Origin of the sequence: Roseibium aggregatum IAM 12614, from assembly GCF_000168975.1 — a bacterium.
Taxonomy (GTDB): domain Bacteria; phylum Pseudomonadota; class Alphaproteobacteria; order Rhizobiales; family Stappiaceae; genus Roseibium; species Roseibium aggregatum.
In genome coordinates, this window is record NZ_AAUW01000019.1 from 55,987 (window position 1) to 159,261 (window position 103,275).

Genomic DNA, 103,275 nt, shown 5'->3' on the forward strand with positions numbered 1-103,275 from the left:
TGCAAGCCATCGGTATCTTCATCTGCGCCCTGTTTCCGGAGCTGGTGTTGTGGCTGCCGCAATCCATGATCAATTGACAGACAGGTTCCCCCGATGAGTGACGTCACTTCGTCCCGTATTGAAGGTTTTCACAAGCTGGACCCGTCCGGCCGGCTTCTGGCCGTCCAGCGCCAGGCGAAGCTGGACAACAAGTCCGTCTCGGATCTTGTGGAGGCGGCCTCCGGACATATCGAACTGGCCGACCGTCTCGTTGAAAACGCCATTTCCAGCATCTCCATTCCGGTCGGCATCGCGACCAACATGACCGTGGACGGGCGCGACGTGCTGGTTCCCATGGCAAGCGAGGAATCTTCCGTCATCGCCGCCGTGTGCAACTCGGCCAAGCGCTGCCGGTCAACCGGTGGCTTCAAGACTTCGACAAGCGGCCCGCTGATGGCGGCCCAGATCCAGCTTCTGGGGGTCAGCGATCCGGAAAACGTCCGCCTGAAGGTTCTGGAACGCATCGATGACATCCGCACCATCTGCGAGGAGATCGATCCCCTTCTGGTCAAGCTCGGTGGCGGGTTCCGCGACCTCGACATCAGGGTGATCGACACGGCCGAAGGCCCGATGACCATCGTGCACATCATCGTCGACACGCGCGATGCGATGGGCGCAAACGCCGTCAACAGCATGGCCGAAGCCCTGGCCCCGAAACTGGAGGAATGGACCGGCGCGCGCAGTCTCCTCCGCATTCTGACCAACCTTGCCGACCGCCGCGTGGCCCGTGTGCGGGCCGTCTGGCCGCTGGAGGAAATCGGTGGTGAAAAGGTTCGCGACGACATGTTGTCGGCCTATCACTTCGCCGATGCCGACCCCTATCGGGCGGCCACCCATAACAAGGGCATCATGAACGGCATCAGCGCGGTGGTTCTCGCCACCGGCAACGACACCAGGGCCGTGGAAGCCGGTGCCCATGCCTTTGCCGCCAGGGATGGTCGCTACCGCTCGATGTCCCGCTGGGAAAAGGACGGCGACGGCAACCTCGTCGGCATCCTGGAACTGCCGATGGCCGTCGGGCTGATCGGTGGCGCCACAAAAATCCACCCCACCGCACAGGCCAACCTGAAAATCCTTGGCGTGACCACGGCGGACGAACTGGCACGGATCATCGTTGCCGTCGGCCTGGCACAGAATTTCGGTGCCTTGCGCGCACTCGCCACCACCGGCATCCAGAAGGGCCACATGGGCCTGCACGCCCAGAACGTTGCCCTGATGGTTGGCGCAACAGGTGAGGAAATCGACCAGGTTGCCAGCGAGTTGAAGGCACTCGGCAAGGTGCGGCAGGATCTGGCCGAGGAAATCCTCGCCCGGTTGCGGCAAGGCGACAAAGCCTGAGACTTTTTCATAGGCTTTGGCCGGACGGATCGCACGACAAGGACCGTGTGTCCTGCCCGGCCACTCAACTGATGGATCCCGGTTGCGCTGAAATCGCAATTATTGGCGCCGTAACGGCAAGATTGCCTCTTTTCCGTCGGAATGCTTGCTGTATCTTTCTAGGAGCATGACAACCGACCTGATCGATCTGCGCGCGGCTCGAACCGCCGATTGTGAGGCACTCGCCGGCATCCACAGCGAAGCCTGGCTGGGTGCCTATCGGGGAGTCTTGCACGGTGTCGACCTGCAAAAGATGATCTCCCGCAGAGGCAGCACCTGGTGGCGCGGCGCGCTCGCCAGGGGTGTCGATATCAAGATCCTCAGCATTGCTGAAATTCCCGCCGGTTACGCGACCTATGGGCCTTGCCGGTTGAGCGGCACCGGCATGGACGGCGAGATCTACGAGCTGTACCTGAAACCGGAATATCAGGGCCTCGGTTTCGGCCGGGTCCTGTTCCAGAACGTGCGCGAAACGCTGGCGGCGAAAAACATGCCCGGACTTGCCGTCCAGGTGCTGAGCGCCAACGAGCCGGCCCGCGCCTTTTACAAGGCCCTCGGCGGCAAACTTGCGGCAAAGTCCTGGTACAGGATCGGTGGCCGCAGACTGGACCTCAGCATCTACGCCTGGCCACAAGGAAGCACCTGACCCATATGGCGTGCTTGCCCAGGCTGTGGCCCTAGTAAAGAATTCCGGGATTGCCGATGATCTGCGGCGGCTGCGTGCAGTCGAAAGACCCGGCCATGCTATCAGCAGCCTGGCGCGCCATCTCGTTGGCGTTCTTGTTGGCCTGAGCATCGATCCGGGCAATCTGACAGGTGCCGCCACCGGGCAGCAACTGGGTCACGATCAGCACGCTGCCGGTTTTGGTACTGTCTTCGAGGCTCGGAAACCAGCGCAGGATGGTTGCAAAGGGAACGCCCCCCTTGAGGCGCCATTCCAGCGTTTCGTTGACCGAGTTGAAACTGGGCAGTGTCTGGCCTGCCGCGGGCTCGTTGGCGGCATCGGGACCAAAGGAAACGAACATGCGCAGGTCGCCCTCGGCAACATAGACACCCGTGCCCTTGTAACCGGCGCACTGCCAGGCACCGCCGAAGGTGCCCTCTTCCTCATCCGGGGACGTGATCAACTGGCAGCCGTCCAGCAGGATTTTAGTATAGGTGCTTTCGATTGGCGCCGCCGTTGCAGCCTGCAGGGCCGCAAGCAACCCACTGAGCGCCAAAAGGGAAAGCCTGAGCCGTTTCATGAATCTGTCTCCTCCCGAACCTGCGGCGAAAATAGAGGCATGTTAATCAATTAGGTGCAATGCAAAAATAAAGGGCTTGAACTTCTTCGGCTGGATTGCGATAGACGCAGCAACGAAAAACAGGAGTTTTCTAAATGCGTATCGACGCTGTGCCGATTGGCAAGAATCCACCGGAAGACATCAACGTCATTATCGAGGTCTCCGTTGGCGGCGAGCCGATCAAATACGAGATGGATAAAGAAGCCGGTGCGATGTACGTCGACCGCTTCCTGTACACACCGATGCGGTATCCGGGCAACTACGGCTTTGTCCCGCACACACTGTGCGGCGATGGCGATCCGATCGATGTGATCGTGGTCAACCAGCGCCCGATCGTTCCGGGCGCCATCATGAGCTGCCGTCCGATCGGCGTTCTGCTGATGGAAGACGAATCCGGCCAGGACGAAAAGATCCTCGCGGTTCCCTCCCACAAGCTGAGCAAGCGCTACGACAACGTCAATGACGTGTCAGATATTCCGGAAATCACCATCGCCCAAGTGAAGCATTTCTTTGAGCACTACAAGGATCTGGAACCGGGCAAGTGGGTGAAGATCACCGGCGTGGAAGGTGTTGAATCCGCAAAGCGGCTAATCCTGGAATCCATCGCACGCGCCCAGAAGGAAGCTGCTGAGTAAGCGCTTTCCGGCAGGACGAAAACAACAAAGGTCCCCCGCGTTTCGAAATCGCGGGAGGCCTTTTTTGTTAGTGGGACGGGTTTCAGCGTTCCGCTGCTGCCTCGATCCGCTCCATGTCCTGGTCGGACAGGCCGAAGTGATGTCCGATCTCGTGGATCAGCACGTGGGCGACGACATCACCCAGGCTCTCGTCCATGGCTGCCCAGTAATCCAGGATCGGTCGGCGGTAGAGCCAGATACGGTTGGGCATCTGTCCGGTCAGCACGCTCTCCGCGCCCTCGCTTAAGCCCTGCCCCTCGAACAGGCCCAGAAGATCGTGCGGGTCGTCGATGCGTAGTTCATCCAGCACCTCGTCAGGCGCATAATCGGCCAGGCTGATCTGCAGATGACCGCAGCGCAGCAGAAGGTCGTCCGGAAGTCCGGACAGGATCTCGCTCGCCATCGCCTCGAAATCTTCCAGGTCAGGTGCTTTGGTTTCGGTCCAGCTGCTTTGGCTGACCGGCCGGACGGATGCCATATCGCTTCCTTTTAGGGATCGGTTCATTCAGGTTTTGGGCAATACGTAAGTAACGACAAGATAAATCGCCAGTCCGATCGCGAACACAAGCCCGAGACCACGGCCGATCCGGCTGCCCCACACCTCGATACGGTCGTCTTCATCCTTGTCGGCGGCGCTCAGGTGATCCTTCGCCCGGTCTGCCATGCGCACAAACGTCGAGCCGGCCACCGTCTCGCTTTCCGCATTCACCCGGTCGAGTGTGCGCAGCGCCTCCTTGCGGAGTTTCTCTTTCGGGTGGTCGTTCTCATTCTCGTTCTGGCTCATGCACCTACACTGGCCGCGTTGCCCCGGCGTTTCAACCCGAAAGCGGCCAAAAGCGCCAGAAGGGCAAGCCCTCCGGAAGCCACCGCGTTCCAGCCGGCAAAGGACAGGCCGAACATCCGCCAGCTTGCCTCGGTGCAGCTCACGACGCGGGTCGACTTCAGCGCCTGCAGCATGTTGGCGGCGGATGTCGGCGTCGCGGTGCCGCCACCGCAATCGCTCGGGCCATCCCAGAACTGCCATTCGGCACCGGACTGATAGACACCAAGGCCGGAACCATAGGCAAACACGGCCGCAACGATGAAAAGCACGACCAGTGCCAGACCGGTCCTCTTCGCCTGCATCAGGAAAAGCGCCAGCAGGGCCAGCGGCAGGCCCACGTAATAGGGAATGCGCTGCTCCAGGCACAGCTTGCAGGGCACATAGCCGCCGATCAGCTGAAAGCCCCAGGCTGTCGCGATCGCCGCAAGGCCGCCCAGCAGCAAAAGCCCCGTCAGATTGCGCGATATCCGGTCGGCTGTCATCTCATCCTCTTAACTGTCAGATATACCTAAGCACCAGGAAACCGCCGACCAGCAGCACCACAAATATGGTGAACATGAGACCGAGCCGCTTTTCGATGAAATCGCGGATCGGCGGGCCGAACAGATACAGCAATCCGGAAACGACGAAGAAGCGGATCCCTCGCGAAACGATGCTGGCGGCAATGAACACCGGCAGGCTGAGCCCCAGCGCCCCGGAGGCAATGGTGATGACCTTGTAGGGAAACGGCGTCAGCCCGGCGATGAAGACAAACCACCAGCCATACTGATGATAGATGTCCTTGAACTCGTCGACGAACCCCATCTTGCCGTAGAAGGTCAGGATCGGCACCGCCACCTGTTCGAACAGGAACAGGCCGATGACATACCCCAGAATACCGCCGGCAACCGACGTCAGCGTGCACAGCAGCGCGTACCACCAGGCTTTCTCGCGCCGGGCAATCACCATGGGGATCAGCAGGATGTCCGGCGGGATCGGAAACACCGAGCTTTCGACAAAAGAAACGGTGCCAAGCGCGGCAGGCGCACGCGGTCCGGCGGCAAGGGACAGGGTCCAGTCGTAAAGGCGTCTGATCATGGCGTTTCCCTTAGCCGTTGCGCTGCAAAAAGTCACCTAGGGAAATGCGAGAACCGCCAGCAGCACAATGCCGCGCTGACACACCCCCGCGGCAGGTGACCTCTTCGCAAACAGGCCTCGGCACACAGCTTTGGCACATAGGGCAGACTTTTCTCGCACTTCTGCTAGCATTGAAGCCTCAACGGGTTCCCCACGCCACTGGGAGGGGGAGATGACAGGAACAGCCTCGAGCATCGCCAAACTGGCATTCGCCTTGATGATCAGCGCTCCGGCTACGGCCGCCGCCCAGCAGGTCGAGATGGAAGGAACGGTCAAACTGACACCCTTCGAGGCCGAGGGCGTAACCCTGTCGACGATCTATACGGTGGACGCAGCCTTCGCCGCAAAACACGGCGTCGAGGTTCCTGTCCCCTTCAGCCTGGCTGCGCCACGCCGCGAGGCTCAGCAGATTGTCGCCCAGGCAAACCCCGCCGGCGGCGGGCCGATCAAGATCTACTTCACCACAGACGACGAAACCAAACGCATCTATTCCTCCCTGCAGATCGTCACCTACACCATGAAGACCGACGATCCGCAGAAGCGCCTCGAAGTGGGCGACTATGTTGCCATCGAGCTGTTGAAACAACTCGGCACCACCGACGACACACGGCTGAACGTCCGCCGCCAGATCACACTTGGCGATCTGCCCGCATCCGAAATCGTCGGCAACTTCATCAACAAGGAAGGCGACCAGTTGCTTGTACGGCTGGTCGCGCTGTCAAAACCCGACAGCCACAAAGGCATCGTCGGCATCGCCATCGGCCACCCTCGTCAGGGACGTATCAAAAAAGTGGAAGACATCTACCAGACCAGCGCTTCCCTGGCCTTCGACACGGTGACACTAAAGTAGCTTATGTGGCTGTGCTGTTGCGCCGGCGGGAGGCAGAGCCTCGACCCATTCCGGCGCGTTCGGTCAGTAACTCAAAGCGCTTGCCTTGGTGCCCCCCGCCGGAATCGAACCGGCACTCCCGAAGGAACCGGATTTTGAATCCGGCGCGTCTACCAGTTCCGCCAGGGGGGCAATCCGGTATCGGATTGGGTGCCTATCATGGGCTTTTGTCCGATGCAAGCGGTTCGAGCGCGCTGCTGCTTGCCGCCGCCGATTGCCGGTCTCATTGCTGTCGGTCGAATTTGAAGAAGTTCCTTCACACCCCCTTAACCCTGGGCCGCAAAAACCTGGCCTGAGCACTCTCAAAGCGTGGTTTGCGGCGCATATTTAAGCTGTTTGCAACCGCTGCTCGCGCAAGTGACCAGTGACAAAAATTTGGGAGACACGGATGACACTTGCCGGCAGCCTTCAAGAGACAAAACGGACCAAGACTTCTACGGTGGAAGATGCCGCCCGGCACGGGCTGGCTTTCACGCAATCCTTCGTCGACAAGTCACAGTTGATGCCCGCGCCGATCCGGCCCGAATGGGTGCTTGAAGGCGACCCGAAAGCCATGTGCGCCGTTCTGGCCAGACACAAGTTTGGCTGGGGCGATGCCTGCCACTGGTCGTGCACGGCGGGCAAGTTCCGCTGGCACTACGGCTGGGACGAATCGGTGATGTTCCTGGAAGGTGAAGTGCGGATCACCGACGAGACCGGCCATGTCTATGAAGGCAAGCCCGGTGTCACGCTGTTTTTCCCGGCGGGCACCTCCGCCGTCTGGGAAGTTCCAACCTACATCCGCAAGCTCGCCTTCAACCAGAAGCCGGTTCCCTGGTATCTGCATTATCAGTCCCGCATCCTGGAGAGACTGAAGGGCGTCGGCCACAAGCTTTTCGGGTAAGCTGAAAGATCCGCGCGCCAGAGTCAGACTTGCGACGGCAGCTGCCTGCTGGCTGCCGTCCCCTTGAGTTTGTTAGCCAGCGAACATAAGCGCAAATTGTGCGCTTTTTCTGGACAAGCAGAAACCGCTTGGCTAGTAATTCTGCATGAGCAAATCAGGACGTGAAATCGAGCTCAAGCTCGAGCTGGAAACGAGCGCCCAGGACGCTTTGAAACGGGCCGGATCCATCGATGGGTTTACCGCCAGCCGGGCGGTGAACAAGACGCTGCAGTCGATCTATTTCGACACGCCGGACCAGGCATTGCGCAAGGCCAAAATTTCGCTGCGTGTGCGGAAATCCGGCAATAGCTGGGTTCAGACTGTCAAGCTCGGCACCGGCGTGATGGGCGGGCTGTCCTCGCCCGTGGAGGCCGAACACCCGGTCAAGGGCCGCGCGCTCGATTTTTCCGTCATCGAAGACCCATGTGTTCACGAGCGCCTTCTGGAAATCATCGGCGATGCACCTCTGTCGGAGTGCTTTGAAACGGTGATGAAACGCACCGTGCGCAACCTCACCAGGGACAGCGACGGGACCTTCATCGAATTGGCCTTCGACAGCGGCAACATTCTGGCCGGCAGCGGCAGCCAACCGCTGACCGAACTTGAAATGGAACTGAAGTCCGGCCCGAGCCTTGCTCTTTTCGAAGCCGCCAGGGCACTGTTGAAAGATATTCCGTTCCGCTTTTCGCCCTATAGCAAGGCGGAACGCGGCTATCGTTTCGCAGAAGGCAGTGCGCCGGCGGAACGGGCTCCCTATTTTGCCGAGGAGGTCACCTTCGAGAGCGGCATCACCACAGAGCACGCCTTCCGCGATGTGCTGCGCTCCTGCCTGACGCAGATTTCCGAAAACCGGCTCGCGGTTTTGTCGTCGGACGATCCGGAAGGCCCCCATCAGCTCCGGGTGGGCCTGCGCCGTCTGCGCAGCGCCTTCCGCCTGTTCCGGCCGATCCTGAACCCGGCGACCATGGCACCGCTCGACCAGATGGCGAAGATCATTGCCACCGAAGCTGGCTCCCTGCGCGACCTCGATGTTCTGGTCGATGAGATCGTGACGCCGCTGGTCGCGAAAGCCCCTGCAACCTTGTCCTTCGACGCCCTTCTGGAAAACCTCAACGCGTCCCGGGACCAAAACACCCGCACGACGCTGACGGATCACCTGAAATCGGAAGAGGTCAACGGCTTCCTGCTGGATCTTGCGGCCTATACGGAAGGGCGCGGATGGCTGGATCCGGAGAACTTCGGCCAGACGCAGCTTCTTGCCCAGCCTGTCGAGACCCACGCCGGTGACGCCCTCGCCAAGCAGTGGAAGAAGGTGCTGAAATACGGCAAGCGCCTGGAAGAACTCACCGTTGCGGAACGCCACGAAATGCGCAAGGCCATGAAGAAGATGCGCTATGGCATCGAATTCTTCGGCTGCCTTTATCCCAAAGACACGGTGAAGCCCTTCCTGAAGCGGATGAAGAAGCTGCAGGATATTTTCGGCTATCTCAACGATGTCGCCATGGCCGAACAACTGCCGGTGAAATGCAAGGTCAGCGGTGCAAACGCCCTGGCAACCAACCAGGCCATTGGCTTTGTCATCGGCTGGCACGAGGCCCAATGCCAGACCATGTGGCAACACGCCAAGGGGTATTGGGAAGCGACCCGGGAAACGCCGAAATTCTGGACCTGACGGCGGTCACCGGCCCGGCTCGATCGTCAGAATGTCCGGAAAGGAAATGGGCGCGAAGGCCCCCGTCAGCTTGAAGGTGGTCAGGTCTTCCTCGCGCGAGACAAGCTGGTCCTGACGGGCCAGCTCGGCAATGGTCTCCTTCAGGGTTTCGATCTCGCGCAGGATGAACGCCCCCGTGTCTGGCAGCATGCGGCGGGAGAGCGTGAAGAACAGCGACTGGTTGCCGCCAGGATTGGCGATCACCTGCCCCAGAAAGCGGGTGTTGATGTCCTTCAAGAGCGCGATCAGCGGTCCATCCGGACGGAACCTCAACGGTTCCTTGCGCGTGATCTTGATGTGGTTGCCGGGGTGTACCTCAGCCAGCCCCAGTGCCTCCAGCGCCCGGCCCATACGGAACATATCCTCCCCTGAAAGACCGAACCGGCGCTCGATTTCCTTTTGCGGGATCGGCTCGCGCAGCAGGATGAAGAGATAGAACAGCGACGGGTCCGCGGCGAGCCGCGCTTCCGTTGCCACCGGCAGCACACTTGCTTCTTCGGAAGTTCGCGCTGCCCGGTGCAACACATCCGCCAGCGGAACCTCCAGAATGTCGCAGATTTCCAGCAGCCGGCTCAGCTTGCAATCGTACCCGGCAAAGATCCGCTTGACCGTCGGCTCCGAAATATCCATCCGGCTTGCCAGATCCGCATAGGTCATGCGGCGCGCTTTCAGAACGCCCTGCAAAATCTTGAATGTGTCTCCGCGCATGATCTTGATCCCAGAATGACAGCCTCGGTATCGTTTTTTGATACCAGAATGTCCTTTATTGCAAGAAAAGTTCGCCAGCTGCATGGGAGATCCAGTTCAACTGTTTGAAAGGACGTCCCATGCAGCCCCTGAAACACCTCACCGCCGCGCTCCTGCTCGGCCTCTCCACATTGCCATCCGCAGCCGGTTCGCTCTGGTCGACAGACGGTTTCGACATGCCGGAGTCAGTTGCATATGACCCTGTGGGCGACCGGCTGATCGCCAGCGTCATGGAGGGCGCACCGAATGCGGTCGATGGCAACGGACATCTGGCGCTTCTGTCCAACGGTGGAAAGATCATCGATGCCAGTTGGGCAACCGGCATGGACGCACCCAAGGGGCTGGCGGTGATGAACGGCCAGGTCTTCGCAGCCGATCTCACCAGCCTGCGCATCGTTGATGCTGAGACCGGCGAATTGCTCCAGTCATTGCCCGCCCAGGGCTCGGTCTTCCTGAATGACGTGACCACCAATGGCAGAGAGATCTTCGTTTCCGACATGATGACGAATACGATCTGGCGCTATGCGGAAGGCACGTTCGAAAAGTGGCTGGAAAGCCCGGAACTCAGCAACCCCAACGGCCTTTACTGGGATGACGGCCGTCTGCTTGTCGGGGCCTGGGGCAAGGGCCTCAAGAACGATTTCACCACGGAGGCCCCCGGCAGCCTGCTTGCCGTCGATCCGGCAACAAAGGCAATCAGTGTCGTGGCGCGGGACATCGGCAACATCGACGGTATCACGCGGCTTAACGGGAGACTGGTCCTCAATGACTGGATCAACGGCAAGGTCTTCGAGATCGGCACCGACGGTTCGTCGACCGAGATCATGAGCGAACCGGCCGGCCTTGCCGATATTTCCGCGCGGGATGGTGTGCTTTATCTGCCGCATATGCTGGAAGGAAGGATTGAAGCGGTAACGCTGGACTAGGGTGCGGCCCCATAAATGAAGACGAAATGGCATGACGCCATGTCAGCGAACGATGGCTGGGCAGCACATGCCCAGCCTGGATCCTTGCCCCCGAGACAGCCTTCGGACTTCCACTGAGGAAACGCCAGACAAAGGCTCTTGAATGCCGCAGCAACAAAAATGATGTACGCACCTCATTTCATGCTACCGTCACGGCTGAGCTGATGGATCACTGGCAGAATGACCGTCTGCCGCTGCAACCGGGCATGGCCGCGGATCAGACGAAGCCAGACAGGAATGAACGCCAAAGGGATGCATGATGGAAGCCTACAAGATCAACCCGGAGTTTGTCATTTCGGATGAGGAAACGCTGCGGAGCCACTATTCCGAGCTATCGCCGCTGGCTGCCAAGAAGTGCCTGAGCGCGCTGGACAAGCACGCGCAGGACTTCATCAGGCGCTCGCCGTTTCTGTGCCTCGGCACCCAGAACGCGGACGGCAAGGCGGATGTCAGCCCGCGCGGCGATCCTGCTGGCTTCGTCAAGATTCTCGACCCGCAAACGCTTGCCATCCCGGACCGTCCGGGCAACAACCGACTGGACAGTCTGGCCAATATCGTTGCCAATGCGAATGTCGGTCTCCTGTTCCTCGTGCCCGGATATGACGAGACGCTGCGCGTCAACGGCACAGCCACGCTGGTGACCGATCCGGATCTCCTGAAAACCATGAGCGTTAGGGACCGGGCCCCCAAGCTTGCCATCGTCGTCTCGGTGAACGAGGTCTTCCTGCATTGCGCCAAGGCCTTCCGGCGCTCCCATCTCTGGGATCCGGAGCATCGGCAGGACCGCAGCGAGATGCCGTCGCTTTCCAGGATCATTCTGGACCAGACGACCGGGGCGCCGGATGACGCGGAAATGCAGAAGCTGGATGCGGCTCTGGAAGAGACCTACCGGAAAACACTCTACTGACCGGAACCTGCGCTGCGATTGCGGTGACAGGAAACAGTCTCAAGTTGGCAGGGGCATCGTCAAGCGCCCCTCGGCGCCCTCTCATGTCTCTCGCAGCCGCTTCAGGCCCGTGCCGCCTCAATCGCCGATGCCATGATATCCAGCCCCTGATCGATCTCGTCATCCGAAATCGTCAGTGGCGGGGCGATGCGGAAAACCGCACCCATGGCGGGCAGTTTGACGATGTTCATGCAGAGTCCGCGTGCCATCGCCTCTGCGCCGATCCGGTCAGCCATGGCAAGATCCGGCTTGCGGCTGGCCCGGTCGGTCACGATCTCAAGCCCGAGCAGCAGCCCACGGCCGCGCACATCGCCAACACTTTCAAAACGCTGCTTCAAGCCTTCCAGCCCGGCTTGCAGCTGCTGGCCCGCGGACACCGCACGGCCGATCAGGCCATCGCGTTCCACCACGTCCATCACCGTCAGGCCGACAGCGGCCGGCAGAGGATCGGACACATGGGTGGTCAGGAACACGAACCCTTTCCGGTGCGCTTCTTCCTCGATGGCGCTGCTTGTCAGCACCGCGGATAGCGGCAAACCGGCCCCCAGGGTCTTTGACAAGGTCAGGATGTCGGGTGTCACGCCATCCCGCTGGAAGGCGAACATGTGTCCCGTCCGGCCGATGCCGGTCTGGGCTTCATCCAGAATCAGCAGCATCCCGCGCTCGTCGCACTTCTGGCGCAGTGCCGCGAGATAACCCTCCGGCAATTCGATGATACCGCCTGACGACAGGATCGGCTCGGCAATGAATGCGGCAAGGTTGTCGGTGGACTGGCTGTCGACCAGCGCGAAAGCATCGTCCAGCTCGGTCTTCCAGTCCAGATTGCCGTTCGCATCCGTGAACCGCGGCCGGTAGGCATTGGGAGCGGGAATTGCGAACGACCCCGGATTGACGGGCCCATACCCCCGCCGGTTGTGACTGTAGGTGGCGGAAGCCGCTGCCCCGGTCATGCCGTGCCAGCTCTTGGTAAAGGCCACGATTTCATGTTTACCGGTGACGAGCTTGGCAAGACGGATGGCGGCCTCGTTGGATTCCGCACCGGTGGACAGGAGCAGCACCTTCTCCAGGCCAGGCACCAGCGAGCCGAGGCGTTTCGACAGGTCGACGACCGGGCGGGACAGCATGCCGCTGAACAGGTGGTCGAGCTGGCCGATCTGCTCGCGCACGGTGCGCACGATATCCGGGTGGGAATGCCCCAGGATGGAACTCATCTGACCGGAGGTGAAATCGAGGATTCGCGCGCCCGAGCTGTCGTAGACGTAACTGCCTTCGGCACGCTCGATGACACGTTGTTCGAACACAGGGCCATACCGCAGAACATGATCCGATACGTCGGACCAGAACCCTGTGTCCGTGCTGTTGCTGGCGCTTTCCAATGCCATGATGTGTCTCCCGATCCGGCCGGTTGAAATGACTGCGGCAAGTGTAGGAGAAGCCTTGCATTCAATAAAATTCATAATTTAGATTATGATATTCAACTGGATTGATATCATATGCCTGTTCTGGAAATCGCTCTGCTGCGCAGTTTCATAGAGGTTTCCCGCAGCGGCTCGATCAGCTCAGCAGCGCGGCAGGTCGGGCGGACACAATCCGCCGTCAGCATGCAGATGAACCGGCTGGAGGCGATTGTCGGTCAGCCGATCCTGCGACGCACACGCGGGGGTGTGGAACTGACGGCAGCGGGCGACAGGTTTCTGGCCCAGGCGGAACGCATTCTCGCCGTTCATGACGAAGCCATTGCCACCCTGCCAGGCGCAGGCCTGCGTGGTCTTATCAGTTTCGGCTGTCCGGAAGACTATCTGACCGCCTTCTTTCCTGATCTTCTGAAAGGTTTCGGCGCGCGCCATGGTGATGTCGAGATCGAGGTGGTCTGTGCCCCGACGACGGAATTGCACCTGCTGCTGCAGCGCAGGCGGATCGATCTTGCCCTGATTTCCGTTCCCGGCGAAGACACCTCCACTCGCATCCTGCGGCCGGAAAGCTTTGTCTGGGTGGCCAATCACCCCGCCCCGGAGATCCTGCAAAAAGACATCGTCCCTCTAGCGCTTTCGGCACCGGACACATTGGACCATCGCGCGGCCCGCACCGCCATGGATCAGGCGGGCAAGGCCTATCGCATCGCCTTTGCCAGCAACGGTCTTGCGGGCCTGCTGGCCATTGCCCGCTCCGGCCAGGCCATCAGTGTGGTGACCCGTTCCGCGGTGCCGCCCGATCTGCACATCGTGGAAACCGGTCTGCCGCCACTTCCCGGCATCGGCGTCACGCTGGCCTATGCGTCGCCAAACCCTTCGGCTGCGACGCAGGCATTCGGGGAATTCGTGGCGGACAAGCTGCGCAGCCCGTCAACGGCCTGACGTAAAGGCCCCCGAGCAGTCAATATCAGGCCCATTCGACCAGCCTTTCGGCCCGGATCGGTGGCATTTGCCAACTTCGCCTGAAAAACGTGTTGGTTATAAACACACCCCCCAAGGTAGAATTCAATTCCGTTTCAGACCTTATTGCCTTGCGGTCGCCCGTTCTCGCGACCCCTCTCTGCAGCGGTCCGCACTCCGCCATTTAACCGCATTGACCGACCCTGGACCCTTGGAGTGGTCTGATGAAGAAACTCTGCATTTCTGACCGTTTGTCAGCCACGACCGGATGCCAGGCCGGCTGGGATCAAGCGCCGGGCGCCCAGATGTAGATGGTGTCCAGTGCGTCTTGCGAGACGAAGCGGAACCCGCAGGACAGGTAAAATGCGTTGGCCGGACTGACGTTGAGGGCCATCAGCCGGATCGGCAGCCCCGCCGAAACTGCCTCCACCTTCAGATCCTCGACCACGAGACGGCCTAACCCCTGCCCCTGAAAGGCTGGGCTGACATGGAGATGATCCAGGTAGAAATGGTCGGATCGCCTGCGAACGACAAAGAAGCCGGCAATGCCTTCTTCCACCTTGATGATGCGCGTTTCTGCGGCAACAAAGCTGCCCAGAAAGCGCTCACGCGCCCGCACAGGGTCAAACCGTCCGACGGCTTCAAGGCTCGGCCGCATCGCCTCTACGCGAATGTCGGCAAGCCTTTCCGCATCGCCAACAGACGCCGCTTCAATCCGGCAGTGTTTTCGGGGCATTCGTTTCCTCGTCAGCGGGAAGCAGACGCAACCTGCCGCATCTGATCGCAATCAGGATGCAGGCAGTCTTGCAGTCAGACGGTCGACAAGCGCCTCTCCGGCAGCCTCGATGTGACGTCTCAGAATCTCGCAGGCTTCAACACCGTCGCGGCGGCTGCAGGCCTCCAGCAGGTCCCGGTGCTCCTGATGAGATCTCCGGGTGTAGTCGAGCTGCGCAGCCGCAATCCGCAAATACCTGTCTCCGGTCTCGTTGAGGGCCGCTATCTGCGCCAGCAGCCGAGGCCGCGCGCAAGGCTCGTACAGCGCAGAATGGAAAGCCTTGTTCAGGGCGCCGAAATGTTCCAGGTCAGATGCCTCCGCCTTGTCCTGAATGGCTGCGGCCCGGTCGATCTGGCTGTTGGTCAGTTCCGGAATGGCAAGGCGCAAGGCCAGCGTCTCCAGTGCCGCCCGCATTTCATAAACTTCCCTGAACTCCTCAGGATCGAGCGGGGCAACGATCGCGCCCCTGTTCGGCGGCATCTGCACCAGTCCTTCGGCTTCCAGCAGGCGCAGCGCATCGCGAACCGGCATCCGGCTGGTTTCGAACAGCACCGCCAGCCGCTCCTGGCGCAGTGGTTCGCCCGGTTTCAGATCTCCCGAGACGATCTTTTCCCGCAAGGCATCCGCCACCCGAATGGCCTGGTCTCCAGTTCTTTTTGCGCTTGTTCGCTCTGCCATTTGTCCATCCGGCTGGGTCCTTCCGCCTTCCTAGACAATCAACGACTTGACTGCAATTACCCATTTTTGTATCCAATTTATAAATTTGGATACAAATGAGGATATTTCAAATGACAGTGTCGCGATTGAAGGACATTCCGGGAATTGGCGTGGACCGGATGGGGCAGGCAGCAGACGAAGCCGGATCCGCCGACATGCTTCGCCTGGAAAACCTCGATACGGATCTCAGCCCGCCGCGGGAAGCGTTGGAGGCAACGCGGGCCGCCATCGGGCGGGACGACGCCAACAGCTATCTGCCGTTCCTGGGCACCGATGACATCCGCAAGGCTGCAACGGCCCGGATTTCCGCCACCACCGGTCAGGCCTACGACTGGAAAACCCAATGTGTCATTTCGGCGGGCGGCCTCTCGGGCATCCTCAACGCCCTGCTTGCGATTCTGGAGCCGGGAGACGAGGTCATCATCACCGATCCCGCCTATGCGGGACTGCTCAACCGCATCCGCCTGGCCGGTGGCGTTCCGAAGCTCGTTCCGCTGAAGGTGGTGGACGGAGGCTGGCGTCTTGACCTGGATGAACTGCTCCGCGCAGCCAGCGCCAGAACCCGCGCCGTTCTGACCATGAGCCCGTCCATGCCGACCGGCATCGTGCACACGGCAGAGGAATGGAACGCGATTGCGGAAGTCGTTATACGCACCGGCGCATTTCTACTGCACGACGCCGCCATGGAGCGGATCCTCTACACCGGCAAACCGGTAATCCACCCGGCCAGCCTGGATGGCATGGCGGATCGCACGATAACGGTAGGCTGCGTTTCCAAGGAATACCGGATGATCGGCTGGCGGGTCGGCTGGACGGTCGGCCCCGCCTCGATCATGGCGGACATCGGCCTTGTCAGCCTCACCAACGTGGTTTGCCAGGTCGGCATCGCGATGCCGGGTGCCGCGGCCGCCATCACCGCGAAAGACGACGGTATTGCCGCTGCGACCGCAACCTGGAAAGCGCGCCGGGACATCATCCTGCAGGAGCTTTCGGATCTGCCCGTCGTGAGGCCGGATGGCGGCTGGTCGCTGCTGATCGACACCGCCGAGCTTGGCCTGCCACCTGTAGAAGCCTCCCGGCTGCTGTTCGAAAAGGGGCGGATCGCAGCGACACCGATGACCGGCTGGGGCAGCGAAGACATCGCTGGACGCTACCTGCGTTTCGTCTTTGCCAACGAGCCGGAAGACAGGCTCGGCGACATCCGCGAGCGCTTGCGCCTGGCCTGGCAGGTCTGACAGGGCGCCTTGCCAGCCTGGACACCTGCAGAAGACTCCGCCTGGGCCTTCTGCCCCTTCCCCTGAACCTCCGGCTCTCGCCGGCTTCCTGATACCCCTTGTGCCCAAAGGCACAGCCTTCCTCGAAAGGATCAAAGACTTGACGACCCGCATCCCAACCCTGGCCGCCTGGCTGTTCCGTCTCGCAGCTCTCTGGATGCTGATCGGACTGGTGCTCGGCATCGTCATGGCGGCAAGCCATGACCACACGCTCTCACCGGTCCACGTGCACACCAACCTTCTCGGCTGGGCAACCCTGGCCCTCACGGGCCTGCTCTATACGGCAGTCCCGGCCATGGCGGACAACAGGTTTGCCCGCCTGCACTTCTGGCTTCATGCGCTTGGCCTTCCGGTGATGATGGCGGCGCTGGCCGCCTATGCGCTCGGCCATACGGCGGTGGAACCCGTCATCGCGGTCGGTGCGATTGCGGTCACCGCCGGGCTGGCCTTTTTCACGGTCAACCTGTTCCGGACACTCTGACCGGGCGGGCTTCACCCAGCTTGCCCAGGATCCGTGTCTGGGATCCGTGTCTGGGGCCCGCGGTGGCGACACTGCGGGCCTTTTCCGTTCACTGCGCGAACCTGCACCAAACGCCAACCTGTCTTGACAGCGTCACGCCTGGCCGCCCCTATATCAACAGTTGTGCCGAAGCGACTCGACACACCCATTCACAGACCGCAAAGGAGACGGCGCATGAAGATCGGCAAGACCACGGTGACGGCAGCCTGCGCCCTGACCATCGCCTCGTTTGGCCTGCTCGCGCCCCGCCTGGCAGATGCCTGCACCCGGGTTGTCTATCTTGGCGCCAGCGAGCAGGTGATCACCGCCCGCTCAATGGACTGGAAGACCGATGTCGGCACGAACCTGTGGCTGTTCCCGCGCGGCATGAAACGCAACGGCGAAGCCGGGGAAAACTCCCTGGAATGGACGTCGAAATACGGCAGTGTCATTGCCTCGGGCTACGACGTTTCGACAACGGACGGCATGAACGAAGCCGGCCTCGTGGCAAATGTGCTCTGGCTGGTGGAATCCGGCTATCCGGAATTCGACGGCTCCAAACCCGGCCTGACAATCGCCGCCTGGGCTCAATATGTGCTCGACAATTTCGCCACAGTCGAAGAGGCCGTCCGCACGCTGGAAGCCGAACCCTTCACCCTTTTCAGCGACAATGTTCCAGGTGAACAACGCCTTGCCACGCTGCACCTGTCCCTGTCGGATGCGAGCGGTGACAGCGCCATCGTGGAATATATCGACGGCAAGCAGGTGATCCACCACGCCCGCGCCTATCAGGTGATGACCAATTCGCCGACCTTCGAAGAACAACTGGCGCTGAATCAGTATTGGCAGGAAATCGGCGGCACGGTCATGCTGCCTGGCACCAACCGAGCGGCGGACCGCTTTGCCCGCGCGTCGTTTTATGTCGACGCCATCCCGAAGACCGAAAATCCGGTCGAGACGATCGCCAGCGTCTTCGGTGTCATCCGCAATGTCTCCGTGCCGCTCGGCATCACCACGCCCGACCAGCCCAACATCTCCTCCACCCGCTGGCGCACCGTCGCCGACCAGAAGCGCAAGCTCTATTTCTTCGAATCCGTGGTGACCCCGAACATCTTCTGGATAGACTTCGGCAACGCCGATTTTTCACCGGAAACCGGCAAGGTGATGAAACTCGACCTCGGCCCGGACCAGACCAACATCTTCTCCGGCATGGCCAACGCCCATTTCAAGGAAGCAGAGCCCTTCAAGTTTCTGGGGAAGTAGAGCCCGGCAAGGCTTTTTCCAGCGAAAGCGAGAGGGCGAAGGCTTTGCACGCGCCCTCAAATCCGCACGTTCAAAGGCTCTTCGCACGGTCCCGCAAGCGGAGGTCAGGTTCAGCCTCCGCACCGCACGCAGTGTAGACGTCTTATCCTTGCGGGACGGTCCGCGGTTTATCGGCAAGATCAGTGTGCGACCGCACGACGGATGACGTCGATCACCGCGTCACGGATCGGGCCTGTCGCGCCACCTCAATCACCGCCCATCAGGCCTGTTCCGGCGAAGAGCATGATCCAGACTTTCATCCGCATGATCAGCGCCTTTTCCAGCGCCCAGGCCTGGATGATGCCCCCCATGAAGGTGCCCTGGAGCGAGCCGGAGATGCGGGTGGTATAGGCCTGGACAAGACATCTCGTGCCATCGACCAGCAGCGCATTCTGCTCCGGATGTTCGAGCTGAACATGCACGACCAGATCACCTGGGCCGCGCCGGTCCGACGGCTGCATCAGAACGCCGGTCGGACCGAGCTGACCGGTTGCGACAACGTCCTGGATGCGGACAATGCGCGCCGCCAGTACCGTGTTCGCCATGCCGCTGTTGATGTTGTTCTCGCAGGCGACCTCCGCCGGCATGCCGACATGCAGAACCGCACTGTTGGTCTGGCTGAAGCCCGCGATGATTTCGATCGGATCGGAGGCGTCGCGATCCGGTACGATGACCATCGCCGGATTGACCGAGAACTGCGCGGCGCGGTCGCCGACATTCAACGTGAGCTGCTCGATCCGCCCGGAGACAGACGAATGGACCTTGGTCTTGTCGAGGTTGACCTTGGCCTGATCGAGGGAAGCTTCAGCGGCCTTCAGCTCTGAGGGCAGGACCTGATCGAGCTGCACCTGCAGCGCCTCCAGCTTGGCGTTGGCGGCATTCACATCGGCGGCAGCCTTTTCCTGCTCGGCCTTTGCGTTCTCGTATCTGTTGATCGTGTAAACGGGTGAATTCTTGTCCTTGAGGGCCTGCTGTTCCGACAGGGTCAGATTGGCATTGTTGAGGCCCGCTTTCGCCCGGTCGAGATCGGCCGCGGCTTCCTTGATCTGCGCCTTGACGACATCGATCTGGCTGTTGACCTCGCCCACGGCGGCCTGAGCGCTGGCAACCGCCGCCTTTTCGCTGCTGTCATCGACCGTGAAGAGGAGTTCGCCGGTCTTGACGGACTGGCCGGCCTTGACAGGCACCTCGATGACCGTTCCCCCGCGTTCGGCGACGATCGGCACGACGCGGTAAGGGATCAGCGCGTTGCGGGTATCGGGATGGTAATACTCCACGGTGAAGATCAGCGCGACGAACAGCACAATCCAGACGAACAGCGCCCGGTGGACGTTGTAGAGCGTCACGGGCCGTCCCCGCCAGCGCAGATAGGCAATGCGCAGCAGCAGCGGAAAGCAGGTGATGAGGAGCTCGATCATGCGCCGGCTCCTTTTGTGGTGGCGCCCAGCGCCTGCGGTTCCGCAATCAGTTGTTCGTCCACGGCGGTCGTCTCATCGGCCGGCGGCCGATCGTCGGCGGCCGCAGCTTCCTCTTCCGGCAACGGCTCGGCCTCAGCCTCTTCCGGCTTCATCCAGAGCACGATGTCATAAGCGAAGGCGCCAATGATCAGGGTCAACGGCAACAGAAGGCTGACGTCCCGCAGAGGCGGCACCAGATCATAGGCAAGGCCGACCAACAGCATGGTCGGGATCGTGGAGCGAAGCGGCGTCCTCGATCCCTTGTGCTCCGCATATCGATCGAAAACGGCGTAGAGGTAGATCAGCAGAAACAGGAGAAGCAGCAGGGTAATCAGCCCCGCCGTGGCAAAGCTGTCGCTGGCGCCGGGCGCGACCCAGGAATCCGGTGGCGGGTCCAGCGTCTGCGCTGTCGTTGCCGTTGTGCTCATTCATATTCCCCCTGCCGGACACCCGATGACCGGGTATCGCCGCGCAAATAATGACTGCAGAAACTACAGATTGATACAGGAAATTACGGTTATGACCGAGGAGACGTCGGGTCGATCTGCCCCGGCCTCAAGAACACCCCTCACCGTCCTGGACCCGGCCCTCGATCTGAACAACAAGCCGTTTTTCGCGTAGTTTCAACGCTGGCAGCTTGGTGCCATGATTGGGAACGAGACGGTGGTGTGATGAGAAGGTATTCCAGATGGAGATGCTTCTGAGCGGACAGAATTCCTCAGAGCGCCTCTCAACGGTGGATTTGAAAGGATGCCGACTTTTAGAACTTCAAGGCGACTCCAACAATCGGTCCCTGGATGGTCACGTCGAACTCGAAATCCCCGTCCTGATAATCAACGCCGAGCGCCCGATAACCGGCAACGGCGGAAAAATGGTCGGACATCTCATAGCCAAGTCCGCCCATCAGGTCCCAGCCGAAGTTCGAAGAGCCACCACCGACAAGCGCCGATCCGGTGAAGTAGAAACGGTCGGAAAAATCGACCCGTCCTTTCACTCCTCCCATGGCATCGATCCACGTGGCAGAATCCCTGTAAGACCGGCCGCCGAAAAACCCTCCGTCGAATTTGAGGGTGTTTTCAACCGACCAAAACCTTCCCCCAAGGACAGCATCCAGTCGAACATTCGGACGCTCCAGAATGGAATAACCGGCAAGCGCGCTGGCAGTCGTCATGCTTGAATCAAGGCCGATGCTGGAAACGAGAATACCGCGTGGAGTCGTTTCACTCGTGGACAGCTTCAGGTAGATGAGGTCCGTCGTCAGGCTGAACCGGTCATATCGGGCCTCACCGGCGACCATCACCGAGAAATCGAGATCATCGAGAATGTCGGAAAACCCCATATTCACGTGAGCGCCCGGGGCTCCGAAGGACGCGACCTGGCCGGACATTCCGGCGGTCCAGAAATAAGGAGCCACCTCAAAGCGCCACTTTGGAAGCAGGACGGCCTCCTCCACAGAGGCTGGAGGAACGGAAGCGTTGAGATCCGCCGCCAATGCAGGAACCGCGAGAACACCGGCAAGGATCGTTCCAAGCCCGACCAGCAAGGCCCGCGAAGACAAGGTATTTTTCAGCTTCTTAGCCGGCATGTCCGTTCCCAAGCCTCTTTTCCTGGCGCATTTTTCGTTAGTGCAACCTTGAACAGTTGTGGTGCCCCTTGGATGGGGCCGTAAGCCCCACCAGCCATAGGCAAATGCGCTTCTCGTTCCGGCCCCTTCCGGGGGCCAGCCAATCAGCAGATCACTACGTTTAGGAAAGATGATGCCGCGCGGCTTTGCTTTTTACGCCACCGCAGTTGGCTGGTGGCAGCGCCTGAATTCCAGGGGAGAGCAATCCATCCAGCGGCGGAAGGCCCTCGTGAAACTCGCGTGGTCCTCATACCCCAGGAACAGGGCAATCTCCACGATTGGCTGCTGCGTTTCACGCAACAGGCTCACCGCGCGGGCACTGCGTGCACTGGCCACAATCTCCCTGTAGGAGTAGCCTTTTTCCATGAGTTGCCGCTGCAGGCTCCGAACGCTCAAGCCCGCCATTTGTGCCGCACCTTCGATGTCCGTCTGCCCATCCAGCAGACGAAGCGCTGCGATGGCCGAGACGGAGCGGGCCGGCTCCGGTGCACGAGACAGAATACTGTCCGCGATCACTTCTCTCAGCGTAATGACCTTGGACATGCCTTCAAGCTTCCGGCTCCTTTGCACGCAAAGGTCTTCAGGCTTGAAAACGATCCCGGCGCCCGGGCACCCGAAACGAACGGGAACCTGTAACCGGTCTTCCATCAGGTGCGCGTCATCGTCCCGCTCATAGGGAACTTCAATCCACTCCGGTGACCAGTCTTGACCGAGAAACAGTCTGGCAATGATGATCATGGGGCCAAGCCGGTGATCAACATGCTGTACGGCCGGTGGTCCAAGATCCCGTCTGACATGCCGCCAGAGCATCGCTGTGCCGCTTTGAACAAGCTCCAGCCGTCCCCCGGATGCATGGGCCCAGAAGGTCTGATTATAGCGCTTGATAGCTTCGCCCAGCGTGTCCGCTGTGGCGCCGTACTGGCCCCACAATCCGTAACCCCAGGCCCTGCGCATCTCGAACCCGACCTCCAGGCCGAACGTCCGGTCGCCCAGTTCGTGCGCGCACCGCTCGAAAAGGCTGATCATCGCCGGCAGGGGGACAGGTGTTTGTGGCAAACCGATAACATCGACGGGGAGCCCGGACTGCTCGAAAACTCTCCAGAGGGCCTGTTCTCCGGCTCTTTGTTCGAAAATGGCCGGGAGCGGGCCAAAACCACTCGCCCGGACCAGGAGTATCGACCTGCTATCGTCCATCGGCTTCTTCAAGTTGCTACTCCGAATCTTTTCCGGAACCTTACGGAGGACATGGTGGGTCGCAAGAAAAAACACCCGACCGGCCCGCCAACCCACGGTTTTACCGGGTGTCTGCGGCTCGGATCATTCTGATCTCCTGATTTTGGGAACACGCTTGGAATCCGGCCCTGCACCAAGGGGGGCAACGGATTGGGAACTTGAAGTGATGCTCAAACAAATATGCCCCTCAAGGTCGTGACGAAAGCGTCGCTGAATTGAGGGGCAAGGTTACATGCATGCGTGAAGTGGGGGCACGCATACGACGCGCCTTTGTTTTTATTTCTCAGGCACAGGAGAATCCGGAAAGTCATGCCAGCGCTGGATTTTCCAGCCGTCCGAGCCCTTTACCAGCCAGCCTTCGTAATTGAGGCTCGAAACGGCAGTGAAGGTCTTGCCGTCCTTGGCATTGGTCAAAAGCCCGGTGACACTGACATGGGCGGTGTCACCGGTCTGGTCCAGAAACAGGACGTTCGTCATCAAATGCCGGCGCTGGTTTCCGGAGGTGCTGAATTCCTTCATCCGTTCGCTCCAAAACGTCCGGAACCCCTCTCCAGTGAATGAGTAGGCGTCTTCACCGGCAACACCGGCGACAAACACGGCGTCGGATGTGAACAGTTTGAACCATGCGTCCGCCTCGTAATTGTCGTAGGCGAAGGAATAGGCGTAGAGCAGATTGGCGATCGCCAGCCTGTCGGTCGTATCAAAATCGGCAGCTCCCGGATTGCTGCCCGGTGCGTAGGTGCGAAGCGCCCTGACGTCTTTCGCGATGCTTTCTCCTTCCGGAAGCACGGTCTGCGCAAACGCAGGCAGTGTGGAAGCGGCAATGAGTTGACCGACCAAGGCAAGGGGAACGAGTTGCTTCATGTCTGTCTCGAGTTTGGTAATCTCTTGTTCCGCTGGGACGACCCGGCACAAGGAGAGCCGGATCGTCCTGACGCATTGGCGCAAACGGCCTTCGGAAAATCCTACTGCGCCGTGTGAACGGAGAGCTTTTCAGCTTTGTTGATCGCAGGAGGCGCCCATTTGCCGATCAAGACCTGTGGCTTGGGGGCGTAGAGCCGCATGGTCACGTTGAACGGTCCGTCCGGAGCCGGCAGCCAGTTGGCTTCCCTGTCCTTGCCAGGGCTTTCATGCTGGAAGTAGAGGTCGAGCGACCCGTCCGGGTTCTTCTGCATCGGCATCCAGCTTGAAAGGGCGAAACGATTCAGGCTGTTGGCGACCTGATAGCCGTCGTTGTCATAGATCGTGACGGACCAGAAGGCATTGACCGGGGGAAGGTCGCCTGCATCGAAATGAAGGACATAGTCATTGGTGCCGGTGAGCGGGTTGCCATCGCCGTCTGTCATGGCGATCGGATAGACGGCATCCGCCGGCAGGTTCGCCCCCAGCCCGAGCTGGGCCATCAGGGCCCGCTTGAGATAATAGGTGCCGTAGACCCCGACCGTGTCGACATCCATCGACCATTGGTTCGCGAAATTGGCAATGCGGGGGCTCTTCCAGGCCATCAGCTTCTGCGCCGTGACGGGCGCATCCTTGAGGGCCGACTGGACGAGGGGACTGGCGGCCTCGAAGTCGAAGCTCTCGCCTTCCCGGAAGCCGAGACGGGCCATCCGCGCCAAAATCGGCTGGTCGGTGATATGAGGCGGCTCGACCTTGAGAAGCTCAGCGCCGCAGGTGAAGTAATCCTTGCCGGCCATGGTATCGACCTGCTTTTTCGGCGGCGTCTTGGTGTCGACGGTCGGATCCGGCGAGAAGACCGGCTCGGGAAGCTCCTGGCCCCATTTGGACAACGGCGTCACCTTGTATCCGGCCTGGATTTCATGAACGGCCTCATAGTCGGACGGCCCGTCCGTCTTGGTCCGCCCGATGATCCACACATGGTTCGTTGGCGAGGCGATGAGTTGGGTCTCTTCCGGAAGGTCGAACTGCTTCGCGAAATCGTCCCCGAGCTCTTTCCCATTCTCCGGTGCCCAGCCCGGACCGGTCACCAGGAACGTCCCGGCCTTCGTGCCGGTGGTGCGGGATCCGGGTGATGCGAAGACATCCGTCCACATGTCGAGCATCGGCAGCAGATAGTAGCGCCCCTTGGTGTCCGGAGCGGAGACGATCATCGGTTCCTTGGTGAGATCGAGAAACGTCGAAGAATAGAGCGTATCGAAATTCGGCCGCACGACCGATTTTTCGTCCGCGGTCGGATAGGCGGAGATATTTCTGAACCAGTTCTCATAACCACCCATGGAGCCGGGACCGGGTTCGATGCTGATCAGTTGCCGCCGTGTCAGGTCCATGGTGATGAGAGGATAGAGATAGAGATAGGCTTCGACGGCAATCTCGTTCGCTTCCGCCTGCGTCAGATCCTGCGCTTTCGCGGCGCCGTTGCCGAACAGGACAGATGTCGCGAAAAAGACGCCTGCAATCCTCGCACTTAAATTCAATTTGCATCTCCAAGTCAGAGTATCAGCCATTCCCCCTGGAGCGTTGATGACAGCAAGGTCAGCAATTGCCATGCCTGAACAGAAATTCTGTCCCGACAGACCAAGGAGAACTCCCCACTCCAGGGGGCGCCGGCGATTGAGGGGCGGCACCTTCCCGGCCCACTCGCGTCCCGCTTCCGGTGCGACCGCGTGAACCCCCGAAGGCCGATATTGGGTGCAAAAGGGTCAGCCCCGCTTTGCATTTTCCGCCAGGACCTCAAGGGCGAGCTGAAAACCTTTCGGTTTGGCGAAAAGGTCAGGCGCAATCCAGTGAGCTGCCTGATCTTTCTGTCGGTGCTTATGTCCGCCTGAACAGCTTGCGTGCGCACAAGCCGACAGTCAGCAAGCGGCCCCGGGCGGGGCGGTACGTTCGGGTGGTATCGCGATTTGGTTATGATAAACAAAGGTAATTGTTCGAAGCGATCCAGATCTGCAAACGGCCGGGAGACAGATAGATTTTAAACAGGGATTGGCACACCCGGCTGACCACTCGTCACATGCGGATGATCGTGAGCCTGGCCGAACTGGGGCTTGTCGCGCGTGTGGCCGAAGCGCTCAATGTCACTCAGCCGGCAATCTCGAAACAGATTGCCGAACTGGAACGCATCATCGGCGATTCCATCGTCATACGGGATCGAAACCGGCTCTACCTTACACCGATCGGACGCAGGCTGGCCGAGCATGCACGCGCGATTTTGAGCCAGTTGGACCGGGCAGCCTTCGACATCGAAGCCATGGCGAGAGGCGTCTCCGGGTCAGTCACCGTCGGCGCTGTCGGTTCGGTGGCGCCGCTGCTTCTGCCTGAAGCGATCGCCTTGATGAAAAGCAGCGCGCCGAAGGCCAATGTCGGCGTGGTCGAAGGTCACTTCGTTTCGCTTTTGCCGGAACTGACGGCCGGCAAGATCGACCTTTTGATCGCACGTATCTGGCAACCGCGGGAACTGGCCGGCATCCGGCAAGCCACGCTGTTCAAGGAACCGATTGTCGTCGTGGTCGGACGAGACCATCCGCTGGCCCGCCAGAGCGACATAACCTGGGAAACAGTTTCCCAATGGCCATGGATACTTCCCCAGCCGAATTCGGTTGCCCGGCAGGCCGTGGACGCGCTCTTCGCCCGCAACGGTCTGTTGCCGCCGGAAAACACGATTGCCTCTGCGTCCCTGACCCTGAACCTGGAACTGATGCGCAAGCTGCCGGCGGTCGGCCTGTTTCCCGAAAGCCTGGCGCGCATTCATTCCGCACGCGGAGACATCGCCGTTCTGCCGCTCGACACGGAAAATTTCCTGTCGGAGGCCTGCTGCTTCTGGGCACGCGACAAGCAGACCGCCGACAGCACGTTCGACCTGTTCATGCAGTGCCTGATGCAGAGTGCCAGCAGGATGTAGACCATTACCGAAAGTTATGGTTTGCGGCGAAGAATTCAATTTTTCCCAGCAGCCTCCCCCACTAACGTTGAACGTTAGTAGCATTGGGAGGAGTTCGATATGAGTTCAGTTGCAACGTCGCTGGCGGCGGTGGTGCTGCATGGCTGACCGCGCGCTTGTCGAACGCTCGGCAGGAGAACTGCTCGAGGCTTTCGCCCGGGGGGAAACCACTCCGGTCGAACTGCTTGAGGCGTGTCTTGAGCGCATTGAACAGATCAATCCAGCCATTAATGCTCTCACTGCGCTCGACGCCGAACCGGCCAGGGCGGAAGCTGTTGAGGCAACACGCCGCTGGCAGTCAGGCACACCGAAGGGGCCGCTTGACGGGCTGCCGATCGGTGTGAAGGATCTTCAGGACACCAAGGGCCTTCTGACCACACATGGAAGCCCCCGGGCGCGTGGCAATATTCCTGATAAGGACTTGCCCATGGTGGCGCGCCTGCGCGAGGCTGGCGCCATCGTTCTGGCAAAAACCAACGTCCCGGAACTTGGAGCCGGCGGAAACAGCAAAAACCCCGTCTGGGGGGCGACCGGCAACCCGTTCGATCCGAACCTGATCGCAGGTGGATCGTCCGGCGGTTCGGCCGCCGCGCTGGCGACCGATCTTCTGCCTCTCTGCACCGGTTCGGACACAGGCGGCTCCCTCCGCCTGCCTGCGGCTCTTTGCGGGATCGTCGGATATCGCCCCTCAGTTGACGTCATTGCCCATCCGACACGACCGCTTGGCTGGTCTGGCATATCGGTGCTCGGCCCGATGGCCCGCACCATGGACGATCTTCTGCTCATGCTGAGCGTATGTCAGTCCTACAGTCCGGACGATCCGTTGTCCGCTCCGGCAGATCCCGATCGTTTCGTCCAGCTTCCCCAGATCGATCTTCAGGACCTTCGTGTTGGTGTGAGCGAAGATTTTGGCGGGGCACCGGTGGCGTCTGACACTCGGGAAACCTTTCGGGCACGCGTTGACGTTCTGAGACCTCAGGTCAAGGAGTGCCGACCGGTCGATCTTGATCTGGGCGACATGGACAGGACCTTCGACATTCTGCGCGCAGAAAGCTTCGTCTCGGCCTTTGGCGAGGCAATCAGGCAATCGCCTGATGATTTCGGCCCGCACATTGCCGCCAATGTCGCGCTTGGCCTTTCCATGAGCCTGGCGGACCGGGCCTGGGCGCATCTCGAACAGACGCGCATCCTGCGGAAATTCAACGCGCTGATGCGCGACGTCGACATCATCTTGTTGCCGACGTCGCCAGTCTCGCCGTTTCCATGGACCCAATCCCATGCGATGGAAATTGATGGGCACACCATGGATATCTACTATCGCTGGCTGGCGCTTACATATCGCGGATCACTGGCAGGTGGTCCCGCGATTACCCTGCCATCCGGGCTCGACCACCATGGAATGCCGTTCGGCTTGCAGATGCTTGGCGCGCTCGGACAGGACGAGAGGCTCCTGGCCTCGGCCAAGGCCATTGAAACGCTTTTTGCGCGCTCGCCTGCAACGGCCCGGCCCCGGCCGGATCTGACAAAGCTCCGTGCATCCACGGTTGACCTGCGCTCGATCGTGACCCATCCGCCCGTCATGGGCAACGCCACACAGCCAGACCTGTTGTCCATGAAAACGGCCGTGTAAGAGGACATCCCATGTGGTTCATCCCAATCCTCTTTGTTGTCTTGTTGATCAGCGGTACGGCCTTTGCCTATCTGATGGGAGCCGTGTCGGTTCTGACCTTTGTGGCCGTGGGAAAAGCCCAATTTCTGTCCATTCTGCCCCAGCGCATCTTTGCCCAGCTTGACGTCTTTGCCTTCATGGCGATGCCGATGTTCATCCTGACTGCCGAAATCATGGGCCGGGCTGGCGTCACGCGCCGCCTGATTGATTTTGCCATGTCCATTGTCGGCCGCTTCAGGGGCGGACTCGGGCATGTGAACATCCTGACCAGCGTGTTCTTCGCAGGCATCTCAGGATCGGCGATTGCCGACAGCGCAGCCCTGTCGCGCACTTTCGTTCCGGAGATGAAGGCACGCGGCTATGACCCCTATTATGCCGGTGCAATCACCGCTGCGTCTTCAATGATCGGGCCGATTATTCCGCCGTCGATCATCATGATCATCTACGGCGGATTGACCGGCACATCGGTTGCGGCCCTGTTCATTGCGGGCGTGGTGCCCGGAATGTTGCTGGCCGCAGCCTTGATGTTGCTGAACGCCGGCATCGCGATCGTCAAGAAACATCCGGGCGGCAAATCCGATGATCTGCCGCGTTTCTGGCCAAGCTTCCTGCATGCAGCCCCCGCCCTCTGCCTGCCTTTGGTGATCCTCGGTTCGCTTGTCTTCGGACTGGCGACGCCGACCGAGGGCTCCGCCATCGCCGTACTCGTCGCCCTGCTGGCAGGGCAGTTCTACACCGGGCTTACGTGGAGAATGATTTTCGATGCGGTCGAGGCGACCGCCCGGATGACCGGCACCATCTTCATCATTCTCGCGGCGATCTCCGTGTTGGGGTACCTGGCAGGGCAACTGGGCTGGTCGCAGGCTCTGGCCGATTGGGTCGAATCCTTCGGATTGACCGGCACACGCTATTTTTTCTTCCTGGTCGCGATCTTCCTGATTGCAGGCATGTTCATGGACACTCCCGTCGCCCTGACCCTGCTTGTCCCGCTCTTCGTGCCGCAGGCGCTCGAACAGGGAATAAGCCCGATTCATCTCGGAATCGTACTGTGCTTCAACCTGTGTATCGGCCTGATCACCCCCCCGCTGGGCAAGTGTCTGGTCGTTGTCTCGGCGCTGACGTCGCTCAATTACTGGCGGTTGGCTTGGGCCACGCTGCCTTTCATCGTCGTACAAGTGCTTTTGCTGCTGGCGCTGGTCTATTGGCCCGCGATCAGCCTCACGCTGCCGCGCCTGTTCGAACTTTCAATAAACTAGATATCTGATTGGGAGGACTACAATGAAACTCAAGGCACTTGCCCTGGCCACATTGATGGCAGTGGCGACACCTGCGGCCGCAGAGGTCAAGATTGCGCTGGACACCAAACCGGATCTGGAAACTTCCGGATCCTACAATTGGGCCCATGCTTTCGGCGAAGCGCTGAAACAGGCCGGCATGGACGTGCGCGAACTTCCACGCGGGTCGATCGGAAATGAGGCGGAAGTTTTCGACCAGGTCACGACCGGTCTGTTGGAAATATCCCTGGCGGACGTGCGCTCCGTCGCACAGGTCGATCCGTTCATATACGGCGTACGCCTGCCCTACATCTTTGACGATATCGACCACATGGATCGCGCCCTTACAGCTGGCAAGGTGTTCGAGCAGGTAAATGCCAAACTGGCTGACCAGGACGCGATCCTGCTGGCTCTGGCTCCGCTCGGACCGGCCTCGGGCGTGATTACCACCACGACCGCGGTCCGTTCGCCTGCCGACATGTCCAGCTTGCGGATGCGCGCGCTGGATGACGCCCAGATAGCCATGTACGAGGCCTGGGGCTCCAGCGGCACCGTCGTGCCGTGGGGGGAAGTGCCCGCCGGTCTGCAAACCGGGATCATCAACGGCTATCTCAACTCGCCGTTCATCCCGGTCCTTTTCGGTCAGACCGACTTTGTGAAAAACTTCTCGGATGCGCGGGTCATCTGGCCGCTGCGCGCCGTGATTGCCTCCAAAGCCTGGTACGACGGCCTGTCTGACGCAGATCGCGCAGCGGTGGATGCAGCGGTCAAGACCGCGGATGCCGCAACTCGTGACTGGCTGATCGAGGCGTCCGAGAACGGTTTGAAAATGCTTGAAGGAAAGGGCGTGACCGTCCAGCGCCTGTCGCCGGAAGAACGCGCCGTCTTCCGCGAAGCCTCCAAGGCGGTCTACGATTCAGGCTTGATGCCTTCCGAGGATGTAAAGACCTGGACCGAACTGTCCGAAAGCACTCGCTGACCGCTGAAAGGCGGGCTGCACCGGCAGCCCGCCGGCCACGCAGCCGGAGATATCAACATGCGCAAGTTCATCATCACCCTCAGCAATGGCGTCCATCGGACTGTGCGTTCGGTGGCAGTTCTCACTGTCTGCCTGATGTTCGTGACCGTGATGATCCAGATCGTCGCTCGTTATGTATTCTCCTCCCCCCCGGTCTGGACGGAAGATATTGCCCGTTACGCCATGGTCTGGACGGGTCTCTTGGGTGCGACGCTGTCATTCAAGACAAAGTCCGACGCAGTGTTGCTGGACAGCGTGTTTCCGCCGCGCCCGCATCTTCTCGGCCTGCTGGGCGAGGCCATCCAGAGTGCGGCGATCCTGACGTTCATCCTGCCGGTGATCTATTTCTGCTTCGTCGGTCTGCGGGGCGGCTTTGACAAAGGCTACCTGGCCCGGCAGTCCGGCCTCACCGCCGACACGCTTGGCATTCCAATGGTCTGGATCTCGGTTTCGGTTCCAATTGCGATGATCATCATCCTGCTGCATCTGTCGGCAAGGTGGGCCGCAGCGCAGAAACCAAATTGACCGATGAATGGCCTCTCCGATCTTCTTCCGATTAGGGTGCGGTCCCATTTCGTCGACGTTTATGGGGCCACACCTAGCTGGTCAGACACATGCCCAAAGGCCGCCAAGTAGGTTTGCACACCCGTCGATGAACCCCTCTCGCCATTCCGGCCGCCGACAGCCGTCAGCCCGCCAAGGGCTCGAGAGAAGATCGCCCAGTCTTGCTATAACCTGCCAGTCAGCAAGGCGCCCGCAAGCCAGACATCAGGAGCCCCAGGCCCGGTTCCCGAAAACTGATGTTCTGGAAATGGAAAGTCGAAGTCGGAACGGAACAAATCGGCGCGCGCTCTGGGGCTGAAAAGGGCACTTCCGGAAAATAAAGCTAAATAGATGAAACAACTGGCTTAACTCCGGCAGCATGCTTTCCGATTGAAAACCTTGGGAAGGATGCATGCGGCCCTTTTTATTGCCGGTGATGGGGGGTATCCAGACACATTGCAACTCGCCTGTTCTGTCTCGCCTGGAAACCTCATGCCGATTACGCCGACGTCACTCGAACGCATTTACATGCTTTGGGACAACCTGGCCGACTACGACGTCGGCGACATCCATGTCTCCCGCCGGTTCCTGCTCGAGACGGTCTGCAGCCTGATTGGTGCGCAGAACGCGGACTGGATCGGCTGTGTGCGATTGAGCTCACCCCACTCGCGCGATCCGATGAAAGGCTGGCGCCCGCGCACGCTCTTCACCCTCACCCCCTGCGACAACACCAGTGCGGCAATTGACGCGGCTTTCGAGGAAATGGACAAGGGCGAACCGGACATAACCACCACACGCAACGTGGAGCTGGCCGGGACTTTCCGGGTCCTCAGCCTGAAGGAACTGGCCACGCCGGAGTGGTTCGAAGGACCTTCCTACAAAAATTACTACAAGGCGCTCGACCGGCAGGATTCCCTTTGGGCAGGCATCCCGATCAATGCGGATGCGGAAATCCAGATCGGCTTTCATCGCAGCTTCGCCAGCAAGCCTTTCACTACGGATGATCAGGAAATCGTCTCCCACGCGTTGCGCGGTATTCGCTGGTTCTTCAAGCATCAGATGCTGGGAGAAGGCGTTGGCGTGGCAAGCGCCCCGCTGACCCCGGTCGAGCAGCAGGTATTGCAAGGCCTGTTGCTTGGCCTGACGGAAAAACAGATCGCCGAGCAGAACAACCAGAGCCCGCATACCACCCACGACCACGTGAAGCGGATCTTCCGCAAATACGGTGTGTCCAGCCGTTCGGTGCTGATGGCACTCTGGCTCGGCAAGGGATTGATTTCAAACAATAACCCCTAAACAGGGGATAGCGCCTCACCTCAAGCAGCGGCAAAAAACGGTCTCGGACCATGCCTCGCGAAATATTTCAATCGCGGGGCCGGCGCGCACAGCAACGGCCTCCTTGCATCCGCATGGTTCCACCTGAAACCACCAGGGAGGTCCCATGCCCCGATTTGACGCCCTCTCAGCTCCCGCGAGCCTGAAGCGCCACTCCGTGTGTGCCTCTTTGCCGTTGCCTGCCTGCTTTTGTCGCTGAGACGTTCATGAAAACCATTTCCGCTCATTGTATTCTGCCGCGGCTGTCGGCCCGGCTCCGCCTGTCCACCGCCCTTTGCGCCGCCACCCTGCTTGTCGCGCTGCCTCACGTTGCCAGCGCCGCGACCTTTACCGTTACAGAAGCAACCGATGACGGCAGCGGCACTGTCGCCGGGTCTCTGAGCTGGGCCATTGCCAGCGCAGGCGCCAGCGGGGACGTGATCGAGATCGATCCCGCGGTCTCGACCATTACCGTGTCTGGAACATTGCCGGCCTTTGCGCAGGACGTCACGGTTCGGGCGAGCGCTCCGGTCGAGATCTCCGGTTCGCCATTCGCGGCTTCGGGCACGTCGCTGGTTCTGTCTGGCGAGTCCTCCACGAATGCCCTTACCACTGCCCTGTCGGGCACGCTGGCCGGCGAGACAGGGGCAAACGGTGTCAGCGGATCGGGTGGCACCAACGGGACAGCAGGAGAGGCGGGAGCGATCGCGCTCTCTGGAAGCGGGTTTTCCCTCACCCTGTCCGGCTCGACAACCGGCGGTAATGGCGGTGCGGGCGGCAGCGGCGGCCTTGAACACAACCCACCGGGCAACGGCGGCGGCGGCGGCAACGGTGCGGCGGCGTTTTCAGGCAGCGATTTCAAACTCGAAAACCAAGGCGCAATAACGGGTGGAAGCGGTGGCAACGGTGGGCGTGGCGGCCACGCTACGATTGTAGATGGCGGCAGAGGTGGCAACGGCGGTGAGGGTGGCGCGGGCATCGCGGGCACGGGTCTCGTCATTGAAAACAGCGGAACGATCACCGGCGGTGCGGGCGGCCACAGGGGTGGAGGCGGCGGCTCCGCATTTGGCATTACCGGGCCTGCCGGAAGCGAAGGTGTTGGCGCAGCCGGCATCACGGGCTCAGACCTGACCATCGTCAACAAAGGGACGATTTCCGGAGGGCTCTCCGGCGGCGGCGTTCGCGCCAATGCCATCGAATTCACGTCAGGCACAAACTCACTTGAACTGTGGGCCGGTTCAACGATCACCGGCAACGTGGTGGCCGGCGGTTCGGCCGATACCTTGATCCTCGGCGGTGGGGCGGGGGCGTCCTTCGACCTGACCGATCTGGGAAGCCAGTACACGGGATTTGAGGCGCTTTCCAAGTCCGGCACGTCCACCTGGGCTTTGCACGGAACGTCCGGAGCGGCCGCTTCCAAGCTGGATGTTGACAGTGGCACCCTGGTGATGGACGGCGCCGAGCTTGATGGCACCGCACTTACCGTAGGCAGCGGAACCCTCAATCTGGCCAACGGCAGCACCCTGACGAGCTCGAGCGCAAATATCAGTGGGACCGGTGGGCTGGAGGGTTTCGTGACCCTTGTCGACACAGGTACCACCTGGAACAACGGCGCGACCCTTTCGGTCGGCACGACTGGCGACGGAAGGCTCCAGATAGCGAACGCAGCCAAGGCAACGGCCGGAGAAACCTATATTGGACGGGGTTCCAAGGGGACGCTCGCCATCTATGGACCAGTCAGCTCGCATACCACAACAGGAGATTTTCACGCAGGCTTCAACGCCGGAAGCACCGGCACGGTTTTTGTCTCGACCGGCGGCATGCTGAAAACCCAAGATGCCTATCTCGGATACAAGGGCGGTTCGAGTGGCTCGGTCACCGTTACCCACGGCAGCACATGGGATGGCGCCGGCGGGGCAATCTGGATCGGCGTCAACGGCGAAGGCAGTCTGCTTGTGGCCGACGGCGGACAGGTCAATACAGCGCTCTTCTCAAGCTCAAGCCAGGCCACCGGTGTCAGCACGGTCAAGGTAACCGGTGCGGGCAGTCATTTAAGGGCTTCCACTTCCTTTCGTTTCGGCTCCCGCGGAAAAGCAACCCTCACCGTCGCGGATGGCGGCGCGGTGACGATCGGTTCCGGCCTCGGCACGATGTTCCTGTCGGATCTGGCAACCGGTAAAACCACGCTCAATATTGGCGCAACAGCAGGGGACACGGCGGCCACCCCGGGCACGATCAACGCAGCCTCTGTCACTTCTGGAGATGGCACGGCCACGATCGTCTTCAATCACACGGGCGGCGCCTATTCCTTCGCACCGAACCTCTCGGGCAATGCGTCGCTGGAGGTTTATTCCGGCACCACCACGCTGGCTGGCAACAATTCGTCCTTTTCCGGAACGACAACAGTCAATGGAGGCATCCTGAAGTCCGGTTCAGCGAATGGATTTGCCCGGAACACTGCCTATACCGTCAACGGCGGGGTTCTGGACCTGAGCGGCTTCGACCTTGTCATGTCTTCGCTCAAGGGCTCCGGCGGTGAAGTTGCGCTCGGCGCCGCAGACCTCACGGTCAATTCCTCTGGTGACAGCACCTTCGCGGGCGTCCTCTCGGGCACTGGCGATGTGATCAAGCAAGGCGCGGCCGGTCTCACCCTGACCGGCGACAGCTCCGGCTTTGCAGGCACCACCAAGGTCTCCGCCGGACGGCTCACGGTCAATGGGTCCCTCGGCGGGATGATCGAGGTGACAGGTGGCTCCATCGGGGGTTCCGGCACCTTGAGCGCGCTTGGCCTTGGCTCCGGCGGCACGGTCAGCCCGGGCAATTCCATCGGCACCCTGACTGTGTCCGGCAACGTCTCCTTTGCCGCAGGCTCGATCTATGACGTGGAAGTCGACAGCGCCGGGAACTCCGACAAGATCGCCGCTGGCGGCACCGCGACGATTGCGGGCGGCACGGTCCGCGTCGGTCCGGAAAGCGGCAGCGGCGATAGCTTCACCTATAATCCGCTGACCAGCTATACCATCCTGACCGCCAAAGGCGGTGTCTCCGGCACGTTCGACAGTGTCACCGACAGCTTCGCCTTCCTGAATTCCGAGCTGTCCTATGGCGCCACCTCGGTGACCCTGGATCTGATCCGCAACGACACAAGCTTTGCCGATGTGGCACGCACCGCCAACCAGCGGGCGGTGGCAGGTTCCCTCAGCGGGCTTGCCTCCACCAGCGATCTCTACCGGGCTGTTGCGGGCCTGAACGAGACCCAGGCACGACGTGCCTATGGCAGCCTGTCCGGCGAGATCCATGCCTCGCTGCCGTCACTGTTCCTCAACGACAGTGCTCGGCTGCGCGACACGGTGACCAGCCGCATTCACGATGCCTTTGCCGGCTTTTCGCAGATGCCCGAGATCGCCTTCAACGGTCCGGTCGGCCCGCGGGGTCCAGGTCTGGGCACCGGTTCAGGCTTCAGCCTCACCACCTGGGGCAGCGCCTACGGGGCCTATGGCAAGCTCGACGGCGATGGCAATGCAGCCACGCTCTCGCGCAGCACCGGCGGCGCCCTCGTCGGGCTTGAGGCAACCGCCTGGCCCCAGGCCCGCTTCGGCGTGCTGGCCGGTCTCGGCCAGAGCCAGGCCAGCGTTTCCGCGCGGGCTTCCTCGGCGGATGCAAACAGCTACACCCTTGGCGCCTATGGCGGGGTGCGCCTTTCCGACCTCGGTCTCACCTTCGGCGCCGCCTACAGCTGGCACGATGTGACAAGCGAGCGCGCCGTTGCCGTAGGCAGCCTGAAGGACACGCTCTCGGCGGACTACTGGTCCCGGACCGCGCAAGTGTTCGGCGAAGCCTCCTATGCCCTGGAAACACCCTGGCTGCTGGTCTCTCCCTTCGCCGGACTAGCGCTCCTGCATCAGCAGACAGACGCCTTCCAGGAGCAGGGCTCCGCCGCCCTGGCGCTCACCGGAGATGGCTCCAGCCAGCTTCTGGGCTCAAGCACGCTCGGCCTTCGCATGTCGAAAACGCTTGCGACCACCGACGGTGTCTCGGTGGCGCTCACCGGCGCCTTTGGCTGGCGCCACGCCATAGGTGATCTGACGCCCGATCAGCGCATGGCCCTGTCCGGTCTTGATCCCTTCACGGTCCAGGGTGTGCCCCTCGACCGGGACACAGCCCTTGTCGAGGCAGGACTTGCCCTCACCATCACCGACCGCACCACGCTCGGCCTTTCCTACCAGGGAGCCTTCGGGGAGAACGCAAGGGACCAGGGAGCAAACGCAAGGATCAATATCAGGTTCTGATGGGGTGCCGCCGTTTCGCGGGCGAGCCCAGGAATTGTGAAACTAGAACTTGAAGCGTGCGCCGAGGACCGGGCCGTAGGTATCGAGAGCGTCAAGGCCGGCAACGTCATCGAACCGCCATCCGATGTATCGATACCCTGCGAAGAGGTCGATGTTCTTGATTTCATAGCCGATGGCGCCGAAGAGCTGCCAGGTAACGTCCGACTGGCCGGTGCCAACGTCGCCATAATAGGCAACGGACCAGCGGTCGGTTATCTTGGTTTCCCCGCGCAAGCCCACGATGGCGTCGATGACTTGTCCTTGGTCATTTGCGCTGGCGCTGAAGTTGCCAAGCGAAAAATCGAGATCGGTGCTCAACCACAGATACCGAAAGCCACCGAAACCGGCGATCCCGGTGCTTGGCGTATCGACAATCTTGTAGCCCACAGAATTGGTCGTGATGAAGCCCTGGATCGTGGCATTCAGTCTTGCGTCGAAAGTTCTTCTGACGATTTTCGCCGTCGTGGTCTTGGAACCTTCAAGATTCATGTAAATCAGGTCGGAATAGACACCGAAGCGGCCTTTCTCGGCAGCAATCGACGTCATCACTGCAAAGCTCAGGTTTTCGATCACCTTGTTGAACGGCATGCTGATGTCATCGCCCGCCGAGGTTTCGCCGCCAAGACCTGCCATCCAGAAATAGGGTGTGACGCTGAAATTCCACCTGTCTTCCACGATGTGCGCAGGTGTTACTGGCGGCTCGACCGCGAGATCGGCGGCGAGCGCGGGCGCCTGGGAAATGAGAAGTGCAGTCAAGGCGACAGCGTTGGAAAGATGGGACTTCAACATTCTACCTTCTCACTTTGCAACTGAACCACGAAATGTCACTCGTTTCACCCATCTTCAAATTTAGCTTGAATCTAACTAAAGGGCACTTTGAGTTTTAAATTGAAGAAAACAAATCCCGTGGGCGTGGCTTAATAGACACTGTTTCGGAGCGATCTAGCGCCAGAAAAGACGGACACTGCGACTGAAATGATTTTTGAATGCGAGACATCGCCACAAGGAAGTCATCGAATATTTCCGACGTCAGAAAACACTCAATTAACTGGAGATCATCAGTTTAACCATCTCGCCTTCATAGAAAAAACCAAAACAAGCACAAATATTCTCAATAATATTACTTTAAAACAATAAGCTCACCTTTCTTATCATTTCCAGCAAAAAACTCTTCAGGACTTCAGGAAATCTGAGGAAGATCGCCCTTGACGAGGGTGCGAGTCCGAGGACAAAAAATCAATTCAAAATTGTGGAATGTACTTTTTCTTGTAAAAATATTAGATCATACGTAGCGTTGCGTAGTTCCGGTTCGAAAATTTTGCTGTACCTTGATTTTCGGCATTCTTCCTATACGTAAATTTTACGCTGAGTTTTCTTCAGGTCCCGGAAGCATTCCAATACACGCGAAGACTGACTGGTCAGTGTCAGTGTGGGAGGCAGAAATGAATTCAGTTAAAGTCTTTATGACGAGCGTTTTCGGGTTTACGCTTTTGGTTGGCGTCGCGGCTCAGGCAGAGGCACAAACAGCTTCCGGTGCCCCGAACGCCACCACCACTCTCAACGGACTGCAGTTGCCGCCACCTCCGCAACCTTTCGGTGGCAAGATCGAGACGCTAGCCGGGGACTCCACCCAGTGGTGGCCTCCCCGTGTCGTGCCACCTGCCGAAGCACCGAACGTTCTGCTCATAATCACCGATGATTCCGGTTGGGGCATTCCAAGCACTTTTGGCGGTGTCATTCCTCATCCGACCATGGATGCGCTTGCAGCGGACGGATTGAGTTTCACCAGCATTCATTCGACCTCGCTCTGTTCGCCCACGCGCGCCGCTCTCATCACCGGGCGAAATCATCACAACGTCGGCTTCGGCGTTATCTCGGAACAATCGACGGGCTATCCCGGTTACAACAGCATCATCACCGAAGACAAAGCCACGGTCGGCAGGATCCTTCTCGACAATGGCTACAACACGTCTTGGTTCGGCAAGGACCACAACACGCCCGCCTTCGAGGCCAGCCAGAGCGGCCCCTTCGATCAGTGGCCGACCGGCATGGGATTTGAGTATTTCTACGGCTTCGTTGGCGGAGATGCCAACCAGTGGCAGCCGAACCTTTTCCGGAACACGACCCAGATCTATCCCTTCGATGGCAAACCCGGCTGGAACCTGATGACTGCGATGGCGGACGATGCCATCGACTGGATCACCCGGATGCATCAGATCGATCCGTCCAAGCCGTTTTTCGTCAAGTTCGCACCCGGCGCGACCCATGCGCCCCACCACCCGACCAAGGAGTGGGTCGACAAGATCAGCGCCATGCATCTCTTCGATGATGGCTGGAACAAGCTTCAGGAAACAATCTTCGAAAACCAGAAGAACATGGGGCTGTTTCCGAAAGATGCGAAAATCACGCCCTGGCCGACCGACCAGATCAAGAACTGGGATCAGCTCACGGATGTCGAGAAGAAGCTCTTTATTCGTCAGGTCGATGTCTTCGCCGCCTACTCGGCCTATATGGATGACGAAATCGGCCGCGTCGTTCAGGCTCTGAAGGATATCGGCGAATACGAAAACACCCTGATCATCTACATCAACGGAGACAACGGCACGAGCGCCGAAGGGGGCCTGCTCGGAACTCCAAACGAAGTTGCCTACTTCAACGGCATCAATGCCATTCCCGCCGAAGAGCAGATGAAGTGGTACGACGTCTGGGGAACGGAGGCGACCTATAACCACATGGCCGTCGGCTGGACCTGGGCATTCGATACGCCCTACCCCTGGATGAAACAGATCGCTTCGCAGCTTGGCGGCATCCGGCAGAACATGACGGTCACCTGGCCTGCGAAGATCACCGACAAGGGTGGTAGGCGCGATCAGTTCCTGCATGTGATCGACGTGGTGCCGACCATCCTCGAGGCTGCCGGCATCGCCCCGCCGCAGTCCGTCGACGGCATCACCCAGACCCCGATGGACGGCAAGAGCTTCGCCTATCTGTTCGACAAGGCGAATGCCGGCGCACCTCCCCCCCGTGACACCCAGTATTTCGAGATGTTCGGTCAGTGGGGCCTCTGGCAAGACGGCTGGTTCCTTGCCACAAAGGTAAACCGCGCGCCCTGGGATGCTTTCGGCCCTGCCAATGAGGATCCCCTGAACAACCAGGTGTTCGAGCTCTACAATCTCAACACCGATCCGACACAAACGACGGATATTGCCGCGGAGAATCCCGACAAGGTTCGGGACCTGAAGGAAACCTTCATCAGGGAAGCAACCAGATATCAGGTATTCCCACTCGACGCCTCGGTTGGCCCGCGCGTCGCGGCACCGCGTCCAAACATCACCGCTGGCCGTCAAGAGTTCGTCTATACCAGGCCCATGACCGGATTGCCGCAGGGTGATTCACCGGGCATTCTCAACAGCTCCTACACGATCACCGCGGAACTGACCGTTCCGGAAGGCGGCGCAGAAGGCATGATCCTGACATCGGGAGGCCGTTTTGCGGGCTACGGTTTCTATCTGCTGGATGGCAAACCCATATTCCTCTGGAACCTCGTTGATCTGGAGAGGATCAAATGGGAGGGCAAGGAAGCACTGTCGCCGGGAAAACACACGCTTGAGTTCGGCTTCAAGTACGACGGATTGGGCGCAGGAACGCTTGCTTTCAACAACATGAGCGGGGTCGGCCGATCCGGCACAGGCACGCTCAAGGTCGATGGCAAGACGGTTGACACCAGGAAAATGGAAAAGACCATCCCGATCATCCTGCAATGGGACGAAGCGTTCGACATCGGCTCGGACACTCTGACCGGGGTCAATGACGCCGACTACCAGCCGCCATTCCCCCTGACCGCCAAACTCGACAAGCTGACGATCAAGGTCGACCGGCCAAAGCTCTCGGAGGAGGACATTGCCAAGCTGCAAGCGGCGACACAAAAAGCCAGCGACTGACCGTTGCACCAGTCATATTCGCCGGTGCTCATCCCTGCTGGGTTGTCAATGTTCCTGGGTCCACACCCTAAAACGCTGATTGGCAGACGTGCCGTTCGTGTTGATCTTGATGCGCCGCCGGGCACGTCCGGTCAGTGGAAGCCATAGACGTGAATGGGCCAAAACGGTGAGAACAGTTGTTTTCCGGTGTCATGGCATTTCTTTGGCGAGAATTGCCTGCGCACCGGCTGAGAGCGGGACAAAACGCTCTCGTTCTATGTGTGTGGGGGGGGAAGCACCGGAAACCCGCATCGCCCGGCGGATCGCCGGGACACGTTTCGCTGCCCTTGAATTAAGTCAATCTCGGTCGGGACGCACCGGCAGACTTCGCTCTTGTTCCGGCTCGTCGATAACGACCTGTATGTCTTCATTTTCCGCCGACTGGATGACAAAAGTCTCCCTTCGGCTATTGCGCTGTTTACGGCGAAAAAAGTCCTTGAGCGTGAGACCTTCCTTTACGTAGTAAGCAACTGTATCCACTGCGGCCTGGTCCTGAAGCTGGACGTCCTCGGCAGGCGTTGAACCAACTACACTTTCTGGCACGATGAGCGCTCCCGATCAGGATTTGTCGAGTTCGAGCGCAGCCAGGCAGGCCTGCGCCAAATCCCGGTCCGAGCTATCCGAACCAGGAACCGTCGCCCATCCAGTTTCCATGAGCACGTTCCTGCGCTGGTATGCAGAGGTTTCACGAATCTTCGCCAGCTTTGCGGCGCGTTCTGTATCGGCTTGGGACAGGCTTACGCAAACCGGCACCAGCGCTGCAATCACCTCATCATGCGACTGCGCGTTCGCCATCTTTGCCGCGCCTCCACCCGTTACCCAGCCACCCCAGAAAAATCCCACAGTGCTTACGGCAACTGCGCCGATCACGACGCCATACGCGACAGGTTTAAGCCATTCGGGAATATTCATTTTAGGTCCTTCCATTGGAGCAGGCAACGCCTTGCTGTTTTATGCGTCATCGTTGGCGGGCTGGTCTCGGTTGAGCACGGATTCCAGATCGTTTCCGGAGATTTCCCGCATCTCGGTCCTGCCGTGGCCCATAATGATCAGGTAGGTTGCCTTCTTTCTGTAGGCCAGAAAGCTCACACCCTGCAGCTCCTCCTCCTCAACGAGAACCTCGTAGTCGCCTGCAGGCAAGACGTCTGAATGACCCTTTAAAGTGAAAGGATGGCAGAACGTCACAGTCGATCTGGTTGATCGCGTGTTCATGTTGGATGCCGCCAATCTGTTTGATGGTTGCGTCATGCAATCGCAATGAGAGTCTTTTCAAGGAAAAGTGCCCGCAGACGCGATCTTGCCGATAACATTATCAGGCACTTTGATGACGCAGGCTGATCCAGGTTAGTCTGGAGACTTTTATTCGTCTGTGTTCGCTCGCTCCTTTAGAACGTGCGGTTTCCGGCCCTTTTCACTTGCCGGACCGCAATTCACAGAGACAACTCTTTTTTGGGCCGAAGGCCAAGCCAGAGAGGCGATCTCATCCAGCGACGAGCAAGGATCCGGAAGGTCGGGAGCGCGATCCGGTAACGGCCGCAGCAGTTATTTCAGCACCGGCCCTGTGTGATCGAGGTAGGCCTCGTCGAACTCTGCAAGTTCGACAAGGCGATGCCGATTGTCGAACGTCACGTGACCGTTTCGAAAAGTCAGCAGTTGGTTTTCCCGCAATTGCCGCAAGACCCGATTGACGTGGACTGCGCTTAATCCAAGTGCGTCGGCAAGATGATATTGCGTCAACGGGCACTCGAAGCCTGCCTTGCTGCCCATGCCCACCAGGGCCAACCTGGCGCCGAGTTCGAGCAGAAAATGCGCCATGCGCGCACCTGCGTCGCGGCGGGCAACGTTCACAAGATGCTCAACCACCATTGCTTCGTCCCGTGACGCGGCCCACAGGATCGCGTTTGCCAGGCGAGGCGTCTGCGCGAAGGCTTCAAGCAGGTCGCTCGCCAGAACCTCGATGGCCTGGATGTCGGTAACCGGCTCAAAGCTGTGATCGGACGTGCGCAAGAGCACGCTACGCAGGCCCAGGAAATCACCCGGGATCTGAAAATCAATGATCTGGCGCGTGCCATCTCGCTGGACCTTGTAGGAACAGACCCAACCTTCTGAGAGAATGTAGGCTGCCTGTTCCGATTGCCCCTGCTGCACGAGATCTCGCCCCGCCGTAAAGGACCGGCGGCGCTTGTGCAATCGTTTCAGAACCTCAAGCTCTGCCGGGGACAACGTTACGTATCCCGCCAGTTTCCGAGTGAAGGGGCTGTTTTCAATCACGTTCAAGTGGGACCTACCGGGCCGGTGACGATTTCATACACGGGACTGTGCTGGCACTGCTTTCGATCAGTCCAGCTTAATGCACTTCCTGCGACAATGGGAAATTCAAGAGGCACAAGGCCATCCTTGAAGTTCAATTCCGACAAAGGAATACCGCAATGCCTGACCAGACAGATTACGCCGGAATGGCTGCGCTTTCGATCTGCGAGGCACTCCTGCTTGCCTTGAACGATCATAAGCTCCTTCCCGAGCATGAGATTGTCGGCGTTCTGCAGGACGCCGCAGCGGCTCACGAAAACGCCCTTGGGACAGAAGCCGAGAGGAAAACGCACCAGGCTGCCGCAAGCTTGATCAAGCGTATCATAGCCGGCGGAAACTCAGTTCGGCGATTGTAGCAAGAGCAGACTGTTGGAAACGTGCCATGCCTGCCGTCAACGAAGGCATTTTCTTTGGGAAATTTCTTGGTCTTCGAGAAGATAACTGCATTTCTATCACTGAAGCAAAATATTAAAAAGTATATTCCGAACAAAAAGTATTTATTCAATGTCGAAACCTGAAAATTCACCCATCAGTCAAAAACTATACCCAAATATGTTCCAAATAAATTTTGAAAAATTGAAAATTATTCCTATATAATACAGTATCTGCAGCAATTTTACAGGGCGCTGCCGGCAGGAGCCTACATACTTCGCCCCAAATTCGAGGGCGGAATGGCGACCATCAGATCCACTTTCCAAAAATTCCTGGACCCTGAATCCTTCACGACCTATGTCGCGTTTCTGAGTTTTGCGATGATTATCTACGTATCGGTTGAGGGCTATTTCTGATCAACGACGATTGCCGTCGGCTGCGTGTTGGCAGGCCGAAGGCAACTCGACGGCAACGTTCAGCTTGTTGAGGCCATAGTCTTTGAAGGGGAGATGAGCCAGGAGCCCGGCACGACAACGGCCTGGGTCGACAAGCGTCACCCCAATTGTCTTGCGCAGCCTTGCCCTAGGCGGAACTTCCCGGGTCGTAGGGCTCGATACTGGTCTTCACCTCAACATCCATTCCCAAAAAGACCGCTCCGGGGCGCGGATCGTATGTTCCGCTGATGGGGATCGCCTGGCGGGGCGTCCGGGTCACGGCAACCCGAATGAGGTTCGGACTTCCGATGATGCGATTTGTCGGATCGAACTCCACCCAGCCTTCGCCGGGCAGATAGACTTCCGCCCACGCATGGGTCGCTCCGCCGCCGGAGTGCACGTGTCCGTCATCGACGACATCGTTCAGGTAACCCGTGACAAAACGGGTTGCGAACCCGGAACGGCGCGCGGCTTCCATGAACAGGAAAGCGAAATCCCGGCAACTGCCGGTTCCTTTTTTCAGAGTTGTCGCGGCGCTCTGCGTGCCGCTTCGCTCCCGCCGGATATAGGTCAGCTTGTCGTTGACCGTCTCGGACAACAGCCGCAAGAAGGCGAGGACCTCATCTGGGCCAGGACCGATCACCGCCGCCAGCCAGGCATCGATTGCCTCGCCTTCTTCCGGGTTTTCAAGCGATATGAATGGCGCAAGGTCGATAAGATCTTCCTCTGGATAAGCGAAGGGATAAGCGCTTCTGCCCCGCTTCGGAGAAGCGATGAAATCATCGTGGGAAAACCGCCTGATCAGCAGTTCGCTTCGAAACTCGAGCACGTTCGAGGCCTCGGAAAACTCCGCGTTCGCAACAGAATTGCCGAAGGTGTCGAAGTGCCAACTGAGCCGAGGTTCGGGAGAAATGGCAATTGCAGAGGAGAGCAGCCGCAAATCGTGACCATCTCTGGGGCGCAGCAAAAGCCGGTGAGCTCCAAACTTTACCGGCCGGCTGTAGCGATATCGTGTAGTGTGGAGGATGCGAATAGCGGTTGTCATCGGAACCCTGTCGCCACCGCATGCCGTTGTTGGTTGTCCTTGGCTCGGAAAGCGCTGCAGCCTGGACCCTATTTAGCTCGTGCACAAGGAAGATCGACATGCTCATCCGAATAGGATTTGAGATTACCGTCACATGCCCCGAGCCTGTCCCGATGCTTCTGGCGCTGAGTGTTCACAGCGATTTTGCCGGCAGAGTGATCGGTTCCGATCATGTCCGAAATATAAGCATCCCCAATATCCGGGAATACACAGACGGTTATGGCAATCGCATCACCCGGGTCACCGCTCCTGCGGGCGTTTCCACGTTCTGGTCCGACTGCATCGTGGAAGTGGATGGCCAGCCGGATGAAGTTCACCCCGCAGCATCGCAAATCCCCCTGCAGGATCTGCCCAACGAAACATTGACCTACCTTTTTGCAAGCCGCTACTGCGACTCCGACCTGATGGGAGAATTCGCCTGGAAAAAATTCGGGCAGACGAAAGAGGGGTGGTCAAGAGTTCAGGCGATCTGCGACTTCGTTCACAGTCAGGTCACGTTCGGCTACAACTTCGGCCGGCCGGACAAAACCGCGGCAAACGTCCTGAAGGAAAAGACCGGCGTTTGCCGGGATTTTGCCCAACTGGCGATAAGCCTGTGCCGGGCGATGGGCATACCCGCCCGCTATACCAGCGGTTATCTGGGAGACATCGGTGTCGCCGACACGGGTTTCGACGATTTCTGCGCCTGGTTCGAAGTTTTTCTGGACGGCAGATGGTACACATTTGACGCCCGCTACAACGTGCCAAGGGTCGGACGTGTTCTGATGGTCAGGGGGCATGACGCGGCCGACGTCGCGATGATGACGTCTTTCGGCACCTACGAGCTTACCGGTTTCCGAGTCTGGAGCCTGGAGTTGGCCGACACCGAAGACGACGAGGCCTTGCGTCAGTCTCTTGAAACCAGACCTCATCCCCAACAACGCGGATTGGGATCGCTGTGACTGGCGTTTGATTTTACAGACGCACAGGTCGATCGAGCCGGCAGATGTATTTACCTGCAGCATGATGGCAATCAGCGGACGAAACCGAAATGCTCCGCCGAACGTCCTTGACCGCTGCCGAAGCTCGCCTTTCAGACCACACTCCCCAAAAATCCGTAGGAGTGCCTTTGTTGGTAACCAACCGCAGCTTCACCCCGGAATCGCCTTTGCTGCACTTTGCGAATTCGCCCAAAATGTACTGGCAGGGAGCCGCGCGCAGGATGAACCTGTCAGGCCGGCCGAATTTCCTTATGTTGCAAACATCAGGACTTCAGACAGTAACTGCGTTTCCTATAGACGCGTTTATTGAAAGGCATAGCTGCCACTTTTGGAGCATCCGTTAGCAGAATATTGCGCTTGCAACCCTCAAATTAGGAGCGGCAATTTTTCGCCGCTCTTTAGCTCCATCAAACACTTATTGATTTTCACGAAATCTCTTTGGTTTTGGCTTTCGACCGTAATATCTTTCGTTCTGAAATCTAATTCGCGTCGAGAAGTTAAATGGCCGAGAAGCCTGCATTCATGCCGCTTCAGCCTGCTGTCGGCTCAGGATCTCCCGAACCTTTCCGGCAATGGCCTTGCCCAGGTCGATGTTGTTCTGGGCAGTGAAATGAATGCCGTCACAGCCGTCGGTGGTGATGTGATCTGCCGCGCTGAGGAAATCGACCTTCATGAAATCGGCCATGTTCCGGTATTGCTCGGCAAGCGCCGCCGACTTTTCGTGGGCCCCGCCAAACATCCCCTGGAAATAGGGATGCGGCATAGGTGTCAGGGGCGGCGGCGCGACGACCAGGCACTTCGGTGCCGGATACGGCGTGCCGATGCCGCCACCACTTGTCAGCACCTGCCCGACCAGCTTCGACATGCCATAGGCAATGTCATAAGGCGTGCGATTGAAGAACGGCTTGGTGTCGTTAGTCCCCAGAAGGATGATCGCGAGGTCGAGCGGCAAGTGGCTGGCCAGGGCCGACGGCAGGTACTGGCTGCCGTTCAGACGGGGATCGTTGGGATCGTCCGCGCTCGTCGTGCGGGCACTGAGGCCTTCCTCGATAACCCGGTACCCTTCGCCCAACTCGGCGGCCATTGCGCCCGTCCAGCGCTGTTCATACGGATAGCGCAGGGTCGGGGCACCTTCCACAACGGGGATCCAGCCCCAGGTCAGCGAATCTCCGAAGCAAAGTATCGACTTTTCGTTTGCCATTTTTTCCTCCTCAATATTTACGGAAAGGCTCAATTGGATCTGGACGTTCTGATACCGTAGAAGATGGCGGCGAGCAGGATGATCAGCCCCTGGGCAATGAGCTTGCCCGGGTCATCGATGCCGAAGGTGGTCATCACCACGAACAAGAGAGCGAAGGACAGGACCCCGAAGAACGGGCCCCAGACGCCGCCTTCGCCCCGGCCGAAGACGACACCGCCGAGAATGGTTGCAGCCACCGCCAGAATGGGCAGGTCGAGACCGACGCGAACACTGCCGACCGCGATGGACGCGGTCTGCACGAGGGCCGCGACTGCTGCGATGAAACCGGCCAGCGTGTGAGCAAGAATGACGGTTCGCTCAACCGGAACACCTGAAAAATGTGCCGCTTCCGGGTTTTCGCCAACCGAGGTGACATACCTGCCGAACACCGTCTTTGAGAGAAACAGCGCCATCACCACGGTCAGCGCAAACCAGAACAGCACCGGAACCGGGGCCGGGCCCCATTTGATGTTGTAGATGTCGTTCAGATAGGAGGGCACGTCACCGGGTGGTTTACCGCTTGAAAGATACTGCACGAACCCAACCAGAATGATGCTGACGGCCAGCGTGACGATGACTGCCGAAACCCGGCGCTTGCCGATCATCCAGCCGTTGAAGAGACCGATTGCGGTGCCGATCGCCAGACTGAGCCCGATGAAGAACGGCATCGACGCTCCGGGAAAGATGCCCGAGGAAATGACGTAGTTGACCAGGAGGAGGATGCCGCCGCCAGACAGGTCGATGCTCTTCACGCGCATTACCAGGAGCTGCGCCAGAACCAGCACGCCGAGCGGCGCTACCTGGCGTATGAAGATGCCCATGATATTGGCGTTGAGCATGTGCGGCCTGGCGATCCAGAGCGTTATCAGCAGGATGGCGAACACGTAATACGCAGGCGGAACGCGCAGCAGGCGCTGCAGGAAAGGATGCTTCACGATCGCTGACATGATCAAAGCCCCATCTTCTTGCGAGTCTGGAGCCCCACGACCAGGAGCAGGAGACCGCCCTTGATCGCGGTCTGGATGAAGGGGGACACGTTGGTGAGGTTCATGCCGTTGGACAGGAGCGCCAGGACCAGTGCCCCGATCACCGTCCCCTGCAAGCTGCCGATGCCACCTGAAAGCTGGGTTCCACCGACGGCGACAGCGGTAATCGCATCCAGTTCGAACAAAAGACCGACGTTGGGATCACCCGAGACAATCCGGCCGGCCAGGAAGACACCGGCAAGTGCCGTAAAGCACGAACAGGCAACGTAGGCGAGCAGGATGTTGCGCCGGTCCGGAACACCGAAATTGCGCGCAGCATCCGGCGTGCCGTTTGCAACGCCACCACCGATGGCGAACAGATGCAGGCCGAAACGCGATCCATGCAGCAGCTTCCAGGCCACCAGAACCACTGCGATGCCCCAGAAAACGGGCATCGGCACTCCGAAAAGCGAACCGCCAACCGACTGGATAACGATATCGGGCACAGTGCCTCCGGAGACCGGACGCAGGATGCGCGTGATTCCCAGGATGACATACTGCATTGCCAGCGTTGCGATGATCGGGTGGACATTGAGACGTGTGATCACCAGGCCGTTGCTGAGGCCGACCAACACGGCGAACAGGAAAACCGCCGGTATCGTCACGTAGCCCGGCGCATCGAGCGCCAGAATGGCCGTCGTGAAGCTGATCAGGGACCCAACCGACAGATCGAGGTCACCCACCACGACCACAAACATCTGGCCGATGGCCGTGATGACCAGCGGCATCGCCTGAGCAATCAGGTTAAAGAGGTTTTCAGAACCGAGGAACTGATCGGTTCGAAGACCGAGATAAACACTGTTGGCGATGGCGATCAGCAAGGGCAGCATCCACAAACCCTGCCGGCCTTTCGACTGCGTCAATCTCGCGAGAAATGCTTGTGTCATGATAACTTCAATCTTGTGGGCAGGGTCAGGCGCTCAAGGCGGCGTTGAGGATCTGGTGCTCCGTCGCGGTCTCGGCGGGCAACTCAGCGACAATCGCCTTGCCATGAACGACATAGATGCGATCGCACAGGCCGATGAGCTCAACAGTCTCGCGGGAAAGTACTAGAATCGCGCCGCCCGCGTCCGCAAAGCTGCGCAACAAGTTGTAGATTTCCGCCTTCGCCCCGATGTCGACACCGCGGGTTGGTTCCTCGATGAGCAGCAGATCCAGACCGGACGCCAGATAGCGCCCCAGAAGAACCTTCTGCTGGTTCCCGCCAGAGAGCGTGCCGACCGGTGCGGACGGGCCGGACGCCCTGATGTTCATGCTGGTCATCGTCTCTGCAATCGCCTCGCGATAATCGTGTGCGATGGAAAGTTCGCCATGCACGGAAGACAGGCCGACGGCAATGTTATGAGCGATGGAAAGGCCCAGAAAGAGGCCCTCTTCCTTTCGGTCTTCGGGAACGAAGCCGACTTTCCTGGCCTGAAGCTGCCGGATGCCGGATGGTTTCTGCGCGGGGAGTGGCAAGGCCTTGCCCTTAATGAACGCGGAGCCTGTAGAAGCCCGGTAAAGTCCGGCGAGCGATCTCAGCAGTTGCTGCTGCCCCTGCCCTTCCAGTCCGGCAAGGGCAACAATCTCGCCTTTGTTGACATGAAGGGACAGCGGTTTGCTGTCCGGATCGATCCTGAAATCTTCAAGTTCGAGGACGGTTTCTGACGATGTGGTTCCACGTGCCGGAAAGAGATCCTGCAGCTCGCGGCCAACCATCAGCGCAATCAGGCTGTCCGGCGTCATGCCGCTCAAGGGACGAGTTGCGACCAGCTTGCCGTCCTTGAGAACCGTCATCGTGTCGCAGATGCCGAATATCTCGTCTATGCGGTGCGAGATATAGACGATCGCCTTGCCGTCATCACGCAAGCGCCTGATCTGGGCATTCATCACCTCGACATCGGCCGCATTCAGCGCGGCTGTCGGTTCGTCCAGAATGAACACCGAGGCATCCGCCTTGATGCCATGCGCTATTTCGACAAACTGGCGCTCCGCGATGGAAAGCTCGGAAACGAGGACATCTGGATTCAACTCCAGCCCCAATGCGGCAAGGGCCTTGCGGGTTTCGCGCCTCATCCTTGCCCTGTCGATCGTGCCGAAAGCTGTTACCGGCTCCCTGCCGAGGAACATGTTTTCCGCAATCGTCAGGTTGGCGAGTAGAGACAGCTCCTGAAACACGGTGGATATGCCTGCTTCAAGAGCTTCCCTGGGGGTCTCGAAACCGACTTTCCGCCCATCGCGGAAGATCTTCCCGCTGTCCGACTGGTGGACACCGGCAAGGATCTTCATCAGCGTCGACTTGCCGGCACCGTTCTCGCCCATAAGGGCGTGGACGGTGCCGGGCATGAGCTTGAGCGACACACCGTCGACTGCTTTGCTTCCACCGAACGATTTGGAAATGTTCGACATTTCAACGAGGCAAGCCATTGCCTTCTCCCCCGGATCAATTGCTGGATATTTTCTGTCGTCAGCCAGCCGGTGCGCGGACCTGCAGCACCGGCTGGCCGTCCGGCCTCGGGAGGAGGCTATTTCTTGCCGTAGAGCTCCTGCAGCTTTTCCTCAGACAGCTCGGTCGGCCACCAGACGTTTGCGGACAGGTCTTCGCGGTAATATTGCTTCGCCTTGTCGACGTCCCAGCCAGTCGGGTTGTAGTCGTAGTGTTTCTTCAATTCCTTGCCTTCCAGCAGGGCAACGGCGGCACGTACGCCCGCCGCCCCCTGGGCCGGGGCATGTTCAGCGGACACGGATTTAAAGCCGTCCCGGATCCACTGACCGAAAAAGCCATTGTTGCCTTCACCGGAAATCGGCGGGATCTCTGCACCAAACTGCTTAAACACGTCGACACAGGCACGCGTCATGTCGGCACCGGAAGACCAGATGCCATCGACAGACGGGTTGTTCAGATAAAGTGTCTCACACAGGTTCTTGACCTTGTCGTACTGCCAGTCGCCATGTTCCTCGGCGAGGATTTCGACATTCGTGCCTTCCAGAGACTGCAGCAGGCCATTGTAGCGGTTGGTGTCTTCCGGGTGGCCGGCGAGACCGCGCAACACCCAGATCTTGCCATCATTGCCAACTTCGTTGACGAGCCAGTCGCCCATCACCTTGCCGAAGTGTTCGGCACCACCCTGGATTTCGGTCGTATAGGCATCGCTCTCGATACGGCCCGTATGCATGACCACCGGAATGCCCGCGACAACTGCCTTGGCAATCGACGCATCCGCCGATGTGGACGTTACCGACTAGACAGTGATCGCATCGACGTTCTGCGCAACCAGATCCTCGATATCGGCCACCTGTTTCTTCTGATCGAAACCGGCGTCGAGCAGGATGACTGCCGAGCGCCTGACCTCGGCGAACAGCCTTCCTTTTCGCGCAGGTCCGCCGTTCCGGCAGCGACAACGGGTGCCGGCCGGTAGACAAGGCGATGCCGTTCGCCGAAACGCATTCCGGCGGCGGGTGAACGCAACTGCGATGGGTGGGACCTCCTCCCAGATCCGTTAAAAATCATGACAGAACTTGCCTGTCAATAGTTATTCATATTGAATGATTAATTTCAGAACTTGTCAGATCCCATGAGCGATGCAATGTATGATGGCGATACCGCTTTCGGCTGACCTTCGGGGCAACCGACTGTTTTCAATAATTAAATCAGGACGCTGCCAGCATGCGCACGATCTTGTGTTACGGCGACTCGAACACGCACGGACAAATTCCAGGCGCGACACCGCTTGATCGCTACACCCTGCTGCAGCGTTGGCCGGGTGTCCTTGCGCGTGAACTCGGCACAGGCTGGCACATCATCGAAGAAGGGCTCAGTGGCCGGACAACAGTGCATGACGACCCCATCGAAGGCGCATTGAAAAACGGCCGCACCTATTTGCGCCCCTGCCTCATGAGCCATGCTCCGCTGGACCTTGTCATCATAATGCTGGGCACCAACGACCTGAAAGCCCGGTTCGGCCAACCGGCGTCCGAAGTGGCAATGGGCATCGGCTGCCTGATCCATGACATCAAGGAACTCTCGCCCGGACCAGGCGGAACGGTTCCCGAAATCATGGTGGTTTCGCCGCCGCCGATGCTGGACGACATCAAGGAATGGGAGAACATCTTCAAGGCCGCCCAGCAGAAGTCCCATGAACTTGCCCTTCAGTTCGAGATTATGTCGGATTCGCTTGAGGTGCATTTCTTCGACGCGGGTTCCGTCTCTACCTGTGATCCGCTGGACGGGTTCCATATCAACGCTCAGGCGCACGAAAGTCTCGGTGTCGCCCTGGCGCGGGAAGTGGAGGCGATCGGGTGGAAATGATGTCACTGCGCGCACACCTGCCGGCAGCCCCTTGCCCGGCAGGGCAACGGGGGCCCTCCCATGCCTGACATGAGGTTCGCTCCGCCCAATCCGTTGCGCATAGCCGACTGTGCGTCCGGCCTGAACGCTGTCAGCGTGCGAAGCTATAATGAACGGCTGGTGCTTTCGCTGCTCCTCCAGCATTCTTCGACAACACGGCTGGAAATCGGCGAACAGACAGGCCTGTCGGCGCAGACTGTGTCCGTGCTCGTCAGGTCGCTGGAGCAGGAAGGGCTGGTGGCAAAGGGAGAAGCGCAGAAAGGCCGCGTGGGCCCGCCAACCGTGCCGCTGACCCTCAACCCCGAAGGCGCCTATTCCATTGGCATCAGCGTCGGCAACCGGCACACCGATATCGTACTTATCGACTTTGTCGGCAAGATCCGCTTTCACAAGACCCTGCCCAATCCGCAGCTCGCCCAAGGCAGCAACCATTCGGAATTTCTGGAGACGATTGCGAGCGCAGTGAAGCTATTGCCGGATGCGGAACGCGAACGCCTGGCTGGCGTCGGTCTCGCCCTGCCTCGCCGACTGTCGGGGGGCATGGACGAAGAAGCCTATTTCAAGGCCCTGCAGGCGGAGATCGAGGAACAGCTCGGCATCGCGGTTTTTGTCCAGAACGACATTACCGCAGCTGCCAGCGGTGAAAGCATGTTCGGTGCTGCCAAGACGCTTTCGGACTATATGTTCTTCTACCTCGGCGCCGACCTGCACGGTCGCCTTGTCCTCAATCACCAGATCTACAACGGCAATTCCGAAGTCAGTTTCGATGTGGGCATTGCGGCACTGGAGAGGGACCTGTCGGCACAGGACAAAGAGGTCGATCCGCTCTGGGACCGGTCGGGATCCTGGCCAGACTACGGGGCTCTGGTGACCGATTGGGAAGAGCGGCTGATTTCCCAGATGCGCGCCTCCCTGCATGGGGTCGGTCAATTCGTGGAAATCGAAACGGTCATCCTGTCGTCCTATGCGCCGGAAAGCATTTGCCAGGATATCTGCCGGAAACTGGAAGCAGCCGCCCCGGACATCAAGGCAATCGCCGGCAACATCGTACCGGCACCGAAGGCAATCGGCGCTGCCAGCCTGCCATTCAGCTCCAGGTTCATGGTCAGCTAAACCAGCAGGCTCCTCTTAACAGATTGAATGCGAACGTCGATTTCGGAGCGAAAAAGTTTCTAAACCGACACGTCTAACGAAGGTGCACATTCCAGTCTAAATCCTATTCGATTTCTGGTCGAATACCCGTGCATGCAGGGGTAGGTTCATGGTTGTCAATAAGATTTTAACAAATACGGCCGAACCAAACGGTCCCATAGCGTCTGCGCTGCTTTGCATCCGAAAGTCGGCATACGCGGCCGCAACGGCAACGCCGAACTCCATGTCAAGCGACTGCAAAAACAGTGAAAGGCAGACAGCCTGCGGCTTGAAAAATTGTCCTGTCACATTTGCCGAGAACGGTTGCCGTGGAAAACCGGTCCAGCGAGCGCGATCACGTTTAACAGATCACTAGCGGCAAGACGGTGGCGGGCCAGCAGCAGGTTGGCAACTTTTCCGCACCTCCTGCCCCGAAGCTCACAAGATCAAACACTACACGCATTACGGTTCCTTTCTCGTTCCAGAGCTCGTGAAGCCGTTCGGCACTGAATGTCTATTCATTGCCGCGCTCTTCGTCTCGCTATTGAATGAGCCCGGCGACGATTCCGTCGGCTGCCTGCTTACCAATTCTGCAATTGAATTTGCTGGCGGCGCCTGTCCCGCGGAAGAGGATCTTGAAAGAGGTTTTTCTCCTCGTCGCAACGCATTCGAAGAATTCTTGCTCCCCATTCCAGACTTCAACGCCGAAAAGGCGAGCTCCGACGCCTTGCACCTTTTGGTTTTCTACCAGGGACTTCTGGTGATGATCCGCAACAGTCCGCGTCCTGCCCCGGAAATAGACCCACTGAAAAATCAACAATCAAGGAAGCGATAATGACTCAGTCAAACCTGGGAACGATCCTGCTCGTCTGCACCTCACACGAACTGCTGGGCGAAACCGGCCATAAAACCGGTTTCTGAATGGAGGAGCTCACAGCCCCCTGGTACGTCTTCTTGGAAGCTGGATACGATGTCGTCATTGCTTCACCAGGAAGCGTCAGGCCACCTATTGACCCTAGCAGCCTCCAGCCCCAGTTCCGCACCGAAGCCGTCAAGCGCTTTGAGGCCGACGACGCGGCGATGGCGGCACTTGCCGCATCAGTGCCGCTGTCGAGGATTCCCGACATGAATGCCTTCAGCGGAATTTTCCTTGTGGGCAGTCATGGTGCAATGTGGGACTTTCCTGAAAACAAAGAGCTGACGCGGTTGCTGGATGAAGCGGCATCTAGCGGCAAGACAGTAGGGGCCGTTTGTCACGGCGTGACAGGTCCTCTTGCCGCAAGCGATCCGAAATTCCTCGATACCCGCGCTGTCGCCGGCTTTTCAAACGAAGAGGAGGCAGCAGTTGGCCTGACAGAGGTTGTGCCGTTTCCGCTGCAAACGTGTCTCGAAGCAAAGCGCGCACGCTATGTCGCCGGTGCGGCCTTTTCAGTACACGTGCAAAGCGATGGCGGACTGGTGACCGGACAAAATCCTGCATCTTCTGTCCAGACCGCGAAAGCCATGCTTCAGGCAAAGGAGCCCTGAGGTGGCGAAGCGTCACGGCATGGAAATCGCCCCTGTTTTTTTGTCTGGCTGTCGTCACCGAAATCAGTGGGGAACCAACTCTTTATCTGACCGCACTTGGCACGCTCTCTACCGCCTTACCTCTCGCCGCATTCTTTTTGCTGGTGCCGCTGAAAGGTGCATCTTTTTCCTCCGCTTCGACGTTTTTCATCCCTTTTGTCGCGGTCGCTCTTGGAGCTTTGCTGCGGGGCGACAAGCTCTCCATGCAATCCATTGCTGGTTTTGCCTTCGCTCTCGCGGGTTCGTATCTCATCTCCTCACCTGCCGCACCGACGGCCCCAAATGCCGGGAGCAACCATAGTACTGGGACTTGAGACAGGTCGCAGCAGCTCGCCCAACACAGCAAGGAGTATCAAAAGGTCATGCCCCCGCCCGACGACGACACGCATGCGATGGTCGGCCTCGTTTGCGAGCTCGCACTTTTTGCAATCGAAGGCAGGGGCTGCCGGCCGTTCATCATGACCGGCGCGTTAACCAGACGCCGAATATGATTAACCCCGCAGAGATCAGGATATTGAGTGAAAGTGCCTCGCCCAGAAAAGAAACGGCGATCGCGATGCCTACGACAGGTTGGAGAAATTGCAGAGGGGCGACTGCGGTTGCGCCAGCTTCTCCAAGCGCAAAGAACCAAAGTGCATAGCAGGCGATCGTGACGAACAGAACCAGAAACACCAGCGCAGATAGCTCAAAGGTGTCTGGTGTTGACCAGTCGAATGCAAGGGCCTGGGGAATTGTAAATGGTGCGAATGTCAGTGCTCCCACCGCGATCGACCATGTGGTTGCTGGCCATTGACCCATTCGCGAAGAACTTCGCCCTCCGTACACGTAGCCGACGCTGGCGAAGAGAACGGAAAGTATGACAAGCCCATCGCCCAAAGGCGTCGCGGACACTCCGGTCGTTGTGGCGGGACCGCGCGCATTCATCAGCAGTAAGATCCCCGACATGGAAACAACACTGCCAGCCCACCAGAGAGCCCTGGGCCATCGGTTGGTGATCAGAAAACTGAGCAGACCTGTGAATATCGGCGCGGAGGCCAGAATCACAGAGGCATGCGTTACCGATGTTTTCAGCACACCAATGCTGAGCAGTAGCGGATAGGCCATGAAGCCAGACAATCCACCGACGAGGAGTTCGACCCGCTCCGGCCAGGTTTGAGGGAAGTGGTCACGAAACCGCAACAGGAGCGGCAACAGGACAATGCCAGCCAGAAGGGATCGCAACCCGCCTATAAGGTCTGGAGGAATGGTACGTCCAGCCACTGCCGTCGCGGCGGCTGAGGCTCCCCATATCGTCACCGCGGCGAGAGCTGCGGTGAGCGCTACAGACATGGATTGAGAGGTGGTTTTCAGCATCTGATTTCGCATAGGGGGCATTTTCTGTTTCGTGGACTTGCTTGCCGCATCTATGACCGCCAAAATTGTCTGACTCAATCAAGACATTGTCTGGCATACAATAATGACATGGCACCCTACGCTTCCCCCCACAGGACCGCGCTATCTGGCCTTGGCGGAGGCAATCGAGCGAGCAATCGAAACCGGCGAATTGAAGCCTGGTGATCGGCTGCCACCTCATCGCGACATTGCCTGGCGGCTGGGCCTCGACACGTCGACAGTCACCAAAGCCTATCGGGAGGCGTCGCGCCGCCACCTGATACACGGCGAAGTTGGTCGAGGGACTTATGTTCTCGGCCGCAGCAGAGCTGCCGAAATGTTCGCTTCCCGTGCGGATGACCCGGCAATCCTTGATCTTTCAGTCAATGCACCAGTTGCCGCACCAGGTGATGCGTTTGCAGCAGCGATAGAGCAAGCCATCAGGACATCCGGAACAGACTGGCAAGGATATGCCCCCCACAAGCTTGTTCACCGGCTGCGGCTCGCCGGTGTTCGCTGGCTGGAAACACGCGGAATACTGGCGCGCCCGGAAGAGGTTGTGCCGGTGGCTGGTGGGCAGGCTGCACTCGCGGCAATTCTCAATGTTCTCGACATCAAACGCCTCGGCATTGAGGAGCAAACCTATTCAGGGATCGTGGCGTTGGCGCGAGGCCGCGCAATGAAGGCCTTCGACTTGCGCATGGACACCGACGGGGTTGTCCCCAAAGCTTTGTCGGATGCCTCGGTTGACGCAGCGATATTGACCCCGACGCTGCACAATCCCACAGGAAGAATCTGGCCCGAGGTGCGCCGGCAGGATTTGCTTGCCGCTGCCGCAGGCAGCGGTACGCTTATCATAGAAGACGATGCCTATGGACCACTGGCCGACATCCAGCCGATGGCGTCACTGCATTCTGACGCGTCCATCCTGTTCGTCTCGACACTTTCCAAGACCGTAGCTCCCGGGCTTCGGACCTGCTTCATCTGGGGCAGGGGCCAGATGATCGAGACGTTGAGCTCCGCCGTCTATGCCACAAGCTGGAGTATGGCTCCGCTGATGATGGAGGTCGCCATCCAGTGGATCGAAAGCGGCGGTATGCCAGAGCAAATCGCAAGCCAGCGGCTCGAGATCGAAGCAAGGCATCGTCTCGCGGCGACGTATTTTCCCGGCCTGCGCGGAACCCCGCCTTCGCCTCACGTATTCATTCCAACGCGAGTGCCAGCCCGGACATTTGAAATGGCAGGTGTTCGCGTCGCCTCGTCCTCATCGTTTTCGAGAAGACCGGAAGCTCATCCTGGCATACGTATCAGTTTGAGTGCGGCACTCTCTCGCGTGGCGCTCGACGTTGCCCTTTCACGATGCGCGGAAATTGTTCACACACAGGCGGGTGCGCAGTGAGCGTAAGGGGTCATTTACGGGTCCACACCTAGAGAAGGAAGGAATGGCAAAAGTCAGCGTGCCACCGATCATCGCTGCACATGCGAAGCCCTGATTAGCAGCAAAGTCAGCACTTCGGCCATCGGTTCTGCTTCAATGACTTTCAAGCGAAACCCGCCACCCCCTCCCGGCCCCTTTCGGGCAGTGAACTGATGCGGTAGACGCACCGTCCGGCGGCGTCCTGCATGCCATGAGGGTTTCCATGAGCGACTGTGGATAGCGCACTGCGAGGAGTGCGTGAGGTTCGACAATTGGACCGGTTTACAGGACCAAGTGGCTCGATTGATTTGAGTGCGTTCGGATGCGAGCATCAACGTGATGCTTCCTGTATCGGCGTTCGCTTTCCAGTCTTTTCATTCATATCTAAATGTGAGATATATTTCTCAATATAGAAGATATATGGTCGTCTAATTCAGGCTCGAGCCGGTCTCGTCTCCTGCCATGAAAAGGCTCCAGAGCGAACGGAAGACGGATGAACATGACCTATCCTGCGCCGCAAATGACCTGTGGGGCCGCGCTTTTGTCGCGGATGGCAACTCTTGGCGTGGATTACATCTTTGCCAACTCCGGGACAGATTTTCCGCCCGTCATCGAAGGGCTTTCGGAGGCGGAAGCAAGGAATATCCCACTCCCGCGCACTGTAACCGTTCCATTTGAAAGCGCTGCCGTAGCAATGGCCCACGGCTACACGCTGGCGACAGGCAGGCCTCAGGCTGTGCTGGTACACACCAACGTCGGCCTCGCCAACACCGCCATGGGTGCGATCAATGCCGCCTGCGACAACATCCCGATGCTCTTGATGTCCGGGCGCACGCCCACGCTCGAGAGCGGCCGCGTGGGTGCACGAACGGTCCCCATCGGCTGGGGTCAGGAAATGCTGGATCAGAGTGGCCTGATCCGGGAAGCCTGCAAATGGGATTACGAGCTCCGGTTCCCGGAACAGATCTTCGACGTGACCGACCGGGCGCATGGCATCGCCGCGTCGACGCCCAAGGGACCTGTCTATGTAAGCCTCCCGCGTGAAGTCCTGAGTGAAACGATCCCCGCTGCGGGCGCGGAGCGCCGGCCTCAAATGAATGCTGCTGTCGTCGAGGCAGGGACCGATCAGATTACCCGGATTGCGAGCCTCCTCGCTGAGGCTGAGCATCCCGTCATCTTTGCCCAGCATGGCGCGGGTAGCGCTGACGCCTTTGCAGCCCTGTCGCGACTGACCGGCGACTGGGGCATTCCTCTTTGCCAGTATTGGGCCGTGGAACTGGCCTTGCCGACCACCCATCCGATGGCCGCGGGCCCCGACCCGGCACCGCTTCTGAAGAAGGCCGATGTCGTGCTTTGCATAGACGCTTTGGCACCCTGGTCACCTGCCCAGATCGAACCGCGCGAAGAGGCGACAGTCATACAGCTTGGACCGCGTCCCCTGCAGGAGCGTTCTGGTGTGCGCAACTTCCGCTGCGACCTGGGCGTGACGACGGAAATTGCCCCGGCGATCGTGGCCCTTGAGGCGGCCATGGCGAAACTGCTGCCCGGCCACGAAGCCAGAGTGGCCGCGCGAGCAAGGAACATTGCGAAGGCCAATGCCGCCGATCAGTCCAGGCGTTTCGATGCTGCCGCCAGAGAACGGGACGGACCAGCCCTGACAAAACGCTGGATCAGCCTGACCGTCTCGGAGACACTAGCCGACCGCGACGCGGCGGTCTTTTCTGAACTGGGTTGCCAGCTCCCCTTTCTGCGACTGACCCGGCATCAGTCCTGGTTCGATGGTCCTCATTCAGGCGGACTCGGCTGGGGCTTCCCAGCCGCCATGGGATTTGCGCTCGCACGTCCGGAAAAGACTGTGGTCGCGACTATGGGCGACGGCTCCTATATGTTTTCCAATCCGGTGGCCTGCCACCAAATCGCCGAAGCGCTTGGGCTTTCAATGGTCGTCATAGTGCTGAACAACACCGAATGGGGCGCTGTGCGGCAGTCCGTTCTCGACATCTATCCCGATGGCCACGCCTCCAAGGCCAATGCCGTCCCGCTTACAGATCTTTCGCCAAGCCCGGACTTCACGAAAGTGGCCGAAGCGAGCCGCGCCTGGGCGCGGCGCGTGACCGCTCCGGATGCGTTCGAGCAGGCGCTCTGCGAAGCACTTGCGCATGTCGACACAAAGAAAGGTCTAGCTCTTATCGAAGCGACCATCGGCAGAGGCTGAATGCCATTCAAGTCACACCGGAAGAGGCGCACATGACATTGTTCGATCTGAAATTCGACTACTATCTCGATCCCTTGTGCGGCTGGTGTTACGCGAGCGCTCCCGCGCTTGCCGGCCTCGCAGAAAAATATCCGGATCAACTGGCTATGCGCCCGTCGGGCCTTTTCTTCGATCCGCGCCCGGTGGCCAGCATTGCCGATCATGCCGAGCGGAACGATCGGCATATTCAGAAAATAACAGGGCAGCGTTTCACGGAGGCCTATCATCAAGGCGTCATGCGTTCAAAGGGAGGTGTGTTCGGCTCCAACTTTCTCACGCGCGCGATGGTGGCCCTTGGTCAATATGAGGCCGCGCTCGAACCAAACTTCCTGCACGATGCCCAGATTGCCCGATATGTTCAAGGCAAAGACACGTCCCGGGCCAGAGAAGTGGCGCTCGTTGCCTGCCGGACCGCGGCAAAGGCGGCCATAGAACTGAACGTTGCCGAATTCGAAGACAAACTGACCAATTGCGCTGAGCTGGAAAGAGAAACCCAGGCCCGGATATCAGACACGCAAGCCCGGCAGGCAAGTCTTCCCAGGGGCGTTCCGCTGCTGGTCGTGACCTTGGACGGCCGGCCCACTCCGCTCAGTGGCGAGAAACTCTACCGGGGCGCTGCCGCTCTTTTCGAGGCGCTTGATGACCTCTTGAAAACGATCGCGGGCCGAGAGCTGAATTGACTTCCGGAAGCTGAAAGACCCGGGGCGCGCCCGGGTCTTTACTCGTCGGAAACAGGTCGAGAATTCTTCAGAAATCTTGGCAAAAGGCACGGTGCACAGGGCCGTGCCTCTTATCGTTCGTGTTTCGCCACCTGCCGATCAGAACGGATAGTGCTGGTTCGGATCCTCAATGGTGATCCAGCGCAGATCGGTAAATTCGGCGATCGCCGCCTTCCCGCCGAACCTGCCATAGCCGGAGTCTCCGACACCGCCAAACGGCATTTGCGGCTCGTCGGAAACCGTCGGTCCGTTGATATGACAAATTCCGCTTTTGATCTGGTTGGCTGCGGATATCGCACGCTGGATATCCTGACTGAAAACGGCAGCCGAGAGCCCGTATTCGGTGTCATTGGCCGTTGCAATTGCCTCTGCGTCGCCCTTCACGCGAATGATCGACTTCACCGGTCCGAAGCTTTCCTCGCTGTAGATACGCATTTCCGCTGTGACACCGTCCAGCAGGGTCGCCGAATGGATTGCGCCGTCCCGTTCACCGCCAGCAACAAGTTTTGCGCCCTTTGCGGTGGCGTCAGAGATCAGCGCGTCCATCTTGGCGCCTGCTTCCGCATTCACCAGGGACCCCAGAACAACGTGATCGCGTGGGTTGCCGAACGGCAGCTTCGATGCACGGGCGGCCAGCTTTTCCACGAATTCATCGGCGATGCTCTCATCAACGATAATGCGTTCGGTGGACATGCAGATCTGACCCTGATTCATGAAGGCACCGAAGATCGCCGCATTCACGGCCCCGTCCAAATCGGCATCGGAAAGCACCACCAGAGGCGCCTTGCCGCCAAGTTCCAGAAGTGAGGGCTTCAGATTTTCACCGGCAAGGCGGCCGATGATACGGCCGACTGCGGAAGATCCCGTGAAATTTACGTGCCGGACTTCCGGGGCCTCAATCAACGCCTTCACGACCTCCGCTGCATCCTTGGGGGCGTTCGAGACATAGTTGACAACGCCCTCGGGCAGCCCGGCCTCGACAAAGCAGTCGACGATCATGCGATGTGTCTTGGGGCAGGATTCCGAGCCCTTGAAAATAACCGTGTTCCCGCAAGCGAGCGGCATCGCGAGCGCGCGCGTCCCGAGAATGACAGGTGCGTTCCACGGTGCGATGCCCAGGCAGACACCTTTCGGACGTGCAACAGCCATCGCCAGCGTACCGGGCTTGTTGGAGGGGATGACTTCGCCACCGATCTGGGTGATCATTGCAGCAGCTTCCCGGATGACGCCTGCGGCCAGCATCACGTTGAAGCCTGCCCATGGGCCCGTCGACCCGGTCTCGGCGATCATGGTCGCGACGAAATCGGCAGACTTGGAATCCATGATATCCGCGGCCTTGTTCAGGAGTGCTCGCCGCTGCCCGGGAGCCACCTCGGCCCAGGCCGGAAAGGCTACCGCAGCAGCCTTCGCGACGATAGCTGCATCTGCCGCGCGCGCGGCCGCTGCTGTCGATGCCACTTCGCCGGTCACCGGATCAAGACGATCGAAGGTTTCCCCCCCGGCTGCGGCTGTATCCTTGTTATTGATGACAAATTGTACAGTCACGTTTCTCTCCTTGGAACTGATTGACATTGTTATTGTTGAAAGTGTCCCGCAGCCCGGCAGATAGCCGGGGCCGCTTTTTTCCGGCTTCGGCTGTTGTCACATCTCCCGCCGGGACGGTTTCGTGGTGATCCAGCGCAATTCCGTGAATTCATCCAGGCAGCTATCGCCGCCGAAGCGGCCGTATCCGCTCGATTTCACGCCTCCGAACGGCATGAAGGGATCGTCGGCAACCGTCGCGGAATTGATGTGACAGATGCCGGTTTCGAGCTGGTCAGCTACGGCGGCGGCAACGGATTGATCCGCGCCGAAGACTGCGGACGACAGTCCGTATTCGCAGTCGTTTGCGACAGTAATGGCTTCCTCGACCGATCCGACCCGATGGATGCCGACCAGAGGACCGAAGCACTCTTCCGAGTAGACACGCATCATGGGCGAGACATGGTCAATGATGGTCGCATCCATGAATTGTCCGCGTGCCGGACCACCCGATCGCAACACGCCCCCCTTGGAGAGCGCGTCCTCAATCAGGGCGGAAAGCCGGACAGCAATGGACGAAGTCGCAAGAGGGCCGATGCGAACACCCGGATTGCGCGGATCCCCTGCAGTAAGCTGCGCTGACCGCTCGGCAAGCGCATCCACGAACTCGTCGGCGATTGCATGATCGACAATGATCCGGTCAGTTGCCATACAGATCTGGCCAGAGTTCAGAAAAGCGCCGAAAACAGCCGCCTCCACCGCCTCGCCGATGTCCGCGTCGGGCAGCACAATAAGCGGAGATTTACCGCCAAGCTCCAACAAACAGCGCTTGAGATGGGAGGCTGCAATACCAGCCACGATCCGGCCGACGCGGGTCGATCCCGTGAAATTGACGCGACGCACGGGGGCACAGGCAATCAAGGTCTCCACCACCTCGCGGGAATTTTCCGGGGCATTGGTGAGGATGCTCAGCCCTCCCTCCGGAACGCCGGCTTCATGCAAGAGCTCTCCCAGCAGAACATGGGTTACGGGGCAGAGTTCCGAGGCCTTGAAGATCACTGTGTTGCCAAATGCGAGGGGAAAGGCAATGGCGCGGACGCCAAGCGCGATCGGCGCATTCCAGGGGGCGATCGCAAGGCAGATGCCCGCAGGGACACGAACCGTCCGTGAAGAGCCCCCTGCCTGCTGCCCCCCTTCGATGCTAAACTGTTCGGCCAGTTGCGCGGTCGCCTCGAACACCTTCGCGGCAACGCGGAAGTTGAACTCCACCCACTCCGCGGTAGCGCCGGTCTCCCGAAGCATGCTGTCGTGAAATCTTGCTGCGTAATGCGGTATCAGGGTGCCGGCACGCCGGAGAACGGCCGCTCGCTCCGTACCGCTCAGTCGGGACCAGATGTTGAAACTGGCCGCAGCCACGGAAACCATCTTCGTGGCATCGGCTGCGCGGCCATCCGCAGCAACCGAAGAAACCAGGCCAGACGATGGATCAAGACGTTCGAAGACCGCCCCTGCCGTAGCACCCTGATGGGCGCCTTTGACGAACAGCCCTGTTCTCAGCACTCGTTCTGGAGCGTGTGACGCGCGCTTGTGCGGCGTTTTACCCGCTGTTTCCGTCCCGTTCATCTGGTCCTCCCCTGCCTTTCCGGCAGACCATCACCAGTTCACATGTTTTGCAGGGATCAATAAATGCCCTATTGTAGGTAAATAATGAAGTTTTCTGGGAATTTGGGCGCAAACTATGCCGGAAAGCAGTGCACTTCTATCCATGCTTCGCCTGGAGGTGGTGGAACCCGGCTTCCGGTCGCGGACCTACGCCGCCGGACAAGGGACCTCCACGCAATTCAATCTGATCGCTATTGTGCTGAGGGGAAACGCGACCCTGCACGTGAACGAGGAAGCCATGGAGGTCGTCGAGAGCTCAATCGCAGTTCTTCCGCACGGAGTGCGGGCCCGATTGAGCGTTCCAGCGGGTACAGGCGCCTGGATCATCGGATTTGCCCGACCGCTGCAATCGCTCGTCACCGGCACAGGCCCGGAGAGCCTGATACTCGACACGATTTTGAGCAGGCTGACCCTTACTCCCGGAAACCCTGAGATTTTGGCGGCTTCAATCGCACCCTTGCTGCCGCTGCTTACAGATGAAGTGAACGATCAAAACAAGCGGTCCCAGACGGCGGTGGCATCACTTGTGCGACTGTTGCTGATTGCGATCAGCCGCATGCTGACGAGCAGCGGCCTCGCCGACGGCCGCAACGATACGCATATCCTGCACAGGTTCCGGCAACTTGTTGAGCTGGGCTACAGGAGCCGTAAAACGGTCACCGGATATTGCCAGGATCTGAACCTCACATACGACCGGCTGAACGATATCTGCCAGAGAAACCTGAAGCGCACACCGCTCTCGCTGATCCAGCAGCGGATCTTGATGGACGCTTCAACCCGCTTGCTCAAGACGGACGAAAGCATCCAGTCGATCGCAAATCATCTCGGTTTCAGCGATCCGACAAAATTCTCGCATTTCTTCAAGCGGGCTACCGGCTTGTCGCCACGCCAGTACAGACAGACGATGCGCAAGCAGGAAGACCGGCAGGCCAGTACGGTGCTCCAGACATTTTCCGACTGGCCATAGCGAATTGGCCCTGAAATTCAGGGCTGGGCTGCTGTGCGCCACATGCATCCACAATATTGTGGATGGTCTCCACGGGCCGGCACATGAATGATCCCCGATTAATAAATAAAGGGGAACTTCCATGACCAACAAATTGCCAGGCTCAAGCCTGATATCCCGACGTACATTGCTGGGAAGCGCTGCAATCGGAGCTGCCGGCGTTGCCGCATCCAGCAGTTTTCCCATGCCTGCACTCGCCCAAAGCGCGAAACTGAAGGTTGGATATATCAGTCCAGTCACGGGGCTGTTTGCAACCTTTGCCGAGGCTGATCCCTTCCTGCTCAAGCAGATCCGCACAGCCCTGAATGACGGCATCGTCAACAACGGCAAGCGCTACGAAGTCGACATCATTGACGTCGACGACCAGACCAATCCTGACCGGTCGACCAGCGCCACCCAACAGCTCATCAATTCCGACGAAGTCAATATCGTGCTTGCCCAGGGCGCGCTCGGCATCAAGAACGTGAGCGCGCAGTGCGAGTTCGCCGGCGTGCCGTCGATCACCACCATGGACCCCTGGCAAGGCTGGCTTTTCCCGCAAGGCGGTACGCCTGAAACCGGCTTCCAATACGCCAATCACTTCTTCTGGGGCATTGAGGACATCATCTCGACCTATGTCGGCATGTGGTCTTCGCTGGAGACCAACAAGAAGATCGGTTCCTGCTTCACCAACGATCCTCCGGGCCAAACGTTCTTCAGTGACACCATCGGTTTCCCGCCCGCTCTGAGGGACGCCGGTTTCGAAATGGTCGACGTCGGTCTCTTTGAGCCGGGCTCGAACGACTTCTCGCGGCAAATCGCTGCCTTCCGCGATTCCGGCTGCGATATCATGACCGGCCTCTTCGATCCGCCGGACTGGGTCGTGTTCTGGCGTCAGGCCATGCAGGCCGGTTTCAAGCCCAAGGTCGTCACCGTCGCAAAGGCGCTGCTGTTCCCCGCTGGCGTCCAGTCGCTCGGCATTGAAGCAAACGGTATGTCCACCGAAGTCTGGTGGACACCGAGCTATCCTTTCCGCTCGTCCATCACGGGCCAATCCTGTGCCGAACTCGCCAGCGCCTATGAGGCCGAAACGGGCAAGCGCTGGACCCAGCCGATCGGTGTTGTGCACGCACTGCTCGAAGCCGGCATAAACGCTCTGCGCACTGCCGATGATCCGACCGATCCGGATTCCGTCGCGGACGCCATCAAGAACATGACTCTCGACACCGTTGTCGGTACCCTGGACTGGGCCAACAGCCCGATCAAGAGCGTGGCAAAGATGGCGATCGCAGGGGGCCAATGGCACGTCGACCCGAACGGCAACTTTGATCTTGATGTGGTCTACAACAAAGAGATGCCGGACGTGCCCGTGACAGCGCCGTTCCAAATGAAAATCGGCGCCTGACCGGCACACTTCGGACAATCAGGATGCACTCGCTGACCCCGTCTCTCCTCGTGGACAGCGTCAGCAAATCCTATGGCGGTGGCCCTCCAGTTCTCAAAAACCTGACACTGGAAGTCCACCCCGGGGAATTGCTTGGCGTGATCGGGCCAAACGGCTCGGGCAAGACAACGCTATTCGGCGTCATCGCCGGACAGCTTCCTCCCAACTCCGGGAGAATTCTCGTCAACGGCCAGGACGTTACCGCTCTCGGTGCGTCCGAGAGAGCCAAAGGCGGTATCGGCCGGACTTTCCAGGTGCCGCAGTCCTTCTCGGACATGACCGTTTACGAGAACCTGCTTGTCGGCGCACGCTATGCCGGCGGACTGGGCAAGAACGAAGCCGTCGAAGCAGTCTATTCGATCCTCGACAAGACCGGGTTCGACGGCCGGGCCGAGATGCGTGCGGGAGACTTGCCGCTGCTTGATCGAAAGCGGCTGGAACTCGCCCGTGCCCTTGCGACCAGGCCTTCCCTGCTGCTGCTCGATGAGATCGCCGGTGGCCTTACCGATGATGAAGCCATGGAAATCGCCGGACTGATCAAGGAAGTCAACACGCAGGGAATTGCGGTCATCTGGATTGAACACCTTGTGCACGTCCTGACTTCCGCAGTCTCCAGGATCGTCGTTTTGGGCGAGGGCAAGATCATCGCCGACGGTGCACCACAAGAAACGATGGCCACCCCCGCTGTTCGGCAAATCTATCTTGGGATGGAGCCCGAACTCGATGCTTAGTGTGCGTGATGTGGAAGCGGGCTACGGCAGCATGTCGGTTCTCTTTGGTGTCAGCCTTGGCATCGCCGAGGGAGAAACACTTTCGCTCATCGGATCCAACGGTGCGGGCAAATCCACACTGTTTTCCGTCATTACCGGGCTGCTGGCCCCTGCCTCCGGGGAAATTGAACTCGACGGCGCCAGCCTGACCCGCAAATCCACCTCGGCGATTGTCGATCATGGCATCGTGATGGTCCCCGAGGGCCGCAAGCTGTTTCCGAGCCTCACGGTAGAGGAAAACCTACTTTTGGGCGCCTACCGGAAGCGACCGGGCGACTGGACAATCGGCCGCGTGCTGGACACGTTCCCGATCCTGAAGGAATTGCGCCGCAGACCCTCTCAGGCACTGTCGGGAGGGCAGCAACAGCTCGTTGCTGTCGGTCGCGCCCTGATGGCAAACCCGAAGGTTCTTCTCTGCGACGAGCTCTCGCTCGGCCTGTCTCCCTCCGCCGTCGACATGGTCTACGGCGGTCTGGAGAAAATCAGGGGAGCAGACGTCTCCATCATTCTCGTCGAGCAGGATATCGCCCGGGCGTTGAACGAAAGCGATCACTTCGCCTGCATGCGGCATGGCCGCATCGTGCTCGAAGGGTCGTCGGCGACAGCCAACCGAAACCAGATCTCGGACGCCTATTTTGGAGGCTCTCATGATTGAGCTCTTGCTGAACGGCCTGTTCGTCGGCGCCCTCTATTCCCTCTTCGGCCTCGGCCTGGCTGTGACCTTCGGCCTGATGCAGCAAATTAATCTGGCGCACGGTGACATGATCGTCTTGTCGGCCTATCTGGCATGGCTTGCCACCCAGGCGCTCGGAATAAACCCGCTCTTTTCTCTGCCGTTCGTCGCTCTCTTGATGTTTGCCTTCGGTTACGCCCTGCAGCGGGTTGTGCTGAACAGGACCATCGGCAGAGGGCCAATGCCAACGCTGCTCGTGACTTTCGGCTTGTCCATCGTGCTGCAAAACATGATGCAAATAGGGTTTAGCGCGGACACCCGCAGCCTGCAGCCGGGCAGCATCGGTTCGGCCGCCCTCCCGCTCGGCTCTTTCTCCATTGGGGTGATGCCGCTGTTCTTCTTCCTTTTTGCCTGCCTGGCCTTCGCCTGCACCTGGCTTGTCTTTGCCAAGACCAGCTTCGGGCGCGCCGTGCGTGCAACCTCGGACGATCACAGAACAGCGAGGCTGATGGGCATCGAAACAGGCCATATCTTCTCGCTGGCTCTGGCCATTTCGCTGTCGGTATCGGCAATTGCCGCGATTTTCCTTGGCATGCGCTCCACGTTTGCGCCTGCGGCAGGGCCGGAACGGATGCTGTTCGCTTTTGAGGCCGTCATCCTGGGCGGGCTAGGCTCGATCTGGGGAACGTTCTTTGGTGGTCTCGCGCTTGGGCTCGCCCAAGCTATTGGTCTCGCAATCGCCCCGACTTTCGGCCCTCTCGCGGGGCATCTGGTCTTTCTCGCCGTGCTGCTTTTTCGGCCTGCAGGCATGTTCGCGAGGAGGAACGGTCTATGATCAAGCGGATCGACAATGCCTATGTGACGCTTTTCGCGGTAGCCGTGGTGCTGTGCTTGCTGCCTCTCGTTCTGTCGAAGGCAGGACTGGTGCTGGCAACGGAGTTTTGTGTCGTACTGGCAATTGCACTTGCCTGGAACCTTCTCGCCGGGTTCTCCGGCATCGTTTTGATCGGCATGCCCTTGTTCATCGGCGCAGGCGGTTACACGCTCTATCTGGTGGCAAATGCGCTCGGGATTCCACCATATCCCGCGATCCTTGCCGGGGCTGCCGTACCCGCGGTCATTGCCTATGCCCTGTCACCGCTTCTGTTCAGGCTTGAAGGTGCTCAGCTCGCCATTGGGTCATGGGTCATGGCCGAGGTCGCGCGGCTTCTCTGCCTGATCACTCCTGCAGTCGGAGCCGGCGGTGGCCTGAACCTGGAAGTATTACGGCTTGTACCCAGAAGCTTGCGGTTACCGCTCAACTTCGCATTTGCGGCAATAGTGCTCTTCATCACGCTTTCGGCGATCGTGATCCTGCTCAAGAGCCGTTTCGGGCTTGGCCTGAGGGCCATGCGCGACAGCGACGCGGCCGCCGAGGCAATGGGCGTCAAGACTTCCAGGGTAAAGCTGCTCACCCTCATCACGGCCACGGCGCTCTCGGGGGCGGCAGGGGCGTGCTATTACATCACCAGCATTCAGATCACCCCCAGCAGCGCCTTTTCGCAAAACTGGATCGCCATAACGATCTTCATCGTCATCTTGGGCGGTATCGGTTCGGTAGAAGGGCCAATATTTGGTGCTATCGTTTACTATCTGCTGCGTGAAACTCTCTCGGATCTGGGCCCCGGCTATTTCGTCATCAGCGGCTTGCTCGCCATCACCGTCACCATCTTTCTGCCGGAAGGTGTCTGGGGTCTCATCAAGAGACTTATTCGTATCGATTTGCTTCCGATCGCTCACCATGAAGCGCGCCGGGTTCATGGAACCCAGCCGACAATTACAGACAAGAAGGGGAAACTTGCATGAAAGCTATCAAGGTTGCCGCCGTTCAGGCAGCTCCGATTTTTCTGGACCTGAACCGCTCCATCGACAAAGCCGAACAACTGATCACGGAAGCTGCCCGCAACGGCGCGAAGATCATCGCATTCCCGGAGACCTGGCTGCCGGGCTATCCCTGGTTCGTGTGGCTGTCTTCACCTGCCGAAGCCATGCAATTCTTTGCACCCTACCATCACAACAGCATGGACGTAAACTCCGAGCAGATGAACCGCCTGCAGGCAATTGCGCAGCGCAATGACATCTTCATCAACATGGGGTTCTCCGAGCGGGAAAACGGGACGCGCTACATGTCCCAGGCGATGATCTCCAACGAGGGCGATCTCCTGCAGGTTCGCAGGAAGCTCAAACCAACCTTTGCTGAACGCATGGTGTTCGGGGAGGGCGACGGTTCGGATCTGGAGGTGGTGAACACGTCCATCGGCCGCATTGGAGCCTTGAATTGCTGGGAACACGCGCAACCGCTCGTACGGATGGCCATGCATGCGCAGGGTGAGGATATCCATGTGGCGGCCTGGCCCAGCTTCTGCCTGTACCGCGACATGGCCTACGCGCTCGGTCCGGAGGTGAACAACTCCTTCTCCAGAACCTACGCAGTGGAAGGCAGTTGTTATGTCCTCGCGCCTTGCGCAACGGTGAGCCAGGAAATGTTCGACATCATGGCACAGACACCGGAGAAGGCGCATTTGCTCAATCCGCGCACGAGCAAGCCTGGCGGCGGCTATGCAATGATCTACGCTCCAGACGGCAGGGAGATGTGCGAGCCTCTCGCCGACGACGAAGAAGGCATTCTTTATGCGGATCTCGACCCGGTTCTGATCGACATGGCGAAGGTTGCCGCAGACCCGCGCGGGCATTACGCGCGTCCGGACGTCCTGCGACTGGTCCTCAACAAGGAAAAACGCAGCGTCATGTCCGAATTGAACTCTGCCGAGGAAGCTTCGATCGTACGGCCTTTTGAGGTCGAGGAGTAGGAAACATCGTCCTCCGGTCCGTAAGAGCTGCGACTGGGGGACAAGCCGGGCCGTGCATCCGGTAATTCGCTCAGACACATACCCAGAAACAGTAGGCCACTGCGAAATCTGGAACCACCATTGAACCTCCGGCGGAGATCAACGCCCGCAAGGAACGATGCCGTGCGCCCTGGATCGTGCATCCGCAAGGCTGACCACCTCCGGCAGGAAGGGCCTCAAGTGAGAAGACACCAATGTATATTCCCGAATTGAGTTGCTCCGAGCTTGCATCCCTTATCTCGCAGGGCGACCTGCTTGCCACGGAAGTATGCGACGCCCTGATTGAGCGCGTTCAGAAATACTCGGGCGCCAATGCGTTCACGGAGCTGGATGCAGAAGCAGTCAGGCAAGAGGCCCAGGAATGCGACAGCCTGCGTGCCACAGGACACACAAGAGGCCCGCTTCACGGTGTACCGGTTTCGTTCAAGGACAACATCAACGTTCTCGGCTATCGAACGACAGCAGGCACGCCTGGCATGCGCGATTTCAGGCCCGCATCAGACGCTCCGGTGGCCCGGCGTTTGAGGCAAGCTGGTGCAGTGGCCTTCGGCAAAAACAACATGCATGAACTGGCCTATGGCACGACCACAAACAATGCCCTGTTCGGACCGGCGCGCAATCCGTTCGATCCAAACCTGGTGTGCGGCGGATCAAGTGGCGGCAGCGCCTGTGCCGTGGCACACCGCATGGTTCCCGCGAGTATCGGGACGGACACGGGTGGGTCGGTCCGGATACCGGCGGCCTTCTGCGGCCTATGGGGATACCGTCCCAGTTCCGGCCGCTGGCCCACAGCGGGGATCGTTCCGATTTCGCAAACACGGGACACTCCCGGACCGATTGCACGGACGCCGGCGGACCTCAACCTTCTCGACAGTCTCGTCGTCGGTTTCAGTGAAGTCCCCAAGCCTGACATGATCAGGGATTTGCGGATAGGCATTGCGAAGTTCTTTTGGGACACGGCGGATGCGGACGTGGTGAAGATCTGCGAGGAAGTGCTGGAGCAACTTCAGACCATGGGTGCTGTGGTAAAGGTCGTGGACGACCGCAGTCTTGTGGCTCCCCACATCGCGTCTACGAGCAACATCGCCCACTATGAAGGTAGGGTAGCGCTTGAGGAGTTTCTTGAAATCTACAATGTCGGCCGCTCTTTCGAGGCAGTCGCCAGGTCCGTAGCCTCGGACGGCGTCCGGTCGATTCTCATGGATCAGCTTAGCGCTGAAACTATGGTCGCGGCGGAAATCTATGCCGAAGCTGTCAGGGTTCATCGGCCAGAGCTGCAGAATAGCTACAGGCGCATTTTCCGGGACAACTCTATCGACGTGCTTGCGTTCCCGACCTCGCTCATTCCGCCACCACATATAGGCGATGATGAAACCGTCATCCTAAATGGCAAAGATGTGCCTCTGTTTACGGCATCGATCCACAACACGGACGTGGGCAGCAATGCCGGTCTGCCCGGGATAACGCTTCCCGCCGGGCTTATAGCTGGACGCATACCGGTGGGACTTTCCTTCGATGCGGCCGCCGGGGCCGACAGGCTTCTGCTTGATATCGCGCTCTGTCTCGGGGAAAGCTTTCCGTCACTTAGTCCTGAAAACTTGGCACAAGAATAAGTAAAAAAACAATTCACGGCACCAAAACCAGAACGGGGTCAGAAGGAGGCAGCAGCCGGCAGGGCGTAGGACACACTAACTTTATGAGCCAACGGACATAATAGACGACAACAACAACTTCTGTGCGCTTGCATAGCGGCACGGTATTTGCGTAGGATTTTCATATGTACTGTTGACGGAGATTGTGCGCATGAGCAGTCACATCTACGACATGTCCTCCCAGGAAACCCGGCTTTTGGCCGGAATCATATCGACGCTTTCCGTCGGCGGCAGTCAGGATGTGCGCACGGAGGTTTTCCCGGATATTCTCATGCTCCTGAGAGCGGATGTTCTGGCTTCCTTCGAATGGGACCCTCGCGCGGGATCCTATGGCAACCCCTTCACGATCAATCAGGATCCTGACAATATCGAGCGATACCGCAACTGGTATCAATTCCGGGATCCCATGACAGAAAAACTGCGCGGACTGCGCCGCGCTGCGCACGTGGAAGAGGTCATTTCCAAACCCGACCTGCGGAAGACTGAATTCTACAACGACTTTCTGGCGCGGGACGGGATGCATCACGGCGTGAACCTGTTCATGCTATCCAGCACTCGCGAACTCGCCGACCTTCGCATCTGGAGGCATCGCAACCGTCCCGATTTCGGTGAGCGTGAAATCGATCTGCTGACGATCATCGGCCCCTTCATGCGCAAGGCGCTCTCCCTGGCGCCGGAAGTCAGTCTGGACATGCTGACAGAACGGGAAAGGGACGTCGCACTTCTCATCGCGCGAGGTTGTTTCGACAAGGATATCGCCCGCGTTCTGGGTATTGGGTTCGCGACCGTCAGAACGCATCTCGGCAATTGCATGACAAAACTGGGCTGCGCCAACCGAACCGAACTTGCAGCCTTGGTCTCCAAACTCTCACACTGAGCTGCTTAGCCGTGAGCTGTGCCGAGCTCTGGAACCAGCCCTCACAACTCTGCAGAAAGCTCCTCAGCCACCGCCTTCAGTTTGGGCAAGGCTGCTTCGACCATCGCATCGTCAAAACGGTTGAGCATTCCGAAGATGCTCAAGGTGGCTGCAATCTTACCTGAGCCGTCGCGGATCGGGACGGACAAGGCCCCGATTTCAGGTTCGTTCTCGCCCCTGTTACGCGCAAATCCGCTAGCTGCGATCTCGGCCAGTTCGGCCTCTGGTGGCAACTCGTGTTGTTTAGCCCACTTCAGCCGATCCTGCATTCCCATGTCAGCAAGCCAGATCTTGCCCTGTGCCGTGGTCTCGATCGGAAGCACCGTGCCGATGCTGATGTTGACTGATATCGGTCTTTTTGACATGGCCACTGATATGCAGGCAGGGCCTCTTCGGCTAAGGCGGCAGACCATCACAGATTCATTGAGAGCGTCGGCAAGCCGCCGGACATGCGAAATGGTCCGCGTTGCAAACTGGTCGTTCTTCTCCGCAAGTCTGCCCAGACCTTCAATCGCAGGACCAAGGCAGAAGTATCCTCTGCGGTAGCTCACCAGAGCGCCAACCTCTTCCAGAGTAACGAGAAACCGGTGAGCTGTCGGCACATTTGTGTCCAGTTCAGCCGCGACGGTCGCGGCGGATATCTCAGGCCGCTCATCACTGAAAAGCTGAAGGATTGCGAATGCTTTGACAATCGATCCATTGATCGGTGTGGCCATAGCCTGTCTCCAAATCTTCCAAAGCCTCTTTAGGCGCACATCCTTTGTGAAACAACAAAAGATATTGACACCTCCTTCAAAAACATCATTTTATGAGAAAGTAATTTCATATAGTAAGAATATTAGCTTGAATGACAGCTGAGTTGTCGTTTTCGGGCCGGATGTCGCAACACGGGGAGGGGACATCCGATCCACGACCCAACCCGGCCGGTTTCGAATAGGTGGGTTCTTACAAGCTGGAAGCCCCGAAGAGTAAAGCAGGAGGAGGAACCGAAAATGCTGACAAGAAGAACCATGATGGCCGCCATGACATGCAGCATGATGATGGCAGGCTGGCAAAGCGCGCACGCAGCCGAGTATGAATTCAAGCTGCATCACTTTCTAAGCGCCAACGCGCCTGCCCATACCCAGATGCTGGAGCCTTGGGCAAAGGCGGTCGAGGAAGCCACTGACGGCAAGGTCCATATCGAAATCTTCCCGAGCATGACGCTTGGCGGACGCCCGCCGGAGTTGATCTCTCAGGTCCGCAGTGGCGTGGTGGATCTGATTTGGACGGTCAACGGTTACACGCCTGGGCTTTTCCCACGCAGCGAGGTCTTTGAGCTTCCGACCGTGTTCAAGAACGACCCGGCCGCAACGAACCTGGCGATGCGCGAACTCTTCGAGAGCGACCTGAAGGACGACTACGCTGGTGTGGAAGTGATGTTTCTCCATGTCCATGCGGGTCAGGGGATCCACATGGGAGACACGGAAGTCCGCACACCGGCAGACCTTGCCGGCAAGAGGATGCGTGTCCCGACAAGGACAGGCGCTTGGGTGATTGAGGCGCTTGGGGCAACACCTGTGGCAATGCCGGTTCCCGAACTGCCGCCCGCGCTACAGAAAGGCGTTGTGGACGGGGCCTTCATTCCCTGGGAAATCATCGCACCGCTGAAGATCCAGGAGCAGACGGAATACCAGATCGAAGGTGCCGACGAGAGCCGCTTCGGCAATACAGTCTTCCAGGTCTCCATGAACAAGGACCGCTGGGATAGCCTGCCCGCCGAGATTCAGGAAGGCTTCCGAAAGGCATCCGACGAGGACTGGCTTCGCCAGGTCGGAGAAATCTGGCGCAAATCCGATGACTTCGGCATAGATCTAGCCGTCAAGAGTGGCAACGAACATATCGTGCTGACACCTGAAGAAACCGCTGCTTTTGACGAGGCTGTTCGTCCGGTTGTCGACCGCTGGATCGAGGAAACGGGCACAAGGGGTTTTGACGGCTCTGCACTCGTTGAGAACGCGCGCTCGATCACTGCTGAGAATGCGACGCGCTGATGGTTGCAAACCAACCACTTCGCAGCACCGGCTTTGCCGGTGCTGTCCACCGGGGCGCTGAAGGATGGGCGCTGCTTGGCGGTCTCATCCTGCTTGCGGTGGTCGGCGCCAACATCCTCTCTGTCATCGGCAAGCCCCTAGGCATCTCTTTTGCCGGAGATTTCGAACTGACCGAGATGGGCGTGGCGGTGGCAGCCTTCGCCTTCCTTCCCTACTGCCAGATCACAAGAGCGAACGTCACTGCTGATATCTTTACCTCTGGCGTATCGCCCAGGGTGATGGCTTTCCTCAACTTCGCAGGAGCGTTCGTGGCGCTCGCATTCAGCATTATTCTTCTCTGCCGCATGTTTCTCGGCATGCAGGAGCAGAAGACTTACGGCTATGCCACCACGATCCTTCAGATTCCGCAGTGGCTGGCTTTCGTTCCCATTCTCCTATCGCTTGGTCTTCTGATGCTAACTTCGCTCGTTAGCGCGATGGAGGAATGGAAGAAGGCGAAACAGGGAGCAAAACATGTCTGAGGCTCTCCTCCTGGGCCTGGGAGGCCTTGTTGCTCTGATCCTTCTGATTGGTTTGCGAATGCCTATCGCCTACGCCATGATCCTGGTTGGCGGCCTGGGCACCATGCTGATAAACGGCCCTGCTCTGGTTCTCAATCAGCTCAACACGCTCGCCTACGGCCAGTTCTCGATTTACGATCTGTCCGTGGTGCCGATGTTTGTCCTGATGGGGGCAATCGCTTCGAGAATCGGACTTTCGCAGGCGCTCTTCCGGGCTGCCAATGCCTGGCTAGGCTGGCTCCCAGGAGGCACTGCAATGGCGGCGATCGCCGGTTGCGCAGGCTTTGGTGCCGTCTGCGGATCCTCGCTGGCCACAGCCTCGACCATGGGTAAGGTCGCTCTTCCGGAGCTGCGCCGATACAATTACTCCCCCGCACTTTCGACCGGTACGCTGGCGGCGGGCGGCGTTCTCGGCATCCTGATACCGCCTTCCGTGGTGCTTATCATCTACGCCATCATCGTGGAGACCAATATCGTCACGATGTTCATGGCGGCGTTTATTCCCGGAATGCTCGCTGTCATCCTGTTCATTGCCACCATCGCCATCTATGTCGCGATCCGCCCCGAGGCCGCGCCGAAGGGCGGGAAACTTTCCAGAACGGAATTCTGGGAGGCCACCCTCGGGATGACGCCAGTTCTGGTCATCTTCGGCATGGTGATCGGAGGTATCTATTTCGGCCTGTTCAATCCGACGCCGGCAGCAGCCGTGGGGGTTTTTCTGATACTGGCGCTCGGGCTGGTTCGCCGACGGCTCTCGCGAGATGACCTGAAAACCTGCCTGCTTGAAACCGCTTCGACGACGGGCATGATCTATCTGATCCTGCTCGGCGCCGAGATGCTGAAGATCTTCATGTCCCGGTCGGGGCTGCCCCAGGAAGCCGCGCTTTGGGTCGCCCACTCAGGCATGCCACCCATGACTGTTATGGCAGTAATGCTGATCGCGTTGATCCTGCTGGGCTGCCTCATGGATTCTCTTTCGATGATCTTGCTTGTCATCCCGTTTTTCTGGCCGGCCCTCGTGGAAGTCAATGGCGGAATCTATCAGATGGCCGACGGCTCAGGCTTTGGAATGAGCACGGAGGACCTCAAGGTCTGGTTCGGGATTCTCTCTCTGATCGTGGTTGAGCTTGGGCTTATAACCCCACCGGTCGGCATGAATGTTTTTGTCATTTCCGCGATTGCGCGTGACGTACCGATGATCGAGACCTTCAAGGGCGTCATGCCCTTCTTCTGTGCTGAAGTGTTGCGCGTGTTGATCCTTCTGAGCTTCCCAATTCTCACGCTCTGGCTGCCAGCCGTTCTGCGTTAGCGACAAACAAGACAACCCGGCCGCTCGGCTTGCGCCGGGCGGCGCCACAACAGGAAAATCATAATGACATGGGCAATACTGGGGGCGGGAGCACTCGGCTCGGTCATCGGAGCAGAGCTTTTCAACAGCGGGGCAGATATCGTTCTTCTCGATACGAATGAGGCCCATTTGAAAGCCATTCAGTCTGAGGGTCTTCGTGTTGATTGGGACGACAGGACCGATCACCTGCCGATCCGCGCCATGCGTCCGGAAAACGCTCCCGAACTCGAGCTCGTGATCCTGCTGACGAAGACGATGCGTTCTCAGGCCGCACTGTCATCTATTGCTCCCAAGATTGCCGCCGGGGCTTGCGTCCTGACGCTTCAGAACGGCCTTGGCAATGTGGAGAGAATTTGCGGCCTGGTTCCAGAAACTCAAATCTTGTATGGCTGCACGATGACCCCGGGAGACCTGCGTGGCCCCGGCCATGTGGTCAGTCACGGAATTGCTTACACCCCCTTCTCGCCGCTCACTGAAAACCCAATTGCAGGGCGTATTTCAGAAAAACTCACTGCTGCCGGCTTTGAGAAGACAAGCAATGCGGCCGCAAAGATATGGGAGAAAGCTTCGTTCAACTGCGCAATGAACGCTACGGCGGTTCTCGGCGAGGGAACGGTCGGCCAGATCGCCGATTTCGTCGGCAGTGACCTTGCCCGCAAGATCGCGTTCGAGGTCCTCGAGGTCGCTGCCGCGGAAGGCATTGCTACGAACCGGACTGCGGTCGTCGAGCAGATCGACCTCGCTCTCGAACACCATGTCGCGCACAAGCCCTCTATGCTTCAGGATATCGAGGGAGGCCGGAGAACGGAAATAGAATCCCTGAACGGTTATGCCGCCGAAAGGGGAGCAACCCTTGGTGTTCCGGTTCCACTGAACACCCTTCTAGCCTCTTTGGTGCGTATGAAAGAGCAGCAAAGACTGATCTGACAACACTTTCGAAGCTCGGAAACGGGCGATCCCGATTCGCGACGATTTCAGGAAAGATGGACTTCTCAGATCCCGCAAATGATTCCAGTGGCCGACTAGCGCGATGACGCGAAATGAGTCCGGACGCCTTATGGGCGCGGCGACAGCGATATAGGTCCGATCATGCGCGTTTGTTCGTGGGCATGATGAATACTGCAGTATTGAAACCGCCAGCTGCGGTAATGATTTGCCAGGGAACGCCTTAGTATGTCCTACAACACGACCCGCAGAGAACTGCTGATGTCCAGCGCTGCCATTGCAGCCTCTCCGGCGATTGGTTTGCTGGCGCCAGATTTAGCCACGGCGCAGACAGCGGGCACAACCGTCAGGCCCGCATCCATTTCACAGATCGACGCCTATAGGGGAGCTCCGATTGAATTGGGAACCGCTCCAAACGGAGCCATCACCAACAAGAAGCTTCTCGACGGTATCGGCAAGGTCGGCTGGCCGGAACCGACAATCGAGCAGCCTGCAGAAGGCATATGGACCTTCGGCGGCTACGGGCTGGCCCCCATGAGCATCATCGACACGGATGAGGGCCTCATAGCCTTTGATACGGGCGACACCAAGCACGACCGCGAGCTCATGATAGAAGCCTAGCGAACCGTGAGCGACAAGCCCGTCAAGGCGATCATTTACGGGCATTCCCACACGTGCTTCGGCGCCGGTGTTCTGGCGGAAGGCAATCCGGATGTGACAATTATCGGTCATCCGAACCTGAATGATGTGGTGAGGCAGAACACCGGTGGGGCGCCCGCGTACTATCCGGAAATCGGACCGTATCTCACAGCCCGGGCGCTGATCCAGTTCAACACCTATATGCCGGAAAACGGGCCGGACGCATATGTGGTACCGACGAACCTGACAACTTCGGAAATGGCGTTCCTGCCCGTAAACACTCCCGTCGAAGACGGTCAGGAAATGACTGTCCTTGGTGTGAAGATGCAGTTCTTCACCAAGTATGGTTCGGACGACAAGGTCCATACGACCGTGTGGCTGCCGGAAAAAAAGATCCTCTTCACGACGATGTTGTGGTCGAGCCCGCCCCAGCTCTATTCGCTGCGCGGTGACGTCTTCCGCGACCCGCGTGAATGGATTGCAGGATTGAAGCTCAACCGCGACCTTCAGCCTGAAGTCCTGATTTCGGCTGGGGCCCGGCCGGTCGTGGGCAAGGATGAGGTCAGCAGGATCCTTGGCGGCTACCTGGACGGAGCGAGTTTCGTCTTGGATCAGACCTTGCGTGGAATTCTTGGCGGCAAGGGGCCCAATGAGTTGAGGCACCAGGTAAGCTTTCCCGAATACCTGGACCAGATTCCGTACAACCTGCAAAATTATGGCGAAATCTCTACCTATCCTCCGGCAATCCACTACCAGTGCGTGGGTTGGTATGACAACGACGCAGCCAATCTCAAACCTGTTTCACCTGAAGACGAGGCAAGACGGCTCGTGGCGCTGATGGGCGGACGCGACAAGGTGCTGGCCGCGGCCAATGATGCCTTGGCGGCAAAGGAATATGCCTGGGCCGCACAACTGGTGAACTACCTCTATCGCCTCGATCCGGAGGACAAGGAAGTTCGCAAGGTCAAGGCGCAGGCGCTTCGCCAGATGGCCTATGTCTCGACTGGCGCAAACGATCGCGCCCACCTGATGTCACGGGCGCTGGCGCTCGAAGGCAAGGTGACCATTCCCCGTCTCATTCCACCGCCCGCGCAGGCCATCGCGGCTTCACCCACAACGTTCCTGAACTATTTCCGGATGCGTATCGACCCGGAAAAGAGCGGTAACACCGACAAGGTCATGCGTTTCGATTTCGACCACGGCCCCAGTGCGGGCCTGCACATTCGGCGCGCTGTGGCGGAGTATATCACGGCGCCGGACGAGCACTACCGCGGGCCCGATTTGACCGTTGCAATGTCGGGCGAGACCTAGGCCAAGCTCTACGTGAGCCAGGAACTGCCTGAAGCACTGATCGAAAGCGGCGAGATCAGGGTCGAGGGCGATGCCGCCGAAGTCGCACGGCTGCTAAGTTTTTTCGATCGGTATGTTCCGGAGAAAGCCGTCGTAGTGCCACCGGCTGCATTCTCGTCACAACGTTGAGTGCAGGGTGATGACGCGCTGGCGGAGTTCGTTACTCACTTGATGCTACGAAGTGACGACTTGCAGATTTGAGATCGAAAATTCCGAAGACTTGATCTGTTTGAATGTCCGATATGATTGGTTACCCGCCCGAGACCGGACATTCCGCTTTCGCCCCCCCCAAAACCGACACCAAGCCTCCACCCAGAACCAACGAAGCAGCCGCACCTGCCTGCAAGCGACCCCTCCTGCTTTCCGCCCGCCAATCGCGCAGAAACAGGCAACGACCTTTATTGGCCTTTTACTTGAGAAAATTCGCATCTGGTCAACGAAGAGCATGTATGACTTTGCCGGAAACGATTGAGTTTCAAGCCCATGCGCGGTTCGCGGGGCAGCCGGACGCGGGTGTCCGCACATCGAAATGTTTAGAAGGACTTTGGAATGAAATTGAGAGCTTTTGTCTCGGTGCTGGCTTTGCTGCCGGCGACAGGCGTCGCCGCTGCACCTTTCACCAGTGGTGACTGGGAAGCCGCGCGGATCGGCGGGACCTGTCTTGTCTACAACAATGCCCCCGCGCGCGACACCTCCGGGTCGCTGCAGTTCAGCTTCGATGTCAAAGGCTACAACGCCGATTTCACTTACGAATATGCGCCCTACACCGAAAATGAGGAAGACCCCTGGGCCGACACCGATCTGGTTGAAATCACTATCGACGGGGAAGACATCTGGTTGGGCGAAGAGATGTCCCCGGTCGGCATGCAGGCCCCTTACAAGCTCTCGATGACATCCGGTTTCGTGAAGGAGATGGCCGCGGCGGTGGCCAACGCCCAGACGAATATCGATATTTCCGTTGAGCGCGAGAGCCTGGGCGAAACATGGCTCTATGGCCGTTTCTCACCGGCCGGCTTCAGCGAGAGCCTGGCCAAGGCGGCCGAGATGTGTGACTTCGACCCGGCCAATCTGCCGGAATCCTGAGCGGCTGACGACAAAGACGCGTGATCCCTGCGGCCCTGGGCGTTCGTTCCGGGGCCTGCCGGTCAGGTGTCACCGCTGACAACAAGCTGCATGCGGTCTGCTGCGACCCGGGCCCGGGTGCATTGCAGGGGCTTGCCGGCCATATCCAGATTGACGCTTTCCACCACCATCACCGGCTGGCCCAGCGCCAGACCAAGCTGCTGGGCATCCCGCGTTTCCACCAGTTCGGCGGTGATACGCGTTTCCTTGCGGCGATAGTCGGAAATGCCGGCGCGTTGCAGAGCCGCGGTGATCGACCCGGTCTCGGCATAATCCGCGACAAAGTTGGGCACACGGGACTGCTCGAACCAGCTTGTCGCAACGATCATCGGCACGCCATCGGCAACACGCAGGGTTTCCACGCGAATGAGCACCGTGCCGAGCGGCACGCCAAGCTGATGCGCCAGAAGAGCGTCGGCTTCCTCGATAGCCGATCCGATCAACCGGCCGGACGGGGCCCGAAGCTGGCCCGAAACAATTTCCGAAAAGCGCGTGCGCGGCCCGATGGGATAGCTGAGCGGGGCTGAGGCGACAAAGGTGCCGCGGCCCTGATCTGCCCGCAGGATGCCGTCCGACGTCAGCGCGGCAATGGCCCGGCGCACCGTGTGGCGGTTGACGCCAAAACGGCTCGCAAGCTCGGATTCCGGCGGCAGGCGGCTGCCTTTTTCAAAGGCGCCGCTCACGATTTCCGCCTTCAGCGTTTCCATGATCTGGCGCCACACCGCAATTCCGGCGCTGCGGTCGAGAGTGCTATTCGTCGTCATGCGCCCGTCATCAAATTTCGGTACCAAAGAGTCAACCGGATTATTTGTCTAGACAAATAGACAAATCGAATCTAGGACAAGGGCGTTTTCGAACGCTTTCCGAAGAACCGCCCAACCCAAAAGGCGCGCTTCATGACAGATATCACCTCCACCTCCTCCCCTGACACCGAAGCCAGCGCGGCAGTTGGCGCACGCCAGAAGGTCATCGCGACGCTGGCGGCTGCATCCGCCGAAGCTGTCGCGGAAAAATTCAACGCGCTTCCTCCCCAGAGCTACGAACTGGTGCGCCAGCCCGAGACGGGCCTTGTGATGGTGCGTGGCCGCATGGGCGGAACCGGCAGCCCGTTCAACCTGGGCGAGGTCACCGTGACCCGCTGCGTCGTCCGGCTAGAAACCGGCGAGACCGGCAACGCCTACAGTCTTGGTCGCAACAAGCAGAAAGCGCTGCAATCGGCCGTGATCGACGCCTTGTGGCAAAGCCCGGCGATGCAGGACCGCATCGAGACGGACATCATCGCGCCGCTGGCCGAAGCCCAGCAAGGCGCGAAGGAAACCGTTCGCGAGGAAACCGAAGCCACCAAGGTCAACTTCTTCACCATGGTGCGGGGAGACAACTGATGAGCGCAGCACAACAGACCGCCGCCGCCCCGCTGGCCGCGGGCTTTCAGGATCCGGTTCACGATGCGCAGGGCTGCTTTCGCGCGATCATGAACGCCATGGCCCGTCCGGGCACGCGGCAGGAGATTTCCGCCGGCAATCTGAAGCCGCCCGCACCGCTGACACAGGTGGCCGCCGCCATTGCCCTGACCCTGTTCGACTACGACACGCCGATCTGGCTCGACAAGCCGCTGATGACGTCGGACGCGGTGAAGACCTTCCTGCGCTTCCACACCGGTTGCCCGATTGTCACCGAGCCGGTGGACGCGGCCTTCGCGCTGGTCAGCGCGCCGGTGAGCATGATCCCGCTGGCAAGTTTCAACCAGGGCTCCGCCGAATATCCGGACCGCTCGACCACGGTGATCCTGACCGGCCAGGACTTCAGCTCCCATCCGGCCGTCACCTTCAGCGGCCCTGGCATCAAGGACACCGTGTCCTTCGGCTCCGGCCCGATTCCGCCGGTCTTCTGGGACCAGGTGATCGCCAACAACCGCCAGTTTCCCCGGGGCATCGATCTGGTCTTTGCCGGCCAGGACGCACTGGCTGCCCTGCCCCGCTCCACCCGCATCCTGAAAGCGGAGGTCTGACACCATGTATGTAGCCGTAAAGGGTGGCGAAAAAGCCATTCGCAACGCCCACAAGCTCATGGCCAAGCGCCGCCGGGGCGACACCTCCGTTCCCTCGCTGACACTGGAGCAGATCGCCCAGCAGCTTTCCCACGCCGTTGCCCGCGTCATGGGCGAAGGGTCGCTCTACGACGAAATGCTGGCCGCGCTTGCCATCAAGCAGGCGCGTGGCGACCTGATCGAGGCTGCTTTCCTGATGCGGGCCTACCGCACGACCCTGCCGCGCTTCGGCTACAGCCAGCCGGTCGATACCGCCAAGATGCTGGTGGAACGCCGCGTATCGGCCACCTACAAGGACCTGCCGGGCGGCCAGGTGCTGGGCCCGACCTTCGACTACAGCCACCGCCTTCTGGACTTCGCGCTGGCCGCCGAAGAGGACGGCCTTGAAAAGCCGGTCGAAACGGCCAGCCCTGAGGACGCCAGCATGCCGCGGGTCACCGATCTGCTTGGCGACGAAGGCCTGATGGAACCGGACCCGGTAACCGACGAGGACGCCCCTGTCGGCGACCTGACACGAGAACCCCTGTCCTTCCCGGCCGACAGGGACCTGCGCCTGCAGAACCTGGCCCGTGGCGACGAAGGCTTCCTGCTGGCGCTGGCCTATTCCACCCAGCGCGGCTATGGCCGCACACACCCCTTTGCCGGCGAGATCCGCTATGGCGAAGTGGAAGTGGAGTTTTTTGCAGAGGAACTCGGCTTTGCCGTGACGCTCGGCGCCATCAAGGTGACCGAGTGCCAGATGGTCAACCAGTTCAAGGGCTCGGCCAAGACCGCTCCGACCTTCACCCGGGGCTACGGCCTCGTCTTCGGACAGGTGGAGAGAAAGGCCATGTCCATGGCCATGGTCGACCGTTCCATGCGCTGGCAGGAACTGGGCGAGGAACAGTCCGCCCCGGCCCAGGACGTCGAATTCGTCCTGTCCCATTCAGACAACATCCAGGCGACCGGCTTCGTCGAACACCTGAAGCTGCCGCATTACGTCGATTTCCAGGCCGAACTGGACCTTGTCCGCCGCATGCGCGGCGAATGGTTCGAAAAACGCCGCCAGGAAGAAGAAGAGGGCGACACCGCCCGGGAGGCCGCAGAATGAACGACACGGCTCAGATTTTCGAACAGGGCGAATACAACTTCGCCTATCTGGACGAGCAGACCAAGCGTATGATCCGCCGGGCAATCCTGAAGGGCATCGCCATTCCGGGCTACCAGGTGCCGTTCGCCTCACGCGAGATGCCGATGCCCTATGGCTGGGGCACCGGCGGGGTGCAGGTGACGGCGGCGATCCTGGGCAAGGACGATTGCCTGAAGATGATCGACCAGGGTTCCGACGACACCACCAACGCGGTTTCCCTGCGCGGGTTCTTCGAAAAGACTGCCGGTGTGCGCACCACCTTCGAGACGTCGGAGGCAAGCGTTATCCAGACCCGCCACCGCATTCCGGAAAAGACTCTGCGCGAAGACCAGATCATCGTCTTCCAGGTGCCTATCCCCGAACCGCTGCGCTTCCTGGAGCCCCGCGAAACCGAGACCCGGAAGATGCATGCGCTTGAGGATTATGGCCTCATGCATGTGAAGCTCTATGAGGACATTGCCAAGAACGGCCATATCGCCACCACCTACGCCTATCCGGTGAAGGTCAACGACCGCTATGTGATGGACCCCTCGCCGACGCCGAAATTCGACAATCCGAAGATCGACCAGATGGCAGCCCTGCAGCTTTACGGCGCCGGCCGCGAGAAACGCATCTACGCCATTCCGCCCTATACCAAGGTGAAGAGCCTCGACTTCGAGGACTATCCGTTCGAGGTGCAGAAGTTCGACAAGCCCTGCGGCCTGTGCGGCGCGGAGAATGTCTATCTCGACGAGGTGATCCTGGATGACAAGGGCGGACGCATGTTCGTCTGCTCCGACAGCGACTATTGCGAGGAACGGCGCGCGGACGGCCATCTCGGCCCGATGGCGGCCGATCCGGCGGCCCATCAGTTCGGCGCCACCCAGGCAGAGGAGACCGCCCGATGAACGCCTTTCCGACCACGGACCCGCTGCTGCAGGTTCACAACGTCACCCGCTATTATGGCGACCGCATCGGCTGCGCCGATGTCTCCTTCGATCTGTGGCCCGGCGAAGTGCTGGCCATCGTCGGTGAAAGCGGCTCCGGCAAGACCACGCTGCTCAACTGCCTGTCGACACGGCTGGCCCCGACGGCGGGTGCCATCGAATATCGCATGCGCGACGGCACCATGCGCAATCTCTACCAGCTGACCGAGGCAGAACGCCGCCTCCTGATGCGCACCGACTGGGGCTTCGTGCACCAGAATGCGGCCGAAGGCCTGCGCATGAATGTTTCCGCCGGTGCCAACGTCGGCGAACGGCTGATGGCGGTGGGCGAACGTCACTACGGCAACATCCGCTCCACCGCAGACGACTGGATGGGACGTGTGGAAATCGACAGTGATCGGATCGACGACGATCCGCGCTCCTTCTCCGGCGGCATGCGCCAGCGCCTGCAGATCGCCCGCAACCTCGTCACAAGACCGCGGCTGGTCTTCATGGACGAGCCGACCGGCGGCCTGGATGTCTCCGTTCAGGCCCGCCTTCTGGACCTGCTGCGCCGTCTGGTGGCCGATCTCGGTCTTTCGGTGGTCATCGTCACCCACGACCTTGCGGTCGCCCGGCTGCTGTCTCACCGGATCATGGTGATGCGCCACGGCAATGTCATCGAAAGCGGCCTGACGGATCAGGTGCTCGACGATCCGCGCGAGCCCTACACCCAGTTGCTCGTTTCTTCCATTCTCCAGGTATGAGGACCGAAATGCCCGTACGCCTCTATCTCAACAATGTCGGCAAGTCCTTCACCATGCACCTGCAAGGCGGGACCGTCATTCCCGTGGTCGAGAAGGTCGAATTTTCGGTCAATGCCGGCGAATGCGTCGTCCTGGGCGGCCCCTCGGGAGCCGGCAAAAGCTCGATCCTCAAGATGATCTACGGCAACTACCGCTGTGACGAGGGTCAGATCCTGGTGACGGCCGGCGACGAGATCGTCAACATTGCCAGCGCTGAACCGCGCAAGGTTCTGCGTCTTCGCGAAGACACCATCGGCTACGTCAGCCAGTTCCTGCGCACCATCCCGCGCGTGTCGGCGGAAGACGTGGTCGCCGAACCACTGATCGCCCAGGGCACCAGCGAGGAAGAAGGTGTCGACAAGGCCCGCTCCCTGCTGTCGCGGCTGAATGTGCCCGAGCGCCTGTGGACCCTGCCGCCGGCCACCTTCTCCGGCGGCGAGCAGCAGCGCGTCAACATCGCCAGGGGGTTCATCGCCCATTATCCGATCCTGCTGCTGGACGAGCCGACCGCCTCGCTCGACGCTGCCAACCGGGCCGTGGTTGTCCGTCTGGTGGAAGAGAAGAAAGCCCAGGGCGTTGCCATGGTTGGCATCCTGCACGATCAGGATGTGCGGGAGCAGATCGCCGACCGCATCATCGACGTGACGGGATTCAGCGCGGAAGCGGCTGCCTGAGGCGCAAGATGAGGAAAGGCTTGCAGACGGGCGGAAACTGTCACAGAAAAGTCACCGCCCGTCTTTAGGTCACTCCTTCAGAAAGTTGAAGGACGTGGCCCTGCCACTTCCCGGCCGAACCACATTTCAAAAATTGCGATTCCCCTCATGCGCTATGCTCTCTATTTCGCAGCCGATGCCGACGACCGCCTGATGCAGCTCGGGAACACCTGGCTCGGGCGTGATCCCTATACCGGCGCGGCTCTGCCCCAGCCGGAGCTGTCCGGCATGACGCCGGCACGCTTTCAGGAGCTGACGACCGATCCCCGCCGCTATGGATTTCACGGGACCTTGAAAGCCCCGTTTTCCCTCGCGGTCGATCAGACCGAGGCAGGTCTGCTGGAGGCCTGCGCAACCTTTGCCGCAGAAATCGCCCCTTACGAGATAGATGCGCTCGGCGTGAACAGGCTCGGCCGTTTTCTGGCACTGACCCCTGAGGCAGAAGAGCCGGCCCTACGCGCCTTTGCCAGCCTGTGCGTGCGCCGGTTCGAGCCGTTCCGCGCGCCGCTTTCCGACGCGGACCTGGAGCGCCGTCGCAAGAGCGGACTGTCGGAAATTCACGACACCTATCTCGTCAGATGGGGCTATCCCTATATCTTCGACGAATTCCGTTTTCATCTGACGCTGTCCAACAAGCTGGAAGACGACACCGACATGGAACGGCTGACGAATGCCGCCCGAGACCATTTCTCGGATGTCACCGGCAGGAAGCGGCTGTGCCGCCACGTTGCGCTTTACACCGAAGCCGAGCGCGGTGCGCCGTTTGAGGTTCACACGGTTTTTGAGCTGACCGGCAACACCGCCCCCGCTGACGCGCTCAGCCAGAGCGGGCATCTGTCCCAAGAGGAAACTGCATGAGCAAGCATCCCAAAGTCTTCAAGAATGCCCGTCTGGTTCTCGCAGGCGAAGTATTCGACGGCTCCCTGACGGTCGATGATGCCGGTCTGATTTCCGGCCTCGGCTCGCCGACCGATGTTGACGGTCACGACTGCGAAGGCGATTACCTGCTGCCCGGCCTGATCGAACTGCACACCGACCACCTGGAAACCCACTACGCTCCACGCCCGAAAGTGCGCTGGAACCCGGTTTCCGCCGTTCAGGCACACGATGCCCAGATCGCCTGTTCGGGTATCACCACGGTTTTCGATGCCCTACGCGTCGGCATGGATGAAGACGCGGACCTCGGCTATTCGGACATGCGCGCGCTGGCAGACGCCATTGAAACCGGCCAGCGGGAAAACCGCTTGCGCGCCGATCATTTCATCCACCTGCGCTGCGAAGTGTCCGCACCCGACGTGCTCAGCGCCTTCAAGGTGTTCGAGGATGACGACAGCATCCGCCTGATCTCGCTGATGGACCACACCCCCGGTCAGCGCCAGTTCGTGTCGATGGACGCCTACAAGATCTACTATCAGGGCAAGAAGGGCTTCACCGACGCCCAGATGGACGATTTCATCCGCAAGCGCCAGGCGCGCGCCAGCAGTCTGGCCCCTGATAACCGCAAGCATCTGTCGGCCATTGCCCAGTCGCGCGGTATCGCCATCGCCAGCCACGATGATGCCACCACCGCCCATGTGGACGAGGCAATTTCGCTGCAAACGAAAATCGCCGAGTTTCCGACCACTCTGGAAGCCGCCAAGGCATCTCACGAGGCCGGCATGGCCGTTCTGATGGGCGCGCCGAACGTCGTTCGCGGCGGGTCCCATTCGGGCAACATCTCGGCGAAGGAACTTGCCGAGGCAGGCGTTCTGGATGTGCTGTCCTCCGACTATGTGCCGATTTCGCTGCTGCAGGCCGCCTTCCAACTGGCTGATGAGGTCGAAGCGATTTCCCTGCCGCAGTCTGTCGCCATGGTCACGTCAACGCCTGCAAAGGCAATCGGCCTGGAAGACCGGGGCGTTCTGGACCCAGGCCTCAGGGCCGATCTCATTCAGGTGAAGATGGTGGGCGACATTCCGGTCGTGCGCGGTGTCTGGCGCGAGGGCAAACGGGTTGCCTGAGGCTGGCTCCGTCATGACTGATAAGCTCGGCCCCGGCCGCATGGTGCTTGTGGTCGGCCCGAGCGGGGCCGGCAAGGACACATTGATGGCCGCGCTCAAAACCCGTTTGGCGGGCCGGACGGACGTCAGCTTCGCCCGGCGTGCAATCACCCGTGCGGCAGATGTCGAGGCCGAGGATCACGACACGCTCTCGCGCGCCGAATTCGACCAGCTGAGAGCCACCGGAAAAGTTGCCCTGTGCTGGGAAGCCCACGGGCTCGGCTACGTCATTCCGCAAAGCTACGACCAGGCAATCGAAGCCGGCGAAACCGTGATTGCCAATGGCTCGCGCAAGGTGCTGAAGCAGGCAGAAGACAAGTACCGCAACACCAGCGTTCTGCTGATCACCGCCCCGGTCGAAATCCTGGCCGAACGCCTCGCCGCGCGAGGCCGCGAAAGCAGGCAGGAAATAGAAGACCGGCTGCGCCGCGCCGACCTGGAACCGGAAAACGTCGCCAATCTGATCCGCATTGAAAACACCGGCACGGTGGACGATGCGGTCGACAGGATGATCGCCGCACTCGGCCTTTGACCCTACCCGTGTCTATTCCGCGAAGGCGCTCTGCACGGCCTGGCTGAAGACCAGGGCCCGGGCGTCGAGTGTCTCCTGATGGTCACCATCAAACGCGTGAACCATGGCGCGGAACTGTTTTGCTTCTTCGCCCAGCTCGGGCTCCCCGGCTGGCCGGCGGAGATGGATCAGGGCCCGTTCGTGCCTGACCACCAGGTCTGCCAGATGGAGGGCGGAGCCGATCATGTAAGCCCGGTACTGCAGGCGTTTGACATGATCGATCCTGTGAACGTCCGGTTCCTGCAAAAGCTGCCAGAAGCCGATGACATTCGTGCAGGCGGTGCGCATCAGGCGACCGCATTTCTCTTCGTCTGACCGGGACATGCTTGCCTCGCAAGATTCGCCACGACCTCTCAAGCGTAGCGCTACACCCGGAAACTGCAATGAACCAGAAGAGTCATAGGGCCTCGCCACACGCCCAGATTCATTGATTTTGAAATTAGCGATCAGAAACAGATGCTTGCACGGTGGAAGACGCAGGGGAAAACGCCACGTCCAGACCGGAAAATGCAACCATAGGATAGAACTTTCGTTCACATCAGGCTCAGCGGACGCCTGCGGAGATCGCCTGATTGATATTCAGCCCTGCATTCACGGCGAGATAGATCGGAAAGGGCGTACGCTGCGACAGATCGATATCCCGCCTCAGCCACTCCCGCTCCTCCAGAACACCAAGTGACTTCGACAGGGCCCGGTCCGTAACAGGTCCGAGACCGGACTTGATGGATGAAAACCGGCTCGGCGTCCCCGTTACTGCCAGGATCGGGACGGTCCAGCTTCGTCTCAACACGGCAAAGGCCTCCTCGTCCGGAACGATCTCCTCGATTCGGCTCGCCATGGCTGCAACAGCCTTTCCTTTGTCCGTCAGCCGAAACTCCGGCCGCAAGGGATGGCCGTGGCCAGGGTTTCGCTCCAGCAGCCCAAGGTGGAACAGGTGATCAAGGCTTGCCGCAAACGAACTGCGGCTAGCCCCCGTTGACCCAATCAACGGAGCTTGCCGCCCGGGAATACCTGCATGCAGCTGTGCCAGAATTTTCAGGGACCAGGCTTTGGACGTGAGGTTGACAAGAAGCTGCATATCCATGTTTTATAGCTACTATACTTTTGCTACATAAGGAAGTCTCATGCCTGTCGTTTCACTGGATAACACGATCACCCTCGCCCTCTCTGTTCGCGACAGGCATGCAAGTGCCGACTGGTATGCGGCAAACCTCGGTTTCGAGCTGCTCTATCACGTGGACGACGCTGGCTGGAGCGAGTTGAAGACCCTGACCGAAGGCGTGACGCTGGGGCTGGGCGAACAGTCCGAACCTGCTCCGGGAAACACGGTTCCCGTGTTCGGTGTGGCCGATATCGCGGTTGCCCGCAGCGCCCTGGAAAAAGCGGGGGTCAGATTCGACGGGCCGACAGAAACCATCGAAGGCATGGTCAGCACCGCAACCTTCTACGACCCGGACGGCAACGCTCTCATGCTGGCCCAGAACCTGTCCAGATAAGCGGAACTGACAGGACAGAAACGTCCCGGAAGGGCGTTGTGCGCCGATTGTGGCGCACAACAACAATCTCATCCGCACCAAGAACACCGGCTCGGCGGACGCGACAGGCCGGCGCCATTCGGCAAGTAACCGGCCACAGGCGTGTGTCAGATGCCCCCGAAGAAAATCGGAACAGATTACGCAGAGGAACAGAAGGTACAAAATCTTTGCATTGGCAGAATAGTCGAATACTCTCTTAGTCTTGATCTCGCTCTGAAAATCGAGTTCTAGGGCATGCCTGCGACATTATTTGAAAAGTACGGCGGCTTCGGCTCGGAGAGCCGCATCGTAATGACTTTTTACGATAAGGTTCTCGATTCTGAGGAGATCGGCGACTTTTTCGATGACGTCGAAATGACTCGCCTGATCGATCATCAGACCAAATTCATCTCCTACCTGTTGGGCGGGCCGGCTTCCTATTCGGAAGAGCGGCTGAGACGCACCCATGCCCCCTTCGATCTGACAAACGAGGATTTTGACGAAATTGCGCGTCTTCTGCACGAGACTTTGGCGGAACACAAATTCGATCGGGGCGACATCAAGTCCGTGATGCGGGAAATCGAAGCCCGCCGCTCCACCATCCTTTCGACCGGTGCTCCATGAACATCACCGCCATCAACCAGCAGCTCTTGCGCGCGATTGGCGTTGGCATCGCCGTTGTCGGCAGCAAGAACCTGCAGGTCCTGTTCCAGAACGGCCCGTTTTCTGATTGGTTTGGAAAACCGGACGCCGCTGCGACGCTGACCGATCTGCTGCCGGATATCGATATCGAACAGCTCCGGGCGGAAATTGAAGACCAGGGTCGCTTTACCGGCGAAGTCTCCGTCAAGATGAAGCGCCGGACGCTGGTCATCGCCCTGACGGTTTCACCCGCCGAGGAGCAGGATTTCCTCGTCGTGGAGTGCCAGAACATCACGCGGATCCGCGAACTGGAGTCGATGATCGACAGTTATTCATCCATGGTCGAGCGGAATACGCGGGAACTGGAGCGGGTTGAGCGCCTGTTGCTCAATCTGATGCCGCGCACGGTCTACGAGGAGTTCAAGACCTTCGGCGTCGTCACGCCACAACTTTATGAAAGCGTTTCTGTGGTCATGCTCGACTTCGTGGGTTTCACGAAATTCTCGGCAGAGCACGACCCGACGGTAACGCTTGGAGAGTTGAACGACATCTTCACCGCTTTCGACCTGATCACCGAGCAATTTGGCTGTGAGCGCATCAAGACCATCGGCGATGCCTATCTTGCCGTTTCAGGCATGCCCGAACCGTCGCCGGATCACATGCGCGCGGTTGCCAATTGCCCCGTCCGCTTCATTCGGTACCTGGAACGCCGCAACCAGAGCCATCAACACAAGTGGCTGGCGCGCGTCGGACTGGGCACGGGACCGGCGGTCGGTTCGGTCGTCGGTATCCAGAAATATGTCTATGACGTCTTCGGTTCGGCGGTGAATCTCGCCGCACGATTGCAGGAGTTCGCCAATCCGACGTGCGTCGTGGCACCTGATGCCATGAAGGAGTTCCTGGTGGACGAATTTCACCTGGAGGACCTCGGCAAACGCGAGATCCGCAGTTTCGGAGAAATGCGGCTGATGCGGGTCAACCCCGGTGTCGAACTGGCGCATCGGGCAAGGCAGTTCTGAACGCATAGGCCCGCTGCCGTGGCACTTTCGGTCCCGGAACACACCGTTTGAAGCCGACGCCAGATGACGCGGTGCTGCGCCGAGGCGCGGCACCTTCGCCGGTTACACCGTCAGTTCTTCTTCTTCTTGTTTCCGAACACGTTGCCCAGCAGGCCGGACGGCAGGCCGAAGCCTTCCTCAACCGCTTTCAGAACTTCCTCGTCATCGACATCCCCATCGAGAACCTTCTGAACGTCGATCTGGGTCTTGCCGCCGGTCGCCTGATTGATGACCTTGTTGGCCTGATCGACCAGCTCCTGAGACGGTTCGTTCTTGCCCTGCAGAATGGAGATCAGCTCGCCGCCGGTCTGCTGCAGTTGCTTGTAGGCCGCTTCCGGGTTTTCCAGAATGCCCTTGATGTCCGGATAGATGCGCGGATCGTTCCACGGACCTTCGATCACGATGGGCACACCGAGGCCGGCCAGTTTCTTGTCTTCGCCCTTCCGCCGAGGTTGCGGGGCCTGACCTTCAAGCGTCGGCACGATCTTCGGCTCCACACGCCAGGAAAGGCGCTGCCCCGGCATGTCCGTCGTGCCCTTGCCTGTCATGCGCACAAGGGGACCAACCAGAGACAGGTCATCCGTCTTGGCGATGCCGTTCTGGATCTGGAAGGTTGACCCCAGCGAGCTGAAGTCGGTCTGGGCCGACGGGTTGGCCTGCCAGCCGAGCAGCGTTTCCACCGACAGGCCACGTACCATTTTCGGCACGTTGATGCCCTTGATCGCACCATCGGCGAACCTGTAGTCGGCTGTCCCGTTCAAGGCCTGAACCAGTACCTGTTCGCTGCCACCCTTGGAAGTGACATCCAGGTTGATGTTGGCCTTGCCTTCGATCCAGCTAAAATCGGCAGCATCGCGCAACAGCGGATAGGCATTGAGGTCGGCGAGCGCAAATTTCGCGGCAACCTCAGCCGTGGCTGCGGCTCCGTTGAGCGTAACCGTACCAGTGCCGGTGCCACCATATAACGCCAGCTTTTCCAGGTTCGCGGTCAGCACACCGTTCTTGATGGTGGTCGACAGCGCGCTCTGGTCGATCTTGATCTTGTCCCAGCGGATTTCCCGGGTGGTCAGCTTGAAGTCGGCATCGATGGCATTCAGGCCGGAGAAGTCGATCGGCTCCGTGCTCCAGCCGCCTGAGCCGCTGCTTTTACCGCCACTGCCGCCGCCCGAAGTGTTTCCGGACGCCTTTGTGGAACCGCTGCCGCCGCCACCGCCGGAAGACGATGTGCCGCCGAGATAAGGATCGAGCACAAGCTCACGCAGATCCAGCCGTGCCGTGACGTTTGGCTTGCCGCCCAGAACGATGCGCCCGTTGGCTTCGCCCGACGTGTCGTCCAGCGTGAAACGGGTTTCCTCGAACGAGATCGTCTCGCCCGAAACACCGAAGATACCCGACGCCTTGAACCGCTTGAGACCGCCGCCGTTGCCGAGCGGTTTGCCCAGCCACGCCATGAGGCCTCGCAGGTCCGCCGTGTCGACACTGACAGCACCGTCAAGCGCGCCGTTGCGCGACGCTCTGCCATTGAAGCCGGCGCTGACCCGATTGCCCTTCACGGTCACTGAAACCGGCGCGGCTTCCCCGGCCAGCAGACGGGCGGTGTCGCCCTCGCCGGTCACGCTGAAAGCTTCCCCCCGCCAGGACAGCGCGCCGCTGAGCGAGACCGGTTGCTCCAACCCCTGAAGATCGATATCCAGGGCAAGGTTCGTCAGGCGGTCGGCTTCCGGATCGCCGCCGACAGCCGACGAGAGCCCCACTCCGCCGACCTCGCCCTCGGCGATGCGCACGCTACCGTTGATATCAAGCCCGGCAAGCAGCTCCTCACCAGTCTGGCCCGCTGTTTCGAACGCCAGATCCACGCTGAGCTTGCCGCTGGCCGGCAGATCCCGGCCCGCAAGCTTCAGGAGATCGGCAATCGAACCATCTTTCAGCACCAGCCGGCCGGAGACTTCAGGAACGCTCCCCGACAGATCCGCGTCCGCCGCACCGCCAAGAGAAAGCTGGCCGAGCGTGATATCGAGATCAGCCAGCGACAGCATGGCCTCGGTGCCTGCAACCTTGGCCGACACGGCAAATGCCCCCGGATCGGCAGCCAGATCCTGACCGGCCAGCGCCGCGAGAGCCTTCAGGGATGGCCCTGCGGCTGTCAGAGCCAGCTCAGCGCGCACCGGATCCAGACCGGATTGGCCGGTGACGGAGACGCTGTTTTCACCGCTGGAAATCTTCAGGTCCACCGGAACCTGCTCCCCGCCCATGAGCCCAAGCGGGTCCGTCAGGGATCCTGTGACGGCAACCGGCATTTCGCGGAACGTGAAGCTGGATGTCAGATCGACCTCACCCGACAGGCTGGGCGCCTGCAGGCTGAGATCAAGGTTGGAGATACGAATCGGCTCGGCAGCATCCGGCGCCTTGTAGGTCACCGTGCCGCCGGTGATCTGCAGGCTGTCGACACCAATGCTCTTGAGGTAGCCGTCAGGAGCTGCGGCTGTCTCGTCCGGTTCCGCTTCAGACGCAGGCGCGGGCGCGGCTTCCGCCACCGCATCGGTTTCAGCGGCGCCGGTTTCTGCCTCGATCAAGTCGCCAATGTCGCTGATGTCGCGGCGCGGCTCCCAGCTCGTGGTGCCGTTCGGGCCGATTTCCAGATAGATGTCCGGCTTGTCCAGGGCAATTCCGGTTACCTGGATGTTGCCGGACACCAGACCGCCCCAGGCAAGACCGAACTCGACACGTTCGGCCCTGGCGAACTCGATCCCGTCTGCCCCGGCCTCACCGGCCAGGCCGATATCTTCGGCAACCAGAGAAAATCCCGGAAAAAGTGAAAGGGACACAGGCCCGTCCAGGCGCACGCGCCAGCCAAAGCGCTTGTCCACCTGTTCCACCACCTGACGCTTGATTTCGTCCTTGGGCAGGAACAGCGGCACCACCAGGATGATGGTTGCCAGCAAGAACAACAAGCTGCCCAGTCCGATCAAAAGCCGACGCATTTAGTGTCTCCCCGTCGCGAATCGGTCCCCAATGTAGACCAATCGGGCGGGAACGTCCCCAAGCAGAAGCAAAGGCTTTCGCAGGAAAGAAGACGGAACGCTCAATTACCGGCAAATCGGTCTACAGCGCCACACCCCGGTTCCGGACCGGCATACGGACGCGGTCAATGTGCCAGCCGATTTTGACAAAAGCAGGAAGTCTGCCGAATTTGCCGCCGATTGGCACCTTTCAGGCAGAAAACGGCATGAGCGCGTGCAAGGTTCCATCAGTCGTTGGCCCTGTCTCAGGACAGGGCGAACATGTGATTGTCCCAGGAAATCCCCGGCGGGCGAGCCAGGATTTCCGCCGGCTGGGCGGGGTCGCTCACAAGAGACAGCGCTCCGTTGCCGTCAGATATCAGGAAGCTGCCCTGATCGATCGGCGCAACGCCGCACCCGTCCGCAATCGCCTCGGCCCCCAGGAACACGCCCGTATCGGCTTTCCAGAACAACGTCTGACCACCTCTGGGCGCGGAGGTCGCAATCACGTCGCCGCTTGCGTTGGCGGTCACCGAGCCGATGTAGTTCTGAAGGCCTGACGCAATGCCGGTTGGAATTTCCGTCAGGATCGGCGCCTCATCTCTTGAGAAAATGCCGACCAGTGGCGGCTGGTCCGTCTCCGGGCCTTCGAACTGACCACCGACCCACGCGCGCCCTTGTCCATCCAGCGCCATGTGCCGGAGCGACAACTGGTGCAGGGAAGCGTCCAGAGCGTGGCCTGTATGGAGATCGCCGGTTTCCCTGTCCAGAAACACCACCGTTGGCGCCATGGTGTCGAGGTTGAGCTTCTCGCGCCCCTTGTCCGGATGGGTCATGATGCCGCCGTTGGCAACGACCAGCGTCCGTCCGTCCGGCGCCAGCAGGATGTCATGCGGTCCGATGCCGTGCGTTTCGATCTCGCCGATCCGCTGCACCTGGCGGCCGCTCATGTCGTAAACGCCCAGCACACCGCGCGCTGTGGCATAGTCATTTTCCACCGCATACAGCAGATTGCCATCAGCGGAAAAACAGCCGTGGCCGTAATAATGACGGCCAGGTTCCGCCGTCAGAACCTCCGGTGCCACATCCTGAAACGGCCGCACCACGACCGCGAATGTGCCGGGCCGGCGGGCAAAGGCCACAAACCGGCTTTTGTCCGGTGAAATCGCAACACCATGGCCGCGCCCCGGCAGCGTGATCCTGGCCAGAACCTGCCCGAGATCATCGACGACACCGACGCCATAGTCACCGTTTTCCAGCTTGTAGGCGCTCACGAACAGCGGCACGCCCTCAGCTGCCTCCCGGCTCAACAGGCTTTCCGCCAGCGTCGAACCGGAGAAGGCCGGCAAGGTGGCAAGGCCGCCGAGCGCCGCCAGAAATCCACGCCGGGAAAGAGGTTTAGTCCCCATCGAGCGCATTGAAGCCTCCTGCCAGGTTAAGCGCGCCGGCAAGTTCAAGAGCAATCGTGTCACGAAGCGATTTCAAGGTGATCGCCAGAACGGCGACCTTGTCATAGGCATCACCTTCCTCGAAGGACTGGCGCAGGGGCGGCTCCAGCGTCTCCAGAAGACCGACGGCATTGTCGAACTCGAAGTCGACCGCGTTATAGATCCAGGTGAAATCGTCCGGGGTCAGGTCCATGAGTTCCAGAGAGGCAAGGGCCTCCTGAACGCCGCGCATTTCGCCGCTGAGGTAAACCACGCTGTTGCCGGAACGCGAAAAGGGAAAGCGCGTTGCCTTGGCCTTGTCCCGGCCCGTTCCAAGTGCCGGAAGTACGTCCTGGTCGCGGGCGATGATCAAGCCCGTCACCAGCGCATTGAACACGCTTTCCAGCGCCTCCTTGGAGGTGTGAAACCGTTCGTTGCCGCCTTCGGCGGTCAGGAGCACAGCGCTGTATCCGTCCGGGTCCTGCCAGCCTTCCGCGATTTCCCCAGCCATCGCCGCAAGGTTTTCCGAAATCGCCAGCGCGTATCCGCAAGTGAAGGCCTTGTCGTCGCCCGCCTGTCCCAGCCGGACCGCGCTGTCCTTGTCGAAAGCCAGCAGTTCCAGCGCCGTCAGCCCCTGGACCGCAACGCTCTTGTCCTTGAGGGTGGTCGCCGACAGGGCGTCCTTGTCCTTAGAGGCCAGAACCTTGCGGATCTGGCGCTGCGTGATGCCGCGCGGATCGGGCAGAAAAGCCAGCCGGCTGAGGCGGTCGTTGTCGATCAGCGGGCCGAACCGCAGGAAATGAATATGCGCAAAGTCGCGCAGCGTTTCCGAATAGACCGTCTCGAACGTTTCCACCGACGCTGCGTCCCCGTTCGCGCAGACCGCGCGCACAGCAGCCGGAAGCTTTGCCGCAGTCTCTGCAAACGCGCTGGTTTGCGGCTTGATATAAGTTTCGATCAGATTGTCGAGCTTCGGTTCATAGTCCGTGGCAAACGCGGGCTGGACGGTGACAGCACCAACGGCAAGAACGGCGAAGAGCAAACGGCGCATCAAAGAGACTCCAGAAAACGTATCAGCGATTGCCTGTCAGAAGGCGAAAGCGCAACAACCGCGTCGCGCGCTTGTCTGGCCTCGCCATCGTGCCACAGCACCGCCTCCAGCAGGTTTCGCGCGCGGCCGTCATGCAGGAACCGCGTATGACTGTTGACGGTTTCGGTCAGGCCAATGCCCCACAGCGGCGGCGTGCGCCACTCCTGGTCACCGGCGTCACCCACCGGGCGGTTGTCGGCAAGGCCGTCTCCCATGTCATGTAACAGGAAATCCGAATAAGGCCAGATCAACTGAAACCGGTGCGCGGGATTTTCCGCCTTCCGGCTGGTCACGAACTTCGGCCGGTGACAGGCCGGACAGCCAACTTCGTAGAATACTTTCTTGCCCTTCAGCACGTCGGGATCATCCACGTCCCTGCGCATCGGTACGGCCAGGTTCTCGGAATAGAAGGTGACGAGATCCATCACCGGATCCGGAGCTTCCGAAACGCCGAGGTTCGCCTGTTCCCCATGCGGCAAGGCCCGGCAGGCGGCCTGCGCGTCTGTGCAGTCGCCGTAATTGTCCGGCATCTCCGGCGTGGAAATGCCGATGTCTCCGGAAAACGCAGCAGCGGACTGGGCACGGATCGAAGGCTTGGACGCCTTCCAGCCAAAACGGCCGAGCGTCAGCACACCGGTTTCAGGATCACGAACCCGGCTGACCTTGCCGGAAATGCCGTCTCCATCCTCGTCGTCGGGGTCTGCAAGGGCTTCAATGTCACCGGGGTGAATGGCCTGCACAAGGCCAAGGCCGATCATGGGCGGTGCCGCGCGGGGCGAAATCATGGTGTCCGGATGCATCTCGCCATAGCCGAGATCCCGGATCTTGTAGACGGGCTTCTGCAGCACGGCCGTTTCGCCGCCGGCAAGTGGCACCTCGATCTCTTCCACCTCGATGTCGAAGCGGCCTTCGCCTGGCAGGCCCGGCACGGCAAAGGTCTGGAACTGACCGCCATAGGTCGGCTCCGGCACAAGCATGATGTCGCGATCGGCCAGCGCCTGGCGCTGCTCGTCGGTTTGCGGCGGAATGGACAGGCGCAGGAACAGGGAAACGGCGTCTTCGCCTGGTAGCGGCGGCCGGCCCCGGCCGTCCTTCAGATGGCAGCCCTGACACGAGCGCGCGTTGTAGAGCGGCCCGAGGCCGTCGGAGGCCTGCGTCGAGGAAGGGGAAGACGCCCAGAGTTTCTTGAACAGGCCGTTGCCCACCTTGAAGGTGGCTTGTTCCTCGAAGGTCAGATTGGCGTTGGAGTGGGAATAGGCATCCCGGTTGATCCGCTTTCGGGAGGTTCCGGCCCCGCCTTGCATGAGCTCGAAGGCTTCGGCGGCTTCGAAATCGGCCGGTGGCTGCAGAACCCTTGCGGCCTTGAGCCGGTCTTTTGCCGATAAATCGTCGCGGTAAGACAGCGTATCGTCTGAAAGGGCTGCGCCTGCCGCGAGGCAGAAACACAAAAAGACGCCTGTCGTGGCGCCCGGTCTGGGGACCAGTCTCATATTCGCATCCTGACTGTGATCCGCGAGCCCCAATTCGCAGACAAGCTGTCAGGCGGCCGAAGCCGCCTGACGATTTGTTCGATTATTCGAAAACGGCGCCCGGATTGTCCAGGCTGTCGGACCCTTCGAATGCGATGTCATCGAGCTCGAGAACCTTCACCACACGTTCGATGGAGGCCGTCTGGTCGACCAGGGCGTCTACAGCTGCCTGGACGACGGCGTTGCCTTCCTCGTTGCCTTCGCCGATCATCTGGTCGTAGGCTTCACCGGCTTCGGCCCGCGCCTTCATGGCTTCGAAAGCCGCCAGCGTGGCGTCAAGTTTCGTCTTCATTTCCTCTGCCAGCGCCGGATCCTTTTCCGCCACCAGTTCGGCCAGGGACGCACCGGACACATCGTTGCCGACCGGGCTCTTGTAAGAGCCGAAATAGACGTTCCGGATACCGACCACGTCGTTGTAATGCGACATATGGGTGTTGTCGGAGAAGCAGTCATGCTCTTCTTCCGGATCGTGCAGCATCAGGCCAAGCTTGATGCGCTCGCCAGCCAGCTCGCCGTAGGAAAGAGAGCCCATGCCGGTCAGGATGGTGGCAAGCCCACCGGCCTCGCCCTTGCTCGCCAGTTCCTCGCGTGCAGCCCCGTCCGGAGCCCAGGCAGCAGCCATTTCTTCAAGATCGGAAATCAGCAGATCGGTTGCGGCCTGCAGATACTGGATGCGGCGTTCGCAGTTGCCGCCGGTGCAGTTGGCCGGATCGAAGTCCGTTGCCGGCCGCTTGCCCGCACCCGCATCGGTGCCGTTGAGGTCCTGCCCCCACAGCAGAAATTCGATGGCGTGGTAGCCGGTGGCCACATTCGTTTCCACTTCACCTGCTTCCTGCAGCGTATCAGCAAGAAGAGCCGGCGTGATTTCGGTGGCATCGATGGTTTCACCGCCCACCTTGAGCGACGGATTGGCAATCACGTTGGCGACGTAGAAGTCGTTTTCTTCCGATTCATCACCATAGGACGCGTCGACATAGTCGATCAGACCTTCATCGAGCGGCCAGGCATTCACCTTGCCTTCCCAGTCATCGACTATTGCATTGCCGAAACGGTAGGCCTCGGTCTGCTGATAGGGATCCCGCGCGTCCTTCCAGGCGGTGCGCGCCGCTTCCAGGTTCGCCTCGGTCGGCTCGGCTACCAGCTTGTCGATGGCTGTCTTGAGCGTCTTGGCCGTTGCCAGAGAGTCCGCATATTTTGCCTGTGCGATGTCGCCGTAGGTCGACAGAATGTCGGAAGGGGCCGCGGCCAATGCCGGCGTGACGAAAAGGGCGGAAGCGGCCAGAAGGCCGAGCTTGAAGGTATTCATAGATCCATCCCGTAAACTGTGCCGCCCCTGGTGCGCATGGACCTTCCCTGGGCGAAACCTGAATGATTTTGCGACGTGTAACCACGTCCTACAAGGAGAGGGAAAACATTTCATGAGGCTGAAAGTCAAGTTATAATTCCAAAAAAATCAATAGTTTAGAACAGTTCCAAAAAGTTGACTTGGAAATGCCGGTTTATCTCCCCATGTCCGGAGACCGAAAGCCGACAACAACCCTTTGATGGAAAAGAGGGAATGGTATAGCAATAAAACAGGCCTGTTTGGGGGGCCAGGCAACAGGAATGACTGACATGCTCAATGCGCTGAAAAGTTTTGTCCGGGAACTCACCTTTGGCGACAGCGGAGAAAAGACCTTCGCCGAAGATGACAAGCGTCTGGCCGCCGCGGCCCTGCTGTTTCACCTGATCGACATCGACGGCGTGATCGAGGAAAGCGAAAGCTCGAAGCTGCGCGAGATCCTGCGCAACCACTATGACCTTTCCGAAAAGGAGACGACCGAGCTGATTGCCGCTGCCAAGCAGCGCGACGAGGAAGCGGTCGACCTTTACGGCTTCACCTCGGTGCTCAAGCGCACCACAGATGAAGAGGAACGTCTCGCCATCGTGGAGATGATGTGGGAAATCGTCTATGCCGACGGCCACGTCCATGAGTTTGAGGACAACACCATCTGGCGGGTCGCCGAACTTCTGGGTGTCTCCACGCGCGACCGGATGAACTTGCGTCACAAGGTTGCCCAGACGGCGCCGGAAACCGAAGAAGGCGACTGAACGCCCACGCGATAATCAGGCCGGGCGCGTATTTATGCAGGATGACGCGGCAACGGGACTCGATTTTCGTGCCGACCTCCCTCATATTAAGTCCATGCTTTTTCAGTCCGATCCCGTGAAGAACCGACCGAAAGTCCTGATCGTCCTGCATCAGGAGCATTCCTCGCCCGGACGGGTGGGTCTTGAGCTTGTAAAGCGCGGCTTCGCGCTCGACATCCGCAAGCCTCGGTTCGGCGACCTTCTGCCCGACACAATGGAAAGCCATGCCGGCGCCGTGGTCTTCGGCGGCCCGATGAGCGCCAACGACCCTGACGCATTCATTCAGAAGGAAATCGACTGGATCGGTGTTCCGCTTGCGGAGGAAAAACCCTTTCTCGGCATCTGCCTTGGCGCTCAGATGATGGTCAGACATATGGGCGGCACGGTCACCAGCCACCATGAAAGCCTGGTGGAGATCGGCTATTATCCGCTGAAGCCGACCGATGCCGGCAAATCCCTGATGGACTGGCCTAAGAAGGTCTATCAATGGCACCGGGAAGGGTTCGACCTGCCCCGCGGCGCCGATCTTCTGGCCTCCGGGCCCACCTACCCCAATCAGGCGATCCGTGTCGGTTCCTGTGCATACGGCATCCAGTTTCACCCGGAACTGACCCACCAGATGATGGTCCGCTGGACGACCAAAGGCGCACCGCGCATGGAACTGCCCGGCGCACAGAAACGCCGCGACCATTTCGCCGGTCGCTTCGTGTACGATCCCGCCGTCCGGAAATGGCTCGACCGCTTCCTTGACCTCTGGATCGGCACAGCCGCCGCCCCGGTTCGCCATGATTTGATGAAGGCCGCGGAATAACCGGCATTTCAGACCCAAGGCCCGGCAAGAGATTGCTTTAACGCAGTCTGGAGCCCCTTTTCCACCGTCACTCCGGACAAGGAAGGCGCAGCCGAACACAGATCCGGAACCCAGACATATGCCGCGCTGAAAGCGCGTCAATTTTCCAATTACAATCGTTGCCGAATTCGAGACGCCAGCGCTTCCCGCCATTGTCATCCTCGCGAAAGCGGGGACCCAGGATTGCCTCACAGCCTGCTATAAGATCGCAAACGCCCGGGAATACTGGATCCCAGGTCTGCGCTACGCTTCGCCTGGGAAGACAATCTTTAGTCTGGAGGCCGTTAAAAAGGCGCGCCAAGACAGGCCTTTAACTCGG

The 103,275-nt window shown here is 59.7% G+C and carries 100 protein-coding genes and 1 tRNA gene (1 of these 101 only partly in view); 62 read left to right on the forward strand and 39 right to left on the reverse strand.

Translation table 11 applies throughout. From position 1 onward, the window contains the following. From SIAM614_RS22820 to SIAM614_RS22830, 3 genes are all read left to right on the forward strand, one after another. Positions 1–77, forward strand: the 3' end of a protein-coding gene (locus tag SIAM614_RS22820; protein ID WP_006938279.1) for a TRAP transporter large permease. It extends 1,237 nt beyond the left edge of the window; only the last 77 of its 1,314 coding nucleotides appear in the window; its start codon lies off the left edge, out of view; the stop codon is at positions 75–77. Between the two features lie 16 nt (positions 78–93). Further along, positions 94–1,377: a hydroxymethylglutaryl-CoA reductase, degradative gene (locus SIAM614_RS22825; protein ID WP_006938280.1), complete on the forward strand. Its 1,284-nt coding sequence runs from the start codon at positions 94–96 to the stop codon at positions 1,375–1,377. 166 nt (positions 1,378–1,543) lie between these two features. Next, positions 1,544–2,062 (forward strand): GNAT family N-acetyltransferase, encoded by a 519-nt coding sequence (locus SIAM614_RS22830; RefSeq protein WP_006938281.1) that lies wholly within the window; start codon positions 1,544–1,546, stop codon positions 2,060–2,062. Positions 2,063–2,093: 31 nt separating this feature from the next. Here SIAM614_RS22830 and SIAM614_RS22835 read toward each other — a convergent pair whose 3' ends face one another. Next, entirely contained in the window at positions 2,094–2,660 is a 567-nt protein-coding gene (locus SIAM614_RS22835) for a hypothetical protein (protein WP_006938282.1), read from the reverse strand. A 134-nt stretch (positions 2,661–2,794) separates the two neighbouring features. Here SIAM614_RS22835 and ppa point away from each other — a divergent pair, with 134 nt between their 5' ends. Continuing rightward, on the forward strand, positions 2,795–3,334 hold the full coding sequence (gene ppa / locus SIAM614_RS22840; RefSeq protein ID WP_006938283.1) for an inorganic diphosphatase: 540 nt from the start codon (positions 2,795–2,797) through the stop codon (positions 3,332–3,334). Positions 3,335–3,416: 82 nt separating this feature from the next. On the opposite strand, the gene SIAM614_RS22845 is transcribed toward ppa, so the two are convergent. From SIAM614_RS22845 to SIAM614_RS22860, 4 genes are read right to left on the reverse strand one after another with little or no spacing between them, the layout of a single operon-like run. Then, positions 3,417–3,851 carry a metallopeptidase family protein gene (locus SIAM614_RS22845; protein WP_006938284.1) on the reverse strand — a complete coding sequence of 145 codons (435 nt, stop codon included), beginning with the start codon at positions 3,849–3,851 and terminating at the stop codon, positions 3,417–3,419. A 27-nt stretch (positions 3,852–3,878) separates the two neighbouring features. After that, the gene (locus tag SIAM614_RS22850; protein ID WP_006938285.1) at positions 3,879–4,157 is read right to left on the reverse strand and encodes a hypothetical protein; all 279 of its coding nucleotides are present in this window, start codon (positions 4,155–4,157) and stop codon (positions 3,879–3,881) included. Continuing rightward, positions 4,154–4,678 carry a disulfide bond formation protein B gene (locus SIAM614_RS22855; protein WP_006938286.1) on the reverse strand — a complete coding sequence of 175 codons (525 nt, stop codon included), beginning with the start codon at positions 4,676–4,678 and terminating at the stop codon, positions 4,154–4,156. The genes SIAM614_RS22850 and SIAM614_RS22855 overlap by 4 nt, the downstream gene beginning before the upstream one ends. A 16-nt stretch (positions 4,679–4,694) precedes the next feature. Continuing rightward, a complete protein-coding gene (locus SIAM614_RS22860; protein ID WP_006938287.1) occupies positions 4,695–5,273 on the reverse strand; it encodes a YqaA family protein in 579 nt (192 codons plus the stop codon). Positions 5,274–5,484: 211 nt separating this feature from the next. On the opposite strand from SIAM614_RS22860, the gene SIAM614_RS22865 reads away from it, so the two are divergent. Further along, positions 5,485–6,162: a hypothetical protein gene (locus SIAM614_RS22865; RefSeq protein ID WP_006938288.1), complete on the forward strand. Its 678-nt coding sequence runs from the start codon at positions 5,485–5,487 to the stop codon at positions 6,160–6,162. An 86-nt stretch (positions 6,163–6,248) separates the two neighbouring features. Here SIAM614_RS22865 and SIAM614_RS22870 read toward each other — a convergent pair. Further along, a tRNA-Leu gene (locus tag SIAM614_RS22870) sits at positions 6,249–6,333 on the reverse strand. 256 nt (positions 6,334–6,589) lie between these two features. Here SIAM614_RS22870 and SIAM614_RS22875 point away from each other — a divergent pair. Further along, positions 6,590–7,084, forward strand: a complete 495-nt coding sequence (locus SIAM614_RS22875; RefSeq protein ID WP_006938290.1) for a cupin domain-containing protein — start codon at positions 6,590–6,592, stop codon at positions 7,082–7,084. 145 nt (positions 7,085–7,229) lie between these two features. Further along, positions 7,230–8,795, forward strand: coding sequence for a CYTH and CHAD domain-containing protein (locus SIAM614_RS22880; protein ID WP_006938291.1), 1,566 nt, complete (start codon positions 7,230–7,232; stop codon positions 8,793–8,795). 6 nt (positions 8,796–8,801) lie between these two features. On the opposite strand, the gene SIAM614_RS22885 is transcribed toward SIAM614_RS22880, so the two are convergent. After that, positions 8,802–9,542, reverse strand: a complete 741-nt coding sequence (locus SIAM614_RS22885; protein ID WP_040440893.1) for a helix-turn-helix domain-containing protein — start codon at positions 9,540–9,542, stop codon at positions 8,802–8,804. Positions 9,543–9,661: 119 nt separating this feature from the next. On the opposite strand from SIAM614_RS22885, the gene SIAM614_RS22890 reads away from it, so the two are divergent. Together SIAM614_RS22890 and SIAM614_RS22895 are read left to right on the forward strand one after the other, a co-directional pair. Next, entirely contained in the window at positions 9,662–10,507 is an 846-nt protein-coding gene (locus SIAM614_RS22890; protein ID WP_006938294.1) for an NHL repeat-containing protein, read from the forward strand. 298 nt (positions 10,508–10,805) lie between these two features. Then, on the forward strand, positions 10,806–11,453 hold the full coding sequence (locus tag SIAM614_RS22895) for a pyridoxamine 5'-phosphate oxidase family protein (protein ID WP_040440933.1): 648 nt from the start codon (positions 10,806–10,808) through the stop codon (positions 11,451–11,453). Between the two features lie 101 nt (positions 11,454–11,554). Here the strand turns inward: SIAM614_RS22895 and SIAM614_RS22900 are convergent, their stop codons facing one another. Next, the gene (locus SIAM614_RS22900; RefSeq protein WP_006938297.1) at positions 11,555–12,874 is read right to left on the reverse strand and encodes an aspartate aminotransferase family protein; all 1,320 of its coding nucleotides are present in this window, start codon (positions 12,872–12,874) and stop codon (positions 11,555–11,557) included. Between the two features lie 111 nt (positions 12,875–12,985). On the opposite strand from SIAM614_RS22900, the gene SIAM614_RS22905 reads away from it, so the two are divergent. Then, positions 12,986–13,846 carry a LysR family transcriptional regulator gene (locus SIAM614_RS22905; protein ID WP_006938298.1) on the forward strand — a complete coding sequence of 287 codons (861 nt, stop codon included), beginning with the start codon at positions 12,986–12,988 and terminating at the stop codon, positions 13,844–13,846. 304 nt (positions 13,847–14,150) lie between these two features. Here the strand turns inward: SIAM614_RS22905 and SIAM614_RS22910 are convergent, their stop codons facing one another. Both SIAM614_RS22910 and SIAM614_RS22915 read right to left on the reverse strand, forming a co-directional pair. Beyond that, entirely contained in the window at positions 14,151–14,600 is a 450-nt protein-coding gene (locus tag SIAM614_RS22910; RefSeq protein ID WP_006938299.1) for a GNAT family N-acetyltransferase, read from the reverse strand. Between the two features lie 51 nt (positions 14,601–14,651). Beyond that, positions 14,652–15,317 carry a GntR family transcriptional regulator gene (locus SIAM614_RS22915; RefSeq protein WP_006938301.1) on the reverse strand — a complete coding sequence of 222 codons (666 nt, stop codon included), beginning with the start codon at positions 15,315–15,317 and terminating at the stop codon, positions 14,652–14,654. 110 nt (positions 15,318–15,427) lie between these two features. Here SIAM614_RS22915 and SIAM614_RS22920 point away from each other — a divergent pair, with 110 nt between their 5' ends. The 3 genes from SIAM614_RS22920 (at position 15,428) to SIAM614_RS22930 (ending at position 18,392) form a co-directional block, all read left to right on the forward strand. Continuing rightward, positions 15,428–16,591, forward strand: a complete 1,164-nt coding sequence (locus SIAM614_RS22920; RefSeq protein ID WP_040440894.1) for a pyridoxal phosphate-dependent aminotransferase — start codon at positions 15,428–15,430, stop codon at positions 16,589–16,591. Between the two features lie 139 nt (positions 16,592–16,730). Beyond that, on the forward strand, positions 16,731–17,111 hold the full coding sequence (locus SIAM614_RS22925; RefSeq protein WP_198137375.1) for a hypothetical protein: 381 nt from the start codon (positions 16,731–16,733) through the stop codon (positions 17,109–17,111). Between the two features lie 213 nt (positions 17,112–17,324). Then, on the forward strand, positions 17,325–18,392 hold the full coding sequence (locus SIAM614_RS22930) for a linear amide C-N hydrolase (protein WP_006938304.1): 1,068 nt from the start codon (positions 17,325–17,327) through the stop codon (positions 18,390–18,392). A gap of 245 nt (positions 18,393–18,637) precedes the next feature. Here the strand turns inward: SIAM614_RS22930 and SIAM614_RS22935 are convergent, their stop codons facing one another. The 6 genes from SIAM614_RS22935 to SIAM614_RS22960 all read right to left on the reverse strand — a co-directional run bounded on the left by SIAM614_RS22935 (position 18,638) and on the right by SIAM614_RS22960 (position 25,210). After that, positions 18,638–19,849 (reverse strand): HlyD family secretion protein, encoded by a 1,212-nt coding sequence (locus tag SIAM614_RS22935; protein WP_006938305.1) that lies wholly within the window; start codon positions 19,847–19,849, stop codon positions 18,638–18,640. Beyond that, the gene (locus SIAM614_RS22940; protein WP_006938306.1) at positions 19,846–20,316 is read right to left on the reverse strand and encodes a hypothetical protein; all 471 of its coding nucleotides are present in this window, start codon (positions 20,314–20,316) and stop codon (positions 19,846–19,848) included. Before SIAM614_RS22940 ends, SIAM614_RS22935 begins: the two co-directional genes overlap by 4 nt. Positions 20,317–20,648: 332 nt before the next feature. After that, a complete protein-coding gene (locus SIAM614_RS22945; RefSeq protein WP_198137376.1) occupies positions 20,649–21,473 on the reverse strand; it encodes an outer membrane protein in 825 nt (274 codons plus the stop codon). A gap of 192 nt (positions 21,474–21,665) precedes the next feature. Next, positions 21,666–22,706, reverse strand: coding sequence for an AraC family transcriptional regulator (locus SIAM614_RS22950; protein ID WP_157140026.1), 1,041 nt, complete (start codon positions 22,704–22,706; stop codon positions 21,666–21,668). Positions 22,707–23,021: 315 nt separating this feature from the next. Beyond that, positions 23,022–23,609, reverse strand: a complete 588-nt coding sequence (locus SIAM614_RS22955) for a nuclear transport factor 2 family protein (protein WP_198137377.1) — start codon at positions 23,607–23,609, stop codon at positions 23,022–23,024. 101 nt (positions 23,610–23,710) lie between these two features. After that, positions 23,711–25,210: a DUF1254 domain-containing protein gene (locus SIAM614_RS22960; protein ID WP_040440936.1), complete on the reverse strand. Its 1,500-nt coding sequence runs from the start codon at positions 25,208–25,210 to the stop codon at positions 23,711–23,713. Between the two features lie 506 nt (positions 25,211–25,716). Between SIAM614_RS22960 and SIAM614_RS22965 the strand changes: the two genes are divergently transcribed. From SIAM614_RS22965 to SIAM614_RS32550, 7 genes are all read left to right on the forward strand, one after another. Beyond that, entirely contained in the window at positions 25,717–26,604 is an 888-nt protein-coding gene (locus tag SIAM614_RS22965; protein WP_006938312.1) for a LysR family transcriptional regulator, read from the forward strand. Between the two features lie 139 nt (positions 26,605–26,743). Further along, complete coding sequence (locus SIAM614_RS22970) at positions 26,744–28,273, forward strand: amidase (RefSeq protein WP_006938313.1); 1,530 nt, start codon at positions 26,744–26,746, stop codon at positions 28,271–28,273. Positions 28,274–28,284: 11 nt separating this feature from the next. Next, positions 28,285–29,568 carry a TRAP transporter large permease gene (locus SIAM614_RS22975; protein ID WP_006938314.1) on the forward strand — a complete coding sequence of 428 codons (1,284 nt, stop codon included), beginning with the start codon at positions 28,285–28,287 and terminating at the stop codon, positions 29,566–29,568. 22 nt (positions 29,569–29,590) lie between these two features. Then, positions 29,591–30,565: a TRAP transporter substrate-binding protein gene (locus tag SIAM614_RS22980; RefSeq protein ID WP_006938315.1), complete on the forward strand. Its 975-nt coding sequence runs from the start codon at positions 29,591–29,593 to the stop codon at positions 30,563–30,565. Between the two features lie 57 nt (positions 30,566–30,622). Next, the gene (locus tag SIAM614_RS22985; RefSeq protein ID WP_006938317.1) at positions 30,623–31,129 is read left to right on the forward strand and encodes a TRAP transporter small permease; all 507 of its coding nucleotides are present in this window, start codon (positions 30,623–30,625) and stop codon (positions 31,127–31,129) included. A 510-nt stretch (positions 31,130–31,639) separates the two neighbouring features. Further along, positions 31,640–32,443 carry a helix-turn-helix transcriptional regulator gene (locus SIAM614_RS22990; RefSeq protein WP_006938319.1) on the forward strand — a complete coding sequence of 268 codons (804 nt, stop codon included), beginning with the start codon at positions 31,640–31,642 and terminating at the stop codon, positions 32,441–32,443. A gap of 245 nt (positions 32,444–32,688) precedes the next feature. Then, a complete protein-coding gene (locus SIAM614_RS32550; protein WP_006938321.1) occupies positions 32,689–36,750 on the forward strand; it encodes an autotransporter domain-containing protein in 4,062 nt (1,353 codons plus the stop codon). Positions 36,751–36,792: 42 nt separating this feature from the next. Here the strand turns inward: SIAM614_RS32550 and SIAM614_RS23005 are convergent, their stop codons facing one another. Then, on the reverse strand, positions 36,793–37,578 hold the full coding sequence (locus tag SIAM614_RS23005; RefSeq protein ID WP_006938323.1) for a hypothetical protein: 786 nt from the start codon (positions 37,576–37,578) through the stop codon (positions 36,793–36,795). Between the two features lie 653 nt (positions 37,579–38,231). Here SIAM614_RS23005 and SIAM614_RS23010 point away from each other — a divergent pair. Next, a complete protein-coding gene (locus SIAM614_RS23010; RefSeq protein WP_157140027.1) occupies positions 38,232–40,730 on the forward strand; it encodes an arylsulfatase in 2,499 nt (832 codons plus the stop codon). Between the two features lie 336 nt (positions 40,731–41,066). On the opposite strand, the gene SIAM614_RS32140 is transcribed toward SIAM614_RS23010, so the two are convergent. The 4 genes from SIAM614_RS32140 to SIAM614_RS23030 all read right to left on the reverse strand — a co-directional run bounded on the left by SIAM614_RS32140 (position 41,067) and on the right by SIAM614_RS23030 (position 42,992). Beyond that, positions 41,067–41,312 (reverse strand): hypothetical protein, encoded by a 246-nt coding sequence (locus tag SIAM614_RS32140; protein ID WP_157140028.1) that lies wholly within the window; start codon positions 41,310–41,312, stop codon positions 41,067–41,069. A 15-nt stretch (positions 41,313–41,327) separates the two neighbouring features. Further along, positions 41,328–41,681 (reverse strand): hypothetical protein, encoded by a 354-nt coding sequence (locus tag SIAM614_RS23020; RefSeq protein WP_040440897.1) that lies wholly within the window; start codon positions 41,679–41,681, stop codon positions 41,328–41,330. Between the two features lie 39 nt (positions 41,682–41,720). Beyond that, the gene (locus SIAM614_RS23025) at positions 41,721–41,981 is read right to left on the reverse strand and encodes a hypothetical protein (protein WP_040440899.1); all 261 of its coding nucleotides are present in this window, start codon (positions 41,979–41,981) and stop codon (positions 41,721–41,723) included. 330 nt (positions 41,982–42,311) lie between these two features. Beyond that, positions 42,312–42,992 carry a Crp/Fnr family transcriptional regulator gene (locus SIAM614_RS23030; protein ID WP_208984081.1) on the reverse strand — a complete coding sequence of 227 codons (681 nt, stop codon included), beginning with the start codon at positions 42,990–42,992 and terminating at the stop codon, positions 42,312–42,314. A 206-nt stretch (positions 42,993–43,198) separates the two neighbouring features. Here SIAM614_RS23030 and SIAM614_RS23035 point away from each other — a divergent pair, with 206 nt between their 5' ends. Continuing rightward, entirely contained in the window at positions 43,199–43,435 is a 237-nt protein-coding gene (locus SIAM614_RS23035) for a hypothetical protein (protein ID WP_006938334.1), read from the forward strand. A gap of 598 nt (positions 43,436–44,033) precedes the next feature. On the opposite strand, the gene SIAM614_RS23040 is transcribed toward SIAM614_RS23035, so the two are convergent. Further along, on the reverse strand, positions 44,034–44,930 hold the full coding sequence (locus SIAM614_RS23040) for a transglutaminase family protein (RefSeq protein WP_040440901.1): 897 nt from the start codon (positions 44,928–44,930) through the stop codon (positions 44,034–44,036). A 98-nt stretch (positions 44,931–45,028) separates the two neighbouring features. Between SIAM614_RS23040 and SIAM614_RS23045 the strand changes: the two genes are divergently transcribed. Next, positions 45,029–45,910 (forward strand): transglutaminase-like domain-containing protein, encoded by an 882-nt coding sequence (locus SIAM614_RS23045; RefSeq protein WP_040440902.1) that lies wholly within the window; start codon positions 45,029–45,031, stop codon positions 45,908–45,910. 559 nt (positions 45,911–46,469) lie between these two features. Here SIAM614_RS23045 and SIAM614_RS23050 read toward each other — a convergent pair. The 5 genes from SIAM614_RS23050 to SIAM614_RS23070 form a co-directional block, all read right to left on the reverse strand. Beyond that, the gene (locus SIAM614_RS23050; protein ID WP_006938338.1) at positions 46,470–47,150 is read right to left on the reverse strand and encodes an SGNH/GDSL hydrolase family protein; all 681 of its coding nucleotides are present in this window, start codon (positions 47,148–47,150) and stop codon (positions 46,470–46,472) included. 29 nt (positions 47,151–47,179) lie between these two features. Continuing rightward, entirely contained in the window at positions 47,180–48,136 is a 957-nt protein-coding gene (locus SIAM614_RS23055) for an ABC transporter permease (protein ID WP_006938339.1), read from the reverse strand. 2 nt (positions 48,137–48,138) lie between these two features. After that, complete coding sequence (locus tag SIAM614_RS23060; RefSeq protein WP_040440903.1) at positions 48,139–49,101, reverse strand: ABC transporter permease; 963 nt, start codon at positions 49,099–49,101, stop codon at positions 48,139–48,141. A gap of 25 nt (positions 49,102–49,126) precedes the next feature. After that, positions 49,127–50,620, reverse strand: coding sequence for a sugar ABC transporter ATP-binding protein (locus SIAM614_RS23065; protein WP_006938341.1), 1,494 nt, complete (start codon positions 50,618–50,620; stop codon positions 49,127–49,129). Between the two features lie 98 nt (positions 50,621–50,718). Beyond that, a complete protein-coding gene (locus SIAM614_RS23070; RefSeq protein ID WP_006938342.1) occupies positions 50,719–51,369 on the reverse strand; it encodes a substrate-binding domain-containing protein in 651 nt (216 codons plus the stop codon). On the opposite strand from SIAM614_RS23070, the gene SIAM614_RS33020 reads away from it, so the two are divergent. From SIAM614_RS33020 to SIAM614_RS33560, 6 genes are all read left to right on the forward strand, one after another. Further along, positions 51,364–51,612 (forward strand): hypothetical protein, encoded by a 249-nt coding sequence (locus SIAM614_RS33020; RefSeq protein ID WP_198137378.1) that lies wholly within the window; start codon positions 51,364–51,366, stop codon positions 51,610–51,612. The two genes, SIAM614_RS23070 and SIAM614_RS33020, sit on opposite strands and share 6 nt — an antisense overlap. Positions 51,613–51,860: 248 nt before the next feature. Further along, positions 51,861–52,502 (forward strand): SGNH/GDSL hydrolase family protein, encoded by a 642-nt coding sequence (locus SIAM614_RS23075; protein WP_006938343.1) that lies wholly within the window; start codon positions 51,861–51,863, stop codon positions 52,500–52,502. 60 nt (positions 52,503–52,562) lie between these two features. Then, positions 52,563–53,654, forward strand: a complete 1,092-nt coding sequence (locus tag SIAM614_RS23080) for an ROK family transcriptional regulator (RefSeq protein ID WP_006938344.1) — start codon at positions 52,563–52,565, stop codon at positions 53,652–53,654. Between the two features lie 508 nt (positions 53,655–54,162). Beyond that, the gene (locus SIAM614_RS23090) at positions 54,163–54,507 is read left to right on the forward strand and encodes a hypothetical protein (protein WP_050789464.1); all 345 of its coding nucleotides are present in this window, start codon (positions 54,163–54,165) and stop codon (positions 54,505–54,507) included. An 86-nt stretch (positions 54,508–54,593) separates the two neighbouring features. Beyond that, complete coding sequence (locus SIAM614_RS23095; protein ID WP_050789465.1) at positions 54,594–55,199, forward strand: type 1 glutamine amidotransferase domain-containing protein; 606 nt, start codon at positions 54,594–54,596, stop codon at positions 55,197–55,199. Next, positions 55,196–55,552: an EamA family transporter gene (locus tag SIAM614_RS33560; RefSeq protein WP_456153877.1), complete on the forward strand. Its 357-nt coding sequence runs from the start codon at positions 55,196–55,198 to the stop codon at positions 55,550–55,552. Before SIAM614_RS23095 ends, SIAM614_RS33560 begins: the two co-directional genes overlap by 4 nt. Positions 55,553–55,694: 142 nt before the next feature. Here SIAM614_RS33560 and SIAM614_RS23100 read toward each other — a convergent pair whose 3' ends face one another. Beyond that, positions 55,695–56,591, reverse strand: coding sequence for a DMT family transporter (locus SIAM614_RS23100; RefSeq protein ID WP_198137379.1), 897 nt, complete (start codon positions 56,589–56,591; stop codon positions 55,695–55,697). A gap of 103 nt (positions 56,592–56,694) precedes the next feature. On the opposite strand from SIAM614_RS23100, the gene SIAM614_RS23105 reads away from it, so the two are divergent. From SIAM614_RS23105 to SIAM614_RS23115, 3 genes are all read left to right on the forward strand, one after another. Next, positions 56,695–58,008 (forward strand): aminotransferase-like domain-containing protein, encoded by a 1,314-nt coding sequence (locus SIAM614_RS23105; RefSeq protein ID WP_040440905.1) that lies wholly within the window; start codon positions 56,695–56,697, stop codon positions 58,006–58,008. 517 nt (positions 58,009–58,525) lie between these two features. Then, positions 58,526–60,241: a thiamine pyrophosphate-requiring protein gene (locus SIAM614_RS23110; RefSeq protein ID WP_157140031.1), complete on the forward strand. Its 1,716-nt coding sequence runs from the start codon at positions 58,526–58,528 to the stop codon at positions 60,239–60,241. 32 nt (positions 60,242–60,273) lie between these two features. Next, complete coding sequence (locus SIAM614_RS23115; RefSeq protein WP_006938351.1) at positions 60,274–60,960, forward strand: hypothetical protein; 687 nt, start codon at positions 60,274–60,276, stop codon at positions 60,958–60,960. A 138-nt stretch (positions 60,961–61,098) separates the two neighbouring features. Here the strand turns inward: SIAM614_RS23115 and SIAM614_RS23120 are convergent, their stop codons facing one another. Beyond that, positions 61,099–62,571: an aldehyde dehydrogenase gene (locus SIAM614_RS23120; RefSeq protein ID WP_006938352.1), complete on the reverse strand. Its 1,473-nt coding sequence runs from the start codon at positions 62,569–62,571 to the stop codon at positions 61,099–61,101. A 69-nt stretch (positions 62,572–62,640) separates the two neighbouring features. Beyond that, the gene (locus tag SIAM614_RS23125) at positions 62,641–64,143 is read right to left on the reverse strand and encodes an aldehyde dehydrogenase (RefSeq protein WP_006938353.1); all 1,503 of its coding nucleotides are present in this window, start codon (positions 64,141–64,143) and stop codon (positions 62,641–62,643) included. A 115-nt stretch (positions 64,144–64,258) separates the two neighbouring features. Here SIAM614_RS23125 and SIAM614_RS30780 point away from each other — a divergent pair, with 115 nt between their 5' ends. From SIAM614_RS30780 to SIAM614_RS32795, 9 genes are all read left to right on the forward strand, one after another. Next, positions 64,259–65,149 (forward strand): AraC family transcriptional regulator, encoded by an 891-nt coding sequence (locus SIAM614_RS30780; protein ID WP_006938354.1) that lies wholly within the window; start codon positions 64,259–64,261, stop codon positions 65,147–65,149. Positions 65,150–65,270: 121 nt separating this feature from the next. Further along, positions 65,271–66,572: an ABC transporter substrate-binding protein gene (locus SIAM614_RS23135; RefSeq protein WP_040440906.1), complete on the forward strand. Its 1,302-nt coding sequence runs from the start codon at positions 65,271–65,273 to the stop codon at positions 66,570–66,572. 23 nt (positions 66,573–66,595) lie between these two features. Further along, positions 66,596–67,342 carry an ABC transporter ATP-binding protein gene (locus tag SIAM614_RS23140; protein WP_006938356.1) on the forward strand — a complete coding sequence of 249 codons (747 nt, stop codon included), beginning with the start codon at positions 66,596–66,598 and terminating at the stop codon, positions 67,340–67,342. Further along, positions 67,335–68,036, forward strand: a complete 702-nt coding sequence (locus SIAM614_RS23145) for an ABC transporter ATP-binding protein (protein ID WP_006938357.1) — start codon at positions 67,335–67,337, stop codon at positions 68,034–68,036. The genes SIAM614_RS23140 and SIAM614_RS23145 overlap by 8 nt, the downstream gene beginning before the upstream one ends. After that, positions 68,029–68,889 carry a branched-chain amino acid ABC transporter permease gene (locus tag SIAM614_RS23150; RefSeq protein WP_006938358.1) on the forward strand — a complete coding sequence of 287 codons (861 nt, stop codon included), beginning with the start codon at positions 68,029–68,031 and terminating at the stop codon, positions 68,887–68,889. The genes SIAM614_RS23145 and SIAM614_RS23150 overlap by 8 nt, the downstream gene beginning before the upstream one ends. Next, on the forward strand, positions 68,886–69,899 hold the full coding sequence (locus SIAM614_RS23155) for a branched-chain amino acid ABC transporter permease (RefSeq protein ID WP_006938359.1): 1,014 nt from the start codon (positions 68,886–68,888) through the stop codon (positions 69,897–69,899). The genes SIAM614_RS23150 and SIAM614_RS23155 overlap by 4 nt, the downstream gene beginning before the upstream one ends. Further along, positions 69,896–70,903, forward strand: a complete 1,008-nt coding sequence (locus tag SIAM614_RS23160) for a carbon-nitrogen hydrolase family protein (RefSeq protein ID WP_006938360.1) — start codon at positions 69,896–69,898, stop codon at positions 70,901–70,903. Before SIAM614_RS23155 ends, SIAM614_RS23160 begins: the two co-directional genes overlap by 4 nt. A gap of 233 nt (positions 70,904–71,136) precedes the next feature. Next, complete coding sequence (locus tag SIAM614_RS23165; RefSeq protein WP_006938361.1) at positions 71,137–72,555, forward strand: amidase family protein; 1,419 nt, start codon at positions 71,137–71,139, stop codon at positions 72,553–72,555. Positions 72,556–72,745: 190 nt separating this feature from the next. After that, the gene (locus tag SIAM614_RS32795) at positions 72,746–73,471 is read left to right on the forward strand and encodes a LuxR family transcriptional regulator (protein WP_006938362.1); all 726 of its coding nucleotides are present in this window, start codon (positions 72,746–72,748) and stop codon (positions 73,469–73,471) included. Between the two features lie 41 nt (positions 73,472–73,512). Here the strand turns inward: SIAM614_RS32795 and SIAM614_RS23175 are convergent, their stop codons facing one another. Continuing rightward, positions 73,513–74,226 (reverse strand): IclR family transcriptional regulator, encoded by a 714-nt coding sequence (locus SIAM614_RS23175; protein WP_006938363.1) that lies wholly within the window; start codon positions 74,224–74,226, stop codon positions 73,513–73,515. Between the two features lie 276 nt (positions 74,227–74,502). Between SIAM614_RS23175 and SIAM614_RS23180 the strand changes: the two genes are divergently transcribed. The 7 genes from SIAM614_RS23180 to SIAM614_RS23210 all read left to right on the forward strand — a co-directional run bounded on the left by SIAM614_RS23180 (position 74,503) and on the right by SIAM614_RS23210 (position 81,468). Next, the gene (locus tag SIAM614_RS23180; protein ID WP_006938364.1) at positions 74,503–75,543 is read left to right on the forward strand and encodes a TRAP transporter substrate-binding protein; all 1,041 of its coding nucleotides are present in this window, start codon (positions 74,503–74,505) and stop codon (positions 75,541–75,543) included. Further along, positions 75,543–76,064, forward strand: a complete 522-nt coding sequence (locus tag SIAM614_RS23185) for a TRAP transporter small permease (protein ID WP_006938365.1) — start codon at positions 75,543–75,545, stop codon at positions 76,062–76,064. The genes SIAM614_RS23180 and SIAM614_RS23185 overlap by 1 nt, the downstream gene beginning before the upstream one ends. After that, complete coding sequence (locus tag SIAM614_RS23190) at positions 76,057–77,412, forward strand: TRAP transporter large permease (RefSeq protein WP_006938366.1); 1,356 nt, start codon at positions 76,057–76,059, stop codon at positions 77,410–77,412. Before SIAM614_RS23185 ends, SIAM614_RS23190 begins: the two co-directional genes overlap by 8 nt. A gap of 63 nt (positions 77,413–77,475) precedes the next feature. Next, positions 77,476–78,378, forward strand: a complete 903-nt coding sequence (locus tag SIAM614_RS23195; protein WP_006938367.1) for a ketopantoate reductase family protein — start codon at positions 77,476–77,478, stop codon at positions 78,376–78,378. Positions 78,379–78,624: 246 nt separating this feature from the next. Continuing rightward, entirely contained in the window at positions 78,625–79,017 is a 393-nt protein-coding gene (locus SIAM614_RS23200) for a hypothetical protein (protein ID WP_006938368.1), read from the forward strand. 6 nt (positions 79,018–79,023) lie between these two features. Beyond that, positions 79,024–80,346: an alkyl sulfatase dimerization domain-containing protein gene (locus SIAM614_RS23205; RefSeq protein WP_006938369.1), complete on the forward strand. Its 1,323-nt coding sequence runs from the start codon at positions 79,024–79,026 to the stop codon at positions 80,344–80,346. A 588-nt stretch (positions 80,347–80,934) separates the two neighbouring features. Continuing rightward, positions 80,935–81,468, forward strand: coding sequence for a hypothetical protein (locus SIAM614_RS23210; protein WP_006938371.1), 534 nt, complete (start codon positions 80,935–80,937; stop codon positions 81,466–81,468). A 62-nt stretch (positions 81,469–81,530) separates the two neighbouring features. Here SIAM614_RS23210 and phnF read toward each other — a convergent pair whose 3' ends face one another. Continuing rightward, positions 81,531–82,271 (reverse strand): phosphonate metabolism transcriptional regulator PhnF, encoded by a 741-nt coding sequence (gene phnF, locus SIAM614_RS23215; protein ID WP_006938372.1) that lies wholly within the window; start codon positions 82,269–82,271, stop codon positions 81,531–81,533. 132 nt (positions 82,272–82,403) lie between these two features. Here phnF and phnG point away from each other — a divergent pair, with 132 nt between their 5' ends. The 9 genes from phnG to phnN all read left to right on the forward strand — a co-directional run bounded on the left by phnG (position 82,404) and on the right by phnN (position 89,678). Beyond that, the gene (gene phnG / locus SIAM614_RS23220; protein WP_006938373.1) at positions 82,404–82,889 is read left to right on the forward strand and encodes a phosphonate C-P lyase system protein PhnG; all 486 of its coding nucleotides are present in this window, start codon (positions 82,404–82,406) and stop codon (positions 82,887–82,889) included. Further along, on the forward strand, positions 82,889–83,515 hold the full coding sequence (gene phnH / locus SIAM614_RS23225; RefSeq protein WP_006938374.1) for a phosphonate C-P lyase system protein PhnH: 627 nt from the start codon (positions 82,889–82,891) through the stop codon (positions 83,513–83,515). The genes phnG and phnH overlap by 1 nt, the downstream gene beginning before the upstream one ends. 4 nt (positions 83,516–83,519) lie before the next feature. Beyond that, positions 83,520–84,644 carry a carbon-phosphorus lyase complex subunit PhnI gene (locus SIAM614_RS23230; RefSeq protein ID WP_006938376.1) on the forward strand — a complete coding sequence of 375 codons (1,125 nt, stop codon included), beginning with the start codon at positions 83,520–83,522 and terminating at the stop codon, positions 84,642–84,644. Continuing rightward, positions 84,641–85,570 carry an alpha-D-ribose 1-methylphosphonate 5-phosphate C-P-lyase PhnJ gene (locus tag SIAM614_RS23235; protein ID WP_006938377.1) on the forward strand — a complete coding sequence of 310 codons (930 nt, stop codon included), beginning with the start codon at positions 84,641–84,643 and terminating at the stop codon, positions 85,568–85,570. The genes SIAM614_RS23230 and SIAM614_RS23235 overlap by 4 nt, the downstream gene beginning before the upstream one ends. Then, entirely contained in the window at positions 85,567–86,355 is a 789-nt protein-coding gene (gene phnK, locus SIAM614_RS23240; RefSeq protein ID WP_006938379.1) for a phosphonate C-P lyase system protein PhnK, read from the forward strand. Before SIAM614_RS23235 ends, phnK begins: the two co-directional genes overlap by 4 nt. 8 nt (positions 86,356–86,363) lie before the next feature. Further along, the gene (phnL, locus tag SIAM614_RS23245) at positions 86,364–87,068 is read left to right on the forward strand and encodes a phosphonate C-P lyase system protein PhnL (protein ID WP_040440910.1); all 705 of its coding nucleotides are present in this window, start codon (positions 86,364–86,366) and stop codon (positions 87,066–87,068) included. 147 nt (positions 87,069–87,215) lie between these two features. Beyond that, positions 87,216–87,965 (forward strand): DUF1045 domain-containing protein, encoded by a 750-nt coding sequence (locus tag SIAM614_RS23250; RefSeq protein ID WP_006938383.1) that lies wholly within the window; start codon positions 87,216–87,218, stop codon positions 87,963–87,965. Continuing rightward, positions 87,962–89,107: an alpha-D-ribose 1-methylphosphonate 5-triphosphate diphosphatase gene (locus SIAM614_RS23255; protein WP_006938385.1), complete on the forward strand. Its 1,146-nt coding sequence runs from the start codon at positions 87,962–87,964 to the stop codon at positions 89,105–89,107. Before SIAM614_RS23250 ends, SIAM614_RS23255 begins: the two co-directional genes overlap by 4 nt. Positions 89,108–89,120: 13 nt before the next feature. Then, positions 89,121–89,678 (forward strand): phosphonate metabolism protein/1,5-bisphosphokinase (PRPP-forming) PhnN, encoded by a 558-nt coding sequence (phnN, locus tag SIAM614_RS23260; RefSeq protein ID WP_006938387.1) that lies wholly within the window; start codon positions 89,121–89,123, stop codon positions 89,676–89,678. A gap of 12 nt (positions 89,679–89,690) precedes the next feature. Here the strand turns inward: phnN and SIAM614_RS23265 are convergent, their stop codons facing one another. Next, on the reverse strand, positions 89,691–90,041 hold the full coding sequence (locus SIAM614_RS23265) for a hypothetical protein (protein ID WP_006938388.1): 351 nt from the start codon (positions 90,039–90,041) through the stop codon (positions 89,691–89,693). Between the two features lie 220 nt (positions 90,042–90,261). Then, positions 90,262–90,801 carry a winged helix-turn-helix transcriptional regulator gene (locus SIAM614_RS33340; protein WP_006938390.1) on the reverse strand — a complete coding sequence of 180 codons (540 nt, stop codon included), beginning with the start codon at positions 90,799–90,801 and terminating at the stop codon, positions 90,262–90,264. 40 nt (positions 90,802–90,841) lie between these two features. Between SIAM614_RS33340 and SIAM614_RS23275 the strand changes: the two genes are divergently transcribed. The 3 genes from SIAM614_RS23275 (at position 90,842) to SIAM614_RS23285 (ending at position 92,892) form a co-directional block, all read left to right on the forward strand. Continuing rightward, positions 90,842–91,213, forward strand: coding sequence for a VOC family protein (locus SIAM614_RS23275; RefSeq protein WP_006938394.1), 372 nt, complete (start codon positions 90,842–90,844; stop codon positions 91,211–91,213). A gap of 273 nt (positions 91,214–91,486) precedes the next feature. Continuing rightward, positions 91,487–91,855 (forward strand): group I truncated hemoglobin, encoded by a 369-nt coding sequence (locus tag SIAM614_RS23280; RefSeq protein ID WP_040440912.1) that lies wholly within the window; start codon positions 91,487–91,489, stop codon positions 91,853–91,855. Then, positions 91,852–92,892, forward strand: a complete 1,041-nt coding sequence (locus SIAM614_RS23285) for an adenylate/guanylate cyclase domain-containing protein (protein ID WP_006938396.1) — start codon at positions 91,852–91,854, stop codon at positions 92,890–92,892. Before SIAM614_RS23280 ends, SIAM614_RS23285 begins: the two co-directional genes overlap by 4 nt. A gap of 110 nt (positions 92,893–93,002) precedes the next feature. Here SIAM614_RS23285 and SIAM614_RS23290 read toward each other — a convergent pair whose 3' ends face one another. The 5 genes from SIAM614_RS23290 to SIAM614_RS23310 form a co-directional block, all read right to left on the reverse strand. Continuing rightward, on the reverse strand, positions 93,003–95,912 hold the full coding sequence (locus SIAM614_RS23290; RefSeq protein ID WP_040440914.1) for an AsmA family protein: 2,910 nt from the start codon (positions 95,910–95,912) through the stop codon (positions 93,003–93,005). A 284-nt stretch (positions 95,913–96,196) separates the two neighbouring features. Then, a complete protein-coding gene (locus tag SIAM614_RS23295; protein WP_006938399.1) occupies positions 96,197–97,339 on the reverse strand; it encodes a DUF1513 domain-containing protein in 1,143 nt (380 codons plus the stop codon). Next, on the reverse strand, positions 97,329–98,408 hold the full coding sequence (locus SIAM614_RS23300) for an imelysin family protein (protein ID WP_006938401.1): 1,080 nt from the start codon (positions 98,406–98,408) through the stop codon (positions 97,329–97,331). Before SIAM614_RS23300 ends, SIAM614_RS23295 begins: the two co-directional genes overlap by 11 nt. Continuing rightward, positions 98,408–99,937, reverse strand: a complete 1,530-nt coding sequence (locus SIAM614_RS23305) for a di-heme oxidoreductase family protein (protein ID WP_006938402.1) — start codon at positions 99,935–99,937, stop codon at positions 98,408–98,410. The genes SIAM614_RS23300 and SIAM614_RS23305 overlap by 1 nt, the downstream gene beginning before the upstream one ends. Positions 99,938–100,019: 82 nt before the next feature. Next, complete coding sequence (locus SIAM614_RS23310; protein ID WP_006938403.1) at positions 100,020–101,282, reverse strand: imelysin family protein; 1,263 nt, start codon at positions 101,280–101,282, stop codon at positions 100,020–100,022. A gap of 308 nt (positions 101,283–101,590) precedes the next feature. Between SIAM614_RS23310 and SIAM614_RS23315 the strand changes: the two genes are divergently transcribed. Next, positions 101,591–102,067 carry a tellurite resistance TerB family protein gene (locus SIAM614_RS23315; RefSeq protein ID WP_040440950.1) on the forward strand — a complete coding sequence of 159 codons (477 nt, stop codon included), beginning with the start codon at positions 101,591–101,593 and terminating at the stop codon, positions 102,065–102,067. Positions 102,068–102,161: 94 nt separating this feature from the next. Further along, the gene (locus SIAM614_RS23320) at positions 102,162–102,917 is read left to right on the forward strand and encodes a glutamine amidotransferase (RefSeq protein WP_006938405.1); all 756 of its coding nucleotides are present in this window, start codon (positions 102,162–102,164) and stop codon (positions 102,915–102,917) included. The last annotated feature ends 358 nt before the right edge of the window (positions 102,918–103,275 follow it).

Coding starts and splice junctions, on each gene's coding strand:
- SIAM614_RS23040 (WP_040440901.1), bottom strand. CDS start 44,930: ATGACAACCGCTATTCGCATCCTCCACACTACACGATATCGCTACAGC.
- SIAM614_RS23190 (WP_006938366.1), top strand. CDS start 76,057: ATGTCTGAGGCTCTCCTCCTGGGCCTGGGAGGCCTTGTTGCTCTGATC.
- SIAM614_RS22845 (WP_006938284.1), bottom strand. CDS start 3,851: ATGGCATCCGTCCGGCCGGTCAGCCAAAGCAGCTGGACCGAAACCAAA.
- SIAM614_RS23125 (WP_006938353.1), bottom strand. CDS start 64,143: ATGAACGGGACGGAAACAGCGGGTAAAACGCCGCACAAGCGCGCGTCA.
- phnK (WP_006938379.1), top strand. CDS start 85,567: ATGAACGCCTTTCCGACCACGGACCCGCTGCTGCAGGTTCACAACGTC.
- SIAM614_RS23195 (WP_006938367.1), top strand. CDS start 77,476: ATGACATGGGCAATACTGGGGGCGGGAGCACTCGGCTCGGTCATCGGA.
- SIAM614_RS23080 (WP_006938344.1), top strand. CDS start 52,563: ATGCCTGACATGAGGTTCGCTCCGCCCAATCCGTTGCGCATAGCCGAC.
- SIAM614_RS23010 (WP_157140027.1), top strand. CDS start 38,232: ATGAATTCAGTTAAAGTCTTTATGACGAGCGTTTTCGGGTTTACGCTT.
- SIAM614_RS23100 (WP_198137379.1), bottom strand. CDS start 56,591: ATGCTGAAAACCACCTCTCAATCCATGTCTGTAGCGCTCACCGCAGCT.
- SIAM614_RS22920 (WP_040440894.1), top strand. CDS start 15,428: ATGACAGTGTCGCGATTGAAGGACATTCCGGGAATTGGCGTGGACCGG.
- phnG (WP_006938373.1), top strand. CDS start 82,404: ATGACAGATATCACCTCCACCTCCTCCCCTGACACCGAAGCCAGCGCG.
- SIAM614_RS22900 (WP_006938297.1), bottom strand. CDS start 12,874: ATGGCATTGGAAAGCGCCAGCAACAGCACGGACACAGGGTTCTGGTCC.
- SIAM614_RS33340 (WP_006938390.1), bottom strand. CDS start 90,801: ATGGATATGCAGCTTCTTGTCAACCTCACGTCCAAAGCCTGGTCCCTG.
- phnN (WP_006938387.1), top strand. CDS start 89,121: ATGACTGATAAGCTCGGCCCCGGCCGCATGGTGCTTGTGGTCGGCCCG.
- SIAM614_RS23020 (WP_040440897.1), bottom strand. CDS start 41,681: ATGAATATTCCCGAATGGCTTAAACCTGTCGCGTATGGCGTCGTGATC.
- SIAM614_RS22875 (WP_006938290.1), top strand. CDS start 6,590: ATGACACTTGCCGGCAGCCTTCAAGAGACAAAACGGACCAAGACTTCT.
- SIAM614_RS23175 (WP_006938363.1), bottom strand. CDS start 74,226: ATGGCCACACCGATCAATGGATCGATTGTCAAAGCATTCGCAATCCTT.
- SIAM614_RS22960 (WP_040440936.1), bottom strand. CDS start 25,210: ATGGCTGATACTCTGACTTGGAGATGCAAATTGAATTTAAGTGCGAGG.
- SIAM614_RS23065 (WP_006938341.1), bottom strand. CDS start 50,620: ATGGCTTGCCTCGTTGAAATGTCGAACATTTCCAAATCGTTCGGTGGA.
- SIAM614_RS23060 (WP_040440903.1), bottom strand. CDS start 49,101: ATGACACAAGCATTTCTCGCGAGATTGACGCAGTCGAAAGGCCGGCAG.
- SIAM614_RS23295 (WP_006938399.1), bottom strand. CDS start 97,339: ATGGGGACTAAACCTCTTTCCCGGCGTGGATTTCTGGCGGCGCTCGGC.
- SIAM614_RS23320 (WP_006938405.1), top strand. CDS start 102,162: ATGCTTTTTCAGTCCGATCCCGTGAAGAACCGACCGAAAGTCCTGATC.
- SIAM614_RS22955 (WP_198137377.1), bottom strand. CDS start 23,609: ATGAAGCAACTCGTTCCCCTTGCCTTGGTCGGTCAACTCATTGCCGCT.
- SIAM614_RS23285 (WP_006938396.1), top strand. CDS start 91,852: ATGAACATCACCGCCATCAACCAGCAGCTCTTGCGCGCGATTGGCGTT.
- SIAM614_RS23235 (WP_006938377.1), top strand. CDS start 84,641: ATGAACGACACGGCTCAGATTTTCGAACAGGGCGAATACAACTTCGCC.
- SIAM614_RS23255 (WP_006938385.1), top strand. CDS start 87,962: ATGAGCAAGCATCCCAAAGTCTTCAAGAATGCCCGTCTGGTTCTCGCA.
- SIAM614_RS23120 (WP_006938352.1), bottom strand. CDS start 62,571: ATGTCAATCAGTTCCAAGGAGAGAAACGTGACTGTACAATTTGTCATC.
- SIAM614_RS22990 (WP_006938319.1), top strand. CDS start 31,640: ATGCCGATTACGCCGACGTCACTCGAACGCATTTACATGCTTTGGGAC.
- SIAM614_RS32795 (WP_006938362.1), top strand. CDS start 72,746: ATGAGCAGTCACATCTACGACATGTCCTCCCAGGAAACCCGGCTTTTG.
- SIAM614_RS23290 (WP_040440914.1), bottom strand. CDS start 95,912: ATGCGTCGGCTTTTGATCGGACTGGGCAGCTTGTTGTTCTTGCTGGCA.
- SIAM614_RS23075 (WP_006938343.1), top strand. CDS start 51,861: ATGCGCACGATCTTGTGTTACGGCGACTCGAACACGCACGGACAAATT.
- SIAM614_RS22935 (WP_006938305.1), bottom strand. CDS start 19,849: ATGATCGAGCTCCTCATCACCTGCTTTCCGCTGCTGCTGCGCATTGCC.
- SIAM614_RS23135 (WP_040440906.1), top strand. CDS start 65,271: ATGACCAACAAATTGCCAGGCTCAAGCCTGATATCCCGACGTACATTG.
- SIAM614_RS32550 (WP_006938321.1), top strand. CDS start 32,689: ATGAAAACCATTTCCGCTCATTGTATTCTGCCGCGGCTGTCGGCCCGG.
- SIAM614_RS23185 (WP_006938365.1), top strand. CDS start 75,543: ATGGTTGCAAACCAACCACTTCGCAGCACCGGCTTTGCCGGTGCTGTC.
- SIAM614_RS22865 (WP_006938288.1), top strand. CDS start 5,485: ATGACAGGAACAGCCTCGAGCATCGCCAAACTGGCATTCGCCTTGATG.
- SIAM614_RS22940 (WP_006938306.1), bottom strand. CDS start 20,316: ATGAGCACAACGGCAACGACAGCGCAGACGCTGGACCCGCCACCGGAT.
- SIAM614_RS23315 (WP_040440950.1), top strand. CDS start 101,591: ATGCTCAATGCGCTGAAAAGTTTTGTCCGGGAACTCACCTTTGGCGAC.
- SIAM614_RS22855 (WP_006938286.1), bottom strand. CDS start 4,678: ATGACAGCCGACCGGATATCGCGCAATCTGACGGGGCTTTTGCTGCTG.
- phnL (WP_040440910.1), top strand. CDS start 86,364: ATGCCCGTACGCCTCTATCTCAACAATGTCGGCAAGTCCTTCACCATG.
- SIAM614_RS23045 (WP_040440902.1), top strand. CDS start 45,029: ATGCTCATCCGAATAGGATTTGAGATTACCGTCACATGCCCCGAGCCT.
- SIAM614_RS23150 (WP_006938358.1), top strand. CDS start 68,029: ATGATTGAGCTCTTGCTGAACGGCCTGTTCGTCGGCGCCCTCTATTCC.
- SIAM614_RS22835 (WP_006938282.1), bottom strand. CDS start 2,660: ATGAAACGGCTCAGGCTTTCCCTTTTGGCGCTCAGTGGGTTGCTTGCG.
- SIAM614_RS22975 (WP_006938314.1), top strand. CDS start 28,285: ATGTGGTTCATCCCAATCCTCTTTGTTGTCTTGTTGATCAGCGGTACG.
- SIAM614_RS22895 (WP_040440933.1), top strand. CDS start 10,806: ATGGAAGCCTACAAGATCAACCCGGAGTTTGTCATTTCGGATGAGGAA.
- SIAM614_RS23035 (WP_006938334.1), top strand. CDS start 43,199: ATGCCTGACCAGACAGATTACGCCGGAATGGCTGCGCTTTCGATCTGC.
- SIAM614_RS23275 (WP_006938394.1), top strand. CDS start 90,842: ATGCCTGTCGTTTCACTGGATAACACGATCACCCTCGCCCTCTCTGTT.
- SIAM614_RS22970 (WP_006938313.1), top strand. CDS start 26,744: ATGGCTGACCGCGCGCTTGTCGAACGCTCGGCAGGAGAACTGCTCGAG.
- SIAM614_RS22980 (WP_006938315.1), top strand. CDS start 29,591: ATGAAACTCAAGGCACTTGCCCTGGCCACATTGATGGCAGTGGCGACA.
- SIAM614_RS22880 (WP_006938291.1), top strand. CDS start 7,230: ATGAGCAAATCAGGACGTGAAATCGAGCTCAAGCTCGAGCTGGAAACG.
- SIAM614_RS22830 (WP_006938281.1), top strand. CDS start 1,544: ATGACAACCGACCTGATCGATCTGCGCGCGGCTCGAACCGCCGATTGT.
- SIAM614_RS23110 (WP_157140031.1), top strand. CDS start 58,526: ATGACCTATCCTGCGCCGCAAATGACCTGTGGGGCCGCGCTTTTGTCG.
- SIAM614_RS22910 (WP_006938299.1), bottom strand. CDS start 14,600: ATGCCCCGAAAACACTGCCGGATTGAAGCGGCGTCTGTTGGCGATGCG.
- SIAM614_RS22850 (WP_006938285.1), bottom strand. CDS start 4,157: ATGAGCCAGAACGAGAATGAGAACGACCACCCGAAAGAGAAACTCCGC.
- SIAM614_RS23155 (WP_006938359.1), top strand. CDS start 68,886: ATGATCAAGCGGATCGACAATGCCTATGTGACGCTTTTCGCGGTAGCC.
- SIAM614_RS23105 (WP_040440905.1), top strand. CDS start 56,695: ATGACATGGCACCCTACGCTTCCCCCCACAGGACCGCGCTATCTGGCC.
- SIAM614_RS23250 (WP_006938383.1), top strand. CDS start 87,216: ATGCGCTATGCTCTCTATTTCGCAGCCGATGCCGACGACCGCCTGATG.
- SIAM614_RS30780 (WP_006938354.1), top strand. CDS start 64,259: ATGCCGGAAAGCAGTGCACTTCTATCCATGCTTCGCCTGGAGGTGGTG.
- SIAM614_RS22825 (WP_006938280.1), top strand. CDS start 94: ATGAGTGACGTCACTTCGTCCCGTATTGAAGGTTTTCACAAGCTGGAC.
- SIAM614_RS23265 (WP_006938388.1), bottom strand. CDS start 90,041: ATGTCCCGGTCAGACGAAGAGAAATGCGGTCGCCTGATGCGCACCGCC.
- SIAM614_RS23005 (WP_006938323.1), bottom strand. CDS start 37,578: ATGTTGAAGTCCCATCTTTCCAACGCTGTCGCCTTGACTGCACTTCTC.
- SIAM614_RS23200 (WP_006938368.1), top strand. CDS start 78,625: ATGTCCTACAACACGACCCGCAGAGAACTGCTGATGTCCAGCGCTGCC.
- SIAM614_RS23180 (WP_006938364.1), top strand. CDS start 74,503: ATGCTGACAAGAAGAACCATGATGGCCGCCATGACATGCAGCATGATG.
- SIAM614_RS23140 (WP_006938356.1), top strand. CDS start 66,596: ATGCACTCGCTGACCCCGTCTCTCCTCGTGGACAGCGTCAGCAAATCC.
- SIAM614_RS22915 (WP_006938301.1), bottom strand. CDS start 15,317: ATGGCAGAGCGAACAAGCGCAAAAAGAACTGGAGACCAGGCCATTCGG.
- SIAM614_RS23210 (WP_006938371.1), top strand. CDS start 80,935: ATGAAATTGAGAGCTTTTGTCTCGGTGCTGGCTTTGCTGCCGGCGACA.
- SIAM614_RS23300 (WP_006938401.1), bottom strand. CDS start 98,408: ATGCGCCGTTTGCTCTTCGCCGTTCTTGCCGTTGGTGCTGTCACCGTC.
- ppa (WP_006938283.1), top strand. CDS start 2,795: ATGCGTATCGACGCTGTGCCGATTGGCAAGAATCCACCGGAAGACATC.
- SIAM614_RS23095 (WP_050789465.1), top strand. CDS start 54,594: ATGGAGGAGCTCACAGCCCCCTGGTACGTCTTCTTGGAAGCTGGATAC.
- SIAM614_RS22860 (WP_006938287.1), bottom strand. CDS start 5,273: ATGATCAGACGCCTTTACGACTGGACCCTGTCCCTTGCCGCCGGACCG.
- SIAM614_RS23310 (WP_006938403.1), bottom strand. CDS start 101,282: ATGAATACCTTCAAGCTCGGCCTTCTGGCCGCTTCCGCCCTTTTCGTC.
- SIAM614_RS23160 (WP_006938360.1), top strand. CDS start 69,896: ATGAAAGCTATCAAGGTTGCCGCCGTTCAGGCAGCTCCGATTTTTCTG.
- SIAM614_RS23115 (WP_006938351.1), top strand. CDS start 60,274: ATGACATTGTTCGATCTGAAATTCGACTACTATCTCGATCCCTTGTGC.
- SIAM614_RS22905 (WP_006938298.1), top strand. CDS start 12,986: ATGCCTGTTCTGGAAATCGCTCTGCTGCGCAGTTTCATAGAGGTTTCC.
- SIAM614_RS23050 (WP_006938338.1), bottom strand. CDS start 47,150: ATGGCAAACGAAAAGTCGATACTTTGCTTCGGAGATTCGCTGACCTGG.
- SIAM614_RS33020 (WP_198137378.1), top strand. CDS start 51,364: ATGCATGACCACCGGAATGCCCGCGACAACTGCCTTGGCAATCGACGC.
- SIAM614_RS22885 (WP_040440893.1), bottom strand. CDS start 9,542: ATGCGCGGAGACACATTCAAGATTTTGCAGGGCGTTCTGAAAGCGCGC.
- SIAM614_RS22965 (WP_006938312.1), top strand. CDS start 25,717: ATGCGGATGATCGTGAGCCTGGCCGAACTGGGGCTTGTCGCGCGTGTG.
- phnH (WP_006938374.1), top strand. CDS start 82,889: ATGAGCGCAGCACAACAGACCGCCGCCGCCCCGCTGGCCGCGGGCTTT.
- SIAM614_RS23145 (WP_006938357.1), top strand. CDS start 67,335: ATGCTTAGTGTGCGTGATGTGGAAGCGGGCTACGGCAGCATGTCGGTT.
- SIAM614_RS23230 (WP_006938376.1), top strand. CDS start 83,520: ATGTATGTAGCCGTAAAGGGTGGCGAAAAAGCCATTCGCAACGCCCAC.
- SIAM614_RS22930 (WP_006938304.1), top strand. CDS start 17,325: ATGAAGATCGGCAAGACCACGGTGACGGCAGCCTGCGCCCTGACCATC.
- SIAM614_RS22950 (WP_157140026.1), bottom strand. CDS start 22,706: ATGGACGATAGCAGGTCGATACTCCTGGTCCGGGCGAGTGGTTTTGGC.
- SIAM614_RS22890 (WP_006938294.1), top strand. CDS start 9,662: ATGCAGCCCCTGAAACACCTCACCGCCGCGCTCCTGCTCGGCCTCTCC.
- SIAM614_RS22945 (WP_198137376.1), bottom strand. CDS start 21,473: ATGCCGGCTAAGAAGCTGAAAAATACCTTGTCTTCGCGGGCCTTGCTG.
- SIAM614_RS22985 (WP_006938317.1), top strand. CDS start 30,623: ATGCGCAAGTTCATCATCACCCTCAGCAATGGCGTCCATCGGACTGTG.
- SIAM614_RS23165 (WP_006938361.1), top strand. CDS start 71,137: ATGTATATTCCCGAATTGAGTTGCTCCGAGCTTGCATCCCTTATCTCG.
- SIAM614_RS23305 (WP_006938402.1), bottom strand. CDS start 99,937: ATGAGACTGGTCCCCAGACCGGGCGCCACGACAGGCGTCTTTTTGTGT.
- SIAM614_RS23280 (WP_040440912.1), top strand. CDS start 91,487: ATGCCTGCGACATTATTTGAAAAGTACGGCGGCTTCGGCTCGGAGAGC.
- phnF (WP_006938372.1), bottom strand. CDS start 82,271: ATGACGACGAATAGCACTCTCGACCGCAGCGCCGGAATTGCGGTGTGG.
- SIAM614_RS23055 (WP_006938339.1), bottom strand. CDS start 48,136: ATGTCAGCGATCGTGAAGCATCCTTTCCTGCAGCGCCTGCTGCGCGTT.
- SIAM614_RS23070 (WP_006938342.1), bottom strand. CDS start 51,369: ATGCATACGGGCCGTATCGAGAGCGATGCCTATACGACCGAAATCCAG.
- SIAM614_RS23025 (WP_040440899.1), bottom strand. CDS start 41,981: ATGAACACGCGATCAACCAGATCGACTGTGACGTTCTGCCATCCTTTC.